Genomic DNA, 115,343 nt, shown 5'->3' with positions numbered 1-115,343 from the left:
ACCGGCACTTTCTTCGCTTGCGAACAGGCCGGCATCTGGCCGGATTTCCTGTGTCTTTCGAAAGGCATCAGCGGCGGCTATCTGCCGTTATCGATCGTGTTGTCGCGCGATGAAATCTTCGACGCGTTCTATCACGACGACACCGCGCGCGGCTTCCTCCACTCGCACTCGTACACCGGCAATCCGCTCGCGTGCCGTGCGGCGCTCGCCACGCTCGATCTGTTCGCGAGCGACAACGTGCTCGCCGTCAACGCGCAGAAGTCCGCGAAGCTGAAGGCCGCGCTCGCGCCGCTCTCAGACCATCAGCAAGTGCGCAATCTGCGTCAGTGCGGCACGATCTTCGCGTTCGATGCAGTGATCGACGACCCTGAGCATGCCAAAACATTCTCACGCCGTTTCTTCGAAAACGCGTTGCGGCGCGAACTGCTGCTGCGCCCGATTTCGACCACGGTGTATCTGATGCCCCCCTACATCCTCGACGACGAAGAACTCGCGCTGCTCGCCTCGCGCACCCGCGAAACCTTCGAAGCGACGCTCGCGGAGACCCGCTAATGCAATTGCTCGACACGCTCGCCCAAGGGCTCAAGGAAATCGACGAACGTGGCCTGCGCCGTCGTCGTCGCACCGCAGATACGCCCTGCGCCGCGCATATGACCGTCGATGGCCGCGAGATCATCGGCTTCGCCAGTAACGACTACCTCGGTCTTGCCGCGCATCCGCAATTGATCGCGGCGATCGCCGAAGGCGCGCGGCGCTATGGCGCGGGCAGCGGCGGCTCGCATCTGCTCGGCGGCCACTCGCGCTCGCACGCTCAACTCGAAGACGATCTCGCCGAATTCACCGGCGGCTTTGTCGATACGCCCCGCGCGCTCTACTTCAGCACCGGCTACATGGCCAATCTCGCGACGCTCACCGCGCTCGCCGGCCGCGGCACGACACTGTTCTCCGATGCGCTGAATCACGCGTCGCTGATCGACGGCGCACGCCTGTCGCGCGCCGACGTACAGATCTATCCGCACTGCGATACGGAAGCGTTGAGCGCGTTGCTCGACGCGTCGGATGCGGACGTCAAAGTGATCGTCTCCGATACGGTGTTCAGCATGGACGGCGACGTCGCGCCGCTGCCGCGTTTGCTCGAGCTCGCGGAACAGCACGGCGCCTGGCTGATCGTCGACGATGCGCATGGCTTCGGCGTACTCGGTCCGCAAGGACGTGGCGCAGTCGCGCAGGCGGCGCTGCGCTCGCCGAATCTGATTTCGATCGGCACGCTCGGCAAGGCGGCGGGTGTATCGGGCGCGTTCGTCGTCGCGCATGAGACCGTGATCGAATGGCTCGTGCAGCGCGCGCGTCCGTACATTTTCACAACCGCGTCGGTGCCCGCCGCAGCGCACGCAGTGTCGGCGAGTCTGCGCATCATCGGCGGCGAAGAAGGCGATGCGCGGCGCGCGCATTTGCAGCAACTGATCGAACGCACGCGCGCGATGCTGAAGGCGACGCCGTGGCTGCCGGTCGACTCGCACACCGCCGTGCAGCCGCTGATCATCGGTGGGAACGACGCGACGCTGGAGATCGCGGCCACGCTCGATCGTGCCGGTCTTTGGGTACCGGCGATCCGTCCGCCGACCGTGCCCGCCGGCACCTCGCGTTTGCGCATTTCATTGTCCGCCGCGCATTCGCACGCGGATCTGGACCGGCTCGAAGCAGGCTTGCAACAGCTCGGGGTAAAAGCTGCATGAGCGCCCCGTTATCGCTCTTCGTCACCGGCACCGATACGGAAATCGGCAAGACCCTCGTGTCCGCTGCGCTGCTGCGCGGCTTCGTTCGCGAGGGCCTGCAAGCCGCCGCCATGAAGCCGATTGCCGCCGGCGCATTCGAATCGAACGGCGTGCTGCACAACGAAGACGCGGACCAACTCGATGCCGCATCGAGCGTCTTGCTGCCGCCCGGGATACGCACGCCGTATCTGCTGAAAGAGCCGGCCGCGCCGCACATCGCCGCCGCGCTGGAAAACATCACGTTCGATATCGCGCACATCGTCGATTGTCATGCGCAGGCTTTGAAACGCGCGGATATCGTCGTGGTGGAAGGCGTCGGCGGCTTTCGCGTGCCGCTGACCGCAACGCAGGACACCGCCGATCTCGCCGCCGCGCTGAAGCTGCCGGTGGTGCTGGTGGTCGGCATGCGGCTCGGCTGCATCAGCCATGCGTTGCTCACCGCCGAAGCGATCGCCGCACGCGGGCTGACGCTCGCCGGTTGGGTCGCGAACCGCGTCGATCCGGACATGACCTTCCCCGACGAAAACATCGCTTCGATCCGCGAGCACCTCGCGCGTGAACACGATGCGCCGTTGCTCGGCATCGTGCCGCATTTGAGCCCGGCTTTGCCGGAACTCGCGGCGGATCAACTCGACATCAACCGACTCCTGCAGACACTGCGTCACGCGCAGCGCTGATAGACCCATCACATCCATCCATGAGGATTGACGACATGACGCAACTGAACATCGCTCCGACGCCAGCCGACACGGCCGTCGCCAATAACAACAACGCCGCCGCAGGCACCAAATCGGTCGCGCGCTGGCGCGTCGCCGACATCGTCGCGCTGTACGAACTGCCGTTCAACGACCTGATGTTCCGCGCACAGCAAACGCATCGCGAGCACTTCGACGCCAACACCGTGCAACTGTCGACGCTGCTGTCGATCAAGACCGGCGGCTGCGAAGAGGATTGCGCATACTGTCCGCAGTCGGTGCATCACGACACCGGTCTGCAAGCCGACAAGCTGATGCCGGTCGATGAAGTGCTGGCTGCCGCGCGCGTCGCCAAAGAAAACGGCGCGACGCGATTCTGCATGGGCGCCGCGTGGCGCAATCCGAAAGACCGTCACCTCGAACCGATCAAGGACATGATCCGCGGCGTGAAAGCGATGGGTCTCGAAACCTGCGTGACGCTAGGCATGCTCGAAACCCACCAGGCACAAGGTCTGCGCGAAGCGGGGCTCGATTACTACAACCACAACCTCGATACGTCGCCGGAGTTCTACGGTCAGATCATTTCGACGCGCACGTACCAGGACCGTCTCGACACGCTCGAACGCGTGCGCGATGCGGGCATCAACGTGTGCTGCGGCGGCATCGTCGGACTCGGCGAATCGCGCCGCGAACGCGCCGGTCTGATCGCGCAACTCGCGAACATGGATCCGTATCCGGAATCGGTGCCGATCAACAATCTGGTGCAAGTGGAAGGCACGCCGCTGACCGGTACCGAAGCGATCGATCCGTTCGAGTTCGTGCGCACGATCGCGATTGCACGCATCACGATGCCGCGCGCGATGGTGCGTCTGTCGGCCGGCCGCGAGCAGATGAACGAAGCGTTGCAGGCCATGTGTTTCCTCGCCGGCGCGAATTCGATTTTCTACGGCGATCAATTGCTGACCACCAGCAATCCGCAAGCAGAAGCGGACCGCAAGCTGCTCGAACGCCTCGGCATTCGCGCTGAAGCGGCGCAGCAGATGCCGCTGGATCAGAGCGGCTGCGAGCATGGCTGCGAGCACGGTCACAGCCCGCATGCTGCGGCGAACTAAGCTCAACATCCGCGCCCAATAAAAAAGGCCGCCTCGTGAACGAGGCGGCCTCTTTGCATCATCGCGCCAAAGATTTACTTCTTGTCCACGATGATCTGATCGAACGTACCGCCATCGGAGAAATGCGTCTGCTGCGCTTTCTGCCAGTTGCCGAACATCTCTTCGACGGTGAAGGTCTTGATCGGCTTGAATTCAGCCGCATGCCTGGCCAGCACGTTCTTGTCGCGCGGACGCAGATGGTGTTGCGCGATGATTTCCTGCGCGGCCGGCGACCACAGATAGTCGAGATACGCCTGCGCTTCCTTGCGCGTGCCGCGCTTGTCGACCACCTTATCGACGATCGACACGGGCGGCGCAGCCAGCAAGCTGACCGACGGATACACCGCTTCGAAATTACCCGCACCCACGCCGCTATCGATCAGCGACACTTCGTTCTCGAACGTCACCAGCACGTCGCCGATACCGCGTTGCGTGAACGTGGTCGTCGCGCCGCGACCGCCCGTGTCGAGTACCGGCACGTTCCTGAAGATCGCCTTTTCGAACTCGAGCGCCTGCGCATCGGTACCGCCGTGCTGCTTGCGATAACCCCACGCCGCAAGGTACGTGTAGCGGCCGTTACCCGAGGTCTTCGGATTGGCGATCACCACTTGCACGCCGGATCTGGCGAGATCGTCCCAGTCCTTGATGTGCTTCGGGTTGCCCTTGCGCACGAGGAACACCATCGTCGTAGTGTATGGAGCGCTGTCGTCCGGCAGACGCGCGCGCCAGTTTGCGGGCACCAGTTGGCCCTTTTCCGCGAGCAGGTCGATGTCGTTTGGCTGGTTCATCGTCACGACGTCAGCCTGCAGCCCTTGCAACACCGACAGCGCCTGCGCGCTCGACGCGCCATGCGACTGACGGATCGACACGGTCTCGCCGGTCTTCTGCTTGTACGCCGTGATAAAGCCGGCGTTGATGTCCTTGTACAACTCGCGTGTCACGTCGTATGACACGTTGAGCAGCGATGTGTCCGCGTACGCGGCCGAAACGCCGCCGAGCGCGAGCGTCATTGCCGTTATGCCGGCCGCCAGCCAGCGCGATGTCCCCGTCTTGCCTGCCATCCTGCCCCCGCCTATCGATGATGAAACCTGTAGCCGCACGAAGGTGCGGCGTGAAGCGGGATTCTAACGGATCGCTTACTCGTTCACCGGGTCGTCCATGCACCCAGCTATCGATGCTCGAACGCCGAACGAAAACTCAAACGAATGCGTGTCGCGCGGCCTCGAACGCCTCCTCGCGAAAGCGCAGCGGCGCCGCGCAATGCACCAGCGTGTCGACGAAATATTTCGCCCGCGGCCACGGGCCGAATCCCGCCGCCGTGTTGATATGCCCCGCGTCGCCAAGATTGACGAAGGCGCTGCCGAAACGCCGCGCGAGATCGCGCGAGCCCGCCAGCGACATCCACGGGTCGGTCCCGCTGCCGATCAGAATCGACGGCACGCCTAAGCGCCGTGCGTCGAACGGACCGGCGAACGCGAATTTTTCCGGGCTCGCCGGCGCGACGAACAGCACGCCGACCACATCGGCGACATACGACGCCTGTTGCAACGCGTGTGCGGTCGCGAGGCAACCGAAGCTATGCGCGGCCAGCACGAACGGCCCGCGCTCGCGTGCCAGCAAGTCGCGCAGCGACCGCGCCCAGACAGCGACGTCCGGCGCGTCCCAGTCGGCCTGCTCGACGCGCAGCGAACGCGCGAATTGCCGTTCGAGCCATGTTTGCCAGTGCGCGCCTTCGCTGCCGTGCAAGCCTGGAACCGTTACGAGCCGTGGCGGCCATGTCGATTTGGTGCATGAAAGCATGTCTGTCCCTCGCTGCCGGAATCGGGGAAGTTATTGTCCCGCCGGGCGCCGCGAGGGCGAACCAAGTTTTTGTGCTTTGTTTATCGGACAAAATGGGCCGGTGAATACCTACGCCCAGCCCAGCCACGCGAGTGCTTCAAACCGCACGTCCGTGCGCAAACGCGCGCGATTCGCGTCGAAAAAGTAGAATGAAGCCTATCCATAAAAGGAGAGGCTCCATGTCGCAAGCGTCGTCTGCCAAGCTGTGTGCGTTGCCGCCGTTGCGCGTGGCCTTTTCCGTCACCGGACTCGACAACGCGGACACCTTCCGGACCGTATGAAAATCCTCTTCTACATGCCGCATGCCGACGCCGCCTCGTGGCTGCACGATTTTGCCCGCGCGCTGCCCGACGCCGAACTGCGCGAATGGCAAGCGAGCGACACCGCACCGGCCGATTTCGCGGTCGTGTGGCGGCCGCCGCGCGACATGCTCGCCGGCCGCGACGATCTGCGCGCGATCTTCAACCTCGGCGCGGGTGTCGATGCGATTCTCGCGCTCGAGCGTGAGCAGCCCGGCACGCTGCCACGCAACGCGAAGCTGGTGCGGCTCGAGGACACCGGCATGGCGCCGCAAATGGCCGAATACGTAACGCATGCGGTGCTGCGTTACATGCGCCGCTTCGACGAATACCAGACGCTGCAAACCGGGCGCCGCTGGCAAGAACTCGACGCGCATCGGCGCGAGACCTTCACGGTCGGCGTGCTCGGGCTCGGCGTGCTCGGCGCGCATGTCGCGCAAGCGGTCGCGGCGTTCGGCATGCCGGTGCGCGGTTATAGCCGCAGCGCGCGCCAGCTCGACGGCGTCACGACCTTCGCCGGCGAAGCGCAGTTCGATGCGTTTCTCGACGGCGTGAAAGTGCTGGTGAATCTGCTGCCGCATACACCGGATACGGGCGACGTGCTGAACGCGCGCACTTTCTCGAAGCTCGCGCGCGGCGCGTATCTGATCAACGTCGCACGCGGCGGGCATCTGGTCGAGCAGGATCTGCTCGAAGCGCTTGCGAGCGGCCAGATTGCCGCCGCGACGCTCGACGTGTTCCGCGACGAACCGTTGCCGCCCGATCATCTGTTCTGGCGCGAACCGCGCATTACGATCACGCCGCATATCTCCGCGCTCACCTTGCGCGAAGAAAGCGTCGCGCAGGTCGCGCAGAAAATCACCGCGCTGCTGCGCGGCGAAACAATCGGCGGCGTGGTGGATATCGACCGCGGGTACTGAACACTGAGCGAACACCGGGTGAGCACAGCGGAACATCAATGAAGGAGCGCCGCCACGCGCGGTAACACGTTACATGGGACCAGAGTAAGCGCTAAAGCGCCAACTCTGGCAACACGTTACATGGGACCAGAGTAAGCGCTAAAGCGCCAACTCTGGTCGACACAGGAGACACATCATGGCCTTGCCCCAACAAGTCAAAATCGTCGAAGTCGGTCCGCGCGACGGACTGCAGAACGAGAAGGAATTCGTTGCCACCGCGATCAAGATCGACTTGATCAATCGCTTGTCGGCAGCGGGTTTTCGTAACGTCGAAGCGGCGTCGTTCGTGTCGCCGAAATGGGTGCCGCAAATGGCCGACGGCGCCGAGGTGATGGCCGGCATCGAGCGCCGCCCGGGCACGATCTACTCGGTGCTGACGCCGAACCTGCGCGGCTTCGAAGGCGCGCTCGCCGCGCGGGCCGATGAGATCGTGATTTTCGGCGCGGCCAGCGAGGCGTTCTCGCAGAAGAACATCAATTGCAGCATCGCGGAAAGCATCGACCGTTTCGCACCGGTCGCGCAGGCGGCGAAAGAGCACGGCTTGCGGATTCGCGGCAGCGTGTCGTGTTCGCTGGGTTGCCCGTATCAGGGCGAGGTGCCGGTGGCGTCGGTGGTCGATGTGGTCGAGCGCTTTGCGGCACTCGGCTGCGACGAGATCGATATTGCCGATACGATCGGCGTCGGCACGCCGAAGCGCACGCGCGAAGTGTTCGAAGCGGTCACCAGGGTGTTTCCGCGCGAACGCCTGTCGGGCCACTTCCACGACACCTATGGCCAGGCGCTCGCGAATATCTACGCGGCGCTGCAGGAAGGCATCGAGATTTATCACGCGTCGGTGGCGGGGCTCGGCGGCTGTCCGTATGCGAAGGGCGCGACCGGCAACGTCGCGACCGAGGACGTGCTGTATCTGATGAACGGCCTCGGCATCGAGACGGGCATCGATCTCGCGCAAGTCGTCGCAATCGGCGATTTCATTTCGACGTCGATTGGCCGGCCCAATGTGTCGCGCGCCGGCAAAGCGTTGCTCGCCAAAGCACGCAGCGAACAAGCGAACTGTGTTTGACTTCTGCACTCAGGAAGGAAATAGAACGATGACGGACCACGCTTCTCTCGAATCCGACGATCTCGCCGCGCTGCCCGATTCGGCACGCCGCGTCGCGCTGTTGTTGCGCGAACGCGGTCACGCGGGCCGGATCGTGATGCTGCCGGAAACCGGCAAGACTTCCGCCGAAGCCGCCGCCGGACTCGGCTGTTCGGTCGCGCAGATCGCCAAGTCGATTCTGTTTCGCCGCCGTGAAGACGATGCGCCGGTACTGGTGGTCGCGAGCGGCGCGAATCGCGTCGATGAAAAAAAGGTCGCCGCGCAGGTCGGCGAGATCGGCCGGGCGGATGCGAAGTTCGTCCGCGAAAAAACCGGCTATGCGATCGGCGGCGTCTGCCCGATCGGCCACGCCACGGAACCGCTCACACTGATCGATGCGGATCTGCTCGAACTCGACAGCTTGTGGGCCGCCGCCGGCCATCCGCATGCGGTGTTCAACCTGAGCGCCCAGGAACTGGTGGCGTTGACGGGCGCGCCGGTGATCGACGTCGCGCTGCGCGAGACGGCGTGACGACATGACATCAGGCATCGACAACGAAGACGACGACGCGGCCGTGCCGTCGCCCTGCATCAGCGTGTGCAAGATGGACGCGTCGACCGGTTGGTGCGAAGGGTGTCTGCGCACGATAGATGAAATCGCCGGCTGGTCGTCGTTCGACGACGACGCAAAGCGCGCGATCTGGGACGCGATCGAGGAACGCCACGCGGAGTTCATGGCGAGGCAAGCGCAGGTGCGGCGATGAATGCCGCGCCGCGCATCGTGACGATCGGCGAGACGTTCAGTTCGACGCTCGAGCTATCGGCGGGGTCGGTGAAATCGTTCGCCACGCTCGTCAACGACTTCAACCCGCTGCATCACGACGACGCTTACGCCGCGCAAAGCCGCTTCGGCGGCTTGATCGCATCCGGCACGCAACCCACCGCGCATTGCATGGCGCTGCTGGCGACCTATTTTTCCACCTACGCGCAGCCGCTCGGACTCGAGTTCGATATCAAGCTGAAAAAAGCCGTCCATGCGAACGACACGCTGACGATCACGTGGCGCGTGCGCGATGCTTACTGGAAGCCGAGTTTGTACGGCGACCTGACGCATCTCGAAGGAACGGTCGTGAATCAACGCGGTGAAACCGTGTTGATCGGCGGCTCGACAATTCTCGTGATGCCGAAACCCGAAGCGCAATTAAAAGCCAACACGCCATGATCAGGTTGCCCGAATCGATCCGAGTCTTCGAGCGTGGCTGGCTTTCGTCGAACAACGTGCTGCTGACCGACGACACGTGTGCCGCCCTCGTCGACACCGGTTACGCGACGCACGCGCCGCAAACGCTCACACTTGTGCAACACGCGCTCGGCACACGGCCGCTCGATCTGATCGTCAACACGCATCTGCATTCGGATCACTGCGGCGGCAACGCGTTATTGCAAGCGACGTGGCCGTGCCGCACCGCGATTCCCGCATTCGAGGCCGATGCAGTGCGCGACTGGGACGAAGCGCGCCTGACGTTTCGCGCCACCGGCCAAACCTGCGAGCGCTTCACCTTCACCGAGACGATCGCGCCCGGCACGCATCTGACGCTCGGCGCGCTCGACTGGCAAGTGCTCGGCGCACCCGGCCACGATCCGCATTCGCTGATGCTGTACTGCGCGGACGAGCGCATCCTGATCAGTGCGGACGCGCTGTGGGAAAACGGCTTTGGCGTGATCTTTCCCGAGCTGGAAGGTGAAAGCGGATTCGCCGAAGAACAGGCGGTGCTCGAAACCATCGCAAAGCTCGGCGTGCGGCTGGTGATCCCCGGCCATGGCTCGCCGTTCACGAATGTCGAACAGGCGCTTGAACGGGCGTTTTCGCGCGTCGCGTGGCTGCGTGCCGATCCCGCGCGCAATGCAAAGAACGCGCTGAAAGTGCTGATCGTGTTCAAGCTGCTCGAAGTGCGCGCGATGCGCTTCGACACGGTGCTGCAGATGCTCGGCGACGCCGCCGCGATGCGCGCCGCCGCGTCGATGCTTAAGCCGCGCGGCGAATGGTCCACGCTGGTGCAGACGATTGTCGAGGAACTGGCCGGCAAGAATGGGCCGCTGGAAATCGATGGTGAGCAGATCGTCGCGCGCCAGGCCTGACGCGCTGTCCGCGCACGAAACGGAAAACCTGCGGAAAACCCGCAAAAACCGCCGCCACAAAAAGAAAAGCCGCTCGGCCATTGAGGCGAGCGGCGGAAATTCTGTCGGACGTGATCAGCGTCAGGACGAATGATACGCGCGCCGGTTTTTCGATCGCATCGGTGATTTCCCTACAGAAGCTTGACGCCCTCTTTTAAACCCGCATACACACGACGTTACGAAGCCTCGTAGTGACGCGAGTCAAGGCTGATTAGTCCGTCCATATGAACAATTTGATTGTTCAATGATCCGGAATCCGTATCATTCCCGGCCACTGTTTCGGCCCGGCCACGATCGGGTCGAAGCAATCAGGTCGACGACAATCGCTTCTGCGGCACAATCCGCCAGCCGAGATTGACGCCGGCCGCCGCCAGCAGGATCAGCACCGCGCCGACTACCTGAATCCACGCAAGCGTCTGCCCGAACGCGACTCGATCGACGATGATGGCGACCACTGGATAGATGAACGACAACGCGCCGGTCATCGAGGTCGGCAGCTTCTGAATCGCGCCGTAAAGCAGCACGTACATGATTCCCGTGTTGACGACGCCGAGTACGATCAGTTCGAGCCAATGCACGCCGCTGGTCGGCAGTGCGTCGAAGCGCACGAACGGTGCGAGCATGACGACACCGAGCGCGACCTGGATCAGCGCGATCAGATGCGGCGGCGTGCCCTTCAACCGCTTCGTGATGATCGACGACACCGCGTACATCGCCGCCGCGCCCACCGCATACGCGACGCCGAGCAGATACTGTCCCGGCACCGCCAGCACCGCCGGCTCGACCTTCACGACAAACACGAGGCCGATGAACGCGACCACCAGCCACGCAACCGTCGACGCGCTGATGCGCTCGCGAAACACCAGCGCACCCAGCGCGACCAGCATGAAAGGCTGCGTGTTGTAGACGGCCGTCGCCATCGAAATCGACGCGCGTGAATAAGCCGCGAACAGCAGCACCCAGTTGACGACGATCGCCGCGCCGCCGAGCAACGCGAGTCCGAGCATCTTCCACGAGAAGAGTTGACGTTTGAACAGGCCAAGCACGGCGCACACCAGTGCCAGCGTCGCGCCGCCGAAAATGCAGCGGAAGAACACCACGTTGAACGCGCTCTGCTGCGACGACACCACCAGCCAGCCGATGGTGCCGGACATCAGCATCGCCATCGTCATTTCAGCCGCGCCGCGGCGGGTTTCATTTGACGCCATGATTCGATCCTCGAATTGATTCCTGCATGAGAAGCAGTGTAATTAATCCGATCACGCGAATATATGGCTAAACTTAAGCATTCTCGCGCCGACACCTAAAAATCGAAGGCAATCATGACCAAACGCCTTGCTCCCGCCCCGCCTGCAGCCCTCGACGACACCGACCGCGCGCTGCTCGCCGCGCTCGCCGACGATGCACGCCAGCCGGTCAGCGAACTGGCGCGGCGCGTCGGCTTGTCCGCGCCGAGCACGGCCGAGCGCGTACGCCGGCTCGAAGCGCAAGGCGTGATCGAGCGCTTCACCGTGCAGATCGATCCGCGCGCGCTCGGCTTCACGCTGCAGGCGATCGTGCGCGTGAAGCCGTTGCCGGGCCAGTTGCATCTGGTGGAGGAAGTGATCCGGCGCATTCCGGAGTTTGTCGAATGCGACAAGGTGACGGGCGACGATTGCTTCATCTGCCGCCTGTACCTGCATTCGATCGAGCAACTCGACGAGATCCTCGCGAAAGTCACCGAGCGCGCGGAGACCAGCACCGCGATCGTCAAATCGACGCCGGTCGCGCGCAGATTGCCGCCGCTCGGTTGAACGGGAGCGCGCGGCGTTGGACAAGAAGCGCTTACTGTTCGACCGCTTCGAAGAACGACAGCATTTCCGCCACCAGTTCGTCCGACGCCTCTTCAGGAATGTAATGCCCGCATGACAGCGAGCGGCCACTGACGTCGCGCGCGACCTGACGCCATTCCGCGAGCGCGTCGAAGCACTTCTCGATCACGCCTTTGTCGCCCCACAGCACGCGCAGCGGGCAGCCGATCTTGTGACCGCGTTCGATATCGGCGCGGTCGTGTTCGAGATCGATGCTCGCCGATGCGCGGTAGTCCTCGCACATCGCATGCACCGCGCCGGGTTGCGCGAGCGCCTGGCGATAGGCGTCGAGCGCGTCGGGTTCGAACGGCGCGAGGCCCGCGTGACGGCTGCCCATCACCGCATCGATGTAAGCGGCCGGATTCGCGCCGATCAGCGTTTCAGGCAGCGGTTCCGGCTGGATCAGGAAGAACCAGTGGAAGTAATGGGTGGCGAAGGCGCGGTCGGTGGCTTCGTACATCGCGAGCGTCGGCGCGATATCCAGCAGCATCAAACGCTCGACGGCATCCGCATGATCGAGCGCCATCCGGTGCGCGACGCGCGCGCCGCGATCGTGCGCGCAGACCAGGAAACGTTCGAAGCCGAAGTGGCGCATCACGGCGACCTGATCGGCGGCCATCGCGCGCTTCGAATACGGTGTGTGCGCGGCGTCGCTCGGCGGCTTGGCCGATGCGCCGTAGCCACGCAAATCGGTGGCGATCACGGTGAAGTGTTTGGCCAGTTGCGCGGCGCAGCGCCGCCAGATCAGATGCGACTGCGGATGACCGTGCAGCAACAGAAGCGGCGGCCCTGCTCCGCCCTTCACTCCGAAAATATCGACATCGCCCACGGCGATGCGAAAGGGCGCGAAATCCTCGAAGGCCATAGCGGGTCTCTTGTCGTTTATGAGTCAGTGCATTGTAGGAGGGCAATGTGTCGATGCGAGGTGGGATAGCCCACGCAAACATAGAACCTGAACACTCCTTCCAACTGTTCTAAACGAACCCGCCGGACGCAGTTCATCCGCTTCGCCTATAATCGAACGATCGTTCTTAAACCTTGAGCGTCATTTTGAACGCCAATGCGGCAGATGCGCGGCGACGCTGTGATGACAGCGCGACGCTAGCCCGCTTCAGCGCGGCGCGCGCCATGTGCCGCTAAACTCAATGCATCGCCGGGCGCTCAACGACGCACCGGTCCGCTTATCAGGAGACTCGCACCATGGCATTGCCCGCCGTCCTGCAAAAACTCGCGCTGCCCATTGTCGCCTCGCCGATGTTCATCGTCAGCTATCCCGAACTCGTGTTGGCTCAATGTAAGGCCGGTATCGTCGGCTCATTCCCGGCGCTCAATGCGCGCCCGGCCGAATTGCTCGACGAATGGCTGACGCAGATTCAGGCGTCGCTCGCCGAGCACAAGGCGGCCCACCCCGATGCGATCATCGGGCCGATCGCCGTAAATCAGATCGTCCATCAGTCGAATTCCCGGCTCGAGCACGACGTGCGCGTGTGCGTCGAACACAAGGTGCCGATCTTCATCACCAGCCTGCGTGCGCCAGCACGCGAGATCGTCGACGCGGTGCATAGCTACGGCGGCATCGTGTTGCACGACGTGATCAATCTGCGCCATGCACAGAAGGCGCTGGAAGCGGGCGTCGACGGCTTGATCCTGGTGGCGTCGGGCGCCGGCGGCCATGCGGGCACGACCTCGCCGTTCGCGCTGGTCGGCGAAGTGCGGCGCATCTTCGACGGCCCGATCGTGCTGTCGGGCTCGATCGCCAACGGCGGTTCGATTCTCGCCGCGCAGGCGATGGGCGCGGACCTCGCGTACATGGGCACGCGCTTCATCGCGACCAAAGAGGCGCACGCAGTAGACAGCTACAAGCAGGCGATCGTCAACTCCACAGCGTCGGACATCATCTATACGAACCTGTTTACCGGCGTGCACGGCAACTACATCCGCGAAAGCATCGTCAATGCGGGCCTGGACCCGGACGCGCTGCCGGAATCGGACAAGTCCGCGATGAACTTCGGCGGCGACAAGGCGAAGGCGTGGAAGGACATCTGGGGCGCGGGCCAGGGCGTCGGCTTGATGGACGACGTGCCGAGCGTCGGCGAACTGGTCGAGCGTCTGTCGAAGGAATATAACGACGCGAAGGCGCGGCTGGGGATTGCGCGCTAAGGCGCTTTCCCGTCCCATGACCTGGTGACGGCGTTGCTGTGGCTCCGCTTCAAGCAGAGCCATAGCAAGCGCAGGCTTCACATATTGCGACGGTACTGTCCGCCCACTTCAAACAACGCGTGCGTGATTTGCCCGAGCGAGCAAACGCGCACGACGTCCATCAGCACCGCGAACACGTTCTCGTCAGCAATCACCGCGCGCTTGAGGCGTTCAAGCGCCGCGGGTGTCTCATCGCGATGCCGTTCCTGGAAATCGCGCAGGCGTTTCAACTGGCTCTGCTTTTCGTCGTCAGTGGAACGGGCGAGCGCGATCGGCTGCGGCGCTTCATGCGGATGCGAACTCAAGAACGTATTCACGCCGACAATCGGATACGAGCCGTCGTGCTTGCGATGCTCGTACAGCATCGACTCGTCCTGAATGCGCCCACGCTGGTAGCCGGTTTCCATCGCGCCGAGCACGCCGCCGCGTTCGGTGAGACGGTCGAACTCCGCCAGCACCGCTTCTTCGACCAGATCGGTCAGTTCCTCGATCACAAAGCTGCCCTGATTGGGGTTCTGGTTCTTCGCCAGCCCCCATTCGCGGTTGATGATCAGCTGGATCGCGACCGCGCGACGCACCGATTCTTCGGTGGGCGTAGTGATCGCCTCGTCGAAGGCGTTGGTGTGCAGCGAGTTGCAGTTGTCGTAGATCGCGATCAGCGCCTGCAGTGTGGTGCGGATATCGTTGAAGTCGATTTCCTGCGCATGCAGGCTGCGCCCTGAGGTTTGCACGTGATACTTGAGCTTCTGGCTGCGTTCGTTCGCGCCGTAACGTTCGCGCATCGCGATAGCCCAGATGCGTCGCGCGACACGGCCGAGTACCGAGTATTCCGGGTCCATGCCGTTCGAAAAGAAGAATGACAGGTTCGGTGCAAAATCGTCGATCGACATGCCGCGCGCGAGATACGCCTCGACGTATGTGAAGCCGTTCGCCAGCGTGTACGCGAGTTGCGAGATCGGGTTCGCGCCGGCTTCGGCGATGTGATAGCCCGAGATCGACACCGAATAGAAATTGCGCACGTGGTGCTCGACGAAGTACGCCTGAATATCGCCCATCACTTTCAGGCTGAACTCGGTCGAGAAGATGCAGGTGTTCTGGCCTTGGTCTTCCTTCAGGATGTCCGCCTGTACGGTGCCGCGCACGTTTTCCAGCGCGTGGCGGCGGGCGGTGGCGAGCGCTTCGCCGGTGGGCTTGCGTCCTTGCTGTTGCAGCCTTTCGTTTAAACGCGCGATCTGCTGATCGATCGCGACGTTGAAGAACATCGCGAGGATCGTCGGCGCGGGTCCGTTGATCGTCATCGAGACGGAGGTTTCCGGCGCGCACAGATCGAAGCCGTCGTAGAGCGCTTTCATGTCGTCGAGGGTCGCGACGGAGACGCCCGAATTGCCCACCTTGCCGTAGATGTCCGGCCGCTCGTGCGGCTCTTCGCCGTATAGCGTGACAGAATCGAAGGCCGTCGAAAGACGTTTGGCCGGCATCCCTTCGGAGAGCAGTTTGAAACGCCGGTTGGTGCGGAACGGATCGCCTTCGCCGGCGAACATGCGAGTCGGATCTTCGTTCTCGCGGCGGAACGGAAACACGCCCGCGGTGAACGGAAAGTAGCCGGGCAGATTGTCGAGCATCAGCCAGCGCAGGATTTCACCGTGGTCGACAAACTTGGGCAGCGAGACTTTGCGGACCGCCGAGCCTGACAGCGTCGTGACGGTGAGGGCGGTGTGAATTTCGCGGTCGCGAATCCGGACGATGTGTTCGTCGCCGGAATAAGCCGCCACGGTTTGCGGCCATGCTTCCAGCAGCTTGCGTTCGCGCTCGCCGAGCTCGGCGGTGTGCTGGTCGATTAGCTTGTCCAGTTGGGCCTGGGTTTGGTTCGCTGCTTCTGCATCTGCTTCTGTATTTGTGTTCGCTTCGCTGAGCATCCGGCGCGCTTCGGTGAGCTGCCAGCGTTCGCGCGCCACGCGCGCTTGCGCGTCGGCTCGATTGCGATAAGCGTGAACTGTCTGCGCAACATCCGCCAGATAGCGCACACGCGCCGGCGGCACGATCGCGTTGCGCCCACTCGAAAAGCGTACGTCTTCGCGCGTCGGCAGACGGCCGCCGCCGACGCGCAAACCATGCGCGCGTAATGCCTTGGCAACGTGCTGATACAACGCGGTCACGCCGTCGTCGTTAAAGCGCGAGGCGATGGTGCCGAACACCGGCATTGCATCCGGCGCCTTGGTGAACTCGCCGCGATTGCGCTGCACCTGCTTCGCGACGTCGCGCAACGCATCCGGCGCGCCTTTGCGATCGAACTTGTTGATCGCAACAAAGTTGGCGAAATCAAGCATGTCGATCTTCTCCAACTGGCTCGCCGCGCCGAACTCAGGCGTCATCACGTATAGCGATTCGTCGACGAACGGCACGATCGCCGCGTTGCCCTGGCCGATTCCGGATGTCTCGACGATGATCAGGTCGAAGCCCGCCGCTTTGCATAACATCAGCGCGTCGGGCAGCGCGTCGGAGATTTCGCTCGATGCTTCGCGCGTCGCCATCGAGCGCATGAACACGCGCGGGCCGCCGCCCCAGTCGCCGATTGCGTTCATGCGGATGCGGTCGCCGAGCAACGCGCCGCCGGACTTGCGGCGCGACGGATCGATCGCGAGTACGGCAATCGTGAGGACGTCGCCGTAGTCGAGGCGGAAACGGCGAATCAGTTCGTCGGTCAGCGAGGATTTGCCGGCCCCACCGGTGCCGGTAATGCCCAGTACCGGCACCTCGACCGACTCCGCGAGATACGCCAGCGCTTCCCGGTCGGCGGAGTTGATGCGGCCGGCTTCGAACGCGCTGATCAGTTGCGCGAGGCGGCGGAATGTGAACGACGCAGGGTCCGGGTTTTCGACGGCGTGCACGGTCTGGTCGGCATGGGCCGCCCCGCCCGTTTTGTATGCTTTGCCGGAAGGATCACGCACGCCGGCGTGATCGCCGGCACGCGTCTCGACGCGTGGATCGAAGCGCGGCAGGCCACCCGCCGACAGATCGGCCACCCATTCGCTTACCGGGCTCTGCCGCGTGGCTGTACCATGGCGCGCGGCCTGCGCACAGCGCGCGATCATGTCGTCGATCATGCCTTGCAGGCCGAGCCGCTGGCCGTCGTGCGGCGAATAGATCTTCTCGACGCCGTAATGTTCGAGCTCGGCGATTTCGTCGGGGACGATCACGCCCCCGCCGCCGCCGAACACCTTGATACGCTCGCCGCCACGCGCGCGCAGCAGGTCGACCAGATAGCGGAAGTATTCGTTATGGCCGCCCTGGTAGCTGGACACGGCGACGCCGTCGGCGTCTTCGTGCAGCGCGGCGGTGGCGACTTCATCGACCGAGCGGTTGTGGCCGAGGTGAATCACCTCCACGCCGCTCGCTTGCAGGATGCGCCGCATGATGTTGATCGACGCGTCGTGGCCGTCGAACAAGGCTGCGGCGGTGACGAAACGCAGGCGCCGGCCCGCGGGCAGCTTGTGGCTGCCGGCGCGCTGCGGCGTGGACAGATCGGTCATGTCTCCCCCAGATCGTTACGCGTATGGGTGCAACCAGTATAGCGAAACGGCTTGCAGCGCCTCGGCCATCCTGGCGGGTCTAGCGCACCGCCAGCGCCTTGATCTGTTCGAGCGACGGCCACAGCGCTTCGTTCGCGAAACGCCCGGCCAGAAAATCGACAAACGAGCGCACCTTGGCCGACAGATGCCGGCGGCTCGCGTACACCACATGGATCGGCAACTCGCGCGGCGGCACTTCGTCGACCAGCAGCGGCACGAGGCGGCCGGCCGCGAGATCGTCGCCGATTACCTCGGTGCCGAGCAGCGCGATACCCGCGCCTTGCAGCACGATCACGCGTTGCGCTTCCAGGTGGTTGACGATCAGGTTGCCGGACAGGCGCACCCGAGGCGTGGCGTCGCCGGTGGCGATTTCGAGGGCCGATACGCCCGCGTATTGCAGATAGTTGTGGCGCGCCAGGTCGGCGACCGTCTTCGGCGTGCCGTGCCGGCGCAGATAAGCAGGCGACGCGCACAGCACCAGGTGGGCCGTCGCAATCTGCCGCGCGATCAACGACGACGATTTGAGGCCGCTTGGCGAGGCCCGGATCGCGACGTCGAAGCCTTCGTCGATCAGTTCGACCACGCGGTCGGACAGCGTAATGTCGACGGTGACCTGCGGATGCTGCGCGGCGTAGTCGGCCACCGCGGCCATCACGTGGCTCAAGCCGAACGCCGACAACGACGACACCCGCAGACGCCCTTGCGGCACGACGCTCGCCGCGCCGACCACCTGCTCGGCTTCTTCGAGTTCGGTCAGCACCTGGGAGAGTCGCTCGTAGTATTCGCGGCCCGCCTCGGTAGGCGCGACGCGCCGCGTGGTGCGGTTCAGCAAACGCGCGCCGAGTTGCTGTTCGAGGTGCATCACGTGCTTGCTCGCCATCGCCGCCGACATCTCCATCCGGTCGGCCGCACCGACAAAACTGCCGACTTCGACCACATGCCGGAACACTTTCATGCTGACGAGGGTATCCATCTCAATCGCTCGCTTCAGGAATCAATCGACGTCATTTTGCCGGGTTTATCAAAGGTTGGTCGGCAAATCGGCATGTGAAGCGTCCCAGAAACGACAAACCCCGCCTTCCTGACGGAAGGCGGGGTTTTGCGAATACGCGTCAAGCGTGGAGCCGTGCCTAGAACTTCGCGCGCATCCCGACGCCGTACGTGTTGCCGCTCGACTGGTTGCTGATCTTGTCGTACATATAAGCCGCGTAGAGGTCCGTGCGCTTGGACAGCGGATAGTCGTAGCCGATTGCAGCCGTCTGACGGGTCTGGTCGAAACCGCCGCCGTCGCGCGAATACGCGTAGGACGCCATCACCGTGCCCGGGCCAGCCGGCACTGACACGCCGCCTTGCGCCGTGTTCACGTGCCAGCTCGTGATGGTTTGGTCGTTATACGTGTACATGTACTGGCCGAAGAACTTCACATACTTCAGATCGTACGACATGCCGACCTGCGCGACGCTCTGGCTCTTCAGGCCGGGAATGCCCGATGCACCAGCGCTGCCGAGGTCGCCCGGGGCGTTGTTGAAGTTCACGTACTGATACACCGCGGTCGCCGCGAACGGGCCGTGGAAGTACAGCACCTGGCCGCTCCACTTCTTCGAGGCGTTCTGACCCGCGGTGTTGCCGAGTGCGTACATCGCCGTCGCGGAGAGGCCGTTGAAGTTCGGCGACGAGTACGACACCGCGTTATTCCAGCCCGAATCGCCCGTCACGCCCTGATCGGTCGAGTAGGTCGGGAACGTGCCGAGGCCGAGGTACACGTGATACACCATCGGCGAGAACACGTACGAGTCGATGAACGGGTTGAACAGGATCGTCGACACGAACAGCGGCGTCGTCAGACGGCCGGCGGTCACCGTGCCGTACGGCGATTCGATACCGACGTACGCATTACGCGAGAACATCGTGTCGCCGGTGAAGCGGCCGTACGCGCCGTTCTGTGCACGGAAGAAGCCTTCCAACGTGAAGATGGCCTTGTAGCCGCCGCCCAGATCCTCAGCCCCCTTCAAGCCCCAGTAGGACGTGGACATCCCGCCGCCGGACACCTGCACCGCAGTCTTACCGGCCGGGAATTTCTGCGCGCCGACCCATTCGTCGACCTGACCGTAGAGTTGTACGCTCGATTGCGCAAAAGCCGACGATGCACTGGCCAGCAGGGCGGCACACGCGGTTGCCTTAAGGGTGGTCTTCAGCACGCGGCTGATGCTTGTTTTCATGGATTCTCCTGTCTTTGTCGAAAAGGGTGAGGCTGTGCGAAAGGGGTAGCTCGCGCGAACCATTGTTGTGTTGTCGTCCGTTCGATCGTCGAGCCAATCTGGGCGGGACCATCTTTGCGGACCATTTTTATGAACAAAAATATCTCTGGTTATTGCGGGTATAGCGATCTGATTAGTTTTGTCGCTTATCGGCCTGATAAAGCCTTGGCCGCACACGTCATAACCGCGTCGCCGCATGCCGCACGGCGCAGCGCAAAGCGGTGCTGACATTGCGCCCGACCGGGTGATAACGGCCGAGATGTCATGCGGATGACGCGCCGCTGCAGAAACGATCAAATTTGACGACGGGAGACCCTTTGCCGCCGAGCGTTTTCAAAAAAGTGTGGCGTCTACACGTCACCTTGACAGAGGCTTTTTGGACGGCGGCAGAGCAGAAAGACGCGGCAAATCGGTTTGAAAGCCGGAATATCTGATCTGAAGGAAGGTGGCAGCGGATTTCAGCCGCGATTTGGAGCGAGGCTTATCCGCATCAGGTTAATGCGGCGAGGAGGACTGCAGAGGGATGAAAGAAGCGGTTGCGCATGTTGCGCTGACGAGCGCTTCAAAGCGCTAACCGGCGACGATCGCGTTTTCGGCGCGGTGCCTAATTACGGTAAGGAGAGCCTTCTGGCTGACGCGGATCATCCGCTTGACGCGGCATTGCGCGCGACGAGCCGCGCTCTTCGTTGTAGCGGGCGACGTCGGCGCGAATCGAGCCGGCGCGAACCGGCGCATTGGCCGGCGGACGCGGCACCGGGCGTGATTCGGCGCTGACTGGAGTAATCGCACCGGCGTACTGGAGGCCGCCGCGGCGATCGCCGCGATATCCGGCGGGTCCGGCTACACGCGGCATTGCCGGGTTGTAGCCGCCAAAGCCGTTGGCGTAGTTGCCGCCATTGAGGCTCGCACCGCCGTGCGGCAAGCGCGCGTTGCGGTCGGCCAGGTTGTTGCGGGACACACTGACGCTGGCGACGCCGTAATCACGGCCCGCGTTGCGAGCATCGCCCCGCGTTGCATGGTCCACGGCAGCGTGCGAAGTGCCCGGCACTTTTGCATAGACGAACGAGCACAGCGCGGCGATAACCGCACCCAACGCCCAGAGCCTCGTTCTCGACAACCCGTCCACCAGTGACTCACCTGCCCGAAGACTTGCCTGAAGCCCACCGTTCGAGCTGCGACGGACTTGTTCCAGGATTGGCTCCAGCGTCGCGGATCTGTCGCGGCGCGGGACATCCCTATGGCCTTTGAGCAGTAATTTATGGGCATGGCTAAAGGGTGTCGAGCCAAAAAGTGTTAGGCCTCCACCGCTGTTGTAACACCTTGTTACTGCGACGCTTTTACGCGACAGTGCCCTTGCGCGTAAGCGCTGAAACAGCTTGCCGGAGCGGCTTTAACGAGACATCGCGAGCGTCTCGACGTACGACGAATGGCAGCGCAATTTCCCACCGGATTGTCAACACGACAGTGGACCAATCACGCGCTGTCGCCAATACTGAAACGGAACAGCGGGCAGTGCTTCAATGCGCCGCACAGCGCTTTGATGCGCGATGCTCATTAATCGATTCGGCAAATGAATTTGCATTTTCAATCGCTTTTCAACAACAATAGTCGTTTCCCATAGCCTGCGACGCAGCCTTCGCTCGCGTCCTTTGCTCTTTCCGCATCACCGAATCGAGATTTCGACAATGGCTCGCCCGAAACTGCTTCCCGACAATTTCACCTTGTGCCTCGTGGGCACCGTGATCCTTGCCAGCCTGCTGCCGGTGCACGGGCAGGCCGCCGTCGGGTTCAACTGGGTGACGAACATTGCGGTCGGCCTGCTGTTTTTCCTGCACGGCGCCAAACTGTCACGCGAAGCGATCATTGCCGGCGCGACGCACTGGCGGCTGCATCTTGTCGTGCTGCTCAGCACGTTCGCGTTGTTTCCGCTGCTCGGCCTCGCGCTTAAACCGCTCCTTTCGCCACTTGTCACGCCGGCGCTCTATGCGGGGATCCTCTTCCTCTGCACGCTGCCGTCGACGGTTCAGTCGTCCATCGCGTTCACGTCCATTGCTAAAGGCAATGTGCCGGCCGCCGTCTGCAGCGCGTCGGCGTCGAGCCTGCTGGGCATTTTCGTCACCCCCGCACTCGTCAGCCTCGTCGTCACCAATCAGGCGGCGGGCGGCAGTTCGCCGTGGCATACGGTGGGCAACATCGTGCTGCAACTGCTGGTGCCGTTCGTGGCCGGCCAGTTGTTGCGCCCGTTGATCGGCAAGTGGATCGAGCACAATCGCGGCGTGCTGAAGTTTGTCGACCAGGGCTCGATCCTGCTGGTGGTGTACGGCGCGTTCAGCGAGGCCGTCAACGAGGGCCTGTGGCACCAGATTCCGCTGTCCGCCCTCGGTGGCCTGTTGCTTATCAACGTGGTGCTGCTCGCACTGGCGCTGGCCGTGACGATGCTCGTCAGCAAGCGGCTCGGTTTCAACCGCGCGGATCAGATTACGATCATCTTCTGCGGCTCGAAGAAAAGCCTCGCCGCCGGCGTGCCGATGGCCAAGGTCATTTTCGCCTCGCATGCGGTGGGCGCCGTGGTCTTGCCGCTGATGCTGTTCCACCAGATCCAGCTGATGGTGTGCGCCGCGCTCGCGCAGCGCTGGGGGGCTCGCGACACCAGCGGCGAAACCCGCGCCACCTCGCGCGAGCGGCCCGCTGCCGCCGTTGCCCGCCGTTGAATACGCGCGCAATGCAAACAGGACATTCATAAGCGCCCTCCCTGAGCGTTATTTGAAGAAAGCCGCCCTCGTGCGGCTTTTTTGTTATTTCACGCGGAAACGCCGCCGGTGTCGCCTCGGCCGGATGGCATAGGCGGATTCCTGGCGGCCGCAAAGTCACCGGGGCCCGAGATGCACCGTTCCAGTGCAACGCTTCATCAAAAGTTCACTTAATCTCAAGCAGCGTGGGCCGATAAGCCGAAGGTCGATCGCTACGCCTAACTGCCATGCAACTTCGCTCGCCCTCCCGATCCGCTGCGCCGCGTATCGAGGAATTGATTGCCCGGCGCGAGCTGTCCGCCGTGTTCCAGCCGATCGTCGATTTCGACGACGGCGCGATCCTCGGCTACGAAGGCCTGATCCGCGGACCGGCCGGCACGTCCCTCGAAACGCCGTTCGCCCTGTTTTCGCAGGCGCTGGCCGAGGGCTGCGGGATCGAACTCGAACGCGCGGCCGCGCGCACCTGCATTAGAGCGTTCATGCAGTTGGAGTGCGAAGGCAAGCTGTTCCTCAATTTCAGCGCGGACGCGATCCGCCAGCTAGCCGATGCGCGCGACGACACGCTGGCGCTGCTGAGCCATTGCGGCGTCGATCCGCAACGGATCGTGATCGAGCTGACCGAGCAAAGCTCGATTCCGGACGTCGGCAGCTTCTTGCCGGTAATTACGGCGCTGCGCACGGCCGGCGCGCAATTCGCGCTCGACGATTACGGCACCGCGAACGCCAGCATGAATCTGTGGGTACGGCTGCAACCGGATGTCGTGAAGATCGACCGTTTCTTCATCCACGACATCGCCTGCGATCCGCTCAAGTTCGAAGCCGTGCGCGCGATGCAGCACTTCGCCAGCGCGAGCGGCGCGCGGCTGGTCGCCGAGGGTATCGAGAACGAAGCGGACCTGATCGTGGTGCGCGACATGGGGATCGGTTGCGGGCAAGGCTATTTCTTCGGCCGGCCCAACGCGCAACCGGCCCGCGGTGTCACCGACGACGCCCGCGACGCGCTGCGCGCCGGTCACATCGCCGTGTTTCCCGAAACCACGCGTACGGTCAGCAGCGCGTCGCCGTCGGGCGGCATGGCGTCGGCGAAAATGCTGGTGCATGCGCCCGCGCTACCGCGCGGGGCCATCAACAACGACGTGCTCGAACTGTTCAATCGCCTGCCCGATCTGCACGCGGTGGCGGTGGTCGAGCACGACGAACCGGTCGCGCTGATCAACCGGCGCAGCTTCATGGACCGCTACGCGCTGCCATACCACCGCGAGCTGTTCGGCAAGCGCCCGTGCCTGCTGTTTGCGAACGCGTCGCCGGTGATCATCGAGAAATCGATGACCGTCGAGCAGATGGCCCAACTCCTCGCCAGCGACGACCAGCGCTATCTTGCCGACGGCTTCGTCATCACCGACAACGGCAAATACGTCGGCCTCGGCACCGGCGAGAACCTCGTGCGCGCGGTGACCGAGGTGCGCCTCGAAGCCGCGCGCTACGCGAACCCGCTGACCTTTCTGCCGGGCAACATCCCGATCAGCTCGCACATCGCGCGCCTGCTCGGCAATGACGCCGGCTTCTACGCGTGCTACGTCGATCTGAACCACTTCAAGCCGTTCAATGATCAGTACGGCTACTGGCAAGGCGACGAAGTGCTGAAGTTCGCCGCCGCCGTGCTTGCCGACGTCTGCGACCCGACCCGCGACTTTCTCGGCCACGTGGGCGGCGACGATTTCCTGATCCTGTTCCAGAGCGACGACTGGAAGGAGCGGGTGCTGCGCGCGATTCACGTGTTCAACGAAGGCGCGCAGCGTTTCTACGCACCGGCCGACCGGCTGGCCGGCGGCATCCACGGGGAAGACCGCCGCGGCAATCCGACCTTCTTCGGCTTCGTGACGATGGCGATCGGCTGCGTGCGCGTCGAGTCGGACGGCGGCCCGTCGTTTTATAGCAGCGAGGAGATTGCTTCCGTGGCGGCGGTGGCGAAGCGGCGCGCCAAGCACGAGACGAGCGGTTTCGTGCTGATCGATGCAAGCGAGAGCGTCGCGCTGCTGCGCGGACAAACGGAGGTCGCGCACGCCGCTTTCGACTAAGCCCGCAGGCTTTGCCGAGCCGCGCAAAACGGGTGTTGTTTAGCAATTTTTACTAAACACAATATTTATGGAAATACCCATATATACGGGTATTTCCCGGTATCGATCGCGTATTTCCGGGGCTGTTTCAGGCCGGTTTTACTATACAATCGCCCGAACCTAAACACCGTACGGTCGCCCTCCGTTGCGGCCGCTTCATTCGATGGCAACCACCATCCGCGACGTCGCCCGGGCGGCGAGCGTGTCGATCGGCACCGTCTCACGCGCACTGAAGAACCAGCCGGGCCTCTCCGAGGCCACTCGCGTGCGCGTCGTCGAAGCCGCGCGGCAACTCGGCTATGACGCCGCCCAGTTGCGCCCGCGCATCCGCCGCCTCACTTTCCTGCTGCATCGGCAGCACAACAACTTCGCGGTCAGTCCGTTCTTTTCGCACGTGCTGCACGGCGTCGAAGACGCGTGCCGTGAACGCGGCATCGTCCCTTCCGTACTGACGGCCGGCCCGACTGAAGACGTGATCCAGCAGATGCGCCTGCACGCGCCGGATGCGGTGGCGATCGCCGGTTTCGTCGAACCCGAAACGCTGACCATGCTGGTTGCGATGCAGCGCCCGCTCGTGCTGATCGACCTGTGGGCGCCCGGTTTGCGCTCGGTGAATCTGGAGAACGCCGCGGGCGCCACGCTCGCCATGCGCCATCTGTTCGAACAGAAACGCACGCGTGTCGCGTTCATCGGCGGGTCGCTCGCGCACTTCAGCATTGCACAGCGCGCGCTCGGTTACCGGCGCGCGTTTTTCGAGGCGGGTTTGCTGTTCGACCCGTCGCTGGAAGTGACCATCGACGCCGGCCTCGATCCCGACAGCGGCGCCGCGCGCGCGATGCACCAATTGCTCGACGCACCCGGCGCACGACCCGACGCCGTGTTTGCCTATAACGACGCCGCAGCGCTCGCCGCGCTGCGCGCGTGCCTCGCGCGCGGCCTGCGCGTGCCCGAGGACATCGCGATCATCGGCTTCGACGACATTCCCGCCGCCGCCCACGCCACGCCGCCGCTGTCGACCATTTCGGTCGACAAGGAAGCGCTCGGCCGGCGCGGTGTCGAACTGCTGCTTGAAGACGCACCCGCCAAACTGGAAGTCCGCTTGCCCGTCCATCTCATTGCCCGTGCCAGTACTTTGGTGAGACAGCCATGATGCAATCCGATCCGCTTCACTCCGCAGCAAACGGCGCGGCCAATGCGAATGCCGTTCCCGCTGCCGCGCCCTCCGTCGACAACTTCCGCAGCCGCGATTTTCTGCTCTCGCATGTGCAGGACACGCTGAGCTTTTACGCACCGAACGTGCTCGATCCAAGCGGCGGCTTCTGCCATTTTTTCCGCGACAACGGTTCGGTCTACGACAAGACCACGCGCCATCTGGTGAGCAGTTGCCGCTACGTCTTCAACTACGCGATGGCGTATCGCCAGTTCGGCGACCCGCGGCATCTCGAGTACGCGCGCCACGGTTTGCGTTTTCTGCGCGAAGCGCACTGGGACGCCGAGCACGAAGGCTACGACTGGGAGCTCGAATGGCGCGACGGCAAGAAGCGCACGCTCGACGCGACGCGTCACTGCTACGGCCTCGCGTTCGTGTTGCTCGCGTATTCGCATGCGGCGCTGGCCGGCATCGAAGAAGCCAGGCCGATGATCGGCGCAACCTTCGAGTTGATGGAACACCGCTTCTGGGACGCCGCTGCGGGCCTCTACGCCGACGAAGCGACGCCCGACTGGCGCGTCAGTTCGTACCGCGGCCAGAACGCGAACATGCACACGACCGAGGCGCTGCTCGCCGCGCACGAAGCGACCGGCCACCTCGTCTATCTGGATCGGGCGGAACGGGTGGCGTCGAACATCACGCTGCGTCAGGCGAAGCTATCGCAGGGGCTGGTGTGGGAGCACTTTCACGCGGACTGGTCGATCGACTGGCATTACAACGAAGAAGACAGCTCGAACATTTTCCGTCCGTGGGGTTTTCAGCCGGGGCATCAGACCGAGTGGGCGAAGCTGCTGCTGATTCTCGAGCGGTATCGTCCGCTGCCGTGGCTGCTGCCCCGCGCCATCGAGCTATTCGACGCCGCCATGATGCATGCGTGGGACGAAGACCACGGCGGCCTCTATTACGGCTTCGGCCCGGACGGCACCGTTTGCGATCACGACAAGTATTTCTGGGTGCAGGCTGAAACGTTCGCGACTGCTGCGCTGCTCGGCAAGCGCACGGGCAACGAACGCTTCTGGGACTGGTACGACGAGATCTGGCGCTACAGCTGGGCGCATTTCGTCGATCACAAGTATGGTGCGTGGTATCGCATCCTCACCTGCGATAACCGCAAGTACAGCGACGAAAAGAGTCCTGCCGGCAAGACCGACTATCACACGATGGGCGCGTGCTACGAAGTGCTGGCGCACGCGCTGCCTTCCGGCGAGGCCGGGACGCCTGAATCCGCGGAGTAAACAAAATGAGCACGAACACCGATTTTCCCTTCTTCGTTTCTGCCGGCGACATCCTCACCGATCTCGTGCGGACTGGCGCATCGCAATGGCTGTCTCGTCCTGGCGGCGCCGGCTGGAATGTCGCGCGTTGCGTGGCGCGGCTCGGATTACCGACGGCTTGCGCCGGTTCACTGGGCGTCGACAACTTCTCCGACGACCTCTGGAACGCGAGCGTCGCCGCGGGTCTCGACATGCGCTTCATGCAGCGCGTGGAGCACCCACCGCTACTGGCGATCGTTCATCAGACGCATCCGCCTGCGTATTTCTTCATGGGCGAGAACGGCGCCGATCTCGCGTTCGATCCAGCGCGCTTGCCGGCTGGCTGGATGGAGCAGGTGAAGTGGGCGCATTTTGGTTGCATTAGTCTCGTACGGCAGCCGCTTGGCGATACGCTTGCCGGGTTGGCGGCCGAGTTGCGCTCGCGTGGTGTGAAGATCAGTTTTGATCCGAATTATCGGAACCTGATGGAGCATGGGTATGAGCCGACTTTGCGGAAGATGGCTGCGCTGGCTGATTTGATCAAGGTATCGGATGAGGATTTGCGATTGCTGTTCAAGTCCGCCGACGAGGCGGGCGCGTTGGCGCAATTGCGGGAGATGAATCCTTCTGCCACGGTGCTCGTGACGCGTGGGCCGGAGACGGCAATGTTGATCGATGGCGCCAGGGTGATTGAGGCTCGGCCGCCTCGGGTTGAGGTTGTCGATACTGTTGGAGCTGGAGATGCTTCTATTGGCGGTTTGCTGTTTAGCTTGATGACTGCTCCGCAGAGGTCCTGGTCAGAGCATCTGGCTTTTTCTTTGGCCGCTGGCGCGGCGGCGTGTAGGCATGCTGGGGCGCATGCGCCTTCTTTAGATGAGGTTGTAGCTCTGTTGTAGTTTTTTTTGCCTTTGGCGGCGGCATTTTTCTGTGTGCCTGCGGCGGTGGCCTTTCTTTCTTTATTGGTTTATTTGCGTTCCCCCTGTGCTGTTTGCCTGCTCGGCGCTTTGGGTTGTACGCCTGCGGTGTTGGCCTTTCCTTGATTTGTTAGTGGTCTATTAGCTTCGCCCCTGTGCGGGGCAGGCACTTACTTTCTTTGCCGCCGCAAAGAAAAGTAGGCAAAAGAAAGCGGCTTTACACCGCTAATGCTTAAGCGGGTCCCCTGGCTTGGAGGAGGCAGTGGAACATCTGGAATCGGTGTTCTCGCGCACTCCGCGCGGGTGACAAGGCCGTCATTCCTCCGGCGGCGCTTCGCGCGCCGCAGCGGTACTTCATCAAACCACCAGGCGTTTTGGCGCAGCGGTACCTCATAAAACCGTCAACCGGCTTTGGCGCCCGCGCCTGGTTCGGCGCAGTAGCTCGCACTCTCTTCCCCAATGCCTCGCCTAGGCGCTAGTGTTTCGCCCTCGCGTTCCCCATACCCCGCGAAGACGATAGCGTCTCGCTCGCGGTGGCGGCCCGTACTCGCACACCTCGGCGCCGCGCCGAGGCGAAGCAGATGGCACCGACCGCGCACAAGCGAAGCCCCTGGTTTCCCTTGCAGACCGTTCCGACGAACGCGTAGTGCGAGGCGGGAAGAATGATGCCGGAGGCGTGCACGCCCCCTCGGTTTTGAGAAGCACCGCTGCGGCGCGCGGAGCGCCGCCGGAAGGATGACGGCCTTGTCACCAGCGCGGAGTGCGCGAGAACACCGATTCCAGATGCTCCACTGCCTCCTCCAGGCCAGGGGACCCGCTTCAGAGCTAGCGGTTTGAGCCGCTTTCTTTTGCCTACTTTTCTTTGCGGCAGGCAAAGAAAAGTAGGTGCCCCCCCGCACAGGGGGAACGCTAATAAACCAACAACAAAACAAGGAAAGGCAACACCGTAGGCACACCAACAATGCCGCCGCAAAAGGCAAAAGGCAAAAAGCAAAACCACGTGCTACGATGAACTCTAACCCCCTGGAAGGAGAGCCCCAATGGAAGACATGACCTACACCAAGGGCATCTACACGGCCACCGCCTCGGTCCGCGAACTAAAAAGCGACGAATTCCAGGGCGTGGTAACCCTCTCCCGCGACGAAGGCGACCAAACCGCCGACCCAGAAACCACCGTCTACCAGGTCGAAGCCACTTCATTGACGCCAGAAGAAGCACTCGAGGAAGCCAAAGCCCTCGCCCACCGGATCCTCGGTGAAATCGAACTTTAGGCATCACGGCGCCGTGCCGATCACACTGCGCCATACCTGAACCAACCGGCCGGAGGCGATCATGGCTGAACAGCTCTTCCTCTACGGCGTCTACTCGATTCACGTCCGCCCACTTGAACTGGACGGCGCACGCTGGGACGCGGAATACGAAATCCGTCATCGTGAAAAAGCCGTCAAGTCGTGGACGACCGTCGGCGGCGACGACGGCTATGCGGACGAAGCCGAAGCAATCGCCGCAGCGCACCAACAAGCCGTCGACGATATAGAACATGGCGCCGGTGTTCCAAAGCCACGCGCATTTCCATAGACCCGGAAGAGCCGAAGCAAGCGCGCCGATCGCGCTCCGCGGAAAGCAAGCGCACCAGCCAGACAAGCATCCCGGCGCTCGCCAGAATCGCCGTAGAGGCGCCGCTTTCACCATCCGCGCAGCACCTCGAAAATCACCTTCCGCGCACCGATCGTCGTGCTACGCTTTGCGCGTTTTCCTCTCCCCGAGCACGTGATGGCTACCGAACCGTCAGACCGCTTTCCCGGCATCGGCGACGCCGAAGCACGCGCGCAACGACGTCGCGCGCGCGGCAGCCGCGAGATGCGCCTGGACGATCGCGTGGTCGTCGCGCACGGCATGCCGACGCCGCTCTGGCAGGATCTCTATCACCGTGCACTAGTGGTCCGCTGGCCGACGTTTTTCGTGTCGCTCGCTGTGCTGTTTCTGCTGCTCAACACCGTGTTCGCCACGCTCTACATGCTCGGCGCGGCGTCGATCGCCAATCAGTTTCCGGCAGGTTTCGGCGGCGCATTCTTCTTCAGCGTCGAAACGCTCGCAACAGTCGGCTACGGCGACATGCATCCGCAAACCGTCTACGCACACTGGATCGCGACGCTGGAAATCTTTGTCGGCATGTCCTGTATCGCGTTGGCGACAGGGTTGATCTTCGCGCGCTTTTCGCGCCCGCATGCAAAGATCATGTTTGCCCGCTACGCGATCGTGCGGCCGCTGGAAGGCCGCATGACGCTGATGGTGCGCGCCGCAAACGCGCGTCAGAACGTCATCGCCGAAGCACGCGCAAGGCTGCGCATCATGCGACAGGAAACGACCGTCGAAGGCTACACGCTGCGCAAGCTCTACGACCTGACCCTGGTGCGCGATCAGCATCCGGTGTTCAAACTGGGCTGGAGCCTGATGCACGTCATCGACGAGAGCAGTCCGTTGTTCGGCGAAACCGCCGAAACACTCAAAGGCCGCGACACGTCCCTGCTGCTCACGCTCGAAGGGGTCGACGAATCGACGTCCCAGACCATGCAGGCACGCCACCTGTGGACTTGCGATCAGATCTACTGGCATTACCGCTTCGTAGACATCATGCGCGAGGAAGACGGCGTGAGTCACATCGATTACTCGCATTTCGACGAGATCGTGCCACTCGACTCGGCGCCCGTCGCGGTCATGGAGAAGGCGCCGGCGCCATAAACGTCGCAGTCAGCTCGACAGCGAGAATCGTATAGGCGCGCCTTGCCGCCCCACGATCAGAACTTGTGACGAATCCCCACGACGCCCACCACCTGCGTGCTGGTGCTCGACGGATTACCAATCCCCTCGATGGCCGCCGCCGCGTTCGACGACGCGCGCCGGCGCTGGCGGTGTGGACGGGCTACTGAAGCCGGACCGGTCACGTGAAACAGCATTCTCCCTGCCGCCTGTCATGAGGGCCACCAGGCGCTTGCGCCCAGGCTACTTTTCCCTGAGCGTCACGCACCAGGGCATACCCGAATCCACCCGATGCATGGCAAATCCCTCTCAAAACCTCATTAAATCGCGCGGGCCTTCGCGCCTATTCGCTGTGTGCCGATCAAACTAGCAAAAATCTACTCTAATCGGCGCTAAAAAATAGAGTCTCTTTCGCTGCGTCACTTCTGTGGTCCCCACCACGCGCGCGGATGCAAAACAACGGAGACTCACCCATGACCGCTCGCCTGCCCGTCGACGGCACGCCCGCTCTCGCCGACTACAAGCTGTCCGATAACCTTACCGCGACGCGCGGCCGCATCTTCCTCACCGGCACGCAGGCGCTGGTGCGCCTCGCGTTGATGCAGCGCGCGGCCGACAAGGCGCGCGGGATGAACACTGCCGGCTTCATCAGCGGCTATCGCGGTTCGCCGCTCGGCATGGTCGACCAGCAGTTGTGGAAGGCGAGCAAACTCCTCACGGCGAGCGATATCCGCTTTCTGCCCGCGATCAACGAAGAACTCGGCGGCACGGCGGTGCTCGGCACGCAGCGCGTGGAGTCGGACCCGGAGCGTACTGTCGAGGGCGTGTTCGCGATGTGGTACGGCAAGGGCCCGGGCGTGGATCGCGCGGGCGATGCGCTGAAGCACGGCAACGCATACGGCTCGTCGCCGCACGGCGGCGTGCTGGTAGTGGCGGGCGACGACCACGGCTGCGTGTCGTCGTCGATGCCGCACCAGAGCGACTTCGCGTTGATGGCCTGGCACATGCCGATCGTGAATCCGTCGAACATCGCCGACATGCTCGAATTCGGACTGTATGGCTGGGCGCTGTCGCGCTTCTCCGGCGCGTGGGTCGGCTACAAGGCGATCTCCGAAACGGTCGAATCCGGTTCGACAGTCGACCTCGACGCGCTGCAGACCGAATGGACGATTCCACAGGATTTCGAAGCACCCGCCGGCGGCCTGCACAACCGCTGGCCCGATCTGCCGAGCCTGACGATCGAATCGCGGATGCACGCGAAGCTCGACGCGGTGCGCCATTTCGCGCGCACCAACAGCATCGACAAATGGATCGCGCCGAGTCCGCATGCGAATGTCGGCATCGTGACGTGCGGCAAGGCCCATCTGGATCTGATGGAAACGCTGCGCCGGCTCGACTTGACAGTCGCGGATCTGGAAGCGGCCGGCGTGCGGATCTACAAGGTCGGCTTGTCGTTTCCTTTGGAAATGACGCGCATCGACGCATTCGTTTCAGGCCTGTTCGAAGTGCTGGTGATCGAGGAGAAAGGTCCGGTCATCGAGCAGCAGATCAAAGACTATCTGTACAACCGCACTCGAGGTACACGTCCGATCGTGATCGGCAAGAACGCTGAAGACGGCACCATGCTGCTGTCGTCGCTCGGTGAATTGCGGCCGTCACGCATTCTGCCGGTATTCGCGAACTGGCTCGCGAAGCACAAGCCGGCGCTCGATCGCCGCGAACGCGTGGTCGATCTGGTAGCGCCGCAAATCCTCTCGAACGCCGCGGATAGCGTGAAACGCACACCGTATTTCTGTTCGGGCTGTCCGCACAACACCTCGACCAAGGTGCCCGAAGGTTCGATCGCGCAAGCGGGGATCGGCTGTCACTTCATGGCGTCCTGGATGGAACGCGACACCACCGGGTTGATCCAGATGGGCGGCGAAGGCGTCGACTGGGCCTCGCATTCGATGTTCACGAAAACGCGCCACGTGTTCCAGAATCTCGGCGACGGCACCTACTTTCACTCCGGCATTCTCGCGATCCGCCAGGCGGTGGCCGCGAAAGCCACCATTACGTACAAGATTCTCTATAACGACGCGGTCGCGATGACGGGCGGCCAGCCGGTCGACGGCAGCATCTCGGTGCCGCAGATCGCGCGCCAGGTGGAAGCCGAAGGCGTGTCGCGCTTCGTCGTGGTCAGCGACGAACCCGAGAAATACGACGGCCATCACGATCTGTTTCCGAAGGGCACGACGTTCCACCATCGTAGCGAAATGGACACCGTGCAGCGCGAGCTGCGCGACACCGACGGCGTCACCGTGCTGATCTACGACCAGACCTGCGCGGCGGAAAAACGGCGTCGCCGGAAAAAAGGCGAGTTTCCCGATCCGGACAAGCGCCTGTTCATCAACGAGGAAGTCTGCGAAGGCTGCGGCGATTGCGGCGTGCAGTCGAATTGCCTGTCGGTCGAGCCGGTGGAGACCGCGCTGGGCCGCAAGCGCCGCATCGATCAATCGTCGTGCAACAAAGACTATTCATGCGTGAACGGTTTCTGCCCGAGCTTCGTCACGGTCGAAGGCGGCAAGCTCAAGAAAGCCGCGGGCGCCGCGTTCGATCCTCAAGCGCTTGCCGCACACGTCGATGCGTTGCCGATTCCCGCGACGCATCTCGACGCCGCGCCTTACGACATCCTCGTGACCGGGGTCGGCGGCACCGGCGTCGTGACGGTCGGCGCGTTGATCAGCATGGCCGCGCATCTGGAAGGCAAGAGCGCGTCGGTGCTCGACTTCATGGGTTTCGCGCAAAAGGGCGGTTCGGTGTTGTCATTCGTGCGCTTCGCCGCTCGCGACGAGTGGCTCAACCAGGTCCGCATCGACACGCAACAGGCCGACGTGCTGCTCGCCTGCGATATGGTGGTGGGCGCGAGTGCCGATGCGCTGCAAACGGTACGTCACGGCCGCACGCGCATCGTCGTCAACACGCACGCCATTCCGAACGCGACCTTTGTGCAGAACCCGGACGCGACGCTTCACGCGGACGCATTGCTCGACAAGATGCGTCACGCGGCGGGCCCGGAACGCATGTCCACTTGCGATGCGCAAGCGCTCGCCACGCGCTTTCTCGGCGACACCATCGGTGCGAATATTCTGATGCTCGGTTATACCTGGCAACTCGGTTTGGTGCCGGTATCGTTCGCCGCGATGATGCGCGCGATCGAGTTGAACAACGTCGCGGTACAGATGAACCAACTGGCGTTTTCGATCGGCCGTCTGGCTGCCGACGATCCGGCTGCGCTCGAATCGCTGTGGCAAGCGAGGCATCTGGCGAAGCAAGCAGTGCGCGTCGATACGCTCGACGAACTGATCGCGCATCGCGAAGCCCGTCTTCAAACGTACGGCGGCGCGCGCTATGTGAAGCGTTATCGCGCGCTGGTCGATGCGGCGCGGCGTACGGAAGCTAAGGTGGATGCGCAGAGCGAGCGCATCACGCGCGCCGTGGCGACGACGTTCTATCGTCTGCTGGCGGTGAAGGACGAATACGAAGTGGCGCGTCTGCATACGGACAGCGCGTTTCGCGAAGCGCTCGAGGCACAATTCGAAGGGGTTGCCGGTAAGGACTTCGGCATCAAGTTCAACCTCGCGCCGCCAACGCTCGCGCGTCCGAAACCCGGCGTCAATCCGACCAAGAAGACTTTCGGTCAATGGATGTGGCCGGTGCTCGGCATGCTGGCGAAATGGCGCGGTCTGCGCGGCACGATGCTCGATCCGTTCAGCCGCACGCTCGAGCGCAAGATGGAGCGCGAACTCGCCGACGACTACGAAACGACGCTGCAACGCGCTTTCGCGAAGCTCAATGCAAACAATGTCGAAGAGGTCGCCAAGCTGGCCGACCTGCATGCTCGCGTGCGCGGTTATGGTCACGTGAAGCTGGCGAATCTGGCGGGCGTGAAGCGTGGCGAGCGCGATCTGGCTGCAAGCTTGCAGATCGAAGCGGCGACGGGCGCATCGGTGAAGAAATCGCTGGAAGAGGTGAAGGGCGCCGGGCAGTTGCGCGGAATTCCAGTGATCGTGGCGAAGTAATTTCGCACGTAGATGAAGAATGCCGCCTCGGGATGGAATCCCGAGGCGGCATTTTTTTGCCTGATGGTTTAGCTGCGCGCTGCGTCCAATAGCGCTCTCGCTCGAGCGACTTTTGCCGCATCGACCGGCGCGAGGCCATTGCCGCCAACACGCACGCCGGAACCGAAGTGCACCGCCTCAACCTGGGTGGCGTGCACAAATCCGGCGACCGCGTCGACGGTCAAGCCCGCGCCCGCCAGCACCGTGCAATGCGAACCTGACGCTTGCCGCACCAGCGCTCGTATCGTTTCTTCAGCTTGCAGCACCGACGGCTTGCCACCCGAAGTCAGCACGTTCCTGATCGCGTCGAAACCGAGCAGCACGTCGAACGCTTTTTGCAGCTCGCGCGCTTCATCGAACGCACGATGGAAGGTGATCGCGAGGCCATCCGCCGCATCGATTGCGCGCGCGAGCCCGTCGCGGTCGATCTCACCGGCAGCGCTCAGCATGCCGATCACCACGCCGTCGGCGCCCGCCGCCGCAATCGCCCGCACGTCGCGCAGCATCACGGCGTAGTCATCGGCGTCGAACACGAACGAGCGGCTGTGCGGCCGCACGATCACGTTCACTGGAATCTCGACCGCCGCGACCACCGCTTCGATCAGACCGATGCTCGGCGTCAGACCGCCCTCGCCCATCGCGGTGACGAGTTCGATGCGGTTGGCGCCGGCTCGCGCGGCAAGCCGCGCGTCGGCGACGGTCGTGGCGATGACTTCAAGTAAAACGGACATGAGAGCGGCTGAGCGTCGTTAAAAACGACATGATCTCAGAACCGCTCTTCGTCGGCCCAGTCAATATCGCCGCACAGCACGCAAGTCTGCTCGCCGACACGCGTCGCCACCGATAGCGTCACGCAAGGCAACGCTTCGTTGATCGACAGATACGGACGCGTCACATGCACGCGTTCCGGCGCATTGATCGCCGCACGGAAATACGGACGACGCAGCCAGTTCGCCCCTTGCGCGTCGGCGAGCGGCAGGAAGCGCGTTTCGTGCGCCGCGCGATCGGCGCGCAGTACGACGTTGCGGCCCGCCTGCTTGCCTTTGGCGTCGAGCAGGAAACAGCGCGCGGCATGATCGAGTGCGAGAAAATTCCAGCACACTTCCTCAAGCGGCTCGCCGGCGGCCAGCCGTTCCGCGGCGCGCTCGAACGCACGCAAATACGGCGCGAGCCGGCTCGTGTTGCGGCGTTCGCGCGCTTCGGTCTGATCGCGGTAGCGATCGGTGAGCTCACCGATGCATGCCGCCGCATGCGGCGCGTCGGCTGCGCCCGGATTCGGACGGCCGAAGAAAAAACCTTGCACGAAGTCGGCATCGCAGGCGAGCGCCATCTGCGCTTCGTGTTCGGTTTCGACGCCTTCGATCAGCACCAGCTTGCCCGCCTCGTGCAACAGCGCGACCAGCCCCGGCAGAATCGTCGCCATATCGGGACGGTGCGCGGCGTGCGACAGCATGATGCGGTCGAGCTTCACGATATCGGGATTCAACTGCCAGATCCGCTCGACGTTCGAGTGGCCCGCGCCGAAATCGTCGAGCGCGATCAGGAAGCCGCGCTCGCGGAACTGGCGCACCGCGTCGGCAAGACGTTCAAGGTCGTCCGCGCGCTGTTCGAGCACTTCGAGCACGATGCGTCGCGGCGGCAAATCGAGCCGGCGCAGATTGGCCAGCAACGCGGCGGAGTGATACGGATCGGTAAGCGCGCCGGGATGGACGTTCAGGAACAGCCACTCCCGCTCGGCGCCGAGCACCTTGAAATTCTCCAGATGCAGCGTCTGGGCCAGCCGGTCCAATTGAAGAATGTCGCCCAGCCGCGCCGCCTCGCCGAATACGTCGAGCGGCGACACGGGCCGGTCCAGCGCGTCGTGCGCGCGCAGCAAGCCCTCGTAACCGACCGCCCGCATATGCGACAGGCTGAAAATCGGTTGAAACACGCTGGTCAATGTCAGTTCGCCGTGTTGCACGGAGAAGCGTTCGAGCCCCGAAGTCACTTCGACCTCGAAGCCATGCGGCGCGGCGGCCGTTCTTTCCTGTTGCGCAATCGTCATGCAATCCTCTCACGCGAGAGCCGGGCCGGTCCGAACGCGGAAGCGAACAACCACGGCGCCGTTTCTCAAAATGTGCGTCATCGATATTGCTTAAGCAAGCTCCATGCGCACGCTGGCGCACATCCGAATGAAATTTGCATGAAAGATTGCACCGGCAGAAGGGTTCATGCGTCGGGTGTGGGCGCGGCGCGCACCGTTGCGGTGCATTGCCTTTCATAGGCGCTTGTTGCCGGGGCGCACGATGCCTTGCCCGCCTGACGATGGTGGCGAGCGTTGTCGGGATAAACTTCGGCCTTACGTTTTCCTTTTGCCTCCCTTGCTCCTCGTAACTGAAACGCGGCGACAGTGTCGATGATGACAGAGGAAACGCCGTTATATCTGCAGAAATAGACCGATGGAAATTGTCTTTACCGTATTGATTCTTTTGCTTGCTGTGGCCGCATCCGGCGTCGTGACCCGGGTGCTTCCGTTTGCGCTACCGCTGCCGCTCGTACAGATTGCGATCGGTGCGTTGCTCGCATGGCCGAGGCTCGGACTGCACGTCACCTTCGACCCGGAAATTTTCATGATGCTGTTCATTCCGCCGCTGCTGTTCGCGGACGGATGGCGCATACCCAAGCGCGAGTTGTTCATGGCGCGCCGCTCCATCCTGATGCTCGCGCTCGGGCTGGTGTTCATGACGGTGCTGGCGGTCGGCTATTTCGTGCATGCGCTGGTGCCCTCGATCTCGTTGCCGGTCGCGTTCGCGCTTGCCGCCGTGCTCTCGCCGACTGACGCGGTGGCGCTCACCGGCATCGTCGGCAAGGGCCGGATTCCGGGGCGGCTGATGCACATCCTCGAAGGCGAAGCGTTGATGAACGATGCGTCGGGCCTTGTTGCGTTGAAGTTTGCGATTGCTGCTGCGTTGACCGGCGTATTTTCGCTGCGCGACGCGTCGATCAGCTTCGTGATCATCGCGGTGGGCGGTCTCGCGACCGGCGCGGCGGTGAGCTGGTTATTCAGCATTGTGTCGGCGCGCTTTCTGAGCGTCACCGAAGAAGGCGACCCGGCGCCTGGCGTTGTGATGACGCTGCTGATTCCGTTCGCCGCGTATCTGATCGCCGAGCGCTTCGAATTGTCGGGCATTCTGGCCGCGGTCGCCGCCGGCATGATGATGAATTACGCGAGCATCGCTCACGCCGGAGCGGTGGCGTCGCGTGTGCGTGGCGCCAGCACGTGGACGATGATCGAGTTCGTCTTCAACGGCATGGTGTTCATTCTGCTGGGGCTGCAGTTTCCGCACATTCTGGGCCGCGCGTTGCTCGACGCGCACGAGACCAGCAACACGCAGGTGTGGCTGCTGATCGGCTACATCGCCGCGGTGACCGTGGCGCTCTACGCGATGCGTTTCGTCTGGGTATGGCTGCTGCGCTGGTTCGCGAGCCGCGGTGCGGCGAAGCACGGTGTGACGAATGCGGTGCCGGGACTACGCACGGTGACGGTGACGACGGTGGCGGGCGTGCGCGGCGCGGTGACGCTGGCAGGCGTGTTGTCGTTGCCGGAAGTGTTGCCGGGAGGCACGCCGCTGCCGGGACGGGACCTGGCGATTTTCATCGCGTCGGGGGTGATTCTGGCGTCGCTGTTGGTGGCGGTGGTGGCATTGCCGTTGTTGTTGCGAGGCTGGCGGAGGGGGAAGGATCTGCATGCTGCGGAGGAGGCGCTGGCGCGGACACATGCGGCGCAGGCCGCGATTCGCGCGGTTGATGAATTGCATGACGCTGAGTGTGCGGATCTTGATGAATCGGCCTCGGCGTATGCGGCGGATGTCACCGCCAGGGTGATGGATTTGTATCGGCGAAGGCTCGCTACGCTTGGAGATGAACAGGAGCCGCGCGAATTGGCGCGGCGCTCCGATGCGCTTGAATTTCGGATGAAGTTGGCGGCGATGAGAGCGGAGAGGTCGGCGCTGCTTGCGCTGCGGAATACGCAGAAGATTAATGATGAGACTTTGAATAAGTTAATGAGGGAAGTGGATTTGTCGGAGACGGCGCTTACTAGTCGAAGTAGGTGAGTGGGGGTTTTTTGCTGCCGCAGGCTCACTTTTTTTTTGCCTTCGCGGCGCTATGGGTGTTTGCCTGGGGCGTTGGCCTTTCCTTGATTTGTTAGTGGTCTATTAGCGTCGCCCCTGTGCGGGGCAGGCACTTACTTTCTTTGCCGCCGCAAAGAAAGTAAGCAAAGAAAGCGGCTTCACACCGCTGATATGACTCCCGGTGTCAATCGGGATCGGTTTTTCGGTTTCTCAAATTCATATTTACCTGAATTTCCTGAGGGCGACGTAGCAGTACATCTCGACGGTGGATCACGCTGATATCCGCGGGTTGGGTACCGCATTACAGAGGTCCGCCCAATGAGCCTGCCGCAATCTAAAGCCGCAAGTCGGATGCAATCCGTTGCGTAGCGGTGTCGCGGGTTACTCGTGTGCCGGGCTACGCCGCCTTCAGGAAACTCCTCCAGTGTCAGGTTGGGGCAACGGGGCTGGATGTTGCATCATGCCAGGCGCACCTCGTGCGGTACGGCCAGCGACATCGCGAGCCGGCTGACGTCCCAGATAAAACCTGCCAGTTCGCGGGCAACCGCGACCACCGCGATGTTCTTCTGCTTGCCGCGCGCGATGAGCTTGCGATAGCGTCGGCACAGCCGCACCTGTGCGTCCCAGGCGCGATCCACGATCGGCTTGGGGATACCTTCGTGGCGGCGCTGGATGTCGGGACTGACACGGGCCGTATGCCGGTAGCTCCAGGCCGCTTCGACGAGCAGCTTTCTCGCGTAGCTGTTGCCGTTCTTCGTGATACTGCCCTGCCGGCGCTTCTCGCCTGACGAGTGTTCCGAGGGCGTCACGCCCAGCCAGGCCATCAGCTGGCGCGGATGGGCAAAACGCGACAGGTCACCCAGCTCCGCGAGCATGCCCACCGCCGTGGTGAACTGCACGCCGCGCATGGTCTGCAGGCCCAGCACGGCCGGATAGAAGCGCCAGTTGGGGACCGCTTCGCGCAACGCGGCCTCCAGTCGCGCGCATTGAGCGAGGCGGTCCTCGATGGTGCGCCGATGTTCCTCGAACGCCAGCTGCTGCCATGCACTGTCGAATGCATGCGCGCCCAGCCAGCGCTGGTGCGCCGGTCCCCAGTCGGCACGGCCTGTATAGCGCACCCCATGCGAGAGCAGGAAAGCCTTCAGCCGTTGCCGTGCACGCTTCAGATCATCTTTGGCGCTGACCCAGGTACGCGCCAGATCGCGGAACGCTTCGTCGCCCACGCCGGGCACGTACACGGCTGACAGGTCGCCAGCGCGCAGTGAGCGCACGAGCTTCACGGCATCACGTCGATCGGTCTTGACCCGCTCGCCTGGTTTTTTGGGAATCAGCGATGGCGCGCACACCATGCAGTCGAAACCCTTGTTCACGAGTTGACGGTAAAGCCCGTAGCCGCACGGGCCTGCCTCGTAGACGAACCGGATGCGTGGCGCCTTTGACTGCAGGCGCTTGCACAGGCGATCGATATCGGCCTGCCTCGTACCGGTCTTGCCGAGCAGTTCAACCTCGCCCGCATCGAGTGCATAGGCAACCGTGATCGAATCCTTGTGAACGTCGCAACCGACGTACAGCGTGCTATCGTGTTCCATGCTGGCCTCCGTGCCGGAATTCGCCGGGTGCGGCCCGTCCGCACCGTGCGGCTCTGGTAGCAATGCTAACCCGCGTTTGATTCCTCACGGCAGGCCAGCCCTTGCCTCACGGGAGTCATACTGTCTAACGCTTAAGCGGGTCCCCTGGCTTGGAGGGCGCAGTGGAGCATCTGGAATCGCTGTCCTCGCACACTCAGCGCGGGTGACAAGGCAGTCATTCTTCCGGCGGCGCTGCGCGCGCCGACGCGGTACTTCTAAAAACCGATGGGGCGTACGCGCTTCCGACATCATCCTTCCCGCCTCGTACTGCGTGCTCGCGGGAACGGTTTGCCAGGGAAACCAGGGGCTTCGTTCTTTATCGGTGGGGGCCATCGGCTTTGCCTCGGCGAGGCGCCGAAGTGGTTTGCGGTTTGCGGAAACGTGACGCCCGGCGGTAATTCAGCGAGACGCAGAGGCTGCGACGGTATTGAGAGCGGCACGCGCCGATCGCTGCAAATCCACCAAAATACGGACCACCTTACCAGGCAAAGCGTTGACGCGAAAATGGCGGATGGTTTTGTGAAGTACCGCTGCGGCGCGCGCAGCGCCGCCGGAAGAATGACGGCCTTGTCACCAGCGCGGAGCGCGCGGGAACACCGATTCCAGATGTTCCACTACCTCCTCCAAGCCAGGGGACCCGCTTAAGAACTAGCGGTTTGAGCCGCTTTCTTTTGCCTACTTTTCTTTGCGGCAGGCAAAGAAAAGTAGGTGCCCCCCCGCACAGGGGGAACGCTAATAAACCAATATCAAAACAAGGAAGGGCCAACGCCGTAGGCACAACAACCATAGCGCCGCGAAGGCAAAAAAAACCTTAAACCAAAGCCCCCTTCACAGGCTTCCGCCGAAGAACAGCATACAAAATGATCGCTCCGAAGGTAGCGGTACCAATACCACCGAGCCCGAACCCACCAAGCTTCAGCGAAAAATCCCCAGCGCCAAGCACCAGCGTCACCGCCGCAACAATCAAATTCCGATTATCGGAAAAATCAACTTTATTAACGACCCAAATCCTGGCGCCGGTAACGGCAATCAACCCAAACACAACAATCGACACCCCACCCAGCACCGGCCCGGGAATCGTCTGAATCACTGCCCCGAACTTCGGCGAAAAGCCCAGAACCAAAGCAATGAGCGCAGCGACAACAAATACCAGCGTCGAATAAATCCTGGTCACGGCCATCACGCCGATGTTCTCGGCATAAGTCGTCACCCCCGTGCCACCGGCGCCCCCAGAAACAATCGTCGCGAGTCCGTCGCCCAGAAATGCACGCCCCACATAACGGTCAAGGTTCTGACCGGTCATCGCACTCACCGCCTTGATATGTCCAAGATTCTCAGCAACAAGAATCACGGCAATCGGCGCGAGCAACGTCATCGCCTGCACGTTGAAAACAGGCGCGGTGAAATGCGGCATGCCAAACCACGCAGCATTCGCGACAATCGAGAAGTCAATCGGCTTACTCATGCCGAGCCCATTCGTCACGATCGCGTAAATCACGTATGCCATCAGCAAACCAACCAGAATCAACAGGCGCTGCAACATGCCACGCGCAAACACCGCCACCGCGCCGACACAAAGCACCGTAACCAGCGCCATCCACGAATCGAAGTTGCTGCCGCTCACGCCACGCACCGCGATCGGCGCAAGATTCAACCCGATCACGCAGACGATCGCCCCCGTCACGACCGGCGGCATCAGCGTTTCAATCCATCGGGTGCCAACCGCCGACACGATCAGCCCGATAACCGCGTACACCACCCCGCACGCGATGATCCCGCCCAGCGCAACCGGAATGTTCATATTGGGCCCGTGTCCGCCGTACCCCGTCACCGCGATCACCAGTCCGATGAACGAGAAACTCGAGCCGAGATAGCTCGGCACGCGGCCACCCACCAGCACGAAGAACAGCAACGTGCCGATCCCCGACATGAAGATGCACAGATTCGGATCGAAACCCATCAGCAGCGGCGCGAGCACGGTCGAGCCGAACATCGCGACGACGTGCTGAACACCCATCGCGAACATCTGCGGCCACGCGAGCCGCTCGTCAGTGCCGACGATCCGGCCTTCGGAAGCGTTCGGCTGGACGCGCCAGCGGGGGAAGTAGGAATCGGCCATGGCGGGGGTTCTCCTCTGTCGGCGTGATGGCGGACGGCGCCGAATAACGGCGCCGTCTGTGAATTACGCGCGAGTGTACGGAGTGCGAATAGCCCTGGCAAGCGCGGCGAAAAGCACGGCAACACCCGTGCTGAAAGACGCAATAAACAGCATGTCCACCCAAATCAACGACGCAATCAGCCCCGCCACGCTTCCAGCGAGAACACCGTGACCGCCGACTGCAACTGCCTGGCCTGGTCCGCCATCGATGCGGCAGCCGCCGCGGCCTGTTCGACCAGCGCGGCATTCTGTTGGGTCACGTCGTCCATCTGCGCGACCGCGCGGTTCACTTCCTCGATGCCGGTGCTTTGCTCCCGCGACGCCGACGAAATCTCGCCCATGATGTCGGTCACGCGCTTGACCGCATGTGTGACTTCGGCCATCGTCTGACCGGCCCGCTCGGCCAGTTCGGCGCCGCTTCCCACACACGCCGTGGAGCGCTCGATCAGCGCCTTGATCTCCTTGGCCAATACCGCGCCGCGTTGCGAGAGCGAACGCACTTCGCCGGCTACCACCGCAAAGCCGCGCCCCTGTTCGTCGGCACGCGCCGCCACTTCCGACGCGCGATGCGCAACGCCACCCGCCTGCTGCGCGTTCTCGGCGTTCATCTTCACCGTCGAGGTCAGTTGCTGCATGCTCGACGCGGTTTCCTGCAACGCGGCGGCCTGCTCTTCGGTGCGTTGCGACAGGTCAGTATTGCCCTGCGCGATCTCGCCCGATGCCAGCAGGATCGATTCGCTCGACTCGCGAGGCCAATTCAGAGAAACCGACGGTCACGCGCTGCGCCGCAAAGGCGACGCCGGTGCGGTGTGTGGGGATTGGGAGTTGTCTGATATATCCGCGGCAGCCGGACTCTTAACCTTTCTTTTGCTGCGTTCACCCGCATGAGTAAGCGCATGCAATGTTGTTGTAACTCCTCGACTTTCCGCTCACGCTCCCCCAGTGTGAGCGGCTTTTTTTTTGTCTATCCGTTTTTGTCGCCGACGGGCTCGGACTGTTGTTCGGCGCTAGGTAAGCGTGACGAAGGTGTTGGCGGCAAGTCGCAGCGTGTGATCGCGCACATCAGTGGGCCAAGCCTCGGCGATGTCTTCAAAGCGAGACCGATTGTCAGCGTACAAGGCGCGTGTGGCGTCTTCATAACCAGGCAGATTGCCGGCTAGCGCGGTCATGAAGCGATAAACCGCTTCCTGCGCCGCACGTTTGCGGTCCTTGTCCTCGCTGGCCGACCGGGCCGCATCGACCAGTTTGCGCAGCACAACCGAAGCGCCGCCTGACTGGCCGTTCAGCCAATCCCAATGACGCGGCAACAACGTGACTTCTCTCGCCACCACGCCGAGTTTGGGCCGGCCGCGACCACGCGGGGCGGCGTCTTCCGTGGTGTCGGCGGCTTGTGTGGATGGTTCGCCGGACTCCTGCGTGGCCAGCCTCGCCAGAATCTCTTCGGGCGTACCGCGCAAATCGAACTCGACCGGGTGGCTCGTCACGTCGTCGAAAATCAGAACCGGCGCCTGTTCGCCGCGTTCGAGCACCGCTCGCACCGCCAGCGCCACGTCAGGCAAGGCGCCTGAGGCAATACGGCGGAGCCCTTCGAAGGCGGTGCAGGTGGCGATATGAGCTGTCATGACAAACTCCAGTAAGGAAGAATTTGTCAAATTATACCCGGGTACAATTCAAACACAATGTATTACCCGGGTAAAATTTAGAAGACCGCTCACCGGTCCCGCGACCTGGCTCATCGTTCGGGGTGCGTCGCCAGCGTGCCAGTCGCCGCACGTGCCGCCACCGGATAGCACAGCACGCGATTTCGGCCCGCGTCCTTGGCTTCGTAGAGCGCTTCGTCAGCGGCGTCCATCAGCGCGCGACTCGTCGCGAATGCCTGACCTTTGGTGCAGGCAATGCCGATGCTGACGGTCAGCACATGGTGCGCGCTGGCTACGTGCCGTGTTTGGAGCGCCTGCACCGCGGCACGAATCTGCTCGGCGATGTCCGCTGCGCCGAGTTCGTCAGTATCGGGCAGCAGCACGGAGAACTCTTCGCCGCCGTAGCGGGCTGCCGTGTCACCCGGGCGCCGCACGTTCTGCGCGATGCAGCGTGCCACGCCGATCAACGCATCGTCGCCCGCCGAATGGCCGTAGAGATCGTTGAAGCCTTTGAAACTGTCCACGTCGATCAGCAGCGCCGACAGCGGCCACCGGTTGCGCTGCGCGCGGCGCCACTCCTCTTCCGCATGTTCCTCGAAAGTGCGGCGATTGTTCAGGCCGGTCAACCCGTCGGTGCGCGCCAGCACACTCAACTCTTCTTCGGCCGCGAGGCGCCGACGCAGTTGCTGCGAGAACAGCACGGCCAGCGCGATGATCGTCAGATCGAGCGCGGCGATCAGCGTACCGATGATCCACGCGCGACGCCGCCACTCCACGTAGATATCGTGCGTGGACAACGCGACATCGAGAATCAGCGGATATACGTCGATATGGCGGAACGCATACCAGCGCTCGACCCCGTCGATTGCCGCCGTGCCGAAGAATTCCCCGCTCGGCTGCTGGGTGAAGCGGGTGTAGTTCGCGGTGCCGGTGAGATTGCGGCCAATAATTTTTGGATCGTACGGACGCCGCATCAGCATCGTGCCGTCGCTCAGCATCAACGCCATCGAGCCGCCCGAGCCGAGATTCATACCAGCGAACAGACGCTGGAAGTAAGTGAGGCGCATCGTGCCGACCACCACGCCGCCAAAGCTGCCGTCCGGTCGCGAGATGCGCCGGCTCAACGCGATGCTGACGGTTTTGCCGACCACCTTGGGCATGAACGGATGGCTCACGTACAGGCCGACGTTGGGCGAGTCGCGCTGAACCTTGAAGTAATCGCGATCCGCCAGGTTTATCCGGCGCGGCGGACTCGCTTGCGAGTCGAACACGATGTCGCCCGCTTCGTCGGTGACCAGGATCGAGCCCATGTCTTTCGCGGTGGCCGAGCCGTCGAACAGGACCATCTGGCGGATCTCGGGCGGCAGGTTCAGCACGCCGGGATATTTCAGGCCTGCGAGCACCGCGCGCAACGACAGGTCGTAGATTTCCAGATTGCGCGACACGTCTCGCTCGACTAGCAGCGAGACGTTAAAGACCGAATCCTGGGCGCGCCGCAACGCGTCATCGCGCATCTGCGCCAGCACCCATACCGCGATCGCGAGTATCGCGCTGGCCAGCACGATACTGATAGCAATCATGATGTTCGGTCGACGCGTCACCATTGCCCTTTCGTTCGAGCATGCGCTAACCCTCGCGCGTGAGGAAGTTGGCCGCGTCTGGAGGCGCGTACCGTGAAAACGGTAGCCTACCAGACGCTACCGCACATCGAATGATCGAAAAGACGGGGGTTTTCGCGGATGATGCAGGCGTTGGATGACGGCCGGGCCAAAACGGATGGAACGTCACCGCGGCTGTGTCTTGTTATGGATTCGGGATGCGGCGCGAGGGCGCCGCATCCCGCCCTCGCTGCGCGCGCCGTCAGCCGGTATGCAGATTGAGTGTGGATTCGGATGCCCTGCGACTCAGCGAGCGGATATCGGCCACTTCGAGCACCGCTTTACCGGCGCCGTGGCGCGCGACCGCCAGCATCGCCTGGCCGACGTCTTCCGTGCTCAGGATCTGGTTGGGCAACAGCGCGCGCAGCGTCGACAGGAGAGGCCTGGCGGCTGCATAGAACAGCCGGTACGAACGGGTCTTCGAACGCGCGCCGTTAAGCGGCTGAATCACGCCGGGACGGAACAGATAGACGGCCTTGAACGGCAAGCGCCGCAACGCATTCTCGGTCTTGCCCTTGACGCGCGCCCACATGCTGCGGCCGCGCTCGGTGCTGTCGGTGCCCGCGCCGGACACGTAGACGAAGGTCATCTGCGGATTGAGACGGGCGAGCGTTTGCGCGGCCGCCAGCGTCAGGTCGTAGGTGAGGCGCGCATAGTCCGCCTCCCGCATACCCGCCGACGACACGCCCAGGCAGAAGAAGCATGCATCGAAGCCCTTCAGCGACGCTTCGACCGCGCGATAGTCCATCAGGTCTGGCTGAATCAGTTCGTGCAGGCGCGGGTCGAGCTGGTCCGTGCGGGTGCGGCCAACCGTCTGGATCGCGTCGACGTCGGGCGCGCGCAGGCATTCGCGCAGCACGCCCTGGCCGACCATGCCCGTCGCGCCGAATATCAGAACCTTCATGATGCGTGCTCCATGGTCGCGCCCGGCCAGCGCGCGTTGGTCAATGCTTCGGATACCTCCCACAACCGTGCGGCAACCGCTTTGTCTTGCGCATGCCTCGCGATCTGTGCTTTGCCCGGCGGTCCCTTCATCTCGAACAGACCGCGCGGTCCGTAATAGCCACCGGGTTTGGCCTCGGCCCAGGGTTTGTCACTGCGTTGCCATTGCAGACCGTCGAAATGAAGCGCTGCGCCGATCTTGTGCGCGGCACGGCTCACGTTGACAACACGTGGCTGCCGGCCCGCGCGCGGCAGCGGCAGCGGCCGCTCGGTCAACGCGAAGTGACCCGGATAGTTGGTGCCGAATTGCAGCTCGAAACCGTCCGAAGCGGTTTGCCGCTTTGGCGGCATCATCACGCCGGCGCTGTTGATCAGCAGATCGAGCGCGCCATGCTCGTCTGCAAACTGCTCGGCGAACTGGCGCACCGAAGCAAGGCTCGCGAGATCGAGATGCGCGTAGCGGATCGACGCGCCCGGATGCTGCGCGTGGATCTTATTAAGCGCCGTCTGGCCTTTTTGCGCGTTGCGTCCTGTCAGCACGACGTCCGCCCCCGCTGCGGCCACGCCAAGCGCCGTCTCGAAACCCAGCCCGCCGATCGCGCCGGTGACGACCGCGAGGCGGCCGGTCTGACGCAGGATGTCGTCGATGGTCCAGTCCGCCATGTCATTCGTCCTCAGGTTTGCGCCGCTGCCACGGGAAACCCGGGCAGTGGTGTCGGAGCGGTGAAATCCGTCGCGACGCTGACCGCTCGCCACGCTTCGGCGCTCGCCACGCGCGCTTTGTCGCTTTCACCGCAATAATGCAACGCATCGCTGCCCAGCAGCAGGTGGGCAGGCAATTGATCGTGATAGGCGAGCTTCAGCACCACTTGCGCGACTTTCGCCGGATCACCGGTTTCGTGCCCGAGGTATTGGGACAGCATAGCCGCTACCGCGCCGACCGATGCCACATAATCCGGCAGCAACGCGGGCGTCGCGCTGCCCGCCTCAGTGCCCCAGTCCGTTTTCATGCCGCCCGGCTCAAGCGCCGTCACGTGGACGCCGAACGGCGCGAGCTCCTGGCTGATCACCTCGGTAAAGCCGCCGACTGCCCACTTCGCCGCCTGATAAGCGCTCAGGCCGGCAATCCCGACCCGCCCGCCCACCGACGAAATCTGAATGATGTGCCCGGATCGCTGCTGCCGCAGTACAGGCAACGCCGCGCGCGTCACATTGACGACACCGTAGAAGTTAGTGTCGATCTGCGCTCGGAAGTCATCTTCGGGGGTTTGCTCGAACGGCGCCAAATGACCGAAGCCCGCATTGTTGACGACCACATCGAGCCGGCCGAACGCATCGATGGCGGCCTGCACGGCGTTGCGCGCCGCCGCCGGATCGGTGACGTCCAGCGCCACCGCACGAACCTGCTCGCCATAGCGCGCCAGCACATCCGCCAACTGGTGCGGATCACGCGCCGTTGCAACGACGCGCTCGCCGGCGCGCAACGCTGCTTCCACAATCTCGCGCCCGAGTCCTCGGGCACTGCCGGTAACCAGCCAGACCTTAGCCATATTGCGCTCCTTCGACAGTAAATGAGCAAGCAATCACTCATTAAGTGGACAAAAAAATTAGCTTTGGGCGATGGCGTGCCAGAACGCCTCAAAGCCGGCCTTGCGATAGCGCTCGGCGTCGGCCGGTTCGCGAGCGATGAAATCCATGGTGGTCTCCGCCAGCGCCGCCATGATTGCCGACAGGAAGGCCGGCGGATGATCGCGCAACACGCCGCTCGCCACGCTCTCCTGAATCATTGCGTTGATGTCGGCGAACGACTGCATGCCGGTCGCGCGCGCACAATCGGTCAAACGTTCGGACACGGTCAATTGGGCCATTGCCCGGCGTTTCTGCGGCTGCGCCACGCCCCAATCGACAAACTTGTTCCAGACATGCTGCACGCGGTCGCGCACACTGGCGTGCTTCGGGTACGTCGTCATCATGACTTCGCGCAGTTCCGCCTTGATGTCCAGGTAGAGCTGGTTCAGCAAGTCGTCCTTATTGTCGAAGTAGGTGAACAGCGTTCCTTCGGCCACGCCCGCGACCTTTGCGATGCGCGCGGTCGGCGCGCCCAGGCCGTGCTCGGCAATCACCTCGGCGGCGGCGGCAAGGATAGCGTTGCGTTTGTCTTCGCTTTTGGGTCGGGCCATGCAGGTTCGCTTCGGCTGCGCTTAATAAATGAGTGATTGATCAATCATATCTTGCGATGTGCTTCTGTTCAAGCCGTTTCTGCTGCAGGCGCTTCGGCGTAGGGGCAGTGTGTCGTCGACAATGCGTCGCATGGCTTTTTCGTTTCTTATTGGTTTATTAGCGTTGCCCCTGTGCGGGGCGGCACCTACTTTTCTTTGCCTGCCGCAAAGAAAAGTAGGCAAAAGAAAGCGGCTCAAACTGCCAACTCTTAAGCGGGTCCCTTGGCTTGGAGGAGGCAGTGGAGCATCTGGAATCCGTGCTCCCGCGCACTCCGCGCTGGTGGCAAGGCCGTCATTCTTCCGGCGGCGCTGCGCGCGCCGAGCGGTACTTCGTAACTCCTCTCGATTTTCGCGCTAGCGTTCTTGCGACGCAGACCATCTCGTTCGACCTTAACCCACCTTGGGTTGCGGTCACTCAATCTATGAGTGTCACAGCTGGCTAATGGGCGTCCGCTTTCGACGGATGTGATCGACCCTAGTCCTTGGACCCTCTCCGGAGCTGCAAATTTGCCGAAAGCGGACGCTCAACGGACCGTCGACGTCCTATCCAGGAGCATCTCCCGGAACGACGCCTGTCTCTTTTCATGACCGTTCTCAAAGGCCAATCGCGTCCAAGTCACGCCCATGTCCCGGTTCACTTGCTGCGTGGATTGAGTACGGACATTGAGCACGGGTTGCAAACCTTCGATGCTCGCGAGCTGGATTGTTTCTTCCGCCAAAACTTCAAACATGCGCCGGCCTTCGGGAACGCGCCCATGTCGCAGAGACATGATCAGTACACCCCCCTTGCTCACAAGAGAACTTACGTTCGGCATCGCCCGACGACGCTGCTCCTCATCAAGGTGCATCCAAACGGCTGTGAGCATCACCACGTCAAATGTTTCGCTCCTCGAAAGCAGGCTAGCAAGATCGGGGAGGCTGTCATTGATCCATTCAATCTGCGACGACGGATGTAGCTCGATTCCGGCAACGCGCAATTCGTCGACCGGCTCAACGGCTACGACGGTGTGCCCCATTGCCGCGAACATGGCCGCGTCCACCCCCACTCCTGAACCAACGTCGAGAATTCTCGACGGGGCCTCTGGTATCAAGTGCAGGACTGGCTTGTGTCGGTCGGCAAACGAGATGTTCTGCCATTGCTTAACAAGAGACTGTGCGTTCTCCGCGTAGCCTTCCGTGCCGCTTACCTTAATGGACATCGACGACGCCTTGAATTTCACTAGTTTGTGAAGTCTGCCAGATTGTCACAAATCCAGGGCCATGGGTCCAAAGCCCGATATTGGCCGACCTCTGCCCTACGGGCGATTGGCCGTGATCACCCCCTTGCAGTCCTACGGGTCTTTGTGCCCTCAACGTCCGTTCTCAAAGTCCATCCGCCATTCGTTCACGTCCTACTACGCCTTCCGCTCGTCGGCCATTGCGGTCAGTTGTACATAGCATCTTCGCTGCCGCTGGATGGTCACCGCTCTCGTGTGCCTGTAAGTCTGCGCTGACGATCCGTGCGAGGCTGGCCGATATCGCGGCGCCCGGCATTCCGCCCGGGCAGCATCACCGAATTGAACGCTGCCGCGCGCAACACGCTCAAGAGCGTGCAGAAACGTCCTTCGGTCATCGCCGCCTGCTGGAAGCAGGCTACGCTTTGGTAATGTCATGACTTACGGAAAGATCAATAGCTCCGAGCCGCTTTGAGCTGAGGGCGCAGCATGAGATAGAAGGCGGAAATATGCGTAATCATCAGCACAGGCACGTAGATGATCGGAATCGCGTACGTGGCGCCCAGCTCGCCCGCACGCGCAGGAAGATCGGCCTGGATAGCGTGGTAGTAGTCAAGGATGAGGTCGGTCGCGCCCACAAGATTGAAGGCTACGACGAACAACCAGAAGAGTGAGCGTATTCGTGCTGTGAGTAGCGCCAGCATCGCCAGAACTCCCGTTGCGAAGTCACCGTATGCGGCGAACACGGCGAAGCTGGCAGGCAGGTGGGGGCTGACGACGCCCGGCAGAATGAAGACCAGCCCGAAGAAACGGAAGCTGTGCAAGGTGGCGATGGCGCGTTGCGCTTCGAATGGGTCCATCGACTTGAGCCTGGGCCAGACGTATACGCGGAAGCAAAGCAGCCAGGCGACATACCCCAGAACGAGATGCAATTGGAACAGAAGTTCCGGCGACATGTTGCCTCCTGTCAGATGTTGTCTGGCGCATTGAAGGATAGGAAGGAGATCAGCCGGCGCGTCGTCGGATGAGCTGACGCAGCGACAGCGCGTGCAGCAGGATCGAGCCTGGCACCACGAAAGCAGGGGTCAGCACATCCGGATAAGCGCCGGCGCCGATGCTCGGCAAGCTCGGAACGATCAACTGGAACCGGCCGGGCGAGGTGATCATCCCCAAGGTAATCGCGACGGCGAAGTCGGCGAGGCCGAAGACGTTCCAGGCGATCGCCGCCTTCCGCCCTTGATCTGTACCGCTCGCCACGGCGATTGCCGCCGGCACGGCGAACAGGCCGGTCAACACATCGCCAATTCCCGCCGGCAGCGCGAACACGCCGGGCAGCACCCCATGCAGCCAGGCAGCGAGAGCCCAACTGCCGAATACCCGGTAAAGCTGAAGCGCGACAAGCCAGGTCACCGGCATCGCATCGAGCACCTGCCCCACCCGCTTCGACAACAGCAACAGCGGCGCGCCGATCATCACCGGCAGGAAGATCGCCAACGGCAACAACGGCAAGGGTGAGGCGCCCGTGCTGAAGACGCCATTGATCGCCGCGCTCCAGGCGACAGCGAACCAAAGCGTGTCTGGGATCATGACCGCCAGCCAGGTCGTGCGGCGTTGGCCCGGCGTCAGGTCCGTCCTTTCGAGGCCGAGCCACAAACCGACCGCGATAAGCCCATGGGCCATCAGCTGATGGGCTGTGGTCGGAACGCCGCTGGTCGGGATACTCGGCTTCCAGTAGATCAACACAATCCACAGCACCGCCAACGGGATAAGCCCAAGCAGGCTGCGCCAAGCGGGACGCGGCGGGACGATACCAGCGGGAACAGTGGCGGAGGTCATCAGCGGTTCTCCAGGTGAATTCGAGTCTTCGTGGATGCGGCCTCGAACACCGCGGTGAGAATGCCGAGTCGGCCTTCCAGGAGATTTCGCCCCAGGTTGGTGAAAAGCTGTGCGAAGTCCGGCCCCATCACCACGCCAAGATTTGGCGAGGGCGGCGGCCCTGACGCACGCAGTTGGGTGATCCAGGCCTTGGCGGCCTCGGTGTCGTCTTGCCATGCCAGCGTGCGGAAACCTGCTTGTTCGATCGCCTCGCGCGTTGCGTCGGCCGTCAGGAGAAAGCTTGTTGTCGGCGTTCGCGCCCAGGGAACGGGATAGTACGGTTCGCTGCCGTTCGCGACGACGTCGAACGTCGCAAACCTGCCGCTTGGCCTCAGCACGCGTTCGATCTCCCGGTAAAGCCGTGCGCGGTCGGCGATGTTCATCGCCACGTGCTGCAGCAATACGGCGTCGAAACGGCTGCCGTCGAAGGGAAGTTCCAGCGCGCTGGCGGTATGGAACGACACTTGTTCGCTCTGCCCTGTGCGCTGGGTGAGATAGCGTGCGGCATCCACGAACGGTTCGCTGAGGTCGATACCCGTTACCCGGCAGCCATAGGTTGCAGCCAGAAAACGGGCCGGCCCGCCAACGCCCGAACCGACGTCCAGCACCAACATGTCGGCGGTGATCCCGGCCAATTTGGCAAGCTCGGCGGTGGCAGCAAGCCCTCGGGTGTGAAACTGGTCGAGGGCGCCCAGTTGCTGCGGTGTGAGCGGCTGATCCTCCGGCCCAAGGACCGTGAGCGCGATCTTCAGCCGCTCGGTCAGGCCGGTCGCGCGATAGTGATCGCGCACGCCATCAAGTGCATCAGTCATTGCAAGGTTCCTCCACGGTCTTAGCGGATTGTCCAGGGCTTGCGAGTCGACATCGGTGTGACTCCCCATCTGCAGGCATAGGTGTACCATCGTCTCTCGCGAGCGACTATTCATCACAATGTTGACGGGCTATGAAGCAGAACTTCACAGTCAGACAGGGCGCGCTCGATGGCGTGGAGGTGTTTCTGAGCGTTGCCCGGCATCGCAGTTTTCGCCGGGCAGCCGCGGAACTCGGGGTGACGCCGTCGGCCGTCAGCCAGACGGTGCGTGTACTTGAAGCGCGCATTGGCGCAGCGCTCTTCATACGCACCACGCGTAGTGTCGGCCTGACCGAAGCTGGCGAACGGTTTCTTTCGCACGCAAAGCCTGCCTTCGAGGAGCTTGTCGCCGCTAGTGAGGTTGCGCGCGGACTTGGCCAGCGGCCCGCCGGATTGTTGCGTCTTTCAGTGCCGCGCGCGGTGGTGCCAATCCTGCTGGAACCACTGATTGCATCCTTCTGCCAGGCTTATCCCGAGGTCGAAGTGGAGATCGCCGCAAGCGAGGAGCTGATCGATCTTGCGGCGAAAGGATTCGACGCCGGTATCCGGCTGGGTCAGTTCGTCGCCGTCGACATGGTCGCGGTACCGTTGACGCCACCGTTTCGTCTCATCGTCGTTGGCAGCCCTGCCTACTTCGCAGGGCGCAGCCGGCCCAGGCACACGGACGATCTGCGCCAACACGCATGCTTGCGATGGCGGCGATCCAGCGGCGCGCTCGCGCTATGGTCATTCAACGACAACGGCCACGCGATCGAGATCGCCGTATCCGGCCCCCTCATCGCCAACGATTTTCCCACCATGCTTGGCGCGGCAGTCGAAGGCATAGGCCTTGCCCAGCTACCTGAGCCGATGGCCGCTGAAGGGTTGAGAGCGGGAAAACTGGTGCACGTACTGGAACCGTTCGCGCCGGTGATACCGGGAGTGTTTCTCTACTATCCAAGCCGCCGGCAGATCATGCCGAAGCTGCGCGCCTTCATCGATCATGTGAAGAGCCGCCCGGCAGGCCATGGCAAAGTCCCGGGTACAAGATGACTATTGGCGTGCCGGGTTGCGCAAAAGAGGGTGATGTTTTCCTTGATATAAACGTCATTCCGGCGAAGGCCCCTCCTGTCCGGGAAAAATTTTCATGAGCTGAATGCGTTTAGAGAAAACTCATCATCGCGACCAGCACTCAGCTCGGTATCACTGGATCTCGGTTCCATAGGTCTGTGTGAATTCCATGTATAGGACCGCGCTCGACTCGTCCCTGCTGCGTCGTTTTTTATCGGGTAAAGGGCAGTTCTCGGAGACAGAAGGGATGTTTGAGCGGCCAGCAACAGTAGCCCCTGAACGGCCGTAGATGGCCGATAGTGTTTAGGTTTGTAGGACGCCTGCCCGCATGCACCTGTGGCGCCTGCCCATGCCCGTGGTCGAGGGCAGGCATCCTACAAACCTAAACAATCGCGGTCCCAGTCATTGTTGTTAATGCAGTGTTGCCAAATGTCACCGGCGGCATCCTTGAAGCGACGATCCGTCGAACGCAACTGCTGTAGGTCGAACAACCGGCTCAGGAACTCGACGTCATCGAGATCGCCGTGCCAAACGATATTTTCCAGCCGCATTCCGCCCAAAATATTGATCCGGATTTGCCGTGGCAGGCCGGAGCCTTCCAGTCGCCAGTCTTTCGCCTCACTTTTGCCGGATTGATCGTGGCCGAATACCAATTCTGTGTGTCTAGCTCAAGGATTGTTTTCAGCCTAGCCGTAATTTGCTCTTCCAACTGCCCTCGCCTCGCGCCAAGGCGAGCGAACTCCTGCGCTGGAACATCGAACTGGATCTCCCAAATTTCGGTACCCCCGTTCCAGTTGTCGTAGCCCGTCTGCTGGATTCACGCGGGATATTCGCGCACGAGGGCGGCAGCTTCGCCCATGCCTTCCGCCTCGAGCAGCGCATGGACGGTCGTAAGCGCTTCATCCAGCAATTGGTTTTCCACCCGATGCCCCCATAACTTGACTGCCGCACTACTCACCGACGACGGCACCACGTGCCCCAATACGACCGTCCACAACGTCGACTACCACCTGCGCCAGTTGCGCGAAAAGTTCGGCGCCCGCAATCGCAGCCAGCTCGCGTATCTCGCGGGCAAGATGCAAGCGGTGTGACGGTATCGTTCAGGTCGGTCAAGGCCGCGCCGCCCACGGGCGCCGACTTGACCTCGACACATCGACACATTGACAAGGGGAGATTTTGAGCCGTGCTCTCTCACGACGGCAGACAGCCGTGAATCACGATCCGTCCGCCGTCTGCCCCGCCGCTTCCGCCGGCCCCTGTTGAGGTACCTTGACGCCGGTGGTAATGATTTCCGCGACGCCCTTGGGCCAGCGACCGGCAAACGCCTGTGCCAAATGCTTTTCCTCGTCCGCGCCATGGATCGGGCCGGGATTGGCCAACACCATTTGCCTCAGGCCGTCCATCTTATTGGGTCGCCCTCGTTTGAGGTCGGCAACGGTATATCCCGCCTTCAGTAGATTTTCCATCACGGGCGACAGCCCCACGAACGCCGGTTCCGCCATGGCTCGGGGGACGCCGATCATTTCCGTTGCCAATATCGCACCGTTGACGAGCCAACTCGCCGAGAACGCCTTGGCGGAAGAACTGTTGCTTTGCCGCGCCACCAGTTCCTGAACCGCAATCGCGCGAGCGTAGTCGACTTTTTCGCTCTCGTTGGCAAAACCGCCTTCCGGCTCGGCAATCTTGCCTTCGTCCATCAACGCCAGCACGGCAGACTGCACCTGCTTCTCGGCTTCACGGAAATCGAAGGGGATCGACAGCGCGGAGCCGACCGATAATGCACCGCCAAGCGCCGCTCTCAACCCGGGGTTCATGTCGGGCGTGGAAAGCACGAGCCCGAGCGGAAAGGCAAGCGCGGCGCCGGTGCCGGCGCCTTTCATGCCAGCCCTGACTGCGCGTTTGGCGAAAATGCCGCCGTCGCCCTTGAAAATGCCCTCACGCTTCACGACTTTCATCGCAACGTCACGCAAACGCTCTTCGCCAGTCAGCGCCTTGAGGGAAGGCGTCAGGTTGTTCGCGGCCAAATCGCCGCGCGCCGTTTCGAGCTCGCCGATGAAGTTGTCCACGGCATCGGCAATCACGAGCACGAACGTGCGCGCGGCGCTCGCCGCAACATAGACCAAGGTGCCCGGCGGCACGTCCTCCGGGAAGATCGCTCGAATGACCAAGTCTCCGCCCGTACCGCCCAAGGTGGACAGCGACAATACGCGCACCGTATCCATGGGATCGACTCGCCCGGAGTACTGCAATTCGGCGAGATCGACACCGATCAGTTGCTGCCTCTTTGCCGCTATCTGTTTGGTTAACGTATCAAGCGTTTTCTGCCCCACTCCAGGGGCGAGAACCTCATACGCGGGCAGCGCCGCAATTTTGTCGACCAAGTCCTGGTTCTCCGGCATCGCCGGCCTACCCGCGATGAGCTCCCGGAAAAAAGGCCAGGCCACCGTTTCCTGAAATTCGAACGTGCCATCCTTTTTGCGCAGCGTGATTTTCGACTTCTTATGCACCGGGATTTGCCCCTCTGCGCCGAAGTGCTCGATCACGGTCCCCTCGAGAAACGCCTGCAGTTCGTCGGTTATCGCCGGGGTCTTCGCACGCACGGCAATCGGCAAACCCTCGCTCGGTATTTCGGTGAGGTCAACCTTCGACATGTCGACCTGCTCCATTAACCGAATCAATTCCGGGTCGTTGGACTGAACCTTCCCCGAACGGTCCAGCACACCCGTCCAAACTTCGTGGTCAGGCAAGAACGGCAAACGCTCGCCCTTGCGCAAGTTCGCCTTCAGGTCCTCCCTCGCGACGAGCGGCTGCGGCACGATACCCAATTCTTCGCGGTGAGCCAGCACGTGGTCGGTCAGTGCATCGATCGCCTCTTCCGACGTGAAGCCGACCGAAGCGGCCTGGACCGAAGCCGTCTTGCTTTTCGCGCGGATATTCACGCGCCGCCCCGTGGTGCGCGATGCATCTGCGGGACGGCCCGTGCTCTGGAGCGCCTCTGCGTCGACGCCGCTCACGTCAGGCAAGCTCGCCTGTTTGGACGGCTTGATCGCTTTAGACTTTCCGACGCCATCGTTTGCGCCATGGCCGGACGCACCCGCTCCGCCACCACCTCTTCTGACCTTCATTCCGATAACCACCCGAAGTTTGTTCATCCACCATCGATCCCGGAAGCGGGGCGGATCGTGCCTGAAGCTTACTGCGCAATAACAACCGTCCTCCGAACTGGCGAGTAGCCCCTCAACGGCGCCGGTTCATCCACATAGGCCGTCATATTCGCCGCTAGGCGCCTATCGGCACTGAATGAAGTGGGTCCGTGAGACTCTAGCGCGGGAGCTCGAGCGGAAACGTTCCGCATCCGAAGGTCGTTTCATTGGGACGAAGATAATCGCCGCTGTCTCATTCGCCATCTGCCGACGGGGGCGGAGGGATACGCCGATACGCCATGGCTTACCGCCTCAGCGTCCGCGCACCGACGACGCTTGAAAATGAAATTCCGTGTTGCTGCGACCGCTCGTCAACGGCCCGGCGGGGCCGACGCCGCGTCTGCATTGAGCAGCCAGAGCGCTCGATAGCCATGCACCCGGCCGCTTTGGTATCGCTTGCTATTCTCCCGATCGATCCTGAGGGCGGGCATGCAATCGACCAGCGCACCGACAAGTGCCTCGATCTGCATGATCGACAACATGCGACCAATGCAAGCGTGAGCCCCCAGTCCAAACGTCAACGAGCGCCCCTCTTTTCGATTCGGGTCGATTTCGTCCGGATAGCCGAATTCATGCGGGTCACGGTTGGCGGCTCCCAGTAACAGCAAAATCTTGTCGCCGCGCATCATCTGCTCGCCGCCTAGTTCGATATCTCGCGAGGCATATCGAATGATGGCGTGCGCGGCGGTGTCGTAGCGCATCAACTCGAGTATCGTGGGGCGGATCGACGCGCGGTCGGTACACCACCGCTGCCAGATGCTCCGGTCCGTTAGTGCGAGTGCGATCACGTTGCCGATCGACACAGTCGTGGTGATGAAACCCGTGACGAACAGAAAGAGGAAGTTGCCCACGATTTCCGAACGGCTGATCTGCCCTTGTCGTTCGAGCCGGAGAAAGCGGCTGACCGGATGCTCAGGTGTCGCGTCAGGATCGATCCCGCTGATATGCCCTTCCAGCATCTCGACGAAGTGCTGCGTGCCCTGCTCAAGGCGCGCACGTTCAACCTCGGTCAGAAATAGGGAACCCATCAATTGCATAGCCGGCGCGGACCCGCGAAGCCAGAGGGGCGCATGCTGTGGCGCAATCCCGAGCATCCGGCAAATCGTGCGAATCGGCAATGCAAGTGCGGCCTGGGCAAAGTCGAATCGCGGCAACCGCTGAAGCGGTGCAAGCAGGTGCGCGGCTTCCTGGGTAACGAATGCTTGAAGATCGCTCAGGGCCGCCGAGCTGAAAAGCGGCGCCAGCAATTTGCGCAGCCTGTCGTGCGACGCACCGCTTTGCAACAGGATCATGTCCTTCAGGCAAGATGGATGCTTCGAGGTCACTTGCGTATGAAAGGCCTGGTCGCAATTCTGAAGGATTCTCACGATAAGCTCGTGGGATGAAATCAACCATACGCCGCTGGCGTCACGATATACCGGTCGACTCGCGCGCAGTTGGTCATAGATCGGATAGGGATCGTTTGCGCCGTTGCCTAGAATCGACGGGATGATGCTGTCCACGGTCACGTCCGGGTCGCCTGATATCACGATCGATGTTCAACCATTGGGCAAAGGAGTCATTGAGCTCGAACCAGCGCGTCCAGGTCGAGGCTGCACAGCGCCGTGACATGGCGTGCAATTTTCTCGCGAGACCAGTTCCACCAGGCGATCGACTTCAGCGTCGCGATCGTCTTCTCGTCGAACCGATAGCGCAGCACGCGCGCCGGGTTGCCGCCCACCACCGCATACGGGGGGACGTCGGCGGTGACCACCGCATTGGCGCCGACGATGGCGCCGTCCCCCACCTGCACGCCCGGCAGGAAAGTAGACCCATTGCCGATCCAGACGTCGTTGCCGATCACGGTGTCGCCTTTGTGATGGACCTTCGCCCCGGGAATATCCTGCGGGTCTTGCACAAATAGATGAAACGGAAAATTGCTGAACCAATCGCGGCGATGATTGGCGCCGTTCATCAGAAACCTCACGCCGGCTGCGATCGAGCAGAACCGACCGATGACCAACTTGTCGCCGATGGCTTCGAAGTGGTACAGCACGTTTCGCTCGAAGGCGTCGGCGCCGTTGCGGTCCGCGTAGTAGGTGAAATCGCCGACGACGATGTTGGGACGGGTAATGGCGTGCTTTAGGAACGTAACCGTCGGAAACCCGGGGGCCGGGTGGCGTTCGTCGGGATCAGGAATGACAAAGGGCATGAATCGGATCTGGCAGTTCTCTTGTCAGCCTCGATCATGCGCGTCGATGGTCGGCCCCACACACGGCCGCTGCGAAGCACGCGTTGGATTCGCGAAGGGATGCGGGCTGCCCGGTCGATACGCTCAGCCCGGCACCGCTTCGCTATCCGGGTGAGCACGTTCGGACTTGCTTGACCGGTCCGAACGTGAACTGTTAGGTCGCTCGCTCGATGCTTACGGATCTGCTCGCGCCGGACTTTCGCGCTTGCAGGCGGCTACGTCAAGGACGACCCACCTTTTCATGACGCCAATTCAACTGCATTCTTATATACGGCGATGCCCGTTTCTAAATCTCGATCCTTCGAACGGATCCTTCTTGGGTTCGGCACCGCTTCTAAATCTCGATCCTTCGAACGGATCCGTCTCGGATTCGGTCGCCTGACCAGGAGCATCAGCGAGCGGCCCCGACACTGACTGCTTCTTGGGGGCGCCATCAGGCGACGCCGATTGGCTGCCGCCACTAGTTTCCGACTTATTACCGCTTTTCCCAGAAAGAGCAGACGCAATACGATTGGTAATTCTTCCCATGTGGACATCCTTTAAAAGAGTGATTGAAGGACAACTCAGGTTTTCCGCAAGACGGTCGTTGAAATTTCCAGCCGATCGGCATGTCAATTCGACGAACCGAGATGCGGAAGTTTGACTGAACGCACGAGTGCTGATCGACTTAAAAGCCAGATTTCTCACTCAAACGTTCCGACATCTCGTTCATTCCGAAGCTTGGCTAGGGTGGCGTTGTAAAAATCTAAGGTTCCCAAACGATTCATTCAATCGCACCGAGTAACCGCCATACAACTGTGCAAGCAACCCATCTTCCAGGAGCCGCCGTCCAAACGGCGTCATCGGTTCCCTACCTCGCCACGCGTCGACGGTGGGGCCCACCGTGATGCCCGGGCGTGCCGTCGCGCCGCTATCGGTCACCCGAACGATCGCCACGGGTTGATTGGACGGGTCCTCGGCGCGCGCGACATAAAGCTCGCCCCGGAAGTCCGGGTGCAACTCGGAAAGCTCGGAGTAGCTTTCCTCTCCAGTCGATTGAACAGCAGCAGTCGCTAGCGTAGATCGTTGCGGGGCAAGGAACTGAACACCGGGGGGCGCACCCGCGGGCCGTTTCGACTCGCCGGTTCTGACAGGGCGCTTGAAGAGCGCTCGTAGACGGCCCGTCATACGAGCTTGCGTCTCTGCTGGGCGTGCATCCCCGGCGGCTGGCGCTTTCCTGGCATCCATGGGACTTGCTGGCGGCCGCGCGCCCGCCCCTGACAACCTGGCTTTAAACATTGATCCGCTTCTCCTCTTTCACTCTTCGGCAGATTGTTCCGGCTCAACCTAAGCAGCGGGCGGCGCTTGCGTAGGCGATTGCGATTACGGCGCGCCGGGGCGCTCGAAGACCGCTCGCATGCGCTCGGTCATTAGACGCTCCTGCTGCGCCATGAGATCCATCTGAGCGATGGCGAGACTCAATGGATCGTCATCGGTTCTAGCCACCCCATGCGTGTCTTGATAAGCATGCACTTTTGCCTGGTATTCGCGCAGATGCTGAAGTGTCGATTCGGCTTTCATCGGACGATCCAAGATCGCCTGGACCTCCGGATAGCGCGACGCAAAGTAGGCGAGCGTCTCGTTGGTCATCGTCATATCCGCTTCGACCTTGTACTCGCCGCCGCCGCCCGGTGTGCCGTCGTAGCCGTTTTTCTCGAACGTGTGACCCGTGAGTACGTAGGTCACCCAAGCCCCTTGCGCAAACGACATGGCCAGTGCCTTGGCCTTCTCGTGTTCACCGAGGCGCTCCAGGCCCTCAACGGCCTTCAAGTTATGCATTGCCCATATGCGCTTGCGGCTGTCCCATTGTTCGTCGCTCAGGTCCGCCGCTGTCGATCCAAGACCGCCAGGTGTCGTCAGACGATCCAGCATGCCCGTGATGGCCTCGACGGCCTCCGGCGTTTCCTCGCCTGTGGCGATGCCCGCCCAAAGCGCATTGGCGATCTCCGCCGTGTCTAGCGGGTGAAGCTCGTTTTCGCGCAGGCGAAGGTAGGCGCCGACATTGACCCGGCCATCCGGCGTCTTCTCGATAAACGCGTCTCGAAGCGCCTTGATTCGCAGGTCATGCACTTGCTGAACCTGGTCGGCCATGTCGTGATGTCCGGCCGCTTTCAGTGCGCGGATGATGACCCCTTCCGCCTGGGCGAGGTGCGCGTTTTCCTGCAGGGAGGCCATGAGCGGCAATTCCGGGCGACCGTCGTCCGGATTGTTGTGCGCGACGCTCATATCGATACCGCTCGCGGCGCTATGTCGGAAGTGCGCGTAGACGAACTCGGGATCGATGCCTTGCTTCAACCCTTCCCGTGCGGCTCTCACATCCTCGACAAAGCCCTCCGGACGCGGTCCGTTCGCATAGTCCCTGTTCCTGAGTACGACCCCGCCCTCCGGCGTCATCGCGACACCGTTGAACACGTGCCCGGCCGTGATCTCGTCGATCCCTCTCTGACGATTTCGATACTCGATCATCATGGCCGGCAGGTATGGCACCAGGTGACTGTCATCACCGAGGGCCGTCGCATAGTCACCGGCATTGAGCGTAAACGACATGGGCTGCACGCGGCCGCTGTATTGCGTTTCGTTGCCGTTATGCACCTCCCCCGTCTCCTCGATTTCGAAAGCATCGTTGTCCAGGCAAATGCGGGCGCGGTCGAATCTGCGGGCGGCCAGCAGACCTTTGACTGTGGGAATGCTGTCCCACCCATAGCGAGCAAACCAGAACCGGCGTGAAGGCACGGGCTGCGGTTGATAAGGCAACGCTCTCGTGGATGCGCCCATCGGCGGAAAACTCATGTCGGTGACGTTTTCCTCCCGCATCCGCTCGATATGCGCGCCCATCGGCACGGCCGGATACGGTTCATATTTCCAGGCCTCACCCGGAGGAACCTGTCGGGTGAAGTTCGCCTCGAGGAAGTCTGTCGGATCGAACTCGGACCAGACTTGAAGCGAGTCGAGATCGAGCTCGTCGAGCTTGACGTCCTCACCGCCAAGCTGCCCCGTCTTCTTGAACCAATAGTCCGCCTTGAGCTTGTTGAAGTCCTTCATGATCTCCGCGGGGTCGCGCTTGGGCACGCACGTGATGAACGCCATGCTGTCATCGCCGCCGAAGAACGCCTTCAGGCGTTGGCCGATCGCACTGTCCGCCGGATGGATGTCGGTACGAAGCTGCACCAGCTTGAAAAGATCGCCGTAAGTATCCGCGTGCGTCGGCACGAGTTTCGGTTCGACTCGCCACGCTTTCGGGTAACGACTGAACAGATTGCGAAGCTGCTCCTGCATCGGCGAGAATTTGAAGCCCGGCGCCGCCGGCGCGAATCGCGTGGGCTCATTTTTCTTGAGTAACCGCGCGCGTTGTTCGGACGGCGTCAGCCGTTCCGCCGGCGTCGTGCCGTCCAATCTGTTGGGGCGCACCGGTGCGCTGACGGGCTCGCTCGATCGCATCTTCAGGCCCCGGATCGCCTTCAAGAAATAGACATAGGCTGCCGGCCCGCCGGCCTTTTCCGCATGCACGGTGCGTTGCTCCGAGATCTGGTAGTCGCCCCAGAAATGCTCGCCGGCCACCGCGTCACGCATGGCGGCCGCGACCATTCCGGAATCGCCGCCGGCCGCCGTGATCGTTTTCGCGAGATCGAGAAGATCAGCCATTTTCCTTTGCTCTTCCGGCTTCGCATACTGCCGAACCTCGACGCTGCGCGCGCCTCGCGCAAACGGCATGTCCGGCGGCAACGCCAAATCGGGAGCGAGCGGCGGCGCAAGCACAGCGCTGCCGGACTGATTGGTCCGCCATTTCTCGTAGGTTTCCGGATCCATGGTGACTTGGCGATACACCCGGCCGGTGTCGTCCATGCTAAGCGTCAGGTTGCGGGAGAACAATGCTTCATGGCGCCGCTTCAAAGGATGGAAATACGCGCCAAGCCCGCCGCTGGCGGTAACCGATCCCGCAGGGGTATGGTGTGTGCCGAACGGCGCCCCCGGCACGTTTTGACTCACGCCAAACAAGCCGCGGCTTTGCGCGACGTCCTCCTCCAAACTGGTTATGTTTGCCCCGCCCTGCTGCCGGGTGGACTTGTTTCCTCGCGAAACCCCCGCCTGTAGCCCGACGCCGAGCCAGCCGTTTGCCGGATGGTAAGGGACGTTAACCCCCGCGAGCCCGGTCAACAACGCAAACCTCGCTTTCGACTTCTCGGCGACGCTGCCCGGAATGACCGAAACGTGAGGATCCAGCCATGCGTGTTTGGTGAGTCCCTCCCACGATCCCTGCGCGAGCGCTTCGATTGCCTTGCCCGCTCGCGCTTTCACTTCGTCGAACGTATCGCCCTTGTCGCCCGTGATGCGGATCGTCACCACTTCGCCTTTCGCTTCCTCCGCGTGCGGTCCGATTTCGCCCACCACATACGCGGCGCTGACCTTCGGCAAGACGTTCCACTGGACGACGAGACCCATTACGTTGGTACGCACGAGCCGATCGACAGAACGAACCGTGATGTCGACGTATGCGCCATCCGGCCCCTCGTCCGTGCGCAGCGAGACGGAGCTTTCGCGCCCACGCAGGCGGGCGACGGTAGGCAATGGCGTGACGCTCGGCACCCACGGCAAATAGCTCAGCGCGTCGGCAACGAAATTCGCCCATCCGGTTACGTTCGTGCCGCGAACACCGCTCGACGAAAATTCGATTTCGGACCCCGGCTCCATGGGGCCGAGCAGGCTGCCGAAGCCTTCGGCCCGGCTCGCCCAGCCCTCGCTCAACCTCGTCAGCGCTTTGATCTGATCGCCGACGACCGGATCGTTGTCGAGGTTCCGCGCGCGCGCCGACGAAGTGAGCGTCTCGATGTCGAGCGGCTCGGAAACACCGGCGGCGATGTCCTTCCACGCCGGATGGTTTTCCAGCGTTTTCCGGTCGACATGCAGCAACTCGGCTGTCGCCTTTTCTATCTTTCCTGCCGCAAGACGACCCACTTTCATGGGGGCGCGAAATCCCTTGCGGTCGATTCGTTCGCTCATGACGGTGAGCTTGGCGACACATGCCGCGTCGATGATCGCATCCGTGTCCAGGCTGACCGGCGTCTTGCCGGCAGACGGCAACCGGGCTCGCGCATGCTGCGAAATACCGCTCATGGCTTGCTGCGCGAGTGCATCCATGAGCCGCTGGTCATTGACCGGAAACGGTTCACCTTTGAATGCCCGTGCGATCCACCGCGGCGGTTGGCCACCGCGACCGAGTATCCCCCTCACCTTTTTGCGCACGTTGGACAGGGTGACCGTGTCCGCTATGCTCGCGCTGCGAAACAGGAGCGCGGCTTCGCGTTGCTCAGCGGTCGGATCGTCCGATTGCTCGGCAAGCAGCGCCCTGGCCGCCAAGGCGTTGCGCTCGAATCCCGGGGTGTCGGGACGGAGCACCTGCTGCGCCAATACGCCCGCATCCTCCAAACTGGTCGGGCGTTCGGTCGGGGCGGCGTGCGCGATCAAATGCCCCGCCGCGGTCAGCGCGGTCGTCGTCCGCAGCCGTTGTTCGTCGGTATCGTTCGGTTTCACCCAAGGCGACGGCGCCATCTGTTCGAGCACTTTCCAACCCAACGGCGTTTGGGCTAGCGCACAGTGGGCCTCGAAGATATCGGCCTGCGTCGTAGCATCGGCATGCTCCGGATGATGCCAATTGCGAACGGCCGCCGCGGCGCGATCGGGATCTTGATGCGTCGCGTTCGCCAGAACGAATGCGACCATCACTGCGTTCGAGAAACGCTGCCCGGTGGGCGCTTCCATACCGAGCAGCGTCGACGCAAGCTGGGCATGCTCGGGATTCGTCTCGTCGAATCCTGGGAAGCATGAAGCGATGGTTTGCCGCGTTAAATCCTTATCCGCCAATATGCCGTCGTCGCCAAAGGGCGCTGACGAATAGCCGGCGGCGCTTTCGAAATGCGCATCGACGGCATGCGCGAAATCCCCGGAAAAGTCGGCAACATCGTTGCCCTTGTGCCTGCGAAGTCCGCGCAGCAAGCCTGGTCGCTTCGGCACCGCGGGGGCGGTGAGCGGCGTGACATCCGGGCCGTTCGTTGCACCGTTCGTCGAAATCAACGATCGTGCGGCGCCCGATGAGTTCGGACCAGCAACTTTTCGCGACGCCATGCGCGTCTCCTTTTTTGAATTTTTGAATTTCGATGAGATACGGGTGGCAATCGTCCACTACTGCGCGAATCTGGTCTTCAGGCCGGAGCGTCACGCATGACACTCGCGCCAGGTTTGCCCGTCCAGCCACTATTTGGACAGGAATTCGACGTTGCCCTGGTTGCCTGTGTAAGAGTCCTTAGTGACCTCTTGCGCGCCATTGGGGAGATCGTTGTTCGAACCAATCAGTATCACGTTGCCGTTTTTGTCGACGCCATCGACGATTTCGACGTGCTGGTCGCCGCCAACGATGCAGACATCCCCCGGTTTCACCTGACTTTTGCTCTCCTCGTGCCAGCCGTCCTGGTGCAAGAGTTCTCCACGAAGCGTCCCGACGCTGTCCGTATGTTGCGACGCTGAAATCTCCCCGGATTTCACGAGACAGCCGGACGCAAAATTCGCACAGTCTTCGTGATCCGAGATGCCGTGGTCCATCGGCACGTCCTGATTCGCCACGATCGAGTCCGCAGATCTATGTTGCAGTCCTTCGGCAATGCCTGCCGGGTTGCCTGCGCTAGCGTGCATGACGTTCGGCCCCGCGTTGGCCCCGTTACCGCCGCCGGAGTAGCTCGCGGTTTGGACGCCGCCGCCATTAGCGCTACTTCCATCGTCTGTGTCCGAACCCCCTTGCGAGCTATCCGATGACATCGCCTGACTCATCCACGCAATCAAGGCTGACAGGATGGGCAACAGCGCACTGATCAATCCGCTGTTCAGCGAACTGCTCGCCGAACTCGCGCTCGAATTTGCGCCTGCGGTTGCGTTCGCGGGCGAATTGAGGTCCTTGTACTCCTGCTCCCATTTGGCCCAGTCACCATCTTGCGAGACGGCTGGCGTACTCGTGAATACTTCACGCGACTCGGTAAATGTCGCGGGAAGGTACGAAATTGCGCTAGTTGACATGGCTTTCCCTCAAATGAAATAAACCTGCCGGCGCCCGATGGGTCGCTGCTGTCAGTCGGCGTGGCACAAAAACGAACTCCCGTTCCAGTTCGCGGCAAATCACGACCCTGAATGAGGCGGGTTGTGCATGGGTGTTCATGAAAACGCAAAGCTAATGGAGCCTCGGGGCGTCGCCTCGCGCAGACAACCATGTCTTAAGCGCTGTCGTCGCTGTCGCTATCGGCGTCGCTAGCCTTCTTGCTCAGTGAAGTATTGAAGCTGCTTTGCGCGCCCCCGGCCATCGACGCCGACATACTCATCGTCATCGATTGCAGCGCTTGACTTAGCGCCGCGTCCATTGCGCCCGAACCTGAGTTGCCATCCAGCCCGCCCAGGCCCAGTAATGACTCGGCCCCGCCGATGAGCTTCGAGGGCGCATCGACCACATCGCCCGCAACGGACAACGCACCACTGAGAATGTCTCCGATTGACATAAATTTTCCTCGGTGTAGTTAAGGGGCCCGCTGCCTGCTCCGCCATACGCCACCGGCGCGGCTTGGGGTCACGGGTAATCTACTTTGACGCCAATCACGATCGCGAGCCGCGCTACCTGCGCAGCGGTGTGTGGAAAAACGAATTCACGTCCCGCGCCGCGTATCGGCCATCAGCCGGCTCACCGGCAGCACGTCGGCGCGCGCCCTGGTACAGGGCGTGCCGCCCGGTTGGGACCGTCTGCAGCTCGCCGGCCTCATGTTGAAGTAACGGTATCCGCCGCCCGTGGAGGAAAGCATCGTCGTATGCGAAGCCAGACGCAGTTTTCCGAATGCCCGGTCTGACATAAATAGGTGCGTATGTCACGCTCGCATGCGACATGTCCCCAGGTGAGCCTGAGCCCAAAATGAAACCTCGCGCCCCCTCCTTATTCGCTCGACTTGCGAATCGCGCGGCATCGATCATGGTGCTTGCGAGCGCCGCCGCCGGTTGCGCGAGCTCGCCCTCGGCACAACCGATCCTTCCTTCGAACGACATGCTGCCTGCGTCGCTGCGGGCGACGCCGCAAGAGATCCTGCAAGATGCGCTGAGCGCGGTCGGCGAGACGACATACGACTGCCGAAGCGATGGCAAGCGCTTGGCATGGGCTCCGACGGGCTCCGAGGCGACACTGGTCGATCAGGCACGGCGCAGTGTCGGCACGGTCGCGCCCGGACGCTATTTCATCGCCTACGATGGCAGCCAATTCGTCGGCTCGGTGGCCGGCGAGGAGATCGTTACCGCACGCGCCTTGACGTGGGAACGCCTCGTCGCGCGCGATGATGCCGGCGCGTCGAGAAATCGTGGGCGTTTCGCAATGGTCACCTCGGTGCAGCGCGTGCTGACCTCGGGTGGCCTGCCGCCTGTCGCCACCTGTATCGAGCAAGGACAATCGCTGCTCGTGCCGTACACTGCGACGTACCTTTTCTATCGTGCGGCTAAAGCCGCGGCTGCAGATACGACGTCGATGTCGATGTCGATGTTGTTGGCAGCCCCTTGACGCTCATCGCGCCATGGCAGCGGCCAGCTCGGCGCCCATCTGCGCGAAGCGCGCCCGTTCGCCACTCGCAAACGCCAAACAGTGCGCCCGCAGCGCGGGCCAGCTCTGCGCATCGTCAAACAGCCGCGCCAGCGCCTTCTCATCACCGTCGGCATCGGTACACGCGGCATACCATCCGTCTAGTCCGGCTTCCATCAGCAACCGTTCCACGCGCTCATCCAACGTCAGCCCGAACACCGGCACGCCGCGCGCGATCGCCAGCACCGCCGCGTGATATCGCGTCGTAATCACGCACGTGGCGTGCCCGACGACGCCGGCCACATCCTCCAGCGTCGCGACGCCGCGCGCGACGATCGGCAGATCGAAGTCCAGCCGCGCCGCGATATCGGCGCACGCGGGACGGTCGAGCTGCTCCATCGCGACCAGTACCGGCGAGAAGCCTCGGGCGCGCAATTGCACCGCGATCCGTGCGAAGCGCATGACGTACTCGCGGTACGCGAACGCGCGCTGCTTGTCCCACGTGTGGAAATAAGATCCGGCATAGCGAGGCGGCGTTCCTATGTCCTCGACCGAGTCCGCGTCGGCCGGCACACCGCGCGCCGTCACCGGCCACCAGAACGGATTGGTTGGGCATAACGCCGCGACCTTTGCACCGAGCGCCGCAACGCGTGCCGTGCGCCGCGGCTCATACGTCCACGCGCAATCCGCGCCGGACTGCGCGGCAATACCGAGCGCGGCCAGATCGCACCTCGCTGCGTCGTTCCGGCAGAGGATGTCGACGCCGTCCGCAGTCTGCCGAGCAAATCGAGTGAGTGCGTCAGTCATCTTGCCGCTATCCACCCCGTACGCGAAAGCGCGCCCTCCATGCGCGACCGCAAGCGCGGCTCCGCCGATCAGGATGCCCGCGAGCGCGTCTGAAAACTTCGAGGTGTACGTCGACCCCTCAACGTTGACCACGAGGTCATACCCCGGCATCGCGTAGTCGAGCGCATCGGGTATGTAAGGCGCGTGCAGTGGCATTTTGCGAGCGGCCGCCAACACGGGATGATCGAACAGGCCGCCGAGCGCGAATAGTTCAATGTCCAGGCGGCGCGGCGCAAACACATTGTGCAATTGGCGAATCGTTTCGATCGTACGCAGATCCGCTCCGGTGTTGCCCGCGCCCGCATAACTGAGCAACAGCACACGCAAGGGCCCATCCGGCCTCGCGCCTGGCGACGGGTTGGCGAATCCTTCGCGACGCGAGCGCTCGCGTGCGGATTCAATGCGCGCCAGCATATCGGAAAGAAACACGGCCTCGGGTTGATCCGCACGCTCGTAGCGTTGCAACGCTGCAAGCGAAGCGGCGGATCGCTCGTCGGCGAGCTCGGATATCGGTGCGCTCATCGCATTTGCGCACGTAGCGTGCTAGCGAGCAAACCCAACTGTTCGACAGCCGAATGCGCAGGCACATCGACTTCGACGATCGTGACGCCCGCATGTGCGCGGCCCGCTTCAAGGGCTTGCTTCAGCGATAACCGATCCTTCGCGTGTGCATAGTTCAGTCCGAAGCCACGCGCCAGCGCGCCAAAATCAATGCGATACGGATTCCGGATTGCCCGCTCGAAGCCCGGCGCGGTCGATACGGGCAGAAAATCGAAGATTGCCCCGCCACGATTGTGCATCACGCAAACGCAGGCAGGCGTGGTCAGTCGCTGTGCGCTGCACAAGGCAGGCAAATCGTGCAAAAAGGCCTGGTCGCCAATGACGAGCAACCCGATGTCGCCGCGCCCGAGCACTTCGCCGCAAAAAGTCGACAAGGTGCCGTCGATTCCGGATACGCCACGACTGACGTAGCACGCCTGCGCATCTTCGCGATTGTCGTAGAGGATATCGGCGTGCCGCACCGGCAGGGAGTTGCCCATGTGTACGAACGCGAAGCCGCGCGTCGCGAAAATTTCCTGGGCTGCCACTACCTCTCCCCAAGGTAGGGCCTGCACTACCGTGTGTCGAATCGAGCGCCCGCGCTCGGCAAGCGACGCCCAGGTGTCGCGCCACTCGCGAGTCACGCACCCCGCTACAACCGCATCGCGGCGGGCCCCGGTCACATGCTCGATCAGCGCATCGCCAAGCGCGGCAAGATCGTTCGCGGACGGCGCGACGAGCACGTCGCGCGGATCGAGCGTCGGATGGAGATAGTCGCGCTCGCAAGCGCCACGCGCAATCTTGATTGTCGGCGCCGGATGCGCGCTCAGATACGCAAGCACCGGTGGCGAGACAGGCGCAAGACCCAGGCGGATGATCAATTCGGGCGGCCATTGCCCCAGCGGCGAACCCTGGGCCACGACATCGAAGCCATTGATGACCGGGGCGTCGTCGTGCGGGCGATCGGCCAGGCCTGCGCGTACCCCGCTCGCCGCATCGGCAAGAATGGGAAACCCGCTCGTGCGCGCTAGTTCGAGAATCGCGCCAGGCGCAACTGCGGGGTCCGGGCCGGCGACAATCAAGCCGCGCAGTAACCCTTTGCCGCCAGAGGAACGCGCGAGCACGCGCGCGACGATCTGCCTAGGCGTCTCACCGACACCCTGATTGCGCCGCCCCTGCGGATCCCAGCGCATCGGCTGCGCGCCAGGCAACGCTGCGGCCTCGCGCGTCGGCACGCTCACGGGCGAAGGTTCGCTCGAATCGAACAGACCCTCGAGCGGCAGGTTGACGTGGACCGGCCCGTTGACGCACGCTGCCACCGTGCGCGCCACCTCGTCTCTCAACCTCGCAATCGCCGCGGGGTCGTCAATCGGATCGGGCAAGTCGATCTGGCTGCGCACGAACGCCCGACACGCCCCGATGTGATCGCACATCTGGCCGAACCCCGCGCCACGCAGATGGCGCGGCCGATCGCAACTCAGCACCACGAGTGGGATATTGCATGCGTCGGCCTCGATCAGCGCCGGAACAAGGTTGCCGACGGCGGAGCCCGACGTGGTGACGATCGCGACCGGTTCCCCGGTCGCTTTCGCCATCCCCAGCGCAATGAACGCACCGCTGCGTTCGTCGACAGCGTTCACGCGCTGAACCATGCGCGCGTCGGCATCGAACAGGATGCACATCAGCGATGCCCGCGCTCCACCGGAAAGCACCACGCGCCTGACACCGAACTCACACACCGCGTTGACGATGCAGCGCAACCAGACCTCGTTCAACGACAGCGGCGTCGCCTCCGCGCAGTCGTCACCGCAGTCGTCACCTTCACTGCGCAACACCGCAGCGGACTCGCTCATGAACCCACCTCCACATCCGGACGCCCGGCGACGCGCTGCAAGACATCGGACACATCGGCATCGGCCGCGGCCGACTCGTTCGCGATCAGGCGCTCCATGATCCATCGCGCGCGGATTGCGCCGGCATCGATCGACAGCATCACCGGGTGCATGGCCCAGAAGTCGCGCGTCCCGATGGCCCGCTGTTGGGCCTCGAGCATCGGGAGATCCTCGTCGCGGAACGGCGCCATCAAGCCCTCGACCGAAGTTTGGACAAGCGCCGCGCCGGCCTCGCCCATTTCGCGCGGCAGGCCGAATGCAAAGAAGTAGTGCGTGCTAGCCTCCGTTTCAGGCGTCAGCCAATGCGCCGATATCCCAACGCGCGTCGCGTCGAGCGGCGCATCCGTTTCGCGCACGCGAACAATGATGGTCAACAGACCCGGCGGCTCCCAGCGCACATCCAGCCCGCGGTCGGCCCGCTTGCCCGGCGCCACGCTGAACGCTTGGGCAACGAACGGCTGGAGCAACTCCGCGCTCGTTTCGCGGCACACCCACACCTTGTCGCCATCGTCGGCGTGTCGCAGCGTGCCGCGAGCCATGGCGTCACTGCCCAGCGTATTCGGATGCAAGTACTGAAAGTGGCTCAAGTCGAGGAGGTTATCGGCGCTCAATTGATAATTCGCCTGCGTCAGCAGATAGCCTTCGCTCGTGAAGTAATGGTCTGGATCGAGAAAAGCGAAATCTCGTAGGGGCGCCTTATCGGCGAGTTCGGGGTTCCCTGGCCAAATCCATACCGCCCCATAGCGCTCGCGCGTGGGGTATCGCCGTACGGCCGCGGCAGAAGGGAGCCTGCCGTCGCCATGCGGATTGAACACGCAATTGCCCGTCGATCCAAAGCGCAACCCGTGATACGGGCATTCGAGCGCACCGTCGAGAACGCGCCCACGCGACAACGGAGCAAAGCGATGCGGGCAGCGGTCGTCGAGTGCGACCACTGCGTCGTGCTCGTCGCGGTAGAGCACGACCGGCCGATTCAGCAGTGTGCGAGAAAACGGCGAGCCGGCCGTGACCTCCTTGCTGAAAGCGGCCACATACCAAGCATTGTGAAGAAACGCCATACGAGTGGACTCCGCGTCAATTGCCGCGCCAATCGAGAAATGTGCAGCGGCATATCCGTGGCGTCCATGATAAGGAGGCGCCGTAGCAATACGTTCAACAATTCTCAGATTGGGTTTCCTCCGGAAACCGTAAATCCGTTTACATTCACCTCGCTCACAATTCGACGAAAAAGCTAACAATAAGCTAACCGAAATAAATACTCGCTTTGGCGTGTCATGGAAAAACTTTACCGATTTCATACAACGGTCGGAATGCTACAAAGAGTTACAAACATGATATATGCGGCGCCTCTACTATTCGGTCGTTCGCTCCGAACTCGATCGCCGGGTTGCCATTCTCTTCGCGTGCGAGTGCGTCTGGCGATCGGATTCACTCGGAGGAAAAATGATGCTCGCAGTAATGACCCAAGACACCGCCTTGTTCAACTTGATCTGCCAGTGCCTTGAAGCCGAGGACACCCAGTGCAGCCGGTTCGACGACCATGTCGCGCTTGCGCGCGCGGTGTATCGCGAGGATTACGGTGCAATCCTCGTCGACGCGGCCGCGGGCATCGATCCCATGCTTCCGGTTCTTGCTCGGCGTGCCTGCTATGCGGACCGTCGCGCGCCGCTTATCGTGGTGGGCGCGCCTGACGACCGAAGCAGCATCACGCAATTGGTCGACGCGGGCGCCGACGACGTCGTGCTGTCTCCCATCGATCCACGCGAACTGGCATTGCGCGTGCATATCGCGTTGCGGCGCTTTCAGCCTGCGCAGCCCGGCGATGCGGACGACTGCCTCGAATACGGTGCATATCGACTGGACCGGCGCACATGCACCGTATCCGTGGAAGGTGAGCCCATCCGACTCACAACACGTGAGTTCGCGATTGCGTGGCTGCTGTTTTCGCGTCCCGGGCAGTACGCAAGCCGCCGCCACATCGCAGGGGCGGTATGGAGCAGTTCGGAAGATATCGTGGGACGTACGCTGGAGCAGCACATCTACAAGTTGCGCAAGAAGCTCAATCTGAGCGGCCAGCACGGCATCCATCTGCGCACGATGTATGCCCATGGCTATCGCGTCGAAATGGACGGAGTCAAAGGCGTGAATCCGGAAATCTCGTCGGTGGCGCTCGCGCAAGGCAATGTTTCGCCGCTCGCGGCGCGCCCGGAAAAAGCCGAGCGCGCGCTACATCACGCAGCATGTGCGGAAATCCACCCCGCGGACAGCGAGACCGCGCGCAACGCGCCATCATGGCCCGATCCCGCAGCGGCAGCCGTACGCGCCGCATGCAGTGCCGGTACGGCAAAGGCCATATGTCACCTATGGCCGGAAGTCTCGCGTTCGCAGTACCGGCGCGATAGTTGATCGGGCGTTGCCGCGCTCGGACTCAGAACTCGATGATGCGCGGCGACAACAGGACCAGGCGCTCCATGTGGCTGTGCTGGTCGTTGCGCGTGCGAAACAGCGCGCCGATGAGCGGGATCTTCGACAACCCCGGTACACCGGTCTCGCCGTTAGTCGCGCTATCGAGCCGGTAACCGCCGATCAAGAGACTCTCGCCCTGCCCCACGAACGCTTCGGTATTGATCGTGCTCGTCGTGATGATGGGGATGTTATCGACGCTCTGACCGGTCAGCGAGCCATCTTCGACGTGGACGTTGAGCTTGATCTGCATGCGCCCGTCCTCCTCGACGACGAGCGGCAGCACGCGAAGCGAGACGCCCGTCGACACACTGTACAGATCGGCGGCCGTATAGCCCGACACGCGCACGAAGAAGCGCGTCTGGTGGTCCATCACGGCCTCGACATTGTTCAGCGTCGCGACTTTCGGACTGGCATCGACCCGCGCCAGGTTGCTCTGCTGTAGTGCATCGATACGCGCTAACAGATAGCGGCCCGCATTGCCGAGTACTGCCGTGAGGGAGGCGCCCACGGGCGTCGTATCGATGACGGTCGTCCCGTCGGCCAGTGTCTGCGTGCCGAACGTCGGCTGAATATTGCCGTTGTAGCCGTTCTGCTGAGTGTTGCCGGTGCCCGTCTGCAAATCGACGTGACTGTTATGCGCACGCCAGTCGACGCCGATCTGCTTGAGCGCGTTGTCGTCGATCTCGATGATGTGTGCTTCGATTTCGATCAACTTCGGCTTCACGTCGAGCCGGTCGACCAAGGCCTGATACTGTCCCTCGCGTTGCGGCACATCGCGAATCAGCACGGAGTTTGTGCGCGGATCGGCTTCGATCACCGGCAGCGATTGCGGTCCGCCGCCGGACATGTCGGCAGTTCCGCCGTCGCCGTCGGAGCCGTAGAGACTGCCGGAAAGACCCGATAGCATCGGCATGCCAGAGGCCGCGCTGCCGCCCGCCCCCATGCCGTTCAGCAGTCCCGACAGACCCGGCGCGGGGTTACCGTTAGGCGCCATCGCGTGCGGCAACGGGGGATTGATACTGCCGTCCAGACCGTTCCCGGACGTGCTGCCACTGACATCCTGCATCGGCTGCAGGCGCTGCATGGTCGGCGCCTGGGCGCCGCGATAGTCGAGGCCTCCGACGCCGCCAAGCCCCGCGCCACTCGTGTCTTTCGCGTGATACATGCCCGACAGTACGCTCGCGACGCCCGGCACGGTGACTGCCTTGCCGTCTATCTCGACCTTGTGATCGGCTGCCCACGCGTGATGCAGCTGAAACACGCGAATCACCGAGCCCGAGCGCTGCCCCGCATTCTGGTCGAGCCGCTTCGCAATGTCCGCCACGAGTTGCACATAAGGCGCAGGCCCGCTCACGAGCGCCGTGCTCTGGCCCGCGTCATAGACGATGGGAAAACGCGAACTGTCGAGATGCAGTTGCACAAGCGCGCTGTTCAGCTCGTCGGTGCTGGCATGGTCGAGCTTGATCACCTGACGCGTTACGCTATTGACGTCGCTGATCGACAGCACGACGCCGTCGTAGAACCAAACTAGGCCGAACGTCGATGCCAGTGTGTCCAAAAAGCGCTGCGGCGACATGTCGAAATGCCCGGTCACCGTTCCATGCACGTCGCCGGCAACCGTCGTCGGTACGCCCTGGCCGGCGGTGAAGTCGCGCAAGACGTCCTTGAGGTCTTGTCCGTCCGCCACAACGTGGACCGAATTGCTGTGCCAGCGGATCGGCGCCGCATCGGCGACTGTCCCCATACCGACCAACGAAAGGCACGCCGCCGCCCAGGCTGCGCACATGAGCCGTTTATGCTTCATTGTTTCCCCGATCGTAAAGTGGACCGCGACACCGACGCCGCGGCGTTGAAAATGAACCGGCCACAGCTCGTGCCGAGCTGCAGGCCTATCGTTCTAGCGTTTCGGAAGGTGCTTCGTGAAACAGCTTGCGATAACCGCTGACCAGCGTCGAACGGTTCTGCACGCCCCATTTGGTCGCCGCATGCAATACGTTGCGATCGCTCACGGATGGGTCGTTCAGCAGTTCTGCGCGGATGCGCTCCATGCGCTGCCGCCGAATCAATTCGGTCGGCGACACACCGAGGAAGGTTTTGAATGCGCTCTGTAACGCGCGTTCGGAAACGCCGATCTCGGCAGCGACCTCGCGCACCGACAGATCATGGCGACCTAGATTCTCTTGCAGATACCGATATGCGCGACGGTATTTCGCCGGCAGCCGCGCGCCGACATCGTCCAACTGCGGTCCGTTGCGTGCGGCGCGGTTGCCGAACGGCGAGATCGCCAACGCGTCGTCGCGCAGGCATTGCGTCGTGATCAAAGCGTAGCGGCTGTAGTACTGCATCGATTCGCGGGTGCGTTCCTGAGCCTGGCGCAACTTGGCGACGCAGTACAAGTATTCGAGCTGGCGCCGGCCGGTGGCGCCAGCGAAATCGACGCGATGCAGCGGCTCGAGCAGCATTTCGGCCAGTTGCGGCGTTTCCAAGGCGAGCGCCGCGAGCACGACCTCGAGCCGGGTCGTGTGAGCATACTCGTGCAATCCGACGCGCTGTGCCCAGTTCAGATGCGCGATCACGCCCTCCATCGCTGCACGAGAGCCGCGTGCGAGTTCGCGTAGGCGGCTCAGGTAATCGATCCGCTGGCGCAGCAGCGGCGTCCTGACGCCAGCGGCGTGCGCCTCGCAGAGGTCGGCGCTATCGCCTGGGCCGGAACTGCCCGACGCGCGTGCGTCGGACATCCCCGAGCGCCAATAAACGTGATCGCTAAGTGGCGCGCAAGCGCGTAATTCACGCTGTACCGCGAGATCGAAGCGCAGCGTCACCACGAGGTCGCGCCAGTGATCGGCGACGCTTGCGCTCGACGTTTCGACCAGCTCTGCGAGTTCGCTAAGCGCATCGGACGCATCGCCGGACCGGCCGAGCTGGTGGAGCGTGCATACGATGCCCAAGCGCGCCTCGAGTTTCTGTAACGGATCGATCTCCTTTTCGCCGATGACGCGCGCGAAACATGAGAGCGCCGTAGAGAGCCGATGACGAAAGAAAGCTTGCCAACCCGCGTTGCGGCACGACGCGGCTCGAATCGCATGGCGCGGCGAGCGAATCGCTTTCTGCGCGCGTCGATACTGTTCCTCCACTTCATCGCCGATGCCGGTCAACATCTCCAGGTCGGCTTGAAGCTGCAGCAGCCATGGCAGGTCCTCGGCACTCTGATGGCCGCCTTCGGCCCAGTGGCTCGCCTGTGCGCGGGCTGCACTCAAATTGCCCTCGCGCAGCTTGTCGAGAAATCCGTCGCGCAGGCATCGCACACTGAGTGCGGACGCCAGCGGGAAATAGAGTGCCGTGAACATCGCTCAACTCCTCGTGAAGGTGCCAACGCTCGCGATCCAACGACAGGCGCGCACGACGAGACGGCGTCCACCAAGGCATTTCGATTCGCTGAGTTAGCGGCGCGACCGCTAGTGCAATCCACAAGTTGCAACCGATCGCGTTGTCCTAATTTAGCGAAACGCGATTTGGATATCCCTCAACAAATCTGATTAAGACGGTGAAATTGAGGAGTGTTGAGCATTGCGCTTGGAGGCGATCGGTGTAAAACGCGTGATCGCCTCTGCGCGTTGCGATGCAGGCCCGTCGCTCGGCATCTCAGGGACTGCATCCAATGCTTGATGTCTTCGCGCTCACGCCCATTCTTCCACGAGGCGCTCGTGTGCCGCACGCGCATCGGCTTCGGTAGCATGCCGTAAGCTCGCGAGAGGCTGTTTCGTGTCTACGTCGAAAACAACTGTCTCGAACAACTCGGGCGCAGCGGGAGACGAGACGCTTTCATGCTGAATGCCCAGCCAGATCGTCGAAATCCAGCGGCCGTTTGGCAGCGTCGTCTTCTCGACCTGCGCGTAGCCGGCATCACCCTGCAAAGCCCGCCATGTTTCGGCGTCCGTCGGTGTGCCGTCGCGCAAATAATAAGTCTTGGTCATGATCGGCCTTTTCAGTTCAGCCCGCCGTGCCGTCGGTCGCAGCGATCGAAGCCGGGGGAATAAGCTGTTCCAATTTTCTTACATCATAGCTCTTCAGCTTCTTGGCCAGATGCTGCTCGATAAACTGCAACGTCTTCCAGCCGTAGAACTCCAGATACGAAGTACCCTCCGGCCGCTGTAGTCCAGACGACATGCCGACGAAATAGATGTCGTGCGGCGTCTCGCCAACCTGCAAACGCGTGCATAGCGGGCTATCGTCAAAAACCGGGTCGTCGCCATGCACCGGCACTTTCATCTCCGGCGCCAGTTCGGGAGCAAGTTTGCTCAGAAAACTAGCGCTGTCGGATTTCATGCCCATCGCGAGAATCACGCGCCCGCTCTCGATCGACTTCACCGTGCCGTCCTTCTCTCGAACCGCAAGTGACGACCGGTTCACCCCTTCCCCCACCGGGGAGATCGTTTCGAGCCGGCCCGGCTGCACTTGCACCAGCCCTTCATCGAAATAGGGTTTGAGGCCCGAGTAGGGCCCCCACAATCCCTTATCGATATCTTCCTGATGCTTCGGTCCGATCCACACGATCTTGCGCTCACCGAGCAAATCCCGCATCGACAGGCCGGCCTTTTCCGCCACTTCCCTAATGCGCAGCAGCGGAGTCTTGGCCGAATCGCCCCAGCCGACAATCACAATGTCGCCATCCGACGCACGCACGACGTCCAGAATTTGCTTGTCGGTCGCGCCGACCGTCGCACGCAACATGTCTTCGCTGTGCATCACCGCTTGGGTCGGCAGGCCTTGTCCTCGCAAAGCCGCGAGCCGCTTGGACTGCCGGTCAATGTACCCCTTGGACGGGGGATGCTTCAGTGGAACGCTCGGCTTGCCGAGCCCAGTCGCATCGAGGACTTGATTGGTCAACACGTGAAACGTCTCGCCCGAGGACTTGTCTCGCATCGTAATCCGATACCGCCCCTCTTTGTCTTTCACTTCTTCGATACCCGTGACGACCGTGTTGACGAGAACCGGCGTACCCTTCCTGGCCGCGGCGTACAAGCCAATCGTCGCGGCGTCTCCAATATCCCCGGCAGTCGGAAAGCCCTCGACAGGATTCAGATCCTCGACCTGGATGGGACTGCCGTGCAACGGGTTGAGCGAACGCATCGGATCGGAAAACGCCGCATGGCTGCGGCCGGCATAGCCGTCGCGCGTTTCGCTGTTGAGCAAGTGGGCGCGCACCGAACCGAAGTTGCCGTCGCCGCCGCCCGACGCGTCGACCACCAGATTGCACGCGCCTAACCCAAGCTCGTGCGTGTGATTGGCAATCGTCTGTCCTTGCGGTCCGCCGCCGATCGTGACTTGCGGAACGAAAACTTCGCGCTCGGTCAAACGCGTCCTGGTCCATTCCGATCGCCCCCGCAGATCGGCCTTGACTGCTTTCAACAGGGTCTGGCGCATGCTTGGTGACGCCGCGAGCATCAGCAACTCCAGCCGCAACAGCCTGTCTTCGGGGCTGCTCATGCCCTTCGCGAGCGCCTCGGCCGAATAGTGACGCAATCTCGCGCCCACCTCACCGCTCAGTTCCGGATTCTCGAGCACGCTACTGCGAAGCGCCCCGACGGCACTGTCCGGTAAGGGCGATTCGAGCGCCAGAACCCGCTTTACCTCTTCATAGCCAGAGACTTCGTACCCGAGCTTGGCGAGCTCAGCGCTGAAGATGTCGAGCAAGCCCCCGGCTGCACCCTCGGAGGAAACGCTTGCGGCTAGACCATCGCCGCCACGGTCCTGCGCGGAATGCGCCTGGCGCTCTGCACGAGTCGACCGGCGTCGACTGACCGTTTTACCGAATAGGTTGCGTAAGCCCCCTAACAACGTTGTAGATTCCGTTTGATGTGTGGCTTGGCCGGACACGGAATCGTCGACGGCCCCGGCGGAAGCGTCCGCACGACCCGCCCCCCTTCCCGGAAACATGACCCGCCCCCCTGCGGAAAATAAATGATTGTGCTTTGACGCGCGCATCGAGCCCCCTGTCTCCAAAATACGAAAACCCCCGATATCTGCCAAAGGCTCAACGCGAGCGCCGCTTCGACATTACTGGAATGGCATAACGCTTACGATGCCACGCGCCGGTTTTCCAGCGCGGAGGTTTCGCGAAGAGGTGCATGGGGCACCGAAGGAACGGACTCGTCAGGCTGTCGTCATTTCTTGGCGGCGTTGGACATCGATTTCAATTGCGCGCCAAGTCCCGTCAATACCAGTTGATCTCTCACCTGGTTGATAAAAATGCCGATAAAGAGCGCTAGCATCAGCACCGTCACAGCGCCTTTGACCGGTTGAGCCAAGCTGATCAGATCCAGCTTCTCCGCGGACTTCGACACAAAGCCGAACGCGAGATCGACCAACACCAAGATGAACAACATCGGCGCCGCAAGTTTCGCCGTGGTCTCCATCAGGGTATCGGTCTGGCGCAACACGAAGCTCTCGAGAACGTTGGCGGCCATCGGCGTACTCGACGTGAGCGGCCACCATTGATAGGACTCGTACAGCACGCCGAGCAGAAACGTCATTCCTCCAAGCGCCCAAAACGCCACACCGGCCACCTGTGCCAGTAAGGTACCGGTAGGAGTCGAATGGTCCTGATGCAAGGGATTCGTGATTTGCGCATTGTTATACCCGGTCAGATCGTCGACATAGATTCCAGCCGCCTCCGCCACCCAGAACACGGTCGAGGCAGAGAAACCAAGCACCAGTCCGATCACCACCTCTCTGACGACGATTTCCACCAGCGCCACGGCTGACAGCGATGTCATCAACGAAGCGCTCTGTCCATATGCGATGAATGAACTGAACAGCAAAACAACGCCGTTGCGCACGACGCCCTGCAGGAAGCTGTCCGACGTGGGGGGAAAGATGAACAGCATCACGTAGAGCCGCACCGAACATAGCCCCAGCACCGTGAAGGCCTGCGTCAGTGTGATGCCGAGCTGGGAGAGCGTCGTCAGGGCGTCGTTCATCTTCGGTTCGTGGTTCGTGATTCGTATCTCGCGTGATGCGGGGGATTACACCGTAAAGCGCATCCGCGCGAGCACGGCCTCTTCCGCTTCTTCGTCTGCGACGTCATTTGCGGCGTTGGCCTGCGCGCGCCCGATATCCTCGATGCGCTCCTTGCAGACGTCGATACGTCCACGATTGCTCGCGATTGCATGTATCGTCGCGGCGACCTCATGCTCTTTGGCTCGCAAGGTCTGTTCCGACGCGGCCAGTTCGCTTTCGCACACGCGTAACCGCTGCTCGACGAGTTCCGTATATCGCATGCTGGCGTTCAGGTCCGCCAGCGAAAACGCCTCGTCGCCGCACATCATGCGAGCGATGCGATCACGGCATGCCTGCAGCAGCTCGCTCTCCGTACGCACGGCTTCGCGCTTGGCGTCACGCTCCGCTTCGAGCCGAGCCTGTTCGTCGCGCTGGGTCGCTAGCCTCGCACGCAACGTTTCCTCCAGTCGAGTGCGGCGCTCCACGGTTCTGGTTAGGGCGGCGGCGCGCCGGTCGCGGGCGGGCATCGTTACCGGCTTCGGCTGCCGGCCAACGCGAATAGCCGCGCCTCGGTATCGCCCGGCGCGGCCAATTCGCCGGTAGCCTGAGAGAAAAAAGTGCGAATCGCATCGATCTTGCCCACCGCCTCATCGGCAACCGCATCGCCGCCCGGCTTGTACTCGCCAATCTGCAACAGCATTTCGACTTCCCGATGTTTGGCAAGCAATTCGCGCACACGTGCGGCGGCGCGCATATGGTCGGGCGATGTCACCTGCGGCATCACACGGGAAAGACTCGCGAGCACGTCGATTGCCGGGTACTGATTCTTTGCCGCGATCTCGCGCGACAGGATCATGTGACCGTCGAGAATCCCGCGCACCTCTTCCGCAATCGGATCGCTGCCTGAATCGTCTTCGGCAAGCACCGTGTAGAGCGCCGTGATCGAACCGCGCGATCCCATGCCCGCTCGTTCGAGCAAGCGCGGCAGCTCAGCGAAGATGGACGGCGGAAAACCGCGCCGCGCCGGCGGCTCGCCGGCCGCGAGCCCGATCTCACGTTGGGCGCGGGCAAAACGCGTCAACGAATCCATCATCAGTAGCACCCGCTTGCCCTGGTCGCGAAAGTGCTCTGCGATCGCGGTGGCGACATAGGCGGCCTTGGCGCGCTCGATCGACGATCGGTCGGATGTCGCGCACACCACGACGGAGCGCTCCATGCCTCGGTCACCGAGAATCAGCTCCACGAACTCGCGCACTTCTCGGCCGCGTTCGCCGATCAGCGCAATCACCGTCACGTCGCAGGGCGTGCCGCGCGCAAACATCCCCAACAACGTGCTTTTACCGACACCGGCGGGAGCGAAAATACCCATGCGCTGCCCTTCCGCCAACGTCATCATGCCGTCCACCACGCGCACGCCGGTCGGTAGCGGCGCATCAATCAACTGGCGGCTCATCGGATCGGGCGAGCTAGCGAAAATGGGCCGCTCCTCGTGCACCTCGATCGGCCCCTTGCCGTCGATCGGTTGGCCTAGCGCATCGATCACCCTGCCAAGCAGCGCCTCGCCTACGGGCACCGACAACGGCCGCCCGAGCCCAATTACCTGCGTGGAACGGGAAATATCGGCAAGCCGCGCAAAAGGCGACAGCAACGCGACATCGCGCGTGAAGCCAATCACCTCTGCATGCTGCAGTAATGCGCCATTGGCCGAACGCAGCTCGCATAGTTCGCCCAGCGTCACGTCGAGTCCGCCGACTTTCACCAGCGTGCCGATGACTTCCAACACTTTGCCGCTGCGCGCGACGTTACTGGCCGAAAGAATCTCGCGTTCGATCGCATCGGCTAAGTCTTCCACATCGGGCATTCGCCGCAGGCCCGGTTCCGCGATGAATGCGGCGGCGTCAATATGGGGCGTGTTCATCCGTTTTTCCGATCGTCGTCAGTCCGCCGCGGTACCGGGCAGCGTAAGACATGTCGTTCAAGTCACGTAACGAATGCTTCAGGGCGCGCGCCACCGCGGAGCGCATCGCACGCAATTGCGTCGCCAGGCTCGCATCGACGGAGCCAAAATCCGATTCGCAAATGCAACTGCCCGCTTCAAGCCGCTTGTCGGCCACGACCGAGAGCGGGAATGGGCGACCCAGTTCGCGCCAACGGACCGAAAGCCGCTCAAATGCGATGCAGGCTTTGTCGTAATCGACCGGACTCACGGCCACACGCAAATAGGTTGCGCCTTCGACGATGCGGTCGATCGTCGTCAACGCGCGTTCGAACAGCATTTCCGATTGCTGCACTCGGACGATCTGTTCGACCGCGAGCGTGACGATCTCGGCCAGGCGCTCGCGTAACTTCAGTTGAATCTGCCGCTGCTCGTCGCCGGCGTCGGCGAGACGATCCAGCCAATCCGCCAAAGCCTGCTTCTCGCCTTCTTGATAGCCGCGTTGGGCCGCAGAGTCGTACTCCCGGTGCGCCTGGTCAACGATCGTTTGCGCTTCGGCGTGCGCGGCGCGGATAATCTCCTGCGCCTCCTCGCGCGCCTGTGCCAGCAGTGCGTCGCGATCCGCGGCAAGTTGCGCGTAAGCTTGGTCGATCTCAATCAGCGCACCAAATGCGTCGCGCGGAATCACATCCGCATACGCCCCCACCTGCGCATCGGGCAACGCTCGATCCGATCTCAGCCAAATAGCCATGCCCACTCCGAAATCAGTTCCGGCAGCCGCGCGAGCAGGCGCACCGTGCCGCCGGCGTCGAGTTCGCGGGCGCTGCCATGGAGCCACGACGGCGCCCGCAAATCACGCGGCAGCGCCAGGCACAGCAGCGAAAAGGGCGTGACGCCGCCGAGCGTATCGCGCATGATCAGCGCGCAGCCCTCGGACGCAAGCGTTTGCGCATCGAGCGAATGCAACGCAGGCAGCGGAGCGCCGGCGCTCAAGCGTGTCGTACCCGGTGCGTTCAGCGCGCCCGGCGTTCCTTCGGTGAGCCGGTCAATCGGCATGCCGATCCATTCCGAAAGCTGCAAGCGACTGCGCTTATCGATCAAGCGCCGTACCTCGGCACGACGTAGCGCCAGCGCGCGCATCCGCAAAACACGCAGCCCCCATTCCGGCGGCAAGGCATCGAGTACGGCCAGGTTCGGGGCTCCCAACGCGTCGAACAAAGGAGGCTGCACACCTGCCGTGCGCACAAGCGCGAGCGAGACGGCATCGACCTGCGCGCGGCCCGCACTCGCCAGTGCGACGCGCAACGGTTCCAGTTCATCGACAGCGACACCGAGCGCCGCCGCCAACCACGACGGATGCGCCCAGCGCGCCGCGTCGCGCGCATTGTGTTCGTATGCGGCAAAAGCGGCAGCCATCCGCGCAAATGGGAATGAAGTGGGCGCGCCCATCAAGTCGCCGACGAAGACTTGCCGTTCTGAATGCGCGCAAGCAGCGCTTTAAGCTTCGAGCGAAGGGCGTCTTTTGGCTCCTTTGCCGAGATGCCCCTTTTTGTCCATACGAACAGGCCCGCGGCGCAGAGAAGGAACACCAATGCTGCGATGACAATCACGCGCAACGGCGGCGACGTTTGCGGCGACTTGGACACCTCGAGCGGATCCGCCGGCACCGAGGTCACGCTCACGGCTTCGTAGGTGAGCCCTTCGACGCTATGCATGACAAGCGTCTTGATTTGCGGCAGAAGCGCGTTCACATCGGAATCGGGACGGTACTTGATGAACACCGAGGCCGACGAAGGCTTGATTTGCTGCGCGAGCGGATCGTTGTTCGGCAGCACGATCTGCACGCGCGCAACCACCACACCGTCGATTTTCGACAAGGTTGCCGACAGCTCCTGCTCCAGGCCGTAAATAAATCTGACGCGCTCCTCGGTGGGCGTGGACACAAGACCGTCTTTCTTGAACAGCATGCCGAGATCGTCGTACTTGCTGTGCGGCAACCCACGCGCACGCAGCACTTGCATCGCACGCAGGATTTGGCCTTGATCGACTTCGAGCGCCCAGGTCTTGCCGTTATCGGATGTCGTCTTCGACGCGTCGACACCCTGCTCCAGCAGCGCGACGACCATCTCGTTGGCGTCCTGTTCCGACAGGTTGCCGTACAGTTCCTTGTTACATCCAGCCAACGCTGCGAGCAGAATGAACATCACGCACAGCGAGCCGGCCCGCACCGCATCGGCGACCCTGCCCGTCTTCGTTTCCGGCATGGTCTATTGATTCTTCATCAAGGTGTCGAGCGATGATCTCGACGAATTCATGACACCCATCTTCGCTTGCATATCGAGTTGCGTACCGGCGATTTCCAGTATCACCTTCGTGCCGGCCGCGGTCATCTCTTGCATCGACATGCCCCCCGCGTTTTGGGTCAGCGATAGGGCGTCGTTGACCGATTGCTGCAACTGCGCATCCTGCGACGCCGCCAGCTTCGCCACCACATTCATGTCGCTGCTGGTGTCGTGAGGCGCTTCCATGCGCGGGTTTTGCATCATAGACTTGAACTTGTCTCCCAGTTGCTGCGTGGACGGATCGGTCGCCGGCTGCGTGGTTGCCTGTAATGCAGCCTTCACCTGCTCTGGGGTAATGACGACGCTCATGATCGACCTCCCGAATAAGCAATACGACCAAGATCAAATACGCAGATAGTTCTGCTGCTGCGGCAAATCGGCCCGAACCGCTCCGGACGCCTCGCCCGCCGACGTATTCGGCTCGGCGGCTTCGACTTGCGGTTCGTCGTTCAACGCCGCAATCGACTGTGGCAACTCGAACTTCCCGCCATTGCGATGCACGCGGACGGCCGCTCGCAGATCCTCGCGCGCTTCCAGCACACGCACGAGTTGCAGTGTGTCGCGACTCGGATCTTGTTCAAGGGCCTGAGTCGCATTGAGCCGCCAACTCGGATCGCCCTTGACGGCTAGACAGAATGCGAGCAGCGCTTTGGCGTAAGAGAATTGCGGCGCGTTGGCGATCACCCAGGAAAAGACCCGGATCGCATCGTCCCATCGTCCGTTCAGCATGTGCAAAAGGGCGGTAAACGCCTCTAGCTCAGCCAGCTTTGGGCGCAGTACGCGCACCGCGTCGAGCACCAATTCGATGTCGAATGGGTCGCCTTCCACGGCCGGAAATTTGCTGGTAAGCGCCACGGAGACGGTTTCGATCAAACCACTGACAATGTCCTGACTGCAGTCCAGATAATCGGGCGATGTGACGCTCATGGCGCGAGGCTCCTGCAAGGTGGATGTCGGCGGGAGAAGGCGCCCAGCGGAACGCGGCCCCTCCGACTCCGGTTATCGATGACCTGCTAACAATACTCAGTCCGCCCGCCGCCTCCGAGGTCTCGACACGAAGCAAGTGCCACCGGCGCGAAGTGCGCGTCCGCCTCGGCCCCGTCCGAGGCGGACGGCGGAACCTTTAGCGTGCCCACCGCCCGCTTCGCGTCTTCGGGTCTGCGTACTCGACTTCGCCGCGACAGCGGCTGCTTCGCATCCTACGGGGTGCGCCAGGTACGTTATCGCTACCTTCGGTCATGGATCCGCGTTGCGCGAAGCCGTTCGCGGTGCGTACCGCGCCACATGACGCAAGCTGCCGGGATACCCGATGAGTGAAGAAAAAACCGAAGAGCCCACAGAAAAGCGGCTTCGGGACGCACGCGAAGACGGAGAAGTATCGAAAAGCACCGATCTGACCGATGCCGTCACGATGTCTGGCGCTATCGCAACGCTGATGCTTGCCTCGGGCGCGTTCGCTGGCGCGCTGCGCACCATCGTCGCCACGGCGCTCCAATTCGTATCGGGCGATCACTCGCTTGCTCAGTTGTTTTCCAAGACGGTCAGCCTCGGCGCGCAGGCATTGATCGTCATTGTGCCGTGCGCCGCGGCCGCGGCCGCGGCCGCGATCGCCGCCTTGATTCCGCAGATTGGCTTTCAGGTCAGCATGAAGCCGGTGGTGCCGGACCTAGCCAATGCCAGCCCGATTTCCGGCATCAAGCAGATCTTTTCCTCGCGCACGCTGATCGAGCTGGCGAAGATGACGGTCAAAGCGATCGTCATCGGCTTCACGATGTGGCTGACGATCAAATGGATGTTGCCGCTCGTCGTCGGGTCGCTATACCAGCCGCTGCCGCAGTTGTCGAAGATGTTCTGGGACATGCTCATCAAGCTGTGTTGTATCGCAGCGGCGATTTTCGCTGTGATCGGGGCCGTCGATGTGAAGATCCAGCATGCCTTGTTCATGCGCAAGCTGCGCATGTCGAAGGACGAGGTCAAGCGCGAATACAAGGAGCAGGAAGGCGACCCGTTGATCAAAGGCGAGCGCCGAAAGCTGGCACGCCAATTCGCAACGGAGGATCCCCCTCGGCTGCGCGTCGGCTTCGCCAATGCGCTCATCGTCAATCCAACGCACTACGCTGTCGCGATCCGCTATGCCCCCGACGAGCACCCCCTACCGCTCGTGACGGCGAAGGGTATGGACGAGACCGCCGCGCAATTGCGGCGCTTCGCACAAGATGCGGAAGTACCGATCATCGGTAATCCCCCGGTGGCCCGCGCGCTCTACAAGGTCGCCATCGACGAGCCGATTCCCGAGGAATTGTTCGAAACGGTCGCGGCCATCCTGCGTTGGGTCGAATCGATCGGCGCCAAAGGGCGCTTGCGTGCGGCGAAAAACGCCTCCCCACGCGGCATGCACGACGCCGCACCTTGAGAGAATCGAGATGATCAAGTCACTGAAGATACCCGCGTTCGGGGAAGTCGGCATCGCGCTGCTCGTCGTGGCGATCATCTCGCTGATGATCCTACCGCTGCCGCCGGCCGTGATCGACGTGTTGCTCGCGCTCAATATCATGATCAGCGTCACGTTGTTGATGATCACCATGTACGTACCAAACGTCGTTTCGTTGTCGGTGTTCCCGTCTCTGCTGCTGTTCACCACCCTCTATCGCTTATCGCTCAACATCGCTTCGACCAAGTCGATCCTGCTGCATGCGGACGCAGGCCACATCATCGAGAGCTTTGGCGAACTCGTAGTGGGCGGCAATCTCGTGGTCGGGCTCGTCGTATTCGTGATCATCACCACGGTGCAATTCATCGTGATCGCGAAAGGCTCCGAACGGGTCGCGGAGGTCGGCGCACGCTTCACGCTCGATGCGTTGCCCGGCAAGCAGATGAGTATCGATGCCGATCTACGCTCGAACTTGCTCACGCCCGAAGAAGCGCGCCGCAAACGCGCGAAGCTCGCTATCGAAAGCCAGTTGCATGGCGGCATGGACGGTGCGATGAAATTCGTCAAAGGGGACGCGATTGCCGGCCTCATCATCACGGCCATCAACATCGTGGCCGGTATCGCGGTCGGCGTCGCGTATCACGACATGTCTGCGGGCGATGCGGCCAACCGGTTTTCCATCCTTTCGGTCGGCGATGCGATGGTGTCGCAAATTCCGTCTTTGCTGCTGTCCGTCGCGGCCGGCGTGATGATCACACGGGTGGGAGACGAAGGCGAATCCAAGCCGCTATCGCTAGGCGACGAGATCGGCCGCCAACTCACCACCAGCGCACGCGCACTTTACTTTGCAAGCCTGCTGCTGCTAGGTTTCGCGGCGGTACCCGGCTTCCCGAGTGCGCTTTTCCTGCTGTTGGCCAGCACCTTGGCATTTTGCGGCTATCGTCTCGGCAAGCGCGAACCTGAAGCCTCGACGCATGCAAGCGAGGCGGTCACTGCCATGCAGCGGGCGGGCTCGAAGGTCGATGTCCCTGCCATCCTGACGCGCGCGCCGCAGTTCGCTTGTCCGATCGGCGTACGAATCTCCCCGGATCTCGTGGGGCGTCTTTCGCCTTCGGCGCTGGACAAATCGTTCGGCGCCGAGCGCGCACGCTTGCAGGAATATCTCGGGCTGCCGTTTCCAGGCATCACGATCTGGACCAGCGACGCCTTGCCGCCTTCGACGTGCGAACTGCTGATGCACGACGTGCCCTATTGCACGATCGAAATGCCGCCGGGGAAAGTGATGCTTCCAGAGCCAAATTCATTGGCCGCCGACGAAACGCTCCGAGCTGAAATCGCGGCGCTGACCGCGCGTTGCGACCCGCGCGGCGGGCTCGACGGCGGCCCTGGCCCAACCTATTGGATCGACGAGAAATCGGTGCCGTCCAAAGTGCCGGCATGGCGTGCGGAACAAGTGATCGCTCACGCGTCGGTCGCGATGCTGCGCCGGCACGCATCGCTGTTTCTGGGCATTCAGGAAGTGCAATGGATCCTCGATCAACAGAATGCCGAATACCCTGGGCTGGTCACCGAGGTGCAAAAGGTGCTGCCGCCGCAGCGCATCGCCGACGTGCTGCGGCGCCTGCTCGAAGAGCAGATTCCGATCCGCAACATCCGGAACATCATGGAAAGCTTGATCGTCTGGGGCGCCAAGGAAAAAGATATGTTGATGTTGACCGAGTACGTGCGCGCCGATATCGCGCGGTTCCTCGCGCACCGTGCTACCGGCGGCACCCGGCAGTTGCCCGCCGTCTTGCTGGATCTGCCCGTCGAACAGCACATTCGCCAGAGCATCAAGCAGACGCCGGCCGGCAACTTCCTCGCATTGCCTCCCGACGAAGCAAATTACCTGGTCGATCAGATTCAGTCGTTTGCCGGTGAAACGCCGCGCGAAGGGGTCGCGCTCGTCACTTCGATGGATATTCGCCGTTACGTGAGGCGGATGATCGAAGCACGGCTTGGCTGGCTGTCGGTCTACTCCTACCAGGAACTCGGCGAGCACGTGCAGTTGCAGCCGCTCGGCCGCGTAACCATCTGACCCGCCGCCGCCATGATTGCGACAACATGATCGAATCTCGCGTACGGCGCATCATCCCCGGCGAACCCGGGACGCCGCAGAGGGCCGAGGATACGCGCACGCGCCGTTTCGACTATGCCGCGCTTGCGCGGCGCGCACGACGTGAGCAAGCGGCCGTCAGCCAATCCGGCGCTGCGCGTGAATCGGCAGCGGGCGATGCCGCGCGAGAGGCCATGCAATTGTTTGATTGGCGCGAGCGCTCGGGCCGCGACGGTCATGCCGATGAAACGGACGACGTCGACGACCAGGCCGCGGCGAGCCAGCGCGACAAACTGGTTCAACAAGTGTCCAGCGCATCGGTACCGGTCGTCGACGCGCTGTTTCGCACCCAAGGCCATTTCCTCGAACTGGCCACTTCGCTCGCAAACGAAGTCGCGGCTTTCTGTGCCGACCCGGCTGTTAGCGGGTCCGGCAATTGGGACGTCCAGATGCCCCTCGACAAGACGATCCTGCCCGACACGACCTTATATCTCTCGCTTTCGCCGTTCCGGCTTTCGCTTCGTTTCGATACATCCAACATCGAGACGAAGACCTTACTCTTGCATCACAGCACCATGCTCGAGCGCGAAATAGACGCACTGCTGAAAGCGTGGTCGGCGCCGCGGGACATCGAGCTGATGGTGTGGTGAGTGAATTCACAGAAACATCGCACAGCGCACCAGAGCCGCCCTTTCGATCACAATCGCATGGATTATCCGCTCGCTGAAATGCCTACGAGTATCGAACCCATCGATAGGCACGCTCACCCCTTGATCGACGCCAGCGAAACGCGCGCAGCCCCTGTACCCGGGGGCGCGACGTGCGCCGCGAGATTGCCGTTGCGGTCCGTTTCGCCGATCGCGGCTCGTGCCGCCCGGCTCGTTTGCAATACGCAGGTCACCTCGATGCTGCAGCGCCTGCCCGGCATCGATCGATGGCAAGCGTCCGTGCATGAGGAAAGCACGGTTTCACGCGAGGCCTTCGAGCGGCCGGGCACGCTCGAACTCGCCCATCCGGCCGGTCCTATCTTCCTCATGTTCGATCTGGCCGCCTACCCCGCGCTCGACATCGCCGCGTGCCCCGCCCACGGTAGCGCAACGATGCCAACCGAAGCCGAGCGTGCGTTGCGCATCGCAGTGGCAGGCGCGATCCTCGAGCCGCTACTGGGCGGGCTCGCGAAGCTCGGGCTCGGCGATCTGCATGTTCTTCGCCTGGTGCGCGATGCGCACGAGCACACGATAGGCGGAGAGGTTGCGCGAATCGATCTTTCCTTCACCTTCGACGGGCGCAGCCATGCCGCCGTTCTTGCCATCGCCCCCGCGCTGCTGCCCATTCTGGAAGGTTTGCTTGCCTCGCAGGCCCGCCCCCTTGCGCAGGGGGGCTTGCGAAAGGCCGATGCCCTCCTTCCCGCACAGACGACGCTCGAGGACGCCCTCATACCCGGGCGCATCGTGCTGGGTGCGCGACGTCTGCCCATCGAAACGCTACGCGCGCTCGCTCCGGGCGACGTTCTGCTGCGCTCGCTTGCAAGCACCCTCTCGCCGCTCGTCAGCGGCGCGGCCGAGCACGCCGCGGCCAGCGCCATCGCCGCATGGGGAACGCCCGGCCTGACCCGCCTGCATGCCCCCGTGACCATCGACAAGCACACGCTTCTCATTGTGAAAGAGCCGACAATGACCGATAAATTCGACCCTGCTGTCCCCCACGACTCCCTCGCGTCCGATCAACAGGACAGTCCGATCGACATCGGCGAGCTGGATCTGCCCGTTCAGTTCGAAGTCGACACCGTCGCCTTGCCGCTGTCGCAACTGTTCGCGCTGCGCCCCGGCTACGTGTTGGAACTGTCCACTCCCGTTGCCGACGCGCAGTTGAAGCTCGTGACACACGGCCAGACGATCGGCTATGGCGAGCTCGTCACGGTCGGCGAACATCTTGGCATCCGGATCCTGAGAATGGCACACGGCGATGGTTCAATTCAGTAACGTTACCGGCTTACTACTCGTCGTCCTTGCGATCAGCTTAATTCCATTTGTCGCAATGGTTGTGACTTCGTACGCCAAGATCGTGGTCGTGCTCGGCTTGCTGCGCAATGCGCTCGGTGTACAGCAGGTGCCGCCCAACATGGTGCTCAACGGCATCGCCATCCTGGTCTCGCTGTACATCATGGCGCCCATTGGCATGCAGGCCGCTCGCTCGCTGGAAGGGCAACAACTCGACGGCCAGCCGACGCAAGCCTTGATCCAGGTGTTCGGCGCCGCGCGCGAACCGTTCCGCCACTTTCTCGAAAAGCATGCGCACGAACGCGAGAAACGCTTCTTTATCCGCTCGGCCAGCGTCGTGTGGCCGAAAGACGCCGCCCGCGATCTGCATGAAAACGACATGATCGTGCTAGCGCCAGCCTTCACGCTCAGCGAGCTGACAGACGCATTCAAGATCGGCTTCCTGCTTTATATCGCGTTCATCGTGATCGATCTGATCATCGCCAACGTCTTGCTGGCGATGGGGCTCAACCAGGTCACGCCGACCAACGTCGCGATCCCGTTCAAGTTGCTGCTGTTCGTCGTCATGGATGGCTGGTCGACGTTGATCCATGGCCTCGTCACGACGTACCGGTAGCGGGTAACGTCAGACAGCGAAAACGAAACCATGGATATCGATACGCTCATTCGTTTCACCACACAAGGCATGTTGCTCTGTTTGTATGTGTCGCTGCCGATCGTGATCGTCGCGTCGGTCGCCGGGCTCGCGGTTTCCTTCCTGCAAGCGATCACGTCCATGCAGGACCAAACGTTGTCGCACGGCGTCAAGCTCGTTGCGGTGATGATCGCGATCGCGATCGCCGCGCCGATTTCAGCGGCGGCCATCCTGCATTTCGCCAATGAACTCATGCAGACGGCGATACCGCAATGAAACCGGCCAGACCGGCGATGCCGGCCGCAATAACGAATGCCGGCGCGGCGCACGAGTCACAGCGCGCTGCCGACGTACACGATCAGGTGCGGCGGCAGGCTGTGCTCTATCGCACGACGCGTTTCGCTCATCCGCAAGACCCGCAGCCGGAAGCCGGTCCAGGCGCGCTTCAGGCGAGCAAGCGCCGCGCACGATTACCCAAGGCTCGAGTACAACCTGGCAAAGCACACGAAAGCGAGCACAATCACGCGCTACCTGACGAGGAAGCACACCCTGCCATGCAGGGGCGAGGCAACGGCGGCGGCGGTTCCGGTGGCCGTGATGGGGGCGAGCACTCGCACAGCGGCGGCGATGGGCGCGACGGCGGCCGCGCAAGGCAACCCGAAGTCCGAACCGTCATGCGGAGGCCTGTACCGCCACACACGGCAGGCGCATTGCCGACCCCGGCAACCACACAGATGAACGCCCCCGAGCACGCCGATGCGGTGCGAGGGGCCCTTTGCGAAGCACTGCTCGCCTTGCGCGACAATCCCGGCGGCTCACGCCTCGTCGGCGTTGCCGAGCTGCAACTCGACTGGCTCGGCGCCATGCAAACGTGTCCATCGTTACGTGAACCGGAAGGGATGGTCGCCCTGCGTCAGCGGCTCATCGATGCAAGCGCAGACCGAGGCCGAAAAAAAGATGCCATCAACGCGCTGTTGCCACTGGTTCTTCTCATGGCCGCAAGACCGCTTACGCCATCGAGGGAGAACGAATCGCGCAACGTTTTGACGTTGCAGCGCAACGCAGCGCTAGCGCGCAGCATGGATTCTCAGTGAGCGTACGGAGCCTCGGGGCAAGCACACATTCGCATACGCGCTGCCGTCTTCGCATCGATCGGCGCGTTGCCTTCGGAAACGACTAGAGTATTTCGTAACGTGATTTGCATTGACCGGCCGGAATATCCGCTTTCCGCCGCCATCCTGTTAACACAATCGCCACACGATGAAACTACTGCGCATTCTGACAGGCATCCACGCAGGGGTGGAGTTGCACCTGAGTGCCGGCGTGCATCGGGTTGGCGCGGACGACGACGCTGATATTCGGATCTCCGACTGGAGCGGTGCGGACATCCTACTGACGGTCGATGAGACCGATATCGTCAGCGCGCAGCGTCTGCTTCCCGAGTCGGAAGCGCTCGCGCACGGCGACTGGGAGCAGGCGGCGGCGCAGGATGGGTCGACCGCGCCGGAGCCTAACGAACATCCGGTAGTCGAATCGATGGACCCTGGCCGCGTGCTCCTGATCGATTTCGTCCCGATGCGTTTCGACGAGACGGTGCTCTGCGTCGGCGCGAGCGACGCGGTGTGGCCTAGCGACCTCGACCTTTTGTCGACGTTGCTGGTCAAGCCCCATCAAGCTCGCCACGAAGCCGAGCGTTCGCGCCAGCGCAAGCTGGTCGGCGCAATACTGGGATGCACGATGCTCGGCGCCGTGGTCGTGATCGGTTCCGTGCTGATCACGACGGTCGTTAGTCGTGCGGCACTACCGCGCAATGCGGGCGACCTCGCTCAGCGCGTGAACGTCGCACTCGAGCAAGCGCATATGAAGGAATTGCACGCGCGGCCGCACGGCCTCAACGTGATTGTCAGCGGTATGGTGCCTACGGCAGAGGACGATGCAACCGTGCGTCGCGCGCTGGCGCGCTTGTCGTCCACGTCGATACAGCGTCAGTACGACATCGCGCAGAACGACGCCCGCGATATCGAAGATGCACTCGGCACGCAAAACGTCCATGTGGCGTATGCCGGTAACGGCGCCTTCAACATCACGGGCAAGGTAGCCGACCCCGCTGACATCGAGGCAGCCCTCGCCCGCATCCGGCACGATTTGAGTACGAACGTGAAGCAACTACGCATGCAGATCACGCAATCGAACGATGTCGCACCGCCGCCGCCTTCGTTCTCGGAGCTGATGTCATCCGACGATGTGCGCTACGCGAAAACGCCGGATGGAGTGAAGCATATCTACGTCGATCCGGAAGCCGCCGAAGCACCGGCTTCGGGGGTGAGCGCGCCCGTAGGCTCAGCGCAGGCCTCCGATGCGCAGGCGGTCGCTGCACAGCCGGCCGCTGCAAGCGGCGTCACGCAGCCCGTCGGCGCACCTCCTGCGTTTGCCCCCGTCGCATCGAATTTTCTGCCGTTGCCAAAGTGAATCTCCGGAGATGATGGACATGTACGAACCCTTCGAAACTTGCGCCGCTGACTTCAAAAATTTGAAGAGTACGCTGGCAGACCACTCCGGCAGCGCGCGCCTCGCGGCGATCCGCAGTGCGCTCGAGCAGAGCGCACAGAACATCAGCGCGACGACGGGCGCATCCGAAATCGATCGCGACAATCTCGCGAAGCTGTATCGCGGCATGCTGGCCGCCAGCCGGATCGTGTCTCACCTGGAGGATAAGCGCGAAGCGGCTTAGCATCACTCGGTACCGATACGAGACACGGTATCGAGTTGGTGTTGCACGGACTCGTCCGTGTCAATGTGTAATCGGGCAGTTCTTTTAACTTCTGACCAAGGAGAGGCAATATGGGTAGTCTCACTTCACTCGGTGCAATGGCGACGGCCGATGCCGAGCAGGGCATCATGACGGCGGCCAGCATGAAATTTCAGACGGATTCAGCCAATAACAGCTTGAAGGTGAGTGCCGCCGATGCCGTGGCTAAATTGGCAACGTCGATCGGCAACAAGGTTTCCCAAGTTTCGGGAGCGGCCCACTGACGTAGCGGTTCGGCTGTGCCCCGCGCGCGCTCCTCGTGCGCGCGCGGCCATTTTGACGTCGGCCGGCATGTGCCCTTGGTGCTTGCCGGCCGATTCTTTCCAGCGCCCCCGCTGACTCACACTTCTCGCTCGGAGTGCCGTGACCACCTCAGACGGTTCGGAACGCTACGCGCAATTGGTACGTGACCTTTGCGACACCGTGGGTCTACCCGATGCTGACCACGTGTTGCGCACTCGCCAGATCGAGGTCGAGGGTTTCGAAGTCCGGCTCGATTACTTCGACAACGATCTGGACGCGATGTACGCGAATTTTCACTACGGCGCCGTGACGGCCGGACGAACGCTAACCGTTTTTCGGCTGATGCTGGAGGCGAATCTGGTGATTTACGCGCAGGACCAGGCGCAACTCGGGCTCGACACGGATACGGGCGGCATCGTGCTGGTGCTGCGCGTGCCGATGACAGAGGATGTCGACGGCGGCGTGCTCGCCGATCTGCTCGCGCACTACGCTGAGCACGGCCGCTATTGGCGGCAGAACATCATTGAATCGACCGACGAGATGTTCGAAGGTCTCGTGGCGGGTGAGTTTATCTGGCTGCGGGCGTGATCCGGCAGTCGCCGATCCGAGCCGATAAGTCGGTGCGCCGGTGGACGCACCGAACTTACATCAATGCACGTTGCCCATCGCCCTGGCGATAGCGTGGATGAGTCCAGCCATCCCCTCGCCGATTTTCACCAACGAATTCCAGAGGTGGTGCAACGGCGACTGCCCATCGTTGAACATCGGTTGGCGCGGTGGCTGATTCGGCGGGATCGGAATCTGTGGTTGCCGAACTTGCGGTTGCGGCATCTGCGGTTGATCCGGCATCGAAGGACCGCCTACGCCGGATGGCAGGGAATAGCCCGTCGGCAAGGCCGGCGCCGCAGTCACTGCCGCGACGGGTCCGCCCGCTGCCTGCGGCACGCCGGCCGGGGCTTGGTGCATGCCAAACGATCCCTTGCTCCACTTTTTTGACGACGTCTCCATACCCCCCAGTTCTTTCAGCGGACTGGCCAATACGCGTTTTGCCGCCCCCCCGGCAACGTTTGGATTGGGTGTATCCGCGGGCCCCAAAGGCGTCGATGCGACTTGTGCGCGGGAGGCAGTGCGGCTGGTCGTGGTCGGAGTGCTCATCGCAATGAACCTGTCTGTGGGAGCCGCGGACGGACACCAATTTGCTGAACGTGCGAGCACGATAGTGCGAATCATCGACATGCGCCGAGCGAGATGCGAAGTTGGAACTCGCCACCCGAACACTGCCTCGGTTCATGTCGCGCGGACTCTCTGGCAGGCGCGCGCGCGAAGCGTTGCCTTCGCCCCGACACGCGCAAGTTCGCAGCGCCACACTTGACCTCGCCGAGTACGCGACAGAATGCAAGTCTGCCCGACCAACCGCGTATGGAGTGCTCGATGGCCGTGTTCCGCGCGCCCGAAATAATCGAATCCTACGAGCTTGTCTTGCGTCCGCCCGAACCTCGCGACGCCCAGGCGCTCTACGACGAAATGTTCAGCGATCCCGAGACGGTGCGCCATCTGACCTATCCGCGCCATACGACGCTTGATGAAACGCTCGCCTTCATCGAGATGTCGCAGAAGGACTGGCAAAGCGGCGAGTTGCCCCGCTGGGTGCTTGAAGACAAGGCAACAGGCCGGCTCACGGGATTGATCGAGTTGCAGCCGCGGCCGCCGCGTGCCGAGTTCGGCGTCATCATCAGCCGTCGCGGCGGCGCGCGACGGCGACGCGCGGGGCTCGATGCGCTGCGCAAATTCCTTAAATGGCTGATCGCCCAGCCACAGATCTATCGCGTCTTTGCATGCTGCGCGGTGGATGGCAATGCACATAGCGCCATGGAACGCCTAGGTTTCACGCTCGAGGCGAAGCTGACCAACTACGAGGCTCGACCCAACCTTGGCATAGTCGCCGGCGACAGCTATCTGTACGCCATGACTCGCCCATTGGCGCCGCCTCACATGGCTGAGGCGCTTGCTTGGATGGATCAGCATTTCAGTGTCGAGCTGGACTGAAGCGGGTGGCGCCGGGGACGGCCTCCAACGCTCAAGGCTTGGCCGGCTTTCGGGTCGGCGCATTTTCAGAGGACTACATCGATGCCCACGGCAACGCCAAAATTGATTCCCGGACCAGCGCCTAGACTCGCGTCCGGTTCCGCTAGCGCGGCCGCTGCGTCGTCGAGCGGCCCGGCTCGCCAGAGCGCCGTCCACCCACAGGCTACGGATCCCGCGGCCGGTGGCCGGCTCCGCGCCCTGGCCGACCTTATTGGCTCCCGTCGATCGAAGACGGCCAGCGACCCATCCCAAGCGAGGATCCGCTCGCGCGGGGCAAAGACTTCTGCGCGCGTCAATGCACCGCCTCGGGTTGATTCAAGCTCGCAACCTGACGATGCGAGCTACGGTCCGGCCTATTTCGCGTTCACGCAGCCCAAACCACGTGCGATACGTTACGGTGCTCGGGGAACGCGAGTTCTGGCTGGAGCGTTGACATCGGTGGGATATGGCGCCGCCGCCCTTGCCGTAGGCGTACTGGGCGTTGCAGCCGTGAGTTCGTTCGGGTTCTTCCCTGTTCTGATCGGCGTAGCTGTCTATTCACATATACGGCGCGCGCACGCCTACAACCTCGGGTATGGGGGCATGTACCCCTATCAGGGGTGGCAACAGCCGAACCCGTACCAAGGGTGGCGGCAGCCCGCCCCATACCAAGGGTGGCAACAGCCCGACCCATACCAAGGGTGGCGGCAGCCCAACCCGTACCAGGGGCAGCAGCTGGACCCATACCAGGGGTGGCAACAGCCGCCAGAGATGACGGCTCAGGCCGGACCAGTTGCTCAACAACCGGCCGCGCAGCCTCGCCGCGCCCAACCGGTAGCGCAGCCCCGCCCCGTCCAACCGGCAGCGCAGCCTCGCCTCGTCCAACCGGCGGCGCAGCCGCGCCCGGCCCAACCAGCCGCTCAGCCTCGCCCTCCCCAACCAGCCGCGCAGCCTCGCCTCGTCGGCGCCCAGGTTGCCTCCGCCCAGGACAAGGACGGGGCAGAGACCGCCCCGAGCCGGGCTCAGAGCCCGAAGTCGAGCTTCTGGGCCGGCGGTGCCGGAGTGACCACCCTCTCGGAGGCATTCTCGCGTCCAATCGCAGATGCTGCAGCACGACCACAGACCCCGAAAGCCGAGCGCACGGAATCGCAGCCCGGTAGATACGGGCCTGCACTGGATACCCGCTCGATCTGATGATTCGGAACGCATGAGCCCGTCGCGTACCGGGCTCGGTTCGCGCAGGCATCGCTGTCATTGCGTCCCGCTCTGTCGCGCGGATTCGCTTGCTTAAGGGTGCAACAACAGGCGAGCCACGCGTGCGAGATAGGCGCGAGGCGCGCCCCAATCATCAGGCCCGCTACGCCTCGACTTGGCACCTGGCTTTCAAATGAGGTTGCGAAATCCCCTCATACGGGGCCCGCACGCCCCCCGAGCGATTCATTTCCCAGGTCTCGGGCAAACCGTCGATCAGGCCAGCTAACGCATGCTGTCGATACACATTGTCGCCACAGGCGTTAGCAAGTTCGTACACTTCGCGCCATACGGACGTGGCCTCTTGGCGCGACGCCTGCGTCAGAGGCAGCGCGTCGGCCAGCGCCTTGCACAACCGCATTTCCTCGCGCGTGCGCCGGGGAGCACTTGCGCTCACACGCGTCAGCACGATCCGAATCATGCGCAAATACTCGTGCATCAGCGACAACTGGCGCCACAGTGGCGCCGACGCCTCGATCAGCGCAATCGCAGTTTCGAAGCGGTCGTTGAACACGGACCATTTCAGCGCCGCGCGAAGCTCATTGATCTCCATGTGAGCCGCCCCATCGCCAGTCAGTCGAACACCGCGCGCGACGTTCGCGGAAAGTCGCGCGACGAGTGAGCGAGCATGCGCCGCCGCCGCTCGGCCGAACTCGTTCGCCTGCCCTAGCGCGTCGATCGCGAACAGACGCACCGAGCCCGGGAGCCGCAACAGCGCAGTACGCACGCCCTCGACCTGCTCGATAAGACCCGCGCCGAGTAGATCGTCAAGACCCGCCTCGCATCGCGCGTCGATTTGCGCCTTGTCCGAATCGCTGTCATCGCGCGACGACGAGAACTGCGTCAACATATCGATCGCCGCCCTGCGAGTGAACTCGCCGCTGAAAACGCCAAGCCACCGTAGCTGCGTCCGCGTTTGGTCGTCGAGCTCATCGTTGTGCAGTTCGAGCACCGCCGCGATCGCAGCCTTGCACGACAGCGACATATCGGCCCTTCCCGCGCTGCGCACCATCAGTTCGCCGAGCTTGTTTGCAAACGCGAGCAACGCCACTTCGAGCGGTACCCGGTTGCTCATGCGGCGCGCAATCGCCGCTGCGGCAAGTTCGAGCGCGAGCGGTACGCCGTTGAGCCGCCGGGTAATCAACGCGGCCGTCGAAACGGCGTCCGGCGCCAGGCGGCCGAGATCGAACGTCTCGAGCAAGTTGGCATCGGTTAGCGTTTGCTGGCGTACCTTGCGTTGATGCGCGTCGAGCAGCACCGTGAGACGGGTGAACAGCAATCGGAACGCGTCGAATCCGAGGGCTTCTTCAACCCTGATATCGATATGACCTGGCGTGCGAAGCGGACCGACTGCGACGACCTGCTCCTGCGCGATCATCATTGGCTCAGTCCCGATGACGAGCACTCGCAACCCGGGTGCAATCGCTATGAGCTTATCGATAAGCGCACCGAGGGGCGCCCTCAGGGGGTCGCAGCAATCGACGATCAGCAGCAAGCGGCGAGCGCCGATTGCCGCGGCGAATTGTTCCGGTGTTTGCAAACCCTTTGCCGGCTCGATCCGCGCTGCCTGCGCGAGCGTACGAATGAGGCTGTCAGGCGGCATTTGCGGGAATAACGTGACCGAGCCAATGCCGTCCGGGAAATGCGTGCCTACGCGCCGCGCGACTTCATGCGCGAGACGCGTCTTGCCGAGCCCGGGTGCGCCGACCAACGTGATGACTCGGGCCATCGACATCAGCCCGAGCAGTTCGGAGAGTTCCGCATACCGGCCGATAAACGGCGTGAGCGGTAACGGCGTGCGCGCCGCTGGAGATTGGGCAATGTCGAGCGCGGCGCTGAACGGATAAGCGGACACCGGCTCGCACGAGGCGGGCGCCATGCTTCGCGCTTCCAGCCGTTCGGCACGGCCGACAAAGCGATAGCCGTATCCTGCCATCGTCGCAATCAGGTCCCGATCTTCGGCCAACGCACGGCGCAACGCTGACACCTGCACCCGAACGGAATTGATTTCGACGTTCGGGCGTCCCCAGATCCGGTTCGCCAGTTCGGCAAACGCGACCGGTTGACCATCGGCGTGAACGAGCGCGGACAGAAGCGCTAACGCGCGCGCACCGACGACGACCGGCACACCATCCACAGTGAGCCGAAGCGGGTCTTGCGACAACCGATAGCGACCGAAAACAATGACTGGTGGTGTAAGTCGCAGCAACGTCACCGTAGGTCTCCGAGGGGACTGCTAGGCATTGTCCTTGCAAATTGCATCCGCGAATGCGAAAAGATTCGTAGTTTTGCGAAGCTTCTACAGACTTCGATCGTGCCCATCTACGCGTCTGAGAAATACGCAGGCGAAAGTGGAGGCGCCGGTACCGGCGGGTTCCGCCCCCAGTTACAAGAGCCCGTGCGAGTGGATGTCGGCCGGCTCGGATACGCTCGCGCTTCGCTGCCTCAACGACGCCTTCGTGCCCCGAGGCACGAGCCGTCCGGCTGCACTGTATCGTCGCGTGCATCGAACGCGTGTCGCCAGGTGATGGATGATGTCGTCCAGCATCGGGAGATTGCGCATTAACCACTACGCTCACGTCGCACCGAAGGATTGCTATGTCCGACGTTAGATTTCCCGGTTCCAGTGGCGCACCTCAAGGTGTGCCGCCCCATCGTCCGGGACAGTCGCCGGCGCCAGCTGCGCAGCCACCGGTTGGCCAGCCCACCACTCAACAATCGGGGCCGCTCATGCCCCAGGTGCCGCCGAGGCCACAACAGCCTCCGACCACGAACTCGCGGACGCCGCAACGGAGCACGCTTCACAAGTTGCGGAGTTTCTCGAATGACCGGCAGCAGCGCGCCGCTAGTTCTCCCCGGCCCGGGAATGCCACGCCCGGCCATCCTCCTGGGCAGGCCCCGGTGGGCTTCTCGCAGCCGTATCCCAACGGCGGGCCGGCCACGGCGCAACCCTACGCGCCGCGCTACGCGGCGACTACGCAGCCGAATCGGGGGCTGCGCTATATGCGAGCGGCGCTTATAGGCGGCGGACTTTTCGCCGTATTCCCGTCGATCGAGTTGCTTGCGGCGCTACCGACTGCTAGCAGCGGACTGGGAATCGGAGTCGGTACGCTTCTGGGATACGGCGTGCCTATCATCGTGCGCGACTTCGTGTTTGGCGCCGGCCTCGGTGCGGCCACGAGTGCGATTCGCAAACGCATGCGAGAAAAGCGCCAGCAGCAGGGCCTAGTTGGGCAGGGGCAGCAACCGGGCATGCACATGCAGCAGATGCCACCACCTGGAGCCGCAGGCGCGGGTTACTACGCTGCGCCACCACAACAGCCTTGGGGTTATCCGCAGGCGTACGGTCCACACCCGGGCAACCCGGGCGCCCTGCAGCAATGGCCCACTCCCCAACAATGGTGGCAACCGCAGTCGCCGCCGGGTGGCGGACCTGCCGCCCAGCCGTGGCAGCAACCGCCCATGGATCGGCGGCCAACCGGGACGTTTGGTCCTGCTCCGCCTGGCTATGGCGTGCCTGCGCCACATTCGCCGCAGCCGCAGCGAGCGGGTTATGCGTCACCGCCAGTTGCGCCGCAGCAGCAAAGTAACGCCCCCGCCCAGCAATCTTCGCCGATTGCTCAGCCGGTGTTCCCCAACAATTCATCGGGCGCAACGACCGCTGCCGAGGTCATCGAAAGGTTCGCACCGGAAAAAAGAAAGGAAGTCTTCGATCAGATGCTTCGGGGCCTACGGAATTATCCTGTCGCGAGCCAGCGTGCGCCGGGGTTTGCAGACCTCGCACGGGCGATCCCCCTACTATCGAATGACGCAAGGACTGGCGGTGGTCGTGTCGACGAACAGCTTATCGCTTTCAGGATGCTCCACGCGGAAGGGAACAACTTGTCTGCGGGTAGCAAAGCTGCGCTTCTCGAGGCGTTGCGCGGGGTGTTCGGTTCGCTAACACCCGGGGCACGGGCCGCATTTTTGCGCGATAACAAGGGCGACGGCGCTGCGCCGCAAACTGACTGAGCCAGAAGCGGGACCGGGGGCGGCGCCCCGACCTTTTACCGATCGGCCCCGCGCATATTCACCTCGCCAGACGGGCCGATTACTTGGACGCAATCGCGCTCATCGACCGTGAGGGCGTGCGTGACTCGCTCACCGCGCCCGCTCGTTCTTGCGCCAGCATCCCCCACCGCTTCAAGATCGCGGCGATCCGGCTCGCATACTCATCGCGCAGCGCCGGCGTGGCTGAATGGTAGGCGCCGACCGCCGCCCACGTATTGCCGTATTTATTGACTTGCCGGCGCAACTGCCAGGCCGCGATATAGATGTTTTTGCAGGGCGACATCAGCGCCTCCCTGTCAATACCGTATTGCGCCAGCGTAGCTAAATGAATGGTGTTGATCTGCATCACGCCATAATCGATCGAACCGTTCGCATTGACATGTTTGGCGTCAGGATGGTTTCGCGACTCCTGCCATGCGATTGCCCGGAGGATCAGCGGATTGACGTGCTGATACGCGGCGGCGTCGTCAAAGCAGTTGCCATACGCAAGCGACGCGGCGCCCATCCCCCAGATGCCTATGAGACAGGCGAGGCCCGCGCGCGACATGAAGGCCGCGCGTCGCGCGCGCGCAGCCGCCGCTATGCCGCAAGGGGTGTCCGGGGCTGAACGGAGAGGTAACACGCTCATCGAGGTCTGAATCGGCGCATCGGCCTGCGAGTGTTTCGATGACGCATTGTGCGTCTTGCGCCCGTGCCCCGTGCCGTTCCGAGCGAAGCGCGAACAACGGAAACGAACCCGACCGGTGGCCTCGCAATACTTTGCAGTCCCGGCACATGGCGCGCGAACGCCCTCGTGATTGCGAAGCATTGCGTGTGCGGGCGAAGAACCGGCGTCGTAGCGCGCAACGCACCCGGTAAGATTGGCCATCTTGACCAAGCGGCTCGACCGACGCCAGCGCGAACGCGACGTCGTTCGCCGCACCAACCGCAGTGGCCGGGCAGCCGCACGGGGTACATGCCATGCAACGTAAACACCACTCTTTCGTGACCGCCGGGGCAACTCGCTTCAGCCCGCGCACGAGGATGTCTGCGCACGTCATATCGACCGCCGTGCTCATCGCCGTCAGTGGCTGTGCTTCGCCACCGCTGCCTCTCGTGAACAGCGACTTGCCCGAAGCATTGCGCGCACGCCCGGGCGCGATACTGGACGATGTGCTGAGCGCGCGCGGCGACGCGATCTACGAATGCAACCGCGGCGACAATGGGCTGTCCTGGGCGTACCGGGGCGTCGAATCGTCGCTTGTCGATTCGACCGGCAAGCGCATTGGGACCGCCGCGCCGGGCGGCTATTTCACGGCCGATGACGGAAGCTACACCGTAACTCGGCTCGGGGCCACGGCGACGGTGAGTCAGGCCAGCTTGCCGTGGGCGCGACTCGTTTCGCGCTTCAATGCAGGACCGCAAGCGGGCGAAGGTCGGTTCGCCCGGACCGAGATGATTCAACGCGTCGACACAAACGGTGGGCTGGCGCCTGACGGAGCGTGCGCGAACGAAGGGGCAACGCTATATGCGCCATATAGCGCAAAGTATCTCGTCTATCGATCCCCAGCGGGCGCTACGCCGGTTCGATCCGATTCCACGGCAGGCGCAGGCGGATCGGAAAGCACCGCATTGCCCGGCAATACCCTTTCCCTACCCGATCGCTAACGGCGATCGAGCGCGCCGGCGCACCATGCGGTGTGCCGGCCTGCGCAATTGCACTGGCCTCGGCCTAGGATCCCTGTGCGTCGATCGACTCCAGCACGGGGAATGGCACGCTCAGGTTCGCGAAATCGTGATCTCCCGTCGCGCTTGTTCGAACGTTGAGCGAAAGCCCTACGCTGAGCCCCGGGCTACGCATTGCGCTGTTGCGCTCTCTGATCGACAGTTTACGCGGCACCCATGCCCGCGGATCTCCCAGAATCTTGCCGCGCCGCGCATCGACAAATGCTTCCACGGCCGCATCATGACCGGTTTGCTGAGCGAGGGCCGTCAGCAAATCGATCGACGCGGCTGGATCGCGCAGCAATCGAAGGCTATATTTGTACGCGTGATTGAACTGCCGGTTATGGCGCACCGTCGCCACATATTCGTCGATGCGCGCGGCTGCCAGTGCCGCGGGATCGACCAACGCGCCCGAGGTTTTCGCCGCCACCCTCGTATCGGCTTCACCGTTTGCCACGAAAGCGCGCACTAGGCTGGCGCGCGCGCCGTCGATTGTCTGCGCGTACCGCTTCGCGCTGAGATCCTCGCGCTCGAGCGTACACGCTCGATAGTTCAGCTTGTCATTTTCGATCGACAAGGTCAGTTTGGCCGTGCTGCCGTTGTCGTGCAGCCCAAGCGTAGCCACCAGGGCGTCTAGAGAAAGCAGACCCACGCTGCTGCGTCCGTTCGCATCGATGGAATGCGAAAAGCCTGGCGCAATGCCGCCGCGCAGCTGCAACAGGTCGCCGCTTCCCATATAACGTTGTTCGATCCGATGCCGACCGGTCCGCTCGGTGGAGCCGCCGGCCTGCCGTGACTTTTCCCATCCCATACCGAATGACGGACCCGCGCTGACGCTCAGCAGCTTCGCGATTTTGCCGGTATTCGGATTGCGTGCGGACAGCGGGCCGAAGCCGATGAGCTTGGCGTTCGCGGTCGCATCGACCGTCACGCCTCGCTTCGTGGTGGTGGCGCGGGTGTCGGTCCAACTGATCGACACGGTGGGATGATCAAGGCAAAGTTCCGCAAGGCGATTGAACGTGCCGTTAGCGCCACCGCCGCGCGGCTGCATGGCCTCGTCCAAAAAGTGCTCTACCACGGCCCAGAAATGCGCTCGTGCCGCCTTGTCGTCGTATCCGCTGCCGTCGGGTTTGACGCGGTGGGGGACGCGTACCGTGACGCCCACCGCCTCGGTCAATTCTTGCGCGTGGAGTGTGACGTTGGTGGCAACCCCGGCGCGCAAATTCGTCAACGCCAGTTCGACGTCATAGCCGACCAGCAGGCCGGCGCCCGCTTGCCGTTGCGATGTCTTTGCTCTGCCGACGAACATCTCGAAACCATGCGTGCCATGGCTGAACTCCACTACGGATTCGCGCGTACGCGATGCACGCAAATTGAGCCGAGGTGAAATCGGAATACCGTGCGCGTGCGTCATCCCATTGAGTCCGCTCGTGCCGAAGCCCTGACGACCGCCGTCCGTCAGTCGCAAACGGGCGCTGGAGGGTAAATTTTCCACGACCTCCTTGAGCATCGCGCGCACATCGTCGATGCGTTCGGCTTCAAGCGTCGAATCGATCGGCTCGGCTAGCGCCCCAACCGACTCCTGCACCGCCGCGCGCACGAAGGACTTGGCCGCGAGCGTCGGGCCGCTCGGCCGAGCCAGTGATCGCAAATCGTCGAGCGACGCCCAGAATGACGAGTCGTCCGGCACGCGCGCGACCTTGCCCCAGAGCGCGAGCCTCTCGACCGTGTACGCCCGCTTGGCAGCTGACTTGAACGGCTGGGTCCTCGCAAGTTGCTGTGGCGTCATCGTGGCCCAGCGCGCCGTCGCGTGTCGCAAGTCGGCGAGGACGGCGGGCGGCGCCCCATTCACGTCGTCTAGTTCCGCACACATCTGTTGCGCGCGCCCTGCGACTGCAACGATGGCCTCCTCGTCCATGCGTTCATGCGGAAAGCCCCCGCGCTCCAGCCAGATATGCAACGCCGCCAACTCAACCAGCGAATGTTTTGGCCGGGTGTGCGCTAGCACCGCTTCGGGCTGCATCGCGGGGTTGTGCTTAAACGTCGAGAGGCTCTCGCGTAGGCCCTGCCGATAAAGCGCCTGCTCTTGCTTTGCCGTTCTCCTCGTCGCGCCCTGCGTCCCGAGCCGCAGCGCCGACAGCGGCGATCCCTGCCTGCCACGCAATAGGCGCGGCAGGAGCGTTTTCCATCGGCTTTCGCCCACTCGCGTAACAGTCTTCAGCACGAATTTATGCAAACGCTCGCGCACCCGCGACAGATCCGTATCTCGTCCGTCTTCAGTGAATGACTGCTGCCATGCAAAGAGCGCTCCCTTCTGATCCGGTGTCAACGCATCGCGGCCGCGTTCGAGCCGGGCAGCAGCAGCGTCGAATGCACGTCTAGCCAACGCGTGTGGCCCGCGTTCGCTGGACATGAGCGGGTCGCCTCCGAGTTTGGCTCGCAACGCCACCGCGCCGGGCGCACCGTCATGCGACATCAGAGCGGGCGACTGCCGTGGCAGCGGGTCGAGCACGTCGGCGCTCTCCAACAGCGTCTTGAACGCCGACCGGTGCGCATCGTCCTTGAACGGCGCATAGGTCGAACTGCGCAACGCGTCGAGCATCCCGAACCCTTCCGTCGAACGCGCCAGCAGGCGTACGACCCGCCACGCCTCGCGGTCGGCTTCATTCGTGGAGACCTGGGCATGCGGTGCGTCGAAATCGAGCAAGGCAATCCGCTCGAGCGCCCTCTGCGCCCCGGCGGCATCCATGGCGCCCGCCTGCCGCAGGGCCAGCGCGAGAAGTGCGCCGCGCATGGCTGCGGCCGCTTCGGTCTTGGGCGCGATCTTGCTGTGCGCCGCCAGTTCATGAAGTTTGCGCGCCAGCACGCTGACTTGCGTACCGTAATGAGACGGATCCTCGAATAGCCGCCGCGCATAGGTGCGCAGCGCGTCGGGGCTCGTAATCGTATCGAGCGGTGTGGCGACGATCAACGCTTCGGGAAACCCATGCAATCCCGCGCGAGCACCCGGGCGTTCGATGATCTGCGATACGAGCCGATCGGTGTCGATCGGCATCGTGTCGCCGCCCGGCTGGGTTGCGAGATCCGTTGGGCCATGGCGCTTGCCGCCTTGCACGAACCGCGTCGACCCCGATTTGCGTCCGTGCTTGGTGTGCTGATAAAAGGCCGTGCTGAAATCGACTCTGCGCGCGCCGAGCGCGTGCGTCGCGAGCGATAGCTTCGCCTTGAGTTTGTCAAGCGCTCCATGCGGGATCACCGGCTGCGGCGCGCCGGGCGCGTGAAGCGGTGAGTTCGCACCGGGCGATCCGGGCGTTGCGCCCGTAGGCACGCCGGCCGATTGCGCATCAGGTCCCTCGTCTCCGGCATTTCGCCCCGGACGAACTTTGAGCCAGTTGAAATCGGGCATGACCGCACGGTGTAGTGGAACCGCGTCGCACTATGCGGGCCAAATGTGACACGCTGCTTCGTCAAGCCTCCCGCCACGCGAAGCGATGGTTTGCAGCCCGAAGCAAGCGGCTAGGGCCGCTCGCGTCACCGTCCGGTCTTGTCACCCCCATGCCATCCAATTCTTGCAACCCCGACCGAAAAGATTCGCCAAGGACTACATCAATCTCGTCGCGGACGCATTCTTCCGTTGCATTGCGGCATCGCCAGCCGCTTTACTGTTCTATAGGTCGATCTAACGTGCCCGGCGTCGATAGAAACAAATTGGGAAGCGCATCCAATCCGGAATGCTTCACCTCGTCGATCACGCCACCTCGTTTTCTAGCGGCCTCAGCCACACCGTTTTTGGCATGAAATGCAATGCCCACGTCCGCTTCGCTCAACATCGGCACATCGTTCGAGCCATCACCCACCGCGGCTGCCATCGAGCCCGCCGGGCGCCTCGTGCGCACCTGATCGGCTTTGGCTAGCGCATCGAACACCTCGCCGATCACACGCCCCGTCAGCACTTCGCCATCCGTTTCGAGCACGTTCGCGGCCTGGAAATCCAGGCCCAGATCGGCCTTCAAGGGCTCCGTAAAATGAGTAAAGCCTCCGGAAAGCACGCCCACCTGTGCCCCAACGTGCTTGAACGCGGCAATCATTTCACGCGCACCCGGGCTCAACTCGACATGTTCGCGATAGACCTCCTGCAATTCGGAAACGGGAAAGCCCTTCAGAAGGGCCACACGTTCGCGCAAGCTCTCGGCAAAATCGATTTCGCCCTTCATTGCCCGCTTCGTAATCGCTTCGATCTGCGCGCCGATGTTGGGCCCGGTGACGCCGCGCGCGGCTAGGATCGACTGCCATTTGCGCGCGATGGCATCGATGCATTCCCCCAGGATGAGCGTTGAGTCCATATCCGACGCGACGAGCCCGACCCGGTCGATGCTGCGCCAGCCGGGAATAACCGCGGTATCCACACGATGGCGCTCAGCGAGCGCCTGCAATCGCGTCGCGAGGTCCGGCGCTACTCGCCCAACGTCATGCAGGCGATAGGCATCGCCCGTAGCAAGAGGCAGGCGCACGGTGGAACCTGCCGGCCGCATCAAATCGATGAATTCGCCCAACACGTGTTCGGGCAGATACGGCGCTTGCACGACGACATGGTTCAACCTATCTCCAATAACCGTGACCGATGCACGCACGCTTGCGCGCCGAAGCTTCGAGCCTAACGCGGCTAAGCCATTCAATGACTCTCCCATTTGTGACGGGGGGTCGGTCGGCGCGAGTTCGGTCGGTGACGTTGACGGCTTGTGAGGCAGTGGCCTCAACGACTTGTCGCTTTGCGGCTGGACGTTTAGAGATGCTCTGCGCATACCGGAATAGAGTGGGATTGAGCCTTCAAGCGCGAGAACGGAATCACCGCCGTTCTGCGACGGAAAGTGTAAGAGCGGACAGCCCCGCGCCTCAATCGTGAGATTCGTAGTAAATGGTGAATCGATTGGGACACGAGCCCGAAACACTACTGAACAGCGCAGTTCCTCGGCCGATATCCACGCGGCTATAGTCGAAAGCCACGAAACGTCGCGCGAACAGCGTCGTGCCGTACACAAGATGGAGGACTGCATGACAAACTCCGAAGCGCGCAAGGGCTTGCCTAAAGGAAGCAGCCCGCTAGACGCACGACACGCAATCGACTTTATCGAAGTCGCCGACTGTCAACTCGTAGTCAGTAAGAACGCTGAGCGCGGCGGCGACCCGAACGGCCGCGACCGCGTCTCCGAAATCGCGGCCGACCTCGCAGACGCTCATTCGGCGCACGAGCGCAAACAATTGCTACGTATCGCGCTGCGCACGATAGGCTTCGATTGGTTCTGCTACTGCCGGCTCGTCCGACTGGGCGAAATGGTCAACCGCGCACGCTACTTCGATCTCTGCTCTCCGCCCGGCTGGGCGCAGCGCTATGTCGATCAGCGCTACTTCGACCTCGACCCGCGCATGGCTTTTGCATGTCGCCACAACTGGCCCCTCGTCTGGGACCACGAGACGCTCGCAGCCGATAGCGTAATTGCGGCGGGCGAACCCGGTGAGCGGATGCGCCGCTTTCTCGAAGACGCGGATGGCTGCTGCACGCGCAGCGGCATCGCGTTCGGGCTCGTCGATCCGAGCAGTCTCGAGCACAGCGTGATGATCTTCAGCTCCGTCAACCCGACCAGCGAATGGATCGACGATCGCGTAGTCGGTCAAGCCTATGCGCTAGGCCTCGGCGTGCACGCCTTCTTGGCCGAGCAAATGGCCTCGATGGCGCAAACGCCAACGCTATCCGATCTGCAGCGGCGCATCCTCAACTTCACCGCGAAGCGGTCTTAGCGACCGCGAAATCGCGCAGCAGTTGAATATGTCGCGCAGCAATGTCGACTATCACATGCGGCAGATCCGCGAGAAGTACGGCGTACTCAATCGGGTGCAGCTCGCGTACCTTGCGGGCCGTCTGTTCGTCGTCTGAAGCGCATGTGCGCCACCCCGGCGAGCGTAAATTAGGCGCCCCACGCATTCGCTTTACCGCGGCGGCGCGACAGCCTCGCGCTGATGCCGCTCGTGTTCATGGTCGATGAGTCCGTACACGTGAACACCTCCTGGTCATCGCACGACGAGGCTCACTGCCGTCCGGCGGCGGCTTCTTCGCTCGGAGCAACGCGCCAAGCCTTCGCGCCTGACACACCCGCGACACACCCCCTCGCGATGAATCAATTCGCCCACATCAGGATGGCTTCGCATCGCGACACGTCGTTCGAGGCGCGGTGATACCTTCATGTCCCATCCCAAGTCCTCGACATTCAAGGCATTAGGATGCCTTACCATTACGGCGTTCAGGGGCAATCGTCCTTTTCGTGCAATTTCTGGCGGTTAATATCTAAAAACGCTTATTTATCAGAGGCTTGGTGAAAGCGCGTTTCAAGGAAATGTTGCAGCACGGAGATCCTTGCTCGACGGGGCTCTGCGCGCGATGACCGCCAGAAATTGCACGAAAAGGACGACTACCCCGCGAAATGTCTCTTGGTGAGGACCGCACGACGGTAGATGTGCATCGTGCGGCGCACCCACTCGGTGGCCTGCGGCAACCCGTCGCGTTCGATGAGGAACTCAATGCGTGCGTGCTCGCTCATTCTCGCCTCTCTATCGTCATTCAGGCCTGGCTTGCGACGTTCCTCCTGCTGACCTGCCTAATGACCGCGCGGAAGATAAAGGGGGATAAACAAGGTACGCGCTTTATGCGCTGCAGCGCATAAGCGCTGTTATGCAGAGTTGCCGGTTATGCGCAGGCGAGATGAATTTCTGTCCCACAAGCTGGGGAGATCGCTGTTTAGGGAACTTGATTACTTTGCATAACGGGAGCCTTCTGAGGGCACCGCCATGTTGGCGGTCGAAGGAGGTTTTGCTATGGCTGCCGTGAACAATTCTTACGCGGCACAAATGCACGCCCTGACTCCAGGTGCGCTCGGATCGTACCTCGATGAGTTCGCCTCGGAGCTCGCACGCAAGGGCTAGAGACGCCGACATTCAAGTCCACTTTAGAAAGAGTACGAACCTAAGCGATGTTCTGTCGCCCGCTTATACGCTGTTTTTCGTGCTAGCACGCCTCGGATGCTTCGCTTACTGCATCGATCGGGGTCAATTCTGTCCCCAGCTTTAGCCTGTCCAAATAGTCAGCCCACATCTGCATCATTACAACCCGATTGTCGATGAACTTCGTTCGGTTGTATGCCGTGCCGAGCGAATCCGATACCTTGTGAGCAAGCTGGTGTTCGATGACCTCGCTTGGGAAACGCAATTGCTCGTGCAGGATCGTACGCGCCATCGCCCGAAAACCATGGCCCGTAATTTCAGTTTTCGTATCGAAGCCCATCCGCCTTAGGGCCGCATTAATTGCTGCACCACTCATAGGCTTTTTCACGTCACGCCCCGGAAAAACGTATTTGCGTTGCCCGGTGAGCGCTTCCAGTTCGCGCAGAATCGCGACGGCCTGAGTTGCGAGCGGCACTAGGTGCTCGGTTTTCGTCTTGGAGACCTTGTAACGCCATTGTGCCTTTTCGAAGTCGAATTGCGCCCACTCTGCCGTGCGCAATTCACCGGGCCGCACAAAAAACAAAGGGGCCAAGCGCAAAGCACACTGGACAACGAACGTTCCCTGGAAGCCGTCGAAGGCACGTAGAAGACCGGCTACCTCGCGCGGCTCTGTGACAGACGCGAAATGAGTATGTCGGGCGGCTGGAAGCGCACCGCGGAGATCAGCGCTGACGTCTCGCTCTGCCCGCCCCGTAGCCACGGCATAACGGAAAACCTGGCCGCAGTTCTGATGAACGCGGTGGGCGGTGTCGAGCGCGCCGCGGGCCTCCACCCGCCGCAACACCGCGAGCACGTCAGGAGGCTTGATTTCCGCAATCGCACGGCCACCAAGCCATGGAAAGACGTCCTTCTCCAACCGCCCCATGATTTTGTCCGCATGGGTAGTTGCCCACCCCGGTGACTGCCGTGCAAACCACTCGCGTGCTACTGCTTCAAAACTGTTCGCGGAACGCTCGACTGTTGCCGCTTTCTGCACTTTCCGCTCAATACTCGGATCGACACCATTCGCAAGCAGCTTTCGCGCGGCGTCCCGACGTTCACGCGCTTCCTTCAAGCCCACGTCGGGATACACCCCGAGTGATAGACGCTTCTCTTTGCCCCCAAACCTGTATTTCAAACGCCACCATTTACCACCAGCAGCCGAAATCTCCAGGTACATGCCACGCTCGTCGAACAAGCGATAGAGTTTGTCCTTTGGCTTTGCGTTACGAACGCCCACGTCAGTCAATGCCATTTCTCACGCCTCGACAGGCACGTCAGGCGTTGCGCTCAAAAAGGCGCGAAGCCCAGTGCTTTCCGATGGACTAAGGTTCATACGGCGAGCGCCGATTCGAATCGACAGCGCGCCATCGCTGTCTATGGAAAAGCGCATCGCGGCATCCAGCCGAGCCGCTTCGTCCCTCAGCGGGGCACGCTCCTGCCTCCTGGCTTCGCCCGGATTGGTACCCTCGGCAAGTAAAACTCGCGCCTCATCTCGCAGCTTCCTCGCCGCTGCAAGCGTAACGGCGGGATAGCTACCGAGCGACAGGCTTTTCTCTTTACCGCCGAACCGGTACTTCAGTCGCCAGTACTTGCCACCGCCCGAAGAGACGAACAAGTACAAACCGCCGGCGTCGAATAGCTTGCTCGGCTTAGCGGCAACGGCCGTGGAATTGATGATAGATTCCGTCAGAGGCATTTGGGGAATAGTGCAGCAGCAAGGTTGGGAGTTGCCCCTGAAGTTTTCCCCGTTGGGGGCAAGATGTCAATGGAAGCGTTTAGACATCGCTGGAAATAAAAAACCCCGCAAGCCTTTACGGCTGCGGGGTTTCTAGACTTCGTTGGACATCGTTGGATATGATTTTGGTGGAGAGGAGGAGGATCGAACTCCCGACCTTCGCATTGCGAACGCGACGCTCTCCCAGCTGAGCTACCCCCCCAACGTGCAAATAATTCTAGCACAAGCATTTTCCGTTTTGCCAAGCGCCGCAGCGTGGCAAAACGCGCGGCAAAACATCACTTCGAAGGCGCTCCAGCGAGCACCCAATCGACCACCGTGCGAATGTCCGCATCGCTCATCGACTGATGTGCCGGCATCGGAATCATGCCCCATACGCCAGCCCCACCATCCTTCACTTTGCGCGACAGTTTCGCCGGCGCTTGCGTATCGTCCTTGTACTTCGCGGCGATCTGCTGGAACGACGGCCCGACCAGCTTGCGGTCCACCGCGTGACATCCCATACAGGCATTCGCATTGGCAACGATCTGACCGCGCGGCACATCGGCCGCCTGCGCCGTCGATGCAAAAGCACAACCCAAAGCACTCACCGTCAACACCGCGCTTACGAAAGAAGCACCCCACGTCATGGCGTCGCCTTCGGATTACCGGGATGCACCGAGTTCGAATTGCTGACCGGGGCCGGCGCCTGCTGTTCGAGCGGTCGCGCACTTACCGACGAATCGGGAATCGCGCCGATCGTCGGGGCACTGGCGTCCGGTTGCGATGCAGTCACCGGCGCAGTCGCCGCAGCCGCGGCAGCCGCCGACGCTTCCTGCGGCTGGATGTACTGGAACACCTTCACGACCTGCGTCACGCCCGGCACGCGGCTCGCGACGTCCGCGCCGCGATTGCCCTCGTCCATCGTGACGAGGCCCATCAGATACAGCGAGCCACGCTCGGCCACCACCTTGAAGTCGTTCGCCGAAATATTCTTCTCGGCGATCAGGGCGGTCTTCACGCGCGTTTCAAGGTAGGTGTCGTTGGTGCGCGACGAGAACGAGCTGGCCGGTGCAATCGCGAGTTCGTTGACGATCGTGCTCACGTTGTTCAGCCCACGCACGATCGTCTCAGCCCGCTGCTTCGATACGTCGCCCGGCACTTCGCCGGTCAGCAGTACGCGCCGGTTGAACACCGTCACGTTGACATGCGCGGCGTCCGGCAAATTCTGGCTGATCTGCGCCAGCGCCTTCACCTGCAACTCGCGATCCTCCGTCTGCGCGCCGAGCGTGCGCCGGTCGGTGGCCACCAGCGCGCCGCCGCCCGCCGCACCGGCAACGGCGAGGAAGCATCCCTGCAACGTCGCGGACAGCCCTGCCGCAAACCCGACCACCAGCACGGTTCTCACCAGTGTTTTCTTGACGCGGAATACGCTCATCAACTAGCTCTCCTTCGAAATCAGTCTCAGTCTTCGCCCAGCAACATGGCATCGATGCCGTCGCACAGACAATGGATGGTCAGCAAATGTACTTCCTGGATACGTGCAGTGCGATCGGACGGCACGCACACGTGGATGTCGGTATCGCTCAATACTTCCTGCATGCGCCCGCCGCCCTTGCCGGTCAGCGCGACCACGATCATTTCGCGCTCATGCGCGGCTTCGATCGCGGCCAGCACATTGGCAGAATTGCCGGACGTGGTGATCGCCAGCAGCACGTCGCCCGGCTGGCCGAGCGCCCATACCTGCTTCGAGAAAATCTGCTCGAATGAATAGTCGTTGGCGATCGCGGTCAGCACGGACGTGTCCGTGCTGACCGCGATCGCCGGCAAGCCCGGACGCTCGCGTTCAAAGCGGCCAATCAGTTCGGCCGCGAAGTGTTGTGCATCGGCCGCCGAGCCACCGTTGCCGCACGCAAGAATGCGATTG

General features: G+C 62.5%; 98 protein-coding genes, 1 tRNA gene and 1 pseudogene (2 of these 100 cut by a window edge). 42 read left to right on the top strand and 58 right to left on the bottom strand.

Translation table 11 applies throughout. From position 1 onward, the window contains the following. The 4 genes in view from bioA to bioB are tightly spaced (at most 35 nt apart) and all read left to right on the top strand, a layout consistent with a single transcriptional unit that may run on beyond the window. A protein-coding gene (gene bioA, locus AC3WOG_RS01490; protein WP_492576321.1) for an adenosylmethionine--8-amino-7-oxononanoate transaminase crosses the window boundary here: on the top strand, positions 1-552 show its end. Its footprint begins 801 nt before the window's first position; only the last 552 of its 1,353 coding nucleotides appear in the window; its start codon lies off the left edge, out of view; its stop codon occupies positions 550-552. Beyond that, positions 552-1,736, top strand: a complete 1,185-nt coding sequence (bioF, locus tag AC3WOG_RS01485; RefSeq protein ID WP_492576320.1) for an 8-amino-7-oxononanoate synthase — start codon at positions 552-554, stop codon at positions 1,734-1,736. The genes bioA and bioF overlap by 1 nt, the downstream gene beginning before the upstream one ends. After that, a complete protein-coding gene (gene bioD, locus AC3WOG_RS01480; protein ID WP_492576319.1) occupies positions 1,733-2,452 on the top strand; it encodes a dethiobiotin synthase in 720 nt (239 codons plus the stop codon). The genes bioF and bioD overlap by 4 nt, the downstream gene beginning before the upstream one ends. Positions 2,453-2,487: 35 nt before the next feature. After that, positions 2,488-3,582 carry a biotin synthase BioB gene (gene bioB, locus AC3WOG_RS01475; protein ID WP_492576318.1) on the top strand — a complete coding sequence of 365 codons (1,095 nt, stop codon included), beginning with the start codon at positions 2,488-2,490 and terminating at the stop codon, positions 3,580-3,582. A 74-nt stretch (positions 3,583-3,656) separates the two neighbouring features. On the opposite strand, the gene AC3WOG_RS01470 is transcribed toward bioB, so the two are convergent. After that, positions 3,657-4,682 (bottom strand): sulfate ABC transporter substrate-binding protein, encoded by a 1,026-nt coding sequence (locus AC3WOG_RS01470; RefSeq protein WP_492576317.1) that lies wholly within the window; start codon positions 4,680-4,682, stop codon positions 3,657-3,659. Positions 4,683-4,818: 136 nt separating this feature from the next. Continuing rightward, a complete protein-coding gene (locus AC3WOG_RS01465; RefSeq protein ID WP_492576316.1) occupies positions 4,819-5,421 on the bottom strand; it encodes an RBBP9/YdeN family alpha/beta hydrolase in 603 nt (200 codons plus the stop codon). 316 nt (positions 5,422-5,737) lie between these two features. Here AC3WOG_RS01465 and AC3WOG_RS01460 point away from each other — a divergent pair, with 316 nt between their 5' ends. The 6 genes from AC3WOG_RS01460 to AC3WOG_RS01435 all read left to right on the top strand — a co-directional run bounded on the left by AC3WOG_RS01460 (position 5,738) and on the right by AC3WOG_RS01435 (position 9,938). Further along, positions 5,738-6,679 (top strand): 2-hydroxyacid dehydrogenase, encoded by a 942-nt coding sequence (locus AC3WOG_RS01460; RefSeq protein ID WP_492576315.1) that lies wholly within the window; start codon positions 5,738-5,740, stop codon positions 6,677-6,679. Positions 6,680-6,854: 175 nt separating this feature from the next. Continuing rightward, positions 6,855-7,781 carry a hydroxymethylglutaryl-CoA lyase gene (locus tag AC3WOG_RS01455; RefSeq protein ID WP_410832492.1) on the top strand — a complete coding sequence of 309 codons (927 nt, stop codon included), beginning with the start codon at positions 6,855-6,857 and terminating at the stop codon, positions 7,779-7,781. Between the two features lie 28 nt (positions 7,782-7,809). Then, complete coding sequence (locus AC3WOG_RS01450) at positions 7,810-8,331, top strand: YbaK/EbsC family protein (protein WP_492576314.1); 522 nt, start codon at positions 7,810-7,812, stop codon at positions 8,329-8,331. A 4-nt stretch (positions 8,332-8,335) separates the two neighbouring features. Continuing rightward, the gene (locus tag AC3WOG_RS01445; RefSeq protein WP_492576313.1) at positions 8,336-8,563 is read left to right on the top strand and encodes a DUF1289 domain-containing protein; all 228 of its coding nucleotides are present in this window, start codon (positions 8,336-8,338) and stop codon (positions 8,561-8,563) included. After that, positions 8,560-9,021: a MaoC family dehydratase gene (locus AC3WOG_RS01440; protein ID WP_492576312.1), complete on the top strand. Its 462-nt coding sequence runs from the start codon at positions 8,560-8,562 to the stop codon at positions 9,019-9,021. The genes AC3WOG_RS01445 and AC3WOG_RS01440 overlap by 4 nt, the downstream gene beginning before the upstream one ends. Then, positions 9,018-9,938, top strand: a complete 921-nt coding sequence (locus AC3WOG_RS01435; protein WP_492576311.1) for an MBL fold metallo-hydrolase — start codon at positions 9,018-9,020, stop codon at positions 9,936-9,938. The genes AC3WOG_RS01440 and AC3WOG_RS01435 overlap by 4 nt, the downstream gene beginning before the upstream one ends. A gap of 347 nt (positions 9,939-10,285) precedes the next feature. Here the strand turns inward: AC3WOG_RS01435 and AC3WOG_RS01430 are convergent, their stop codons facing one another. Beyond that, complete coding sequence (locus tag AC3WOG_RS01430) at positions 10,286-11,185, bottom strand: DMT family transporter (RefSeq protein WP_492576310.1); 900 nt, start codon at positions 11,183-11,185, stop codon at positions 10,286-10,288. Between the two features lie 114 nt (positions 11,186-11,299). Between AC3WOG_RS01430 and AC3WOG_RS01425 the strand changes: the two genes are divergently transcribed. Beyond that, positions 11,300-11,770 carry an Lrp/AsnC family transcriptional regulator gene (locus AC3WOG_RS01425; RefSeq protein ID WP_492576309.1) on the top strand — a complete coding sequence of 157 codons (471 nt, stop codon included), beginning with the start codon at positions 11,300-11,302 and terminating at the stop codon, positions 11,768-11,770. Between the two features lie 31 nt (positions 11,771-11,801). Here AC3WOG_RS01425 and AC3WOG_RS01420 read toward each other — a convergent pair whose 3' ends face one another. Next, complete coding sequence (locus AC3WOG_RS01420) at positions 11,802-12,692, bottom strand: alpha/beta fold hydrolase (protein WP_492576308.1); 891 nt, start codon at positions 12,690-12,692, stop codon at positions 11,802-11,804. A gap of 335 nt (positions 12,693-13,027) precedes the next feature. Here AC3WOG_RS01420 and AC3WOG_RS01415 point away from each other — a divergent pair, with 335 nt between their 5' ends. Continuing rightward, positions 13,028-13,987, top strand: coding sequence for an NAD(P)H-dependent flavin oxidoreductase (locus AC3WOG_RS01415; RefSeq protein WP_492576307.1), 960 nt, complete (start codon positions 13,028-13,030; stop codon positions 13,985-13,987). A gap of 77 nt (positions 13,988-14,064) precedes the next feature. Here AC3WOG_RS01415 and icmF read toward each other — a convergent pair whose 3' ends face one another. The 4 genes from icmF to AC3WOG_RS01395 form a co-directional block, all read right to left on the bottom strand. Beyond that, the gene (gene icmF, locus AC3WOG_RS01410; protein ID WP_492576306.1) at positions 14,065-17,556 is read right to left on the bottom strand and encodes a fused isobutyryl-CoA mutase/GTPase IcmF; all 3,492 of its coding nucleotides are present in this window, start codon (positions 17,554-17,556) and stop codon (positions 14,065-14,067) included. A 79-nt stretch (positions 17,557-17,635) separates the two neighbouring features. After that, positions 17,636-18,568, bottom strand: coding sequence for a LysR family transcriptional regulator (locus AC3WOG_RS01405; protein ID WP_492576305.1), 933 nt, complete (start codon positions 18,566-18,568; stop codon positions 17,636-17,638). A 157-nt stretch (positions 18,569-18,725) separates the two neighbouring features. After that, on the bottom strand, positions 18,726-19,814 hold the full coding sequence (locus tag AC3WOG_RS01400) for a porin (protein ID WP_492576304.1): 1,089 nt from the start codon (positions 19,812-19,814) through the stop codon (positions 18,726-18,728). Between the two features lie 643 nt (positions 19,815-20,457). Further along, positions 20,458-20,979 carry a hypothetical protein gene (locus AC3WOG_RS01395; protein ID WP_492576303.1) on the bottom strand — a complete coding sequence of 174 codons (522 nt, stop codon included), beginning with the start codon at positions 20,977-20,979 and terminating at the stop codon, positions 20,458-20,460. Positions 20,980-21,538: 559 nt separating this feature from the next. Here AC3WOG_RS01395 and AC3WOG_RS01390 point away from each other — a divergent pair. The 8 genes from AC3WOG_RS01390 to AC3WOG_RS01355 all read left to right on the top strand — a co-directional run bounded on the left by AC3WOG_RS01390 (position 21,539) and on the right by AC3WOG_RS01355 (position 30,839). Continuing rightward, the gene (locus AC3WOG_RS01390; RefSeq protein WP_492576302.1) at positions 21,539-22,564 is read left to right on the top strand and encodes a bile acid:sodium symporter family protein; all 1,026 of its coding nucleotides are present in this window, start codon (positions 21,539-21,541) and stop codon (positions 22,562-22,564) included. 266 nt (positions 22,565-22,830) lie between these two features. Continuing rightward, entirely contained in the window at positions 22,831-24,681 is a 1,851-nt protein-coding gene (locus AC3WOG_RS01385; RefSeq protein ID WP_492576301.1) for an EAL domain-containing protein, read from the top strand. A gap of 202 nt (positions 24,682-24,883) precedes the next feature. Beyond that, positions 24,884-25,870 carry a LacI family DNA-binding transcriptional regulator gene (locus tag AC3WOG_RS01380; RefSeq protein ID WP_492576300.1) on the top strand — a complete coding sequence of 329 codons (987 nt, stop codon included), beginning with the start codon at positions 24,884-24,886 and terminating at the stop codon, positions 25,868-25,870. Then, positions 25,867-27,165 (top strand): AGE family epimerase/isomerase, encoded by a 1,299-nt coding sequence (locus AC3WOG_RS01375; RefSeq protein WP_492576299.1) that lies wholly within the window; start codon positions 25,867-25,869, stop codon positions 27,163-27,165. Before AC3WOG_RS01380 ends, AC3WOG_RS01375 begins: the two co-directional genes overlap by 4 nt. A 5-nt stretch (positions 27,166-27,170) precedes the next feature. Further along, positions 27,171-28,079 carry a carbohydrate kinase family protein gene (locus tag AC3WOG_RS01370; protein ID WP_492576298.1) on the top strand — a complete coding sequence of 303 codons (909 nt, stop codon included), beginning with the start codon at positions 27,171-27,173 and terminating at the stop codon, positions 28,077-28,079. Between the two features lie 1,058 nt (positions 28,080-29,137). Next, on the top strand, positions 29,138-29,368 hold the full coding sequence (locus tag AC3WOG_RS01365; RefSeq protein WP_492576297.1) for a hypothetical protein: 231 nt from the start codon (positions 29,138-29,140) through the stop codon (positions 29,366-29,368). A gap of 61 nt (positions 29,369-29,429) precedes the next feature. Further along, positions 29,430-29,675 carry a hypothetical protein gene (locus AC3WOG_RS01360; RefSeq protein ID WP_492576296.1) on the top strand — a complete coding sequence of 82 codons (246 nt, stop codon included), beginning with the start codon at positions 29,430-29,432 and terminating at the stop codon, positions 29,673-29,675. 195 nt (positions 29,676-29,870) lie between these two features. Further along, positions 29,871-30,839 carry an ion channel gene (locus AC3WOG_RS01355; RefSeq protein ID WP_492576295.1) on the top strand — a complete coding sequence of 323 codons (969 nt, stop codon included), beginning with the start codon at positions 29,871-29,873 and terminating at the stop codon, positions 30,837-30,839. Positions 30,840-30,895: 56 nt separating this feature from the next. Here the strand turns inward: AC3WOG_RS01355 and AC3WOG_RS01350 are convergent, their stop codons facing one another. Next, the gene (locus AC3WOG_RS01350) at positions 30,896-31,054 is read right to left on the bottom strand and encodes a hypothetical protein (RefSeq protein ID WP_492576294.1); all 159 of its coding nucleotides are present in this window, start codon (positions 31,052-31,054) and stop codon (positions 30,896-30,898) included. A gap of 276 nt (positions 31,055-31,330) precedes the next feature. Here AC3WOG_RS01350 and AC3WOG_RS01345 point away from each other — a divergent pair, with 276 nt between their 5' ends. Then, complete coding sequence (locus tag AC3WOG_RS01345) at positions 31,331-34,918, top strand: indolepyruvate ferredoxin oxidoreductase family protein (protein WP_492576292.1); 3,588 nt, start codon at positions 31,331-31,333, stop codon at positions 34,916-34,918. A 68-nt stretch (positions 34,919-34,986) separates the two neighbouring features. Here AC3WOG_RS01345 and AC3WOG_RS01340 read toward each other — a convergent pair whose 3' ends face one another. Both AC3WOG_RS01340 and AC3WOG_RS01335 read right to left on the bottom strand, forming a co-directional pair. Further along, complete coding sequence (locus AC3WOG_RS01340) at positions 34,987-35,688, bottom strand: copper homeostasis protein CutC (protein ID WP_492576291.1); 702 nt, start codon at positions 35,686-35,688, stop codon at positions 34,987-34,989. Between the two features lie 35 nt (positions 35,689-35,723). Beyond that, positions 35,724-37,001 (bottom strand): sensor domain-containing phosphodiesterase, encoded by a 1,278-nt coding sequence (locus AC3WOG_RS01335; protein ID WP_492576290.1) that lies wholly within the window; start codon positions 36,999-37,001, stop codon positions 35,724-35,726. A 394-nt stretch (positions 37,002-37,395) separates the two neighbouring features. Between AC3WOG_RS01335 and AC3WOG_RS01330 the strand changes: the two genes are divergently transcribed. After that, positions 37,396-39,051, top strand: a complete 1,656-nt coding sequence (locus AC3WOG_RS01330; RefSeq protein WP_492576289.1) for a Na+/H+ antiporter — start codon at positions 37,396-37,398, stop codon at positions 39,049-39,051. A gap of 476 nt (positions 39,052-39,527) precedes the next feature. Here the strand turns inward: AC3WOG_RS01330 and AC3WOG_RS01325 are convergent, their stop codons facing one another. From AC3WOG_RS01325 to AC3WOG_RS01265, 13 genes and pseudogenes are all read right to left on the bottom strand, one after another. Further along, positions 39,528-40,658 carry an IS110 family RNA-guided transposase gene (locus AC3WOG_RS01325; RefSeq protein WP_492576288.1) on the bottom strand — a complete coding sequence of 377 codons (1,131 nt, stop codon included), beginning with the start codon at positions 40,656-40,658 and terminating at the stop codon, positions 39,528-39,530. An 850-nt stretch (positions 40,659-41,508) separates the two neighbouring features. Beyond that, the gene (locus AC3WOG_RS01320; protein WP_492576287.1) at positions 41,509-42,816 is read right to left on the bottom strand and encodes a solute carrier family 23 protein; all 1,308 of its coding nucleotides are present in this window, start codon (positions 42,814-42,816) and stop codon (positions 41,509-41,511) included. A 176-nt stretch (positions 42,817-42,992) separates the two neighbouring features. Continuing rightward, a pseudogene (locus AC3WOG_RS01315) lies at positions 42,993-43,601 on the bottom strand (methyl-accepting chemotaxis protein); the annotation flags it as partial. 261 nt (positions 43,602-43,862) lie between these two features. Then, positions 43,863-44,477, bottom strand: coding sequence for a DUF2239 family protein (locus AC3WOG_RS01310; protein ID WP_492576286.1), 615 nt, complete (start codon positions 44,475-44,477; stop codon positions 43,863-43,865). A 110-nt stretch (positions 44,478-44,587) separates the two neighbouring features. After that, positions 44,588-46,099, bottom strand: a complete 1,512-nt coding sequence (locus AC3WOG_RS01305; protein ID WP_492576285.1) for a sensor domain-containing diguanylate cyclase — start codon at positions 46,097-46,099, stop codon at positions 44,588-44,590. A 256-nt stretch (positions 46,100-46,355) separates the two neighbouring features. Further along, positions 46,356-47,057 carry an NAD-dependent epimerase/dehydratase family protein gene (locus AC3WOG_RS01300; RefSeq protein ID WP_492576284.1) on the bottom strand — a complete coding sequence of 234 codons (702 nt, stop codon included), beginning with the start codon at positions 47,055-47,057 and terminating at the stop codon, positions 46,356-46,358. Continuing rightward, positions 47,054-47,758: an SDR family NAD(P)-dependent oxidoreductase gene (locus AC3WOG_RS01295; RefSeq protein WP_492576283.1), complete on the bottom strand. Its 705-nt coding sequence runs from the start codon at positions 47,756-47,758 to the stop codon at positions 47,054-47,056. The genes AC3WOG_RS01300 and AC3WOG_RS01295 overlap by 4 nt, the downstream gene beginning before the upstream one ends. A gap of 11 nt (positions 47,759-47,769) precedes the next feature. After that, a complete protein-coding gene (locus AC3WOG_RS01290; RefSeq protein WP_492576282.1) occupies positions 47,770-48,645 on the bottom strand; it encodes an oxidoreductase in 876 nt (291 codons plus the stop codon). A 57-nt stretch (positions 48,646-48,702) separates the two neighbouring features. Beyond that, positions 48,703-49,275: a TetR/AcrR family transcriptional regulator gene (locus tag AC3WOG_RS01285; protein ID WP_492576281.1), complete on the bottom strand. Its 573-nt coding sequence runs from the start codon at positions 49,273-49,275 to the stop codon at positions 48,703-48,705. Positions 49,276-49,838: 563 nt separating this feature from the next. Continuing rightward, positions 49,839-50,513 carry a class I SAM-dependent methyltransferase gene (locus tag AC3WOG_RS01280; protein ID WP_492576280.1) on the bottom strand — a complete coding sequence of 225 codons (675 nt, stop codon included), beginning with the start codon at positions 50,511-50,513 and terminating at the stop codon, positions 49,839-49,841. A gap of 467 nt (positions 50,514-50,980) precedes the next feature. Further along, the gene (locus AC3WOG_RS01275) at positions 50,981-51,484 is read right to left on the bottom strand and encodes a DUF8737 domain-containing protein (RefSeq protein ID WP_492576279.1); all 504 of its coding nucleotides are present in this window, start codon (positions 51,482-51,484) and stop codon (positions 50,981-50,983) included. Between the two features lie 49 nt (positions 51,485-51,533). Continuing rightward, positions 51,534-52,364: a DUF8737 domain-containing protein gene (locus tag AC3WOG_RS01270; RefSeq protein ID WP_492576278.1), complete on the bottom strand. Its 831-nt coding sequence runs from the start codon at positions 52,362-52,364 to the stop codon at positions 51,534-51,536. Further along, positions 52,364-53,215, bottom strand: a complete 852-nt coding sequence (locus tag AC3WOG_RS01265; RefSeq protein ID WP_492576277.1) for a class I SAM-dependent methyltransferase — start codon at positions 53,213-53,215, stop codon at positions 52,364-52,366. Before AC3WOG_RS01265 ends, AC3WOG_RS01270 begins: the two co-directional genes overlap by 1 nt. A gap of 131 nt (positions 53,216-53,346) precedes the next feature. On the opposite strand from AC3WOG_RS01265, the gene AC3WOG_RS01260 reads away from it, so the two are divergent. Further along, positions 53,347-54,285, top strand: a complete 939-nt coding sequence (locus AC3WOG_RS01260) for a LysR family transcriptional regulator (RefSeq protein WP_492576276.1) — start codon at positions 53,347-53,349, stop codon at positions 54,283-54,285. Positions 54,286-54,677: 392 nt separating this feature from the next. On the opposite strand, the gene AC3WOG_RS01255 is transcribed toward AC3WOG_RS01260, so the two are convergent. Further along, positions 54,678-54,956, bottom strand: coding sequence for an AbiJ-related protein (locus tag AC3WOG_RS01255; RefSeq protein ID WP_492576275.1), 279 nt, complete (start codon positions 54,954-54,956; stop codon positions 54,678-54,680). Positions 54,957-55,241: 285 nt separating this feature from the next. Between AC3WOG_RS01255 and AC3WOG_RS01250 the strand changes: the two genes are divergently transcribed. Continuing rightward, a complete protein-coding gene (locus AC3WOG_RS01250) occupies positions 55,242-55,394 on the top strand; it encodes a hypothetical protein (RefSeq protein WP_492576274.1) in 153 nt (50 codons plus the stop codon). Between the two features lie 123 nt (positions 55,395-55,517). On the opposite strand, the gene AC3WOG_RS01245 is transcribed toward AC3WOG_RS01250, so the two are convergent. The 6 genes from AC3WOG_RS01245 to AC3WOG_RS01220 form a co-directional block, all read right to left on the bottom strand. Then, positions 55,518-57,455: a hypothetical protein gene (locus AC3WOG_RS01245; RefSeq protein ID WP_492576273.1), complete on the bottom strand. Its 1,938-nt coding sequence runs from the start codon at positions 57,453-57,455 to the stop codon at positions 55,518-55,520. A 362-nt stretch (positions 57,456-57,817) separates the two neighbouring features. After that, complete coding sequence (locus tag AC3WOG_RS01240) at positions 57,818-58,873, bottom strand: cytochrome P450 (protein WP_492576272.1); 1,056 nt, start codon at positions 58,871-58,873, stop codon at positions 57,818-57,820. A 191-nt stretch (positions 58,874-59,064) separates the two neighbouring features. Next, positions 59,065-59,697, bottom strand: a complete 633-nt coding sequence (locus AC3WOG_RS01235; RefSeq protein WP_492576271.1) for a CatB-related O-acetyltransferase — start codon at positions 59,695-59,697, stop codon at positions 59,065-59,067. A 1,401-nt stretch (positions 59,698-61,098) separates the two neighbouring features. Continuing rightward, positions 61,099-65,895, bottom strand: a complete 4,797-nt coding sequence (locus tag AC3WOG_RS01230) for a trehalase family glycosidase (protein WP_492576270.1) — start codon at positions 65,893-65,895, stop codon at positions 61,099-61,101. A 129-nt stretch (positions 65,896-66,024) separates the two neighbouring features. Then, positions 66,025-66,837 (bottom strand): CHAP domain-containing protein, encoded by an 813-nt coding sequence (locus AC3WOG_RS01225; RefSeq protein ID WP_492576269.1) that lies wholly within the window; start codon positions 66,835-66,837, stop codon positions 66,025-66,027. 194 nt (positions 66,838-67,031) lie between these two features. Beyond that, positions 67,032-67,310, bottom strand: coding sequence for a hypothetical protein (locus AC3WOG_RS01220; protein ID WP_492576268.1), 279 nt, complete (start codon positions 67,308-67,310; stop codon positions 67,032-67,034). Positions 67,311-67,440: 130 nt separating this feature from the next. On the opposite strand from AC3WOG_RS01220, the gene AC3WOG_RS01215 reads away from it, so the two are divergent. Together AC3WOG_RS01215 and AC3WOG_RS01210 are read left to right on the top strand one after the other, a co-directional pair. Beyond that, a complete protein-coding gene (locus AC3WOG_RS01215; RefSeq protein WP_492576267.1) occupies positions 67,441-67,578 on the top strand; it encodes a hypothetical protein in 138 nt (45 codons plus the stop codon). A gap of 136 nt (positions 67,579-67,714) precedes the next feature. Then, positions 67,715-68,347, top strand: a complete 633-nt coding sequence (locus AC3WOG_RS01210) for a DUF3455 domain-containing protein (protein ID WP_492576266.1) — start codon at positions 67,715-67,717, stop codon at positions 68,345-68,347. Positions 68,348-68,350: 3 nt separating this feature from the next. On the opposite strand, the gene AC3WOG_RS01205 is transcribed toward AC3WOG_RS01210, so the two are convergent. Genes AC3WOG_RS01205 through AC3WOG_RS01195 form a run of 3 tightly spaced genes read right to left on the bottom strand, consistent with a single transcriptional unit; the run spans position 68,351 to position 72,701 of the window. After that, on the bottom strand, positions 68,351-69,733 hold the full coding sequence (locus tag AC3WOG_RS01205; RefSeq protein ID WP_492576265.1) for a polysaccharide pyruvyl transferase family protein: 1,383 nt from the start codon (positions 69,731-69,733) through the stop codon (positions 68,351-68,353). Then, entirely contained in the window at positions 69,730-71,604 is a 1,875-nt protein-coding gene (gene menD, locus AC3WOG_RS01200; RefSeq protein WP_492576264.1) for a 2-succinyl-5-enolpyruvyl-6-hydroxy-3-cyclohexene-1-carboxylic-acid synthase, read from the bottom strand. The genes AC3WOG_RS01205 and menD overlap by 4 nt, the downstream gene beginning before the upstream one ends. Continuing rightward, positions 71,601-72,701 carry an aromatic ring-hydroxylating dioxygenase subunit alpha gene (locus AC3WOG_RS01195; protein ID WP_492576263.1) on the bottom strand — a complete coding sequence of 367 codons (1,101 nt, stop codon included), beginning with the start codon at positions 72,699-72,701 and terminating at the stop codon, positions 71,601-71,603. The genes menD and AC3WOG_RS01195 overlap by 4 nt, the downstream gene beginning before the upstream one ends. Positions 72,702-73,086: 385 nt before the next feature. Here AC3WOG_RS01195 and AC3WOG_RS01190 point away from each other — a divergent pair, with 385 nt between their 5' ends. Beyond that, positions 73,087-74,049, top strand: a complete 963-nt coding sequence (locus AC3WOG_RS01190) for a response regulator transcription factor (RefSeq protein WP_492576262.1) — start codon at positions 73,087-73,089, stop codon at positions 74,047-74,049. 22 nt (positions 74,050-74,071) lie between these two features. On the opposite strand, the gene sctC is transcribed toward AC3WOG_RS01190, so the two are convergent. From sctC to AC3WOG_RS01130, 12 genes are all read right to left on the bottom strand, one after another. After that, complete coding sequence (gene sctC, locus AC3WOG_RS01185) at positions 74,072-75,913, bottom strand: type III secretion system outer membrane ring subunit SctC (protein ID WP_492576261.1); 1,842 nt, start codon at positions 75,911-75,913, stop codon at positions 74,072-74,074. An 85-nt stretch (positions 75,914-75,998) separates the two neighbouring features. Next, positions 75,999-77,456, bottom strand: a complete 1,458-nt coding sequence (locus AC3WOG_RS01180; protein WP_492576260.1) for a helix-turn-helix transcriptional regulator — start codon at positions 77,454-77,456, stop codon at positions 75,999-76,001. Between the two features lie 330 nt (positions 77,457-77,786). Continuing rightward, the gene (locus AC3WOG_RS01175) at positions 77,787-78,083 is read right to left on the bottom strand and encodes a hypothetical protein (RefSeq protein ID WP_492576259.1); all 297 of its coding nucleotides are present in this window, start codon (positions 78,081-78,083) and stop codon (positions 77,787-77,789) included. Positions 78,084-78,099: 16 nt separating this feature from the next. Further along, positions 78,100-80,094: a hypothetical protein gene (locus tag AC3WOG_RS01170; RefSeq protein WP_492576258.1), complete on the bottom strand. Its 1,995-nt coding sequence runs from the start codon at positions 80,092-80,094 to the stop codon at positions 78,100-78,102. A 179-nt stretch (positions 80,095-80,273) separates the two neighbouring features. Continuing rightward, positions 80,274-81,089: a type III secretion system export apparatus subunit SctT gene (sctT, locus tag AC3WOG_RS01165; RefSeq protein WP_492576257.1), complete on the bottom strand. Its 816-nt coding sequence runs from the start codon at positions 81,087-81,089 to the stop codon at positions 80,274-80,276. A 45-nt stretch (positions 81,090-81,134) separates the two neighbouring features. Continuing rightward, positions 81,135-81,635, bottom strand: coding sequence for a type III secretion protein SctO (locus AC3WOG_RS01160; RefSeq protein ID WP_492576256.1), 501 nt, complete (start codon positions 81,633-81,635; stop codon positions 81,135-81,137). A 2-nt stretch (positions 81,636-81,637) separates the two neighbouring features. Then, positions 81,638-82,969, bottom strand: a complete 1,332-nt coding sequence (sctN, locus tag AC3WOG_RS01155) for a type III secretion system ATPase SctN (RefSeq protein WP_492579684.1) — start codon at positions 82,967-82,969, stop codon at positions 81,638-81,640. Positions 82,970-83,006: 37 nt separating this feature from the next. Beyond that, entirely contained in the window at positions 83,007-83,795 is a 789-nt protein-coding gene (gene sctL / locus AC3WOG_RS01150; RefSeq protein ID WP_492576255.1) for a type III secretion system stator protein SctL, read from the bottom strand. After that, entirely contained in the window at positions 83,780-84,493 is a 714-nt protein-coding gene (locus AC3WOG_RS01145; RefSeq protein ID WP_492576254.1) for a type III secretion protein HrpB4, read from the bottom strand. The genes sctL and AC3WOG_RS01145 overlap by 16 nt, the downstream gene beginning before the upstream one ends. Continuing rightward, positions 84,493-85,248, bottom strand: a complete 756-nt coding sequence (gene sctJ, locus AC3WOG_RS01140) for a type III secretion system inner membrane ring lipoprotein SctJ (RefSeq protein WP_492579683.1) — start codon at positions 85,246-85,248, stop codon at positions 84,493-84,495. The genes AC3WOG_RS01145 and sctJ overlap by 1 nt, the downstream gene beginning before the upstream one ends. Positions 85,249-85,311: 63 nt before the next feature. After that, positions 85,312-85,695, bottom strand: a complete 384-nt coding sequence (locus AC3WOG_RS01135; RefSeq protein ID WP_492576253.1) for a type III secretion protein HrpB2 — start codon at positions 85,693-85,695, stop codon at positions 85,312-85,314. Positions 85,696-85,728: 33 nt separating this feature from the next. Further along, entirely contained in the window at positions 85,729-86,313 is a 585-nt protein-coding gene (locus AC3WOG_RS01130) for an HrpB1 family type III secretion system apparatus protein (RefSeq protein WP_492576252.1), read from the bottom strand. Positions 86,314-86,695: 382 nt separating this feature from the next. Between AC3WOG_RS01130 and sctU the strand changes: the two genes are divergently transcribed. From sctU to AC3WOG_RS01075, 11 genes are all read left to right on the top strand, one after another. After that, positions 86,696-87,799: a type III secretion system export apparatus subunit SctU gene (gene sctU, locus AC3WOG_RS01125; RefSeq protein ID WP_492576251.1), complete on the top strand. Its 1,104-nt coding sequence runs from the start codon at positions 86,696-86,698 to the stop codon at positions 87,797-87,799. 10 nt (positions 87,800-87,809) lie between these two features. Then, positions 87,810-89,894: a type III secretion system export apparatus subunit SctV gene (gene sctV / locus AC3WOG_RS01120; RefSeq protein ID WP_492576250.1), complete on the top strand. Its 2,085-nt coding sequence runs from the start codon at positions 87,810-87,812 to the stop codon at positions 89,892-89,894. Positions 89,895-89,920: 26 nt separating this feature from the next. Beyond that, positions 89,921-90,562: a type III secretion system protein SctP gene (gene sctP, locus AC3WOG_RS01115; RefSeq protein ID WP_492576249.1), complete on the top strand. Its 642-nt coding sequence runs from the start codon at positions 89,921-89,923 to the stop codon at positions 90,560-90,562. 255 nt (positions 90,563-90,817) lie between these two features. Then, positions 90,818-91,894, top strand: coding sequence for a type III secretion system cytoplasmic ring protein SctQ (sctQ, locus tag AC3WOG_RS01110; RefSeq protein ID WP_492576248.1), 1,077 nt, complete (start codon positions 90,818-90,820; stop codon positions 91,892-91,894). After that, complete coding sequence (sctR, locus tag AC3WOG_RS01105) at positions 91,878-92,528, top strand: type III secretion system export apparatus subunit SctR (protein ID WP_492576247.1); 651 nt, start codon at positions 91,878-91,880, stop codon at positions 92,526-92,528. Before sctQ ends, sctR begins: the two co-directional genes overlap by 17 nt. A gap of 30 nt (positions 92,529-92,558) precedes the next feature. Next, positions 92,559-92,822, top strand: coding sequence for a type III secretion system export apparatus subunit SctS (gene sctS / locus AC3WOG_RS01100; protein WP_492576246.1), 264 nt, complete (start codon positions 92,559-92,561; stop codon positions 92,820-92,822). Positions 92,823-93,280: 458 nt separating this feature from the next. Then, positions 93,281-93,640, top strand: coding sequence for a hypothetical protein (locus AC3WOG_RS01095; RefSeq protein WP_492576245.1), 360 nt, complete (start codon positions 93,281-93,283; stop codon positions 93,638-93,640). A gap of 166 nt (positions 93,641-93,806) precedes the next feature. Beyond that, positions 93,807-95,015: a secretion protein gene (locus AC3WOG_RS01090; protein WP_492576244.1), complete on the top strand. Its 1,209-nt coding sequence runs from the start codon at positions 93,807-93,809 to the stop codon at positions 95,013-95,015. A gap of 19 nt (positions 95,016-95,034) precedes the next feature. Beyond that, positions 95,035-95,277: a type III secretion protein gene (locus tag AC3WOG_RS01085; protein WP_492576243.1), complete on the top strand. Its 243-nt coding sequence runs from the start codon at positions 95,035-95,037 to the stop codon at positions 95,275-95,277. 110 nt (positions 95,278-95,387) lie between these two features. Beyond that, entirely contained in the window at positions 95,388-95,579 is a 192-nt protein-coding gene (locus AC3WOG_RS01080) for a hypothetical protein (protein ID WP_440567257.1), read from the top strand. Between the two features lie 139 nt (positions 95,580-95,718). Beyond that, positions 95,719-96,186: a CesT family type III secretion system chaperone gene (locus AC3WOG_RS01075; protein WP_492576242.1), complete on the top strand. Its 468-nt coding sequence runs from the start codon at positions 95,719-95,721 to the stop codon at positions 96,184-96,186. Positions 96,187-96,246: 60 nt separating this feature from the next. On the opposite strand, the gene AC3WOG_RS01070 is transcribed toward AC3WOG_RS01075, so the two are convergent. Beyond that, on the bottom strand, positions 96,247-96,564 hold the full coding sequence (locus AC3WOG_RS01070; RefSeq protein WP_492576241.1) for a hypothetical protein: 318 nt from the start codon (positions 96,562-96,564) through the stop codon (positions 96,247-96,249). 465 nt (positions 96,565-97,029) lie between these two features. Between AC3WOG_RS01070 and AC3WOG_RS01065 the strand changes: the two genes are divergently transcribed. Further along, positions 97,030-97,644: a GNAT family N-acetyltransferase gene (locus AC3WOG_RS01065; RefSeq protein ID WP_492576240.1), complete on the top strand. Its 615-nt coding sequence runs from the start codon at positions 97,030-97,032 to the stop codon at positions 97,642-97,644. A gap of 1,375 nt (positions 97,645-99,019) precedes the next feature. Here AC3WOG_RS01065 and AC3WOG_RS01060 read toward each other — a convergent pair. Together AC3WOG_RS01060 and AC3WOG_RS01055 are read right to left on the bottom strand one after the other, a co-directional pair. Next, a complete protein-coding gene (locus AC3WOG_RS01060; RefSeq protein WP_492576239.1) occupies positions 99,020-101,128 on the bottom strand; it encodes a winged helix-turn-helix domain-containing protein in 2,109 nt (702 codons plus the stop codon). Positions 101,129-103,003: 1,875 nt separating this feature from the next. Then, a complete protein-coding gene (locus AC3WOG_RS01055; protein WP_492576238.1) occupies positions 103,004-103,510 on the bottom strand; it encodes a lytic transglycosylase domain-containing protein in 507 nt (168 codons plus the stop codon). Positions 103,511-104,058: 548 nt separating this feature from the next. Between AC3WOG_RS01055 and AC3WOG_RS01050 the strand changes: the two genes are divergently transcribed. Further along, positions 104,059-104,610 carry a DUF3455 domain-containing protein gene (locus tag AC3WOG_RS01050; RefSeq protein WP_492576236.1) on the top strand — a complete coding sequence of 184 codons (552 nt, stop codon included), beginning with the start codon at positions 104,059-104,061 and terminating at the stop codon, positions 104,608-104,610. Between the two features lie 64 nt (positions 104,611-104,674). Here AC3WOG_RS01050 and AC3WOG_RS01045 read toward each other — a convergent pair whose 3' ends face one another. Further along, the gene (locus tag AC3WOG_RS01045) at positions 104,675-108,073 is read right to left on the bottom strand and encodes an autotransporter (protein WP_492576234.1); all 3,399 of its coding nucleotides are present in this window, start codon (positions 108,071-108,073) and stop codon (positions 104,675-104,677) included. 253 nt (positions 108,074-108,326) lie between these two features. After that, positions 108,327-109,298: a phosphoserine phosphatase SerB gene (gene serB / locus AC3WOG_RS01040; protein ID WP_492576233.1), complete on the bottom strand. Its 972-nt coding sequence runs from the start codon at positions 109,296-109,298 to the stop codon at positions 108,327-108,329. A 421-nt stretch (positions 109,299-109,719) separates the two neighbouring features. Between serB and AC3WOG_RS01035 the strand changes: the two genes are divergently transcribed. Both AC3WOG_RS01035 and AC3WOG_RS01030 read left to right on the top strand, forming a co-directional pair. Continuing rightward, positions 109,720-110,463 carry an autoinducer binding domain-containing protein gene (locus AC3WOG_RS01035; RefSeq protein WP_492576232.1) on the top strand — a complete coding sequence of 248 codons (744 nt, stop codon included), beginning with the start codon at positions 109,720-109,722 and terminating at the stop codon, positions 110,461-110,463. A 28-nt stretch (positions 110,464-110,491) separates the two neighbouring features. Beyond that, positions 110,492-110,599, top strand: a complete 108-nt coding sequence (locus AC3WOG_RS01030; protein WP_492576231.1) for a hypothetical protein — start codon at positions 110,492-110,494, stop codon at positions 110,597-110,599. Between the two features lie 532 nt (positions 110,600-111,131). Here AC3WOG_RS01030 and AC3WOG_RS01025 read toward each other — a convergent pair. The 7 genes from AC3WOG_RS01025 to AC3WOG_RS00995 all read right to left on the bottom strand — a co-directional run. Then, positions 111,132-111,260, bottom strand: coding sequence for a hypothetical protein (locus AC3WOG_RS01025; RefSeq protein WP_492576230.1), 129 nt, complete (start codon positions 111,258-111,260; stop codon positions 111,132-111,134). Between the two features lie 464 nt (positions 111,261-111,724). Beyond that, a complete protein-coding gene (locus AC3WOG_RS01020; RefSeq protein WP_492576229.1) occupies positions 111,725-112,954 on the bottom strand; it encodes a tyrosine-type recombinase/integrase in 1,230 nt (409 codons plus the stop codon). Positions 112,955-112,957: 3 nt separating this feature from the next. Beyond that, a complete protein-coding gene (locus tag AC3WOG_RS01015) occupies positions 112,958-113,398 on the bottom strand; it encodes an Arm DNA-binding domain-containing protein (protein WP_492576228.1) in 441 nt (146 codons plus the stop codon). Between the two features lie 165 nt (positions 113,399-113,563). Beyond that, a tRNA-Ala gene (locus AC3WOG_RS01010) sits at positions 113,564-113,639 on the bottom strand. Positions 113,640-113,715: 76 nt separating this feature from the next. Then, positions 113,716-114,066 (bottom strand): c-type cytochrome, encoded by a 351-nt coding sequence (locus AC3WOG_RS01005; protein ID WP_492576227.1) that lies wholly within the window; start codon positions 114,064-114,066, stop codon positions 113,716-113,718. Beyond that, positions 114,063-114,854: a BON domain-containing protein gene (locus AC3WOG_RS01000; RefSeq protein WP_492576226.1), complete on the bottom strand. Its 792-nt coding sequence runs from the start codon at positions 114,852-114,854 to the stop codon at positions 114,063-114,065. The genes AC3WOG_RS01005 and AC3WOG_RS01000 overlap by 4 nt, the downstream gene beginning before the upstream one ends. 26 nt (positions 114,855-114,880) lie before the next feature. Next, a protein-coding gene (locus AC3WOG_RS00995) for a phosphoheptose isomerase (RefSeq protein ID WP_492576225.1) crosses the window boundary here: on the bottom strand, positions 114,881-115,343 show its 3' portion. It continues 125 nt past the right edge of the window; the window shows 463 of its 588 coding nt (coding positions 126-588); its start codon lies beyond the right edge, outside the window — the gene reads right to left on this strand; it ends in the stop codon at positions 114,881-114,883.

It is taken from the genome of Paraburkholderia sp. FW306-02-B, from assembly GCF_058782725.1.
The sequence above is the reverse complement of the archived record's forward strand: the minus strand, read 5'-3'. Positions and strand labels throughout refer to the sequence as shown.

Coding starts and splice junctions, on each gene's coding strand:
- bioF (WP_492576320.1), top strand. CDS start 552: ATGCAATTGCTCGACACGCTCGCCCAAGGGCTCAAGGAAATCGACGAA.
- bioD (WP_492576319.1), top strand. CDS start 1,733: ATGAGCGCCCCGTTATCGCTCTTCGTCACCGGCACCGATACGGAAATC.
- bioB (WP_492576318.1), top strand. CDS start 2,488: ATGACGCAACTGAACATCGCTCCGACGCCAGCCGACACGGCCGTCGCC.
- AC3WOG_RS01470 (WP_492576317.1), bottom strand. CDS start 4,682: ATGGCAGGCAAGACGGGGACATCGCGCTGGCTGGCGGCCGGCATAACG.
- AC3WOG_RS01465 (WP_492576316.1), bottom strand. CDS start 5,421: ATGCTTTCATGCACCAAATCGACATGGCCGCCACGGCTCGTAACGGTT.
- AC3WOG_RS01460 (WP_492576315.1), top strand. CDS start 5,738: ATGAAAATCCTCTTCTACATGCCGCATGCCGACGCCGCCTCGTGGCTG.
- AC3WOG_RS01455 (WP_410832492.1), top strand. CDS start 6,855: ATGGCCTTGCCCCAACAAGTCAAAATCGTCGAAGTCGGTCCGCGCGAC.
- AC3WOG_RS01450 (WP_492576314.1), top strand. CDS start 7,810: ATGACGGACCACGCTTCTCTCGAATCCGACGATCTCGCCGCGCTGCCC.
- AC3WOG_RS01445 (WP_492576313.1), top strand. CDS start 8,336: ATGACATCAGGCATCGACAACGAAGACGACGACGCGGCCGTGCCGTCG.
- AC3WOG_RS01440 (WP_492576312.1), top strand. CDS start 8,560: ATGAATGCCGCGCCGCGCATCGTGACGATCGGCGAGACGTTCAGTTCG.
- AC3WOG_RS01435 (WP_492576311.1), top strand. CDS start 9,018: ATGATCAGGTTGCCCGAATCGATCCGAGTCTTCGAGCGTGGCTGGCTT.
- AC3WOG_RS01430 (WP_492576310.1), bottom strand. CDS start 11,185: ATGGCGTCAAATGAAACCCGCCGCGGCGCGGCTGAAATGACGATGGCG.
- AC3WOG_RS01425 (WP_492576309.1), top strand. CDS start 11,300: ATGACCAAACGCCTTGCTCCCGCCCCGCCTGCAGCCCTCGACGACACC.
- AC3WOG_RS01420 (WP_492576308.1), bottom strand. CDS start 12,692: ATGGCCTTCGAGGATTTCGCGCCCTTTCGCATCGCCGTGGGCGATGTC.
- AC3WOG_RS01415 (WP_492576307.1), top strand. CDS start 13,028: ATGGCATTGCCCGCCGTCCTGCAAAAACTCGCGCTGCCCATTGTCGCC.
- icmF (WP_492576306.1), bottom strand. CDS start 17,556: ATGACCGATCTGTCCACGCCGCAGCGCGCCGGCAGCCACAAGCTGCCC.
- AC3WOG_RS01405 (WP_492576305.1), bottom strand. CDS start 18,568: ATGGATACCCTCGTCAGCATGAAAGTGTTCCGGCATGTGGTCGAAGTC.
- AC3WOG_RS01400 (WP_492576304.1), bottom strand. CDS start 19,814: ATGAAAACAAGCATCAGCCGCGTGCTGAAGACCACCCTTAAGGCAACC.
- AC3WOG_RS01390 (WP_492576302.1), top strand. CDS start 21,539: ATGGCTCGCCCGAAACTGCTTCCCGACAATTTCACCTTGTGCCTCGTG.
- AC3WOG_RS01385 (WP_492576301.1), top strand. CDS start 22,831: ATGCAACTTCGCTCGCCCTCCCGATCCGCTGCGCCGCGTATCGAGGAA.
- AC3WOG_RS01380 (WP_492576300.1), top strand. CDS start 24,884: ATGGCAACCACCATCCGCGACGTCGCCCGGGCGGCGAGCGTGTCGATC.
- AC3WOG_RS01375 (WP_492576299.1), top strand. CDS start 25,867: ATGATGCAATCCGATCCGCTTCACTCCGCAGCAAACGGCGCGGCCAAT.
- AC3WOG_RS01370 (WP_492576298.1), top strand. CDS start 27,171: ATGAGCACGAACACCGATTTTCCCTTCTTCGTTTCTGCCGGCGACATC.
- AC3WOG_RS01365 (WP_492576297.1), top strand. CDS start 29,138: ATGGAAGACATGACCTACACCAAGGGCATCTACACGGCCACCGCCTCG.
- AC3WOG_RS01360 (WP_492576296.1), top strand. CDS start 29,430: ATGGCTGAACAGCTCTTCCTCTACGGCGTCTACTCGATTCACGTCCGC.
- AC3WOG_RS01355 (WP_492576295.1), top strand. CDS start 29,871: ATGGCTACCGAACCGTCAGACCGCTTTCCCGGCATCGGCGACGCCGAA.
- AC3WOG_RS01350 (WP_492576294.1), bottom strand. CDS start 31,054: ATGCTGTTTCACGTGACCGGTCCGGCTTCAGTAGCCCGTCCACACCGC.
- AC3WOG_RS01345 (WP_492576292.1), top strand. CDS start 31,331: ATGACCGCTCGCCTGCCCGTCGACGGCACGCCCGCTCTCGCCGACTAC.
- AC3WOG_RS01340 (WP_492576291.1), bottom strand. CDS start 35,688: ATGTCCGTTTTACTTGAAGTCATCGCCACGACCGTCGCCGACGCGCGG.
- AC3WOG_RS01335 (WP_492576290.1), bottom strand. CDS start 37,001: ATGACGATTGCGCAACAGGAAAGAACGGCCGCCGCGCCGCATGGCTTC.
- AC3WOG_RS01330 (WP_492576289.1), top strand. CDS start 37,396: ATGGAAATTGTCTTTACCGTATTGATTCTTTTGCTTGCTGTGGCCGCA.
- AC3WOG_RS01325 (WP_492576288.1), bottom strand. CDS start 40,658: ATGGAACACGATAGCACGCTGTACGTCGGTTGCGACGTTCACAAGGAT.
- AC3WOG_RS01320 (WP_492576287.1), bottom strand. CDS start 42,816: ATGGCCGATTCCTACTTCCCCCGCTGGCGCGTCCAGCCGAACGCTTCC.
- AC3WOG_RS01310 (WP_492576286.1), bottom strand. CDS start 44,477: ATGACAGCTCATATCGCCACCTGCACCGCCTTCGAAGGGCTCCGCCGT.
- AC3WOG_RS01305 (WP_492576285.1), bottom strand. CDS start 46,099: ATGGTGACGCGTCGACCGAACATCATGATTGCTATCAGTATCGTGCTG.
- AC3WOG_RS01300 (WP_492576284.1), bottom strand. CDS start 47,057: ATGAAGGTTCTGATATTCGGCGCGACGGGCATGGTCGGCCAGGGCGTG.
- AC3WOG_RS01295 (WP_492576283.1), bottom strand. CDS start 47,758: ATGGCGGACTGGACCATCGACGACATCCTGCGTCAGACCGGCCGCCTC.
- AC3WOG_RS01290 (WP_492576282.1), bottom strand. CDS start 48,645: ATGGCTAAGGTCTGGCTGGTTACCGGCAGTGCCCGAGGACTCGGGCGC.
- AC3WOG_RS01285 (WP_492576281.1), bottom strand. CDS start 49,275: ATGGCCCGACCCAAAAGCGAAGACAAACGCAACGCTATCCTTGCCGCC.
- AC3WOG_RS01280 (WP_492576280.1), bottom strand. CDS start 50,513: ATGTCCATTAAGGTAAGCGGCACGGAAGGCTACGCGGAGAACGCACAG.
- AC3WOG_RS01275 (WP_492576279.1), bottom strand. CDS start 51,484: ATGTCGCCGGAACTTCTGTTCCAATTGCATCTCGTTCTGGGGTATGTC.
- AC3WOG_RS01270 (WP_492576278.1), bottom strand. CDS start 52,364: ATGACCTCCGCCACTGTTCCCGCTGGTATCGTCCCGCCGCGTCCCGCT.
- AC3WOG_RS01265 (WP_492576277.1), bottom strand. CDS start 53,215: ATGACTGATGCACTTGATGGCGTGCGCGATCACTATCGCGCGACCGGC.
- AC3WOG_RS01260 (WP_492576276.1), top strand. CDS start 53,347: ATGAAGCAGAACTTCACAGTCAGACAGGGCGCGCTCGATGGCGTGGAG.
- AC3WOG_RS01245 (WP_492576273.1), bottom strand. CDS start 57,455: ATGAACAAACTTCGGGTGGTTATCGGAATGAAGGTCAGAAGAGGTGGT.
- AC3WOG_RS01235 (WP_492576271.1), bottom strand. CDS start 59,697: ATGCCCTTTGTCATTCCTGATCCCGACGAACGCCACCCGGCCCCCGGG.
- AC3WOG_RS01230 (WP_492576270.1), bottom strand. CDS start 65,895: ATGGCGTCGCGAAAAGTTGCTGGTCCGAACTCATCGGGCGCCGCACGA.
- AC3WOG_RS01225 (WP_492576269.1), bottom strand. CDS start 66,837: ATGTCAACTAGCGCAATTTCGTACCTTCCCGCGACATTTACCGAGTCG.
- AC3WOG_RS01220 (WP_492576268.1), bottom strand. CDS start 67,310: ATGTCAATCGGAGACATTCTCAGTGGTGCGTTGTCCGTTGCGGGCGAT.
- AC3WOG_RS01210 (WP_492576266.1), top strand. CDS start 67,715: ATGAAACCTCGCGCCCCCTCCTTATTCGCTCGACTTGCGAATCGCGCG.
- AC3WOG_RS01205 (WP_492576265.1), bottom strand. CDS start 69,733: ATGAGCGCACCGATATCCGAGCTCGCCGACGAGCGATCCGCCGCTTCG.
- menD (WP_492576264.1), bottom strand. CDS start 71,604: ATGAGCGAGTCCGCTGCGGTGTTGCGCAGTGAAGGTGACGACTGCGGT.
- AC3WOG_RS01195 (WP_492576263.1), bottom strand. CDS start 72,701: ATGGCGTTTCTTCACAATGCTTGGTATGTGGCCGCTTTCAGCAAGGAG.
- AC3WOG_RS01190 (WP_492576262.1), top strand. CDS start 73,087: ATGATGCTCGCAGTAATGACCCAAGACACCGCCTTGTTCAACTTGATC.
- sctC (WP_492576261.1), bottom strand. CDS start 75,913: ATGAAGCATAAACGGCTCATGTGCGCAGCCTGGGCGGCGGCGTGCCTT.
- AC3WOG_RS01180 (WP_492576260.1), bottom strand. CDS start 77,456: ATGTTCACGGCACTCTATTTCCCGCTGGCGTCCGCACTCAGTGTGCGA.
- AC3WOG_RS01175 (WP_492576259.1), bottom strand. CDS start 78,083: ATGACCAAGACTTATTATTTGCGCGACGGCACACCGACGGACGCCGAA.
- AC3WOG_RS01170 (WP_492576258.1), bottom strand. CDS start 80,094: ATGCGCGCGTCAAAGCACAATCATTTATTTTCCGCAGGGGGGCGGGTC.
- sctT (WP_492576257.1), bottom strand. CDS start 81,089: ATGAACGACGCCCTGACGACGCTCTCCCAGCTCGGCATCACACTGACG.
- AC3WOG_RS01160 (WP_492576256.1), bottom strand. CDS start 81,635: ATGCCCGCCCGCGACCGGCGCGCCGCCGCCCTAACCAGAACCGTGGAG.
- sctN (WP_492579684.1), bottom strand. CDS start 82,969: ATGCCCGATGTGGAAGACTTAGCCGATGCGATCGAACGCGAGATTCTT.
- sctL (WP_492576255.1), bottom strand. CDS start 83,795: ATGGCTATTTGGCTGAGATCGGATCGAGCGTTGCCCGATGCGCAGGTG.
- AC3WOG_RS01145 (WP_492576254.1), bottom strand. CDS start 84,493: ATGGGCGCGCCCACTTCATTCCCATTTGCGCGGATGGCTGCCGCTTTT.
- sctJ (WP_492579683.1), bottom strand. CDS start 85,248: ATGTTCATTCTGCTCGCAGCGTTGGCTGGATGTAACAAGGAACTGTAC.
- AC3WOG_RS01135 (WP_492576253.1), bottom strand. CDS start 85,695: ATGAGCGTCGTCATTACCCCAGAGCAGGTGAAGGCTGCATTACAGGCA.
- AC3WOG_RS01130 (WP_492576252.1), bottom strand. CDS start 86,313: ATGAGCGTCACATCGCCCGATTATCTGGACTGCAGTCAGGACATTGTC.
- sctU (WP_492576251.1), top strand. CDS start 86,696: ATGAGTGAAGAAAAAACCGAAGAGCCCACAGAAAAGCGGCTTCGGGAC.
- sctV (WP_492576250.1), top strand. CDS start 87,810: ATGATCAAGTCACTGAAGATACCCGCGTTCGGGGAAGTCGGCATCGCG.
- sctP (WP_492576249.1), top strand. CDS start 89,921: ATGATCGAATCTCGCGTACGGCGCATCATCCCCGGCGAACCCGGGACG.
- sctQ (WP_492576248.1), top strand. CDS start 90,818: ATGCTGCAGCGCCTGCCCGGCATCGATCGATGGCAAGCGTCCGTGCAT.
- sctR (WP_492576247.1), top strand. CDS start 91,878: ATGGTTCAATTCAGTAACGTTACCGGCTTACTACTCGTCGTCCTTGCG.
- sctS (WP_492576246.1), top strand. CDS start 92,559: ATGGATATCGATACGCTCATTCGTTTCACCACACAAGGCATGTTGCTC.
- AC3WOG_RS01095 (WP_492576245.1), top strand. CDS start 93,281: ATGAACGCCCCCGAGCACGCCGATGCGGTGCGAGGGGCCCTTTGCGAA.
- AC3WOG_RS01090 (WP_492576244.1), top strand. CDS start 93,807: ATGAAACTACTGCGCATTCTGACAGGCATCCACGCAGGGGTGGAGTTG.
- AC3WOG_RS01085 (WP_492576243.1), top strand. CDS start 95,035: ATGTACGAACCCTTCGAAACTTGCGCCGCTGACTTCAAAAATTTGAAG.
- AC3WOG_RS01080 (WP_440567257.1), top strand. CDS start 95,388: ATGGGTAGTCTCACTTCACTCGGTGCAATGGCGACGGCCGATGCCGAG.
- AC3WOG_RS01070 (WP_492576241.1), bottom strand. CDS start 96,564: ATGCACCAAGCCCCGGCCGGCGTGCCGCAGGCAGCGGGCGGACCCGTC.
- AC3WOG_RS01065 (WP_492576240.1), top strand. CDS start 97,030: ATGGCCGTGTTCCGCGCGCCCGAAATAATCGAATCCTACGAGCTTGTC.
- AC3WOG_RS01055 (WP_492576238.1), bottom strand. CDS start 103,510: ATGTCGCGCGCGGGCCTCGCCTGTCTCATAGGCATCTGGGGGATGGGC.
- AC3WOG_RS01045 (WP_492576234.1), bottom strand. CDS start 108,073: ATGCCCGATTTCAACTGGCTCAAAGTTCGTCCGGGGCGAAATGCCGGA.
- AC3WOG_RS01035 (WP_492576232.1), top strand. CDS start 109,720: ATGACAAACTCCGAAGCGCGCAAGGGCTTGCCTAAAGGAAGCAGCCCG.
- AC3WOG_RS01030 (WP_492576231.1), top strand. CDS start 110,492: ATGTCGCGCAGCAATGTCGACTATCACATGCGGCAGATCCGCGAGAAG.
- AC3WOG_RS01025 (WP_492576230.1), bottom strand. CDS start 111,260: ATGAGCGAGCACGCACGCATTGAGTTCCTCATCGAACGCGACGGGTTG.
- AC3WOG_RS01020 (WP_492576229.1), bottom strand. CDS start 112,954: ATGGCATTGACTGACGTGGGCGTTCGTAACGCAAAGCCAAAGGACAAA.
- AC3WOG_RS01015 (WP_492576228.1), bottom strand. CDS start 113,398: ATGCCTCTGACGGAATCTATCATCAATTCCACGGCCGTTGCCGCTAAG.
- AC3WOG_RS01005 (WP_492576227.1), bottom strand. CDS start 114,066: ATGACGTGGGGTGCTTCTTTCGTAAGCGCGGTGTTGACGGTGAGTGCT.
- AC3WOG_RS01000 (WP_492576226.1), bottom strand. CDS start 114,854: ATGAGCGTATTCCGCGTCAAGAAAACACTGGTGAGAACCGTGCTGGTG.